Here is a 115,343-nt window from a genome sequence, read left to right on the forward strand (position 1 = left end):
AAACGAATTGGGCTCCCCCATTACCGTCGTGCCCACAATCTCCCCGTTCTCCACCCTGTATCTCGCCCTCCCATTCAACTGCTTCCAACCACTGAGGTCTTTACCATTGAACAATGGCTTCCAACCGGAAGACGTTTGCGAACTGCCAAGCAGGAAAGCGAACAGCAGTAGAGTAAGTAGTGCATTTCTTTTCATGTAACAGGATTGTAGATAATTGGTGTTAAGCTTTGTAATCATTGATAGTAGGTTAGGCAATTGCGAAATCCAGCACTAGCGAAAACAAGTTCGAAATGGAAGTTTTATAAAGTTCAAATAAGTCTCATCCATCTCTTCTCTTCCTTCATCGTGTGGTCAAGTACACAAGTCCGATCTGCCGACGCAGGAAAGCCCTGCCCCGCAGCCGTTCTCTCTCTAGCACTCTGCTTATTGCTCATTGCCAAATAACATTTGTTGTTCATTTTCTCGTTGAGTGGCTCCAAGAACCAGCCGCTACCAGCAACCGTCAGCCGAGGATAGCGGGAGTACCCGATTTATAAGCAAGGGAATCACGGTTGAAGTTGATAGCTGCCGGCCGGTTGGCTTGTATTGCCGGTGGCATTCAGCCTCTCTTGCCGGCTGCGGGCAATTCCTAATTCAAGTCCGCGCAACTCTGCCAATCCTCTTAAACGACCGATGGCCGAGTAGCCGGGATTTGTTTTCTTGTTTAAATCATCCAACATCTGGTGACCGTGATCTGGACGCATCGGGATACTGGTCTTTCTTTCTTCCATTACTTCAGCCACCGCTTTCATCACCCGGTACATGTCTACATCGCCTTCCAGGTGGTTGTCTTCATAAAAATCTCCATGTTCATTTCTTCGTGTACTGCGCAGATGCATGAAATTGATTCGATCGCCAAACTGCTTTACCATGGCTGGCAAATCATTGTCAGACCGCACACCAAAAGAGCCGGTGCAAAAACACAAACCATTGCTAAAAGAGGGAACCGCATCGAACAGCGCCTGAACATCCGCGGCTGTACTAACCACCCTCGGAAGACCCAGGATGGCATACGGCGGATCATCGGGATGAATGACCATCTTCACTCCCACTTCTTCCGCTACAGGAACCACTTGCTGCAGAAAATCAACCAGGTGCTCACGGAGTTTATCGGCATCAATTCCTTTGTAGGTATCCAACGCTTGTTGAAACTGGTCCAACGTAAAGCTTTCTTCGCTGCCGGGCAGGCCGGCAATCATATTTCGCTGCAGCAGTTGCTTTTCGGCCTCACTCATTTCTGCAAAGCGGTCTTTTGCCCTTGCCAATTCTTCTTCTGTGTATTCCGGTTCTGCTCCCTTTCTTTTTAGCAGAAACACATCAAACGCAATAAAGGCAGCCCTTTCAAAGCGAAGTGCCCTGGAGCCATCCTCCACTTCGTAGCTTAAATCAGTGCGGGTCCAGTCAAGCACCGGCATAAAATTGTAGGTAATAATGATAACGCCACAGGTCGCTAAATTCCGGATGGATGCTTTATAATTTTCGATGTATGTTTTGTAATCACCGGTCTGTGTTTTGATGGCCTCGTGCACCGGCACACTTTCCACCACAGACCACACCATGCCTGCCGCTTCGATTTCAGCCTGGCGCTTTTTGATTTCTTCTACCGTCCATACCTGTCCGTTCGGGATATGGTGCAAAGCCGTAACAACGCCTGTACATCCTGCCTGTCTTATATCTGCTAAACGTACCGGGTCATTCGGCCCGTACCATCTCATGGTCTGTTCTAACATTATCATTGTTTCTATTTTTTAAACGCCGCTAAAGGCGCTGAAACCTCCGTCAATCGGAATCACGACACCTGTCACAAAGGCCGCTTCCCCGCTGCACAGCCACAGCAGGGCGCCGGTCAGGTCGTCCGGAGTGCCAAAGCGGTTCATGGGCGTATGACTGAGAATCGTGTTGCCACGATCCGTTAAACTGCCATTTTCATTCGTCAGCAACCTGCGGTTTTGATCGGTCAGAAAAAAGCCCGGCGCCAAAGCATTGACCCGTACCCCGGCTTTTGCAAAATGCACGGCCAGCCACTGCGTGAAATTGCTGATTGCAGCTTTTGCTGCACTGTAGGCAGGAATTTTTGTAAGCGGCCGAAAGGCATTCATAGAGGAGATGTTGATGATGGAAGTGCCCTGCCGGCCAATCATATCTTTTGAAAACACCTGTGTTGGCAAAAGGCTGCCGATAAAATTGAGATCAAAGACAAACTTGATGCCTTCCGGGTCCAGATCAAAAAAGGATTTGAGATCCTTGTTGGCGAGCAAATCTTCTTCCAGCAGAAATGGATTCGAAGTCGTGCCTTTGGGGTGATTGCCGCCGGCCCCGTTGACCAGGATATCACAAGGACCCAGGGTGTCCGAAAGTTTTTGATGGGCGGCTTTCAGGCTGTCCGTATCAAGCACATTGCAAGCGAGCCCAATGGCTTTTCCGCCTGCACTCGTAATCTGCCTGGCCACGCTTTCGGCATTTTCCTGCTTCAGATCGAGGATGCCAACATGTGCACCTTTATCGGCCAACGCCATGGCCATTGTGCTGCACAAAACACCTCCTCCACCGGTAATAACAGCAACTTTCTTTTCAAAAGCAAGAGACATGAATTCTTTTGGGTTTTATTCTTCGCCAAGGCGCAGATATCAAAAGCGGGAAAGGCGCATTTTCACACGAACCTTCGCAATCGCTCTCATTTCAAATTTTCGAATAAAAGCTTGATTTTGTGTAGTTTTCCAAATATTTATTTACGGAAACGTTTTCGAAACATGACGACATTTTGTTCGGAATTTCTTTACACCCATGAGCGAGGTTAATTTAAAAAGTCTGGCAAAAGAATTAGGACTATCTGTATCCACTGTATCAAGAGCACTGCGTGATGCCTATGATATCAGTGCAGAAACCAGACAAAGAGTGCAGGCACTTGCAGCAGAACGAAATTATGTTGCCAACCCCTATGCGAGCAGTTTACGGAAAAACCAAAGCAAAACCATCGGGGTGATCATACCGAATGTTGTCAACAACTTTTTTTCACTTGCCATCAATGGCATCGAGTCCGTTGCCCAACAAAAAAATTATCATGTGCTGATTTATTTAACACATGAAGATTACGAAAAGGAAAAACAGATTTTAAACCACCTTCAAAGTGGCAGAGTCGATGGCATTTTATTATCGATGGCCAGTGAAACCAAGGACCAAACCCATATCAAAGAGTTTCAGAAAAACGGTCTTCCGCTGGTCTTTTTCGATCGTGCCAGCAAGGAGATAGAGGCTTCCAAAGTATCGACAGATGATTTCGAAAGCGCATTTGAAGCCACCGAACATTTAATTCAAAATGGCTGCAAACGAATTGCCCACCTTTGCATTTCAAAAAGTTTATCGATCATCAAAGATCGCTTACGCGGCTATTCTGCTGCGTTAGAAAAAAATGGAATTCCTTTCGATGACACCATCATCAAGGAATGCGAAGACGACGATCAACTCTCCTACCAGCAAATCGCAACGCTGTTCAGTGATAAGGACCGACCTGATGGCATTTTTGCCTCGGTAGAGAAGCTGGCGATTATTGCTTACCAGGTTTGCATAGACCTTGGGCTGTGTATTCCTGAAGAGGTGAAGATCATCAGCTTTTCGAATCTTTCGACAGCCTCGCTGTTGAACCCGGCTTTAACAACCGTCATGCAGCCGGCTTTTGAGATTGGAAGAACTGCTGCCACGCTCCTCTTTAAACAACTGGAGAAAAAAAGGGTGGCTTCAGCACCTGAAACCGTTGTCATCAAATCAGAATTGATTCGAAGAAGATCCTCTTCTGCCAGTTAAAAGCCACAATCGGTAGTAGCAGTAAAACGTGAGAAGTGAAAGGTGAAACGTGAGACAGGAAAGTACAATCACTGGAAATCCTCTCCTTTCCTTCGTCTCATGTTTGACATCTCACTTTAAGTGTGTAAGCAGTTTTGCATAAGAGAGGACTGCAAGCCCTCCGGCTTTGAGACGTTTGAGGTTCGAGGCGAGCTTGCTTAGTAAATCGGGTAGAACCGCTATAACCAGCAGGGCCGCAGCCACATTAACGCAGAAGTGCTGTAGCACACCATAACACCGGAGCCTGTCCGTGCAGATCGCCAACATTTCTCTTACGATCCAGGTAGTACTGGCGGTCGTTCTTTTTATTGGGGCCTTCGTAGACATTGGTGATGTCGCCGCTCTGATTTATATACTTAATAAGGCTCAACCAAGCCTTCCTGGCAGCCGGGCCAAAAGTCTTTGCATTTAGCCATCCTTCTTTCACCCCGGTGATAAACGCACAGGTAAACATGCCGGTAGTGGACGTCTCTTTCCAGGTAGCCGGATCATCGATCAGTTGGCGCCACATCCCATCTTCCACCTGGTATTTCAGCAGAGAGGCCATCATCGTTTTATAGCCCCAGGAAGTCCTGCTCCCATAACTTCGCCCGTGGTCATTCATCCGATACCATTGCCCTGGGTGAAATCGGCTATCCGGGCAACGGGATTTTTCATAACACCTGTCATATTTTGCGTGTGAAGACTGTTTCTGTTCGCCAATGAAATTGCTCTTCACCATCTAGTCGCTGCTTCGCTCCACATCTGCATTACCGGCAACAGGGCTTCCTTTCACCCGTTCTTGTTTTTGTAAAAGTGCCCTGGCCCGGTTGTAAACATTTTCTACCGTAAAACCAAAATGGTTCATGACCTCATTGCCTGGCCCGGATTCACCAAAGCGGTCGATGCCGATCACATCCCCCTCGGCAGTGACGTATTTGTACCAGCCCACCGTAACGCCGGCTTCCACAGCCAGGCGTTGGTGAACAGAAGGTGGCAACACGCTATCCTTGTAAGCCTGGTCCTGTTTTTCAAACAATTCCCAGGAAGGCATACTCACCACGCGGGCATTGATACCGACCTGCTCCAATCGTTCCTGCGCTTCCACTACCAGGTGCAGTTCAGAGCCGGTGGCAATTAAGATGATCTGCGGTGTGTCTTTGCTGTCACGCAAGATGTAAGCACCTTTCGCAACATTGTTTGCCGGTGCGTATTTGCCCCGGTCCAGGTTGGGCATTTTCTGGCGGGAAAGAATCAGCGCCACGGGACCTTTCAACCGCTGAATAGCGATGCGCCAGGCTTCCACCGTTTCATTGGCATCGCCGGGACGAATAACGGTTAAGTTGGGAATGGTTCGCAATGCCGTGACCTGCTCTATTGGCTGGTGCGTCGGCCCGTCTTCGCCAAGACCAATGCTGTCGTGGGTAAAGATGTAGGTTACCGGTGCTTCCGTCAAAGCCGCCAGCCGGATAGCCCCCCGCATGTAATCGGAGAAAGTTAGAAACGTGCCGCCATAAACCCTTACGCCCCGATGCGAAGCCATGCCATTCAGGATCGCTCCCATCGCATGTTCACGAACGCCAAACCAAATGTTGCTGTCCTGGTATCGACCGGGTTGAAAGCTAAGATCTTCCTGTTTGGGTGTTTCGGTGGAACTGGCCAGGTCAGCCGAGCCGCCGATTATCCAGGGAATGTTTTTCTTCAGCGCATTGAGCGCCTTGCCCGACGCCTGCCGTGTTGCCATGGCGTCGTCAGGACCAAAAGCCGGAAGGTCTTTGTCCCAGCCTTCCGGCAGGTCGCCACTGTAGGCCAGCTTGAAAATACCGGCTTCTTCAGGAAAGGCTTTGGTGAACTTCTCCAGCTGCCGGTTCCACTCCTCCTGCAACGCAGCGCCTTTTTTGCCTTGGTCCAAGAGGTAAGTCTTCACTTCTTCGGGAATATAAAAAGTCTGGTTCGGGTCCCAGCCATAAAACTCTTTTGTTTTCCTGACGTTCTCTTCGCCAAGGGCACTGCCGTGCACTTTGCTGGTGCCTGCTTGCGGACTGCCATATCCGATGACCGTTTTCACGGAAATCAATGTGGGATGTTCCGTATCGGCCTGTGCTTCCAAAATGGCCTGTTCAATAGCCGGCAGGTCATTGCCATCTTCCACGGTCAGCGTTTGCCAGCCATAAGCCCGGAAACGGGCCGGCACATCTTCGGTAAATGCAAGACTTGTAGGGCCGTCCAGTGATATCTTGTTGTCGTCATAGAGATAAATCAGCTTGCCCAATTTCAGGTGCCCTGCGAGAGAGGCTGCTTCTGAAGCCACCCCTTCCATCAGGTCACCGTCACTTACAATTCCATAGGTGTAATGATCGGTGATGTTGTGACCGGGCCGGTTAAAGCTGGCTACTAAGAAAGCCTCCGCGATGGCAACCCCAATGCCATTGCCGAAGCCTTGCCCTAATGGCCCCGTTGTTACTTCCACACCCGGTGTCAGCATCGACTCGGGATGTCCGGGCGTTTTTGAGCCAATCTGCCGGAAGCGTTTGATTTCTTCCAAGGGAAGATTATACCCAAACAGGTGCAGCAAACTATACAACAAAGCCGAACCATGCCCCGCTGAAAGAATGAAGCGATCGCGGTTGGGCCAATGCGGATTGGCCGGATTAAAACGCAAAAACCGGCTCCAGAGCACATAAGCCATGGGAGCCGCCCCAAGCGGCAGACCCGGGTGCCCGGAGTTGGCCTGTTGCACCATGTCCACAGATAGAAAACGGATGGTGTCAATGCTAAGTTTGTCTAAATCGGTAAAGTCCTGACGAGCCATATGTGTAGATATTGACGTGATAAAGAGTACTGTTTATTTCACTTTCTTTTCCAATCATTCCCAGCCAGTTTTGTTGAAAGCTGACATGTTTTTCATTGCAGGGTCTCTTTCATCCAGGAAAGCCGAAGGCACAAGATGCAATTCTTAAACCCAAAGTGGTTTCTGTAACGTCTACAGCTATTGGTAAGTTTTCTGGCTACAACCAACCGGCCCATCCCACCGGCAATTCGCAAGAAGCATACTGGTTACAAAGGCCGACAGCCGATGAGTGAACCACCAGCTCGAAGACAGGCGGATATCTACCTCTACGATAAAATGCGCCAGCTATTGCACACCCAAAGATTGGTCAGTTACCGGGGTGAAATTTTGATGCCGTCTGTTTTAAATGAAAATCCCAGGCTGCCGTCGGTACTAAGCATGATGGCCTGAACCAGCGGTTCGCTTATTCCGTATTTGGAGGACCAGTTTACAATAAAATAGGCGCCAGCACCACCTGCTCTATCAGCTTCCTCCACGATAAATTCGGAGGAGTGCATTGGTTTTAGTAGCAACACCTTGTTGATGTATTTTTTTATCAGCTCGCCCTTTGAATTGTAGTAGTCAATATTGGAAACAAATATGCTGTCCCTAAAATCTGTACTGCGAATACTCAATGTAGCGGCAAAGTCGGTAGGACGTTTTCCGTTCACCATATAAGAATGCGAATAGATAGGGACATACACCGTAGTATGGACTTTAGCTTTCGCCGTATCCAGCGAAGTGTATTCATATTCTTCAGTAGGATATTGAGCGATATGATCAGGTGTCTTATCGTTGCAAGAAAGAAAAATAGCAGAGGTTAATAATGCTGCAAGCAATAGAAAACTACCGCAACTACGCTTCAGACACGTTCTCATCTCGTTGTTCATTTTATTTAAGTAAGTCAATAAAGCTACAAAATGAAGACTAGCTCTTCAAGTCACTTCATGTTTGTTTTCGACAATCGTCCGGTTAACGATTCTTCATTCCTATTTCATCGATCGCAGGTACAGACGCTTTTTTCACCAGTAGTGCAAGAAAGACCAAACAACGGATTTCCGCGAATGAAAAGCCGTTGCTTTCCAGCGCGGCAGGGAGATATAGAATTGAAACAATCAATCAGTGGATGAAAAATGCTTTACCCTTCTTCAGTCTGCTACTTTGAAAATATGTCGCAGCACCTGATGAAAATATGGACAGGCTTCACAAGTGAATCATCGAGGTTTTTTACGAAAGGCTGATGGAAAATTAGCGACCGGCACATTTTCACATTTTGCCATGGTTTTAAGGAATAGATTTGCTGCATGCGGTTGTTGTTCACGTTTATCGTAACCTCTTTCCTTTTCCTCACCTCAAGTGGACGGGAGAAGGTTGTTGAACTGGGCGTTGACAAAGCAGCGGTCATCACCGGACAACCCTCTAAATTTGATTGTGGCGGCTACCTGCAAAACAGTCATCTTACCATCTTCAATCTTTTTAAAGAAAGCCGCAAGCCAGCCAAACAGGCCAGGCTTTACCTGGGCTTTTTTACCGTTACCAGGCCTACCGTTCTGTCTTCTGCAGCAAGCTCGCGCCTTCAGCGCATGGCAGCGCCGGCTTATTCTTATTGCACACCAATTGCCTTAAAGCTGCTTTTTCCCAAGCACTATTTCTGGTAAACTCCTGTCGTTTTATACAGATCCCCTGATTGTGCCGGTTACTAAAACCGGCAAGGCCCTTTTTTTACTCACCAAATCGAATAATCATGTCAACAATATATGTGGCTGTGATCATCATTGCCATCACAGTTATCCCACCCTATCTTTTTGTACGGTTTAGCAAACGACAGGAACAAAAAGACCGCGATGCCCTTTTTTCTCAATTCAACCAGGCAGGCAGAGACCACGGGCTATCATTTACAAGGCTTGAGGTGCTAAAAGATAAAATACTTGGCTTTGATGCCGGCAAGCAATCATTGTTATTGCTTTCGTTTGATCGGGCAGGTAGTCCTGTCGTCATTGGCTTGTCGAATGTGCAGACCTGCACCTTACACAGAAAATATATCACCCTGGATAGCAGCAATAGCCAGGCAAAGGCGGAAGTGATCACCGACCAAATTGGCATTCGGCTGACGCTGAGCCATAGCGCTGATTCTGCCTGGATTTCTTTTTATGATACCAATGTAAACGGCATTTACCAAATGCAGGAACTGGAACAGAAAGCGAAGTTTTGGGAAGGCTTGATCAACCAGCACATTTCGTCCAAAATGACCAGGCGTGCCTGAACCCAATTACCCCTTTTGTTGATGCTAAAAAATGGAATGTTATGCACACAGTAATCATTTATTTGTCGAAATATATCAGTCGCAGGGTAAAGAGACTGGCAAGTTTGCCGTCCCTTCTGAAAGAAATCAATTTATCTGTAACAAAGCAGGAAAAGCTTGGTCACCAGCACATTGGCTTCGATAAGATCAAACACAAACTTTTTCTGGTAAAGAAGCGGGGAAACAGGTTGGTTTGCTGGATTGTAAACCTGCAAGACCTACAATGGTGCGCTGTGAAAAAAGTATACGGCGCTATTGGCGCCGGGGAATTGAAAACCCGCAACCTGAACCATTTTCTCCAATCCGTTTCGCTTCAACTTAAATTTAGAGGAAGTGCGAAGCCAGTCTCGGTTACCTTTTTCGAGAGCCAACACAACACAGCCGATGAATTGCCGGTCCTGGAAGCAGCTGCAAAACGGTGGGAACATGTTCTCTCCCAACTGCCTCCAAACGTGCTTCCCAGCTTTACGACATAAACAAGACAGGTAAAACCCATTTCACTGTACCATCTTACAACCAAACAACCCATTGAAAAAAGTCAATGGGTTGTTTTTACGGCACAGCGTTGCCCGGGTTGGTTGCCTTGGCTTTACAATGCAAATCGTTGAGAAGTCGAAATAAACGCCGGCTTTTTCTGTCACGGCAAGTTGTTGATTCCCCAAATTTCTCCTTCCCCCTTGCATACCACTGGTAAAACCGGGTGATTTCACCTTCGGTGTGCTGACTTTTCCTGTCCGCTGGTCTTCGTTACGCCGCGACAGAAGGGGAAGCCGGAAACTTTCAGCCAACCATGGAAAACAGGGTTTGCATGAGATGTCGTTGGTAAGAGTATTGGGCAAAGATCCCTTCAAAACGAAAAAACAAACCCCTTCGTGGAAACATGGCTCCGCACATCAAAACCATTTCACAAGTGCAAAGGGTTCTTGCTACCTTGGTCTTCAAAACTGCACATTATATGAGCTTCCAGCTTGTTACTGGCAGGCCAGACACTGCCGATTACCTGGTGTTTACCACAACCTTCATTCACAACAACACTTTTTACAAGGCCGCACTTGCCGAGACAATCTCCTGGGAGGGAAAGGCAACCGGTACTTATGATGTATTGCTGCAATCCGGCAGGGGTACCCAGCGGCTGACCCTTGTTGAAAAAGGAGAACACTGGCGGGCAGGCGATGAAATTGAACAGATTGGTTGTCCAGAGCAAGCGGTGGTGGATCTGCTGGGGGCTGTAATTGGTGAAGTCCGCAGGTAAATCGCCACCTCCGCTCTACCCCACAAAGGACAATCTGATGGTTGTTTCTGCCCAATTGCTTTGCCAGTGCAAGGTGAAGAATACTGGCTGCTTACACGGCGAAAAACGTGGGCAGATAAAAAAGATCCGGCTGGCAACGAAATGATCGAAACGCGAAGGCCTGCAGACACAACACAAAAGGATACAGGGACCGTTTGCTTTTGGCGATTCTTTGTCTTTGCCTTGTGATAAGATTAAGGAACAGCAAAAGAACTTTGCATTTCCAAACCCCAAACCATATGTCGATTGTAGACTACATGAACATTGTACTGACCGTTCTCAGTTTTGCCCGGATGACCCTTTACACCGCACTCAGCAAGCTATCCTGATTGATCCTTTACTCAGGGAGGAAAAGTTGAACGTTCCCGGCAACCGGCTGGCAATTATAAGAAAGCAGCACAAGAAAACAGGCTTGCAAAAAACGGCAAAGTGATTGCGTTTGTTACACTTCGTTGCTGAATGGCTGGCCGGCATATTTTTCCTCTGAAAAGCTCAGTTCCGGGAGAGGAATGGTCACTTTCAAACAGCATCCCTTTCCACCCGGCGACGAGAGACTAACTCTTCCCTTCAAAAAACTCACACGGCTTTCGATGTTTCGCACTCCGATCCCTTTGGAAGCCTGGATGTTTTTCAATCCGACTCCGTCATCCGTGATCTCGAGACAGACAGAATCCCTGTTGGTTTCCAGGACAATTTTTGCCTGGTCGGCATGTGCATGTTTAATGATATTGTTGCACTGTTCCTGCACAATGCGGTAGAGAATCAGCTTCAGTTTGTCGCTTACCCGATCTTCCGCAAACTCCTGCACGTTTAGCTCCAGCTGGAAACTGGCAGCAGCCTGCATTTCCTCTACCAATCCCTGGAGAGTTTCTACCAACGTACTGTGAAAAGCCGGCGGCACCAACTTGCGGGAAAGTTTTCTGATCTCTTCTATTGCCATATTGACATTCTGGTAGCCTTTGTGCAAGCCACGCTGCAGGTGATCCGTCCCCTGGCCCTGTGCCAGTTCGAGGTAGAGCTTGGCCGATGTGAGAATCTGGTTCACGTTGTCGTGCAGTTCACGCCCCAGCTCTTCGCGTTCCTTTTCCTGGGCATGTATCGTGGTTTCGGCAATTAGCTTTTGCTGTTTGATCTGGTGCTGCACCAGCTCGTTTTCCAGTTTCAGCTTTTCGGTTACGTTGTTGGCAAGCACCAAACGTGCCGGATGTTCTTCGTACAAAATCGTTTCCGATTTGATCTCCACCATCAGCAACTTTCCAGCCTTGGTTTTGTGTTTCCAGATCGCTGGAGACTGATCCGATTTCAGTTTCTGCATATGCGCCAAAAAAGAGGCGACCTCTTCGTCCGGCCGCAGGTCTTTGGCAGTCAGCTGAAGAAATTCTTCCCGGGAGTATCCGTAGGCTCCAATTGCCGCCTCGTTAACGTCGAGAACCTTCATTGTCGCCTGGCATAGGATCCACATCGGCATTGGGTTTTTTTGAAACAACAATTTATAATTGGCGGCTTCCTTTTGCAGGCGAAGCTGCGCCTCACTGACCTGCCGCGACATGGTGTGAAACGCACGGGCCAGTTTTCCGATTTCGTCGCGACGGTCTACCTGTACGAACGGACGGTAATTACCGGCCGTCATCGCAACGGCAGCCGCCGTCAGTTCATTCAACGGCCGTGTAATGTTCCGGCTTAACACCCAGGCCAGGCCGACACCGACCGTCAGCAAAAGACCCGCAACCAGTAGTTGCCAGAACAGGGCACGGCTTGCCGCGGCTACTAATTTGTATTTCGGAACCGTGACGGCTACGACCCATTCGGTATGCGGTATCAATCGGGCAGAAGCAAAAAGTTCATCGCCGTCCGGCTGCGGAAACCTCAGAATCGTTTTCATGGCCCCCACAACCTGTTTGGGCACCGTTACGATCTTATCCATATCCGTCCACAAACCGGCATCCGTATTGCCGATATACATGGCAAACTGATCGCCCATCAGTTTTGCGATGTTGCTGCCACTGCCGCTGCGGGCCCGCATTTTGCGCCAGCGAACGAGATAGCCCAATACCGGTAAACTGTCACCAATGGGGACGATCACAGGATAGTAAACGGCACTCCCGAGCTGATAAAGCCCACCGACGCAGCCAAACCGGGCACAACCGGGAAAATTTTCATGAAAGAAAGACTTTCGAAAAGCTGCCTCCTGCAGTTTTGCCTGCCCGGTTCCCATCACCGGTGCACCGGTGGTGTCGATCACTTCAATAAATGCGTATGTACTGTCCTGTTGTAAACCCGACAAATAGGCCAATGCGGCCTGACGGGAACTGTTTTGATCGTTGGTCAATACCTTTTTGATCGCCTGCGGCTTTGCAATCACCCGGGCTGCCGCAAGCATTTCCTCAACATTTGCTGCAAGCATTTTGCTCAGTTGCCGCGGCAATGTCTGTAACCGTTCTTCTCCAACCACTAGGGCGGCATTGCGAACACTCCAGTACGACCCAATACCAAATACCAGGATGACACTTAACAGGAGCACGCAGATCAAAAGCGAAAGACGCTGGCGAATGCGGAGACGGTACGTGAAGAACGAACTCATAGTAAAGGGTTGTACAAAAGTGACCGCAATACAGCGTGCGGGTTGAAATTGATTGTTTCCAATTGAACGCGGTTGCCAAAATAACGGTTGCAAGCCAGAAATACAAACCGACCGCGGCCTTTCAGCACGTAAAATTGCCAGGATCCAGCGCATCCTGCACAACCCGTTTTTGGCAATCCACCGAGCAATAACGCCGGCATTCTTTGCGAAGCAGGAAAGAGTGAACGAATCACGCATACCGATACACAGAGCTTCGCTAGTGGGGCGTTTAAAACAACGTTACTTTTTTTTGAATAATAACGCGGCAGAAGAAAGTCCTCTCAGCGCTGAACGACTACGGGCCGATCACATTGCAAAACGCCTTCATACAAGGTGCTGCACACTCGTCCTGCCCCTTCCTATCTGCTCCCCTCCGAAGTAAGGCGATTTTGAAATACCCGCCTGTTGGCTACAGGGGTTACCCTGCAAACGGCAGCCCACCCATTTACAGGTTTTATGCCAATGACTTGCTGTGCAGGATCGCATTCATTTCACCACTGTTTGGGATTCCATACCTGCATAACGGTTTCAATGCAATTAAGAAGATCCGTTCTGCTTTGCAGGTTGAAGAACAGGAACAAGATGAAGACAATGGCAAGAACAGTTACCAGGTAGAGGGTGTTGGTTAACGCCAAAGTGGGCTCGCACAAACGAAATATCATGCGATACACGCTTTTCAAGCTTGGGTTTGCGCCGCCTTGTGAACCTAGAGCTTTATGCCGGCCGTAATGTAAAAACTCCGCCCGTCTGCCGGCAGGATGCCAGGTCCAGGATACATGTTGATCCGTCGGGTAAAGTATTTTTTGTCCGCTATATTGTTGATGCCAGCCGAAAGGGAATAGTTCTTTAAGAACCGCCAATTGACACTCAGGTCCCAAAGCTGGTAAGAAGGGACCAGCCCGGTCGCACCCAGCGGGTTTGCCACCGTGTTGTTGGCGTCTGCAAAGCTTTTGCCCACATAGGTGTACGTTACCTGCCCCACCCAGGTTTTGTGTTGCCAGGCAAGGCCTGTCCGGTTGGTCCACTGCGGTGTGCCCTCTACCCATTTGCCTTTCAGAGTGGTGTTGATTCCCGCTTTTGTTATCTCGCCACTGAGGTACCGAGCATGGGTATAGGAAAGCGCATTGAACAGCCGCAGTTTGTACAAGGCTCCGGCATGATAACCCGGTAGCAGCAGGCGGGCAAAGGAAAACGACACATACGCTTCCAGCCCTTTGCTGACTGCATCGCCGATGTTGGTGGTAAACAAATAACTTTTCCCGTTTTGATCCTTTAGCGTGAGCTGTCCGACCCTGTCGCCGTAAAAAAGATAAAAGCCATTCAGATCAAATTTAAGGACGTCCTGTACCTGGCCCCTGTACCCCAGGTCAATGTCATAGCCTTTGCTGTCTTTTAAATTGGGGTCAACTACATCAATCCGGTCGGCCGGTGTGACATTGGAATAAAGAAAGGGACGATAAGCCTGTGAGACGTTGCCATACAGTTCAGTTTCCCGGGAAAGCGTGTACTGCAAACCGGTACCAAACAGAGGGAAGTTGCGCCTGCTCGTGTAACTGACCGGCACCGACGCATTGTTGATCACACCCGTCATTTTGGTGTCAATGAGCTCATAACGAAAACCCGGGGTCACGGAAAACCGTTTCGTGAGTTGAAAAATATTTTCTGCAAAAAGCGCCGCATTGCGCGAATGCAGGCGAAGATCAATTCCATAAGGCCTCACAAGACCCAGATCAAAATCACTGCCGGTTGTCCCTACTCCTTTTTGCCGCCGTTTGGTCGTTTGGTCAAAGAATCGAAGTCCAGCGGCAAGCGTCTGGCTGGCGCCCTTCAGGGTGTAGTGGTGCAGCAGCCTTGCCTCGGTGGTAAACCCTTTGTAGTAGTCCCTGTCTACCTGGCGTGGGTTGTAGCTGCCCAGCGAAGTATTTACCGTATCCAAAATGTTGGGCGGATTGAGGAACTGCACGCTGTTGCGTTCGCCGGTGAGGACATGGGAGGTTAGCTGTATACTGGTGCGGGCCGTAAATGCGTAGTGAAACAGCAGGGCAGGAATGTTGATGACCGGGCTGAAAAAATTGCGGCTGCGCAGCGAGCCCCTGGCGTTTGCCGCAAACTGCTCATCCGTCAGTCCACCTGCAATCTGCTCGCGGTACTGCATGCCGGAAAACTGGAACGCAACGGATCCCTTCTCACTAAACGCATACCGGACGGACGCATAGTAACTCTGGTAAAGGAAGGCCGCGTTTTTGCGCCAGCCATCACCACTGCGATTGTCATAATAGGCATAGTAACGCCATTTCCCTTTTTGCCCGCCAACCGCGCCGAAGGTGTTGAAGAAATTAATGGAACCGCGGGTTTGCTCCATTTCCAGGGAAAAGGCTTTTGTGCTATCCCCCTCTTTCATTTCATAATTCAGCATGCCGCCAAACTGCGGCCCAAATTGAAGGGCGGCAGAGCCCCGCACCAACGCAATCCGTTGCACCCCCTGCATAGCCGGTGTATAGTGCGCTTCCGGGTAGCCGAAAACATCGGAGTTGGTGTTGTAGCCGTTTTGGCGCATGTTCATTTCGATGGAGCGGTGGGCATCGGTGCCACGGGTCCCCACGTTGATCTGGGCACCACTCCCGCTCATGTCCCAGATGGTCAGTCCCGGGATCTGCGAAAACAACTGGCGGGAAAGATTGCCGGCCAGGTTGGCCTTGGCAGGGTCGAGCAAAACACTGTTTGTCTTTTTACCGGCATAGATGTGCATGCCTTCAACTGCTTTTAGATAGGGCGGGTGGTTCAACCGGAGGGAAGAGCTGACAATAATGCTGTCGAGGGTACGCTCCGGCAGGGTGTCTATCGATCGGCCGGACTGCCCGTTGGCCAACTGGCCCGCGAACAGTAATAAGGCAAAACAAATCTTTCTCATACAGTAAACGGCACAAGTGAATGGAGGCGCCAAGTTAGGAACAAACAGCGGCAGGACTCCGCTGCTTGCATACACGCAGCCAAAAATTGCGAAGTTTTTTGACGCCCATGCGTACACCAGCCAGTTCTAATCACATTTTAATCTGGCCAGGTACCCCTGCAAGGTGTTGAAAAGCGCCTTCCAGGTTCCCCTTCTATTTTGCCAGCAACCGGCAAGTAGAATCTATTTTCGAAGTGAAAGGATATATCTAACCATTTCTGCTGCGTCCTTCCTGGACAGGTGCGGATGCGGCAACATCGGAACCCGTCCCCAATTCCCGGAACCGCCGAGCAGGACCTTGTTCGTTAACGTGCTGATGGCAAAAGACCGGTTTTGGTACCGCCTTGCCACATCGATAAAAGCGGGGCCAACCAATTTCTCACCTATTCTGTGGCAGGTGTAACAATCGTTTTTTGCCAGCAATACCTCTCCCAGCTTTTTTCCCTTGCTATATGCTTTGTCTTTCCCTATTCGTCTACCGGTTGTGGCAGCTCGCTCTTTTTTAATGCCAGCCTTTGACAGTTTCGTTTTCCCCGGCGCAGCCCTTTCGACTATTTTTACTTCGCGACCACCTTCAAACCTGATCCAGTCCAATGCTGCCAGGTAGGTGTTGGGCGCATCGGCTTTTACAAATACAAAATACAGGTCATGTTTTCCACCGGGGTCGGTAAGGGTGGTACTCACCTCTTCGTATCGTTCCCAGGCCCCGGTTACCTTGTAAGAAGCGGTACTGACCAACTGTCCACCAGGTGCATCGATGTGAACCTCGATGGCCGCATCCATATCTTTCGAGGAATACCGATACCTGAGGCGGTGAACATCTTTCAGGTCAATATTTTTTAGTACGAAGTACGAGCGGTTGTTAATGTGATTTAGTGTCCCCTTTTCTATCTTAATATCCCCGACAAAGTCCGCCTGTTCCGCCTCCACTTTTGAAGGACGCAGCACCATCACATCTTTACTTGTCAGTTGCGTAACGGCATCACGTTTATCAGTATAGGAAGCTTTAAAAACATAGCGTCCTTCGCTGTCTGAACCGATATGTTCATTCAATACCTCTGTTCCCGCCTGTGGGATTTCCATGTCCGGTTTATCGACGGCCATGGAAAGAATATACTTTACAACCGCTGTAGCTTCTTCTCTTGACAACTGCGGGTGAGCACTCATAACCTGCACCCCCCAAACGCCACTCCCACCCGTAATGATTTTATTGGCCATGCGATCGATGGCATTTTTGTTATTCCAGTATTTTTCGGAAACCTGCATAAATGAAGGAACAGAGGATTTGCCCATTACCTGGTGACAGGTTTTACAATCGTTAGTTGCCAGCAGGTTTCTGCCAACCTCGTAATTTTCTTTTTGTCGGTCATCAGTCACTACAGCATCATCTGCCACGTGAGGGAGGTATTTCATCGTCACCCGGAGTTTGTCCCTGTCGAATTCTTTGTTTTCATTTACCTCAACTGCATACCTGAAGGTAGTTGGCCTTTCAAAAAAAAAGGTACTGTTATCGGAAACAAGAATGGTCACCTTCGGCAGGCTGTGACCGACCTTGATTTCTACCGTATCCATACTGCTTTTTCCGATGGAATTGGTGACTTTCAATACCACATAATAATTACCGTTGTTTGGAAAGGTGAAGGTTGGATTGGGTTCAGTTGAAATGATCTCGTTGTTTACTGTCCATTGATAGGCAAGTTTCTCATTCCCGTCGTGATCATCGTTGCTCTTGCTGCGCAGGGCTGCTTTGAACGGTGCAAGGCCAAACGTGTCATTGGTCGAAATATTTGCTACCGGTGCAGGGTTGCCGCCGCTGTGATTGTTGCGCTCAACCCTCGTGTTTGCACGCGGTTTTACACTTTTACAGTCGTAAAGGGCAAACGCAATGAAAAACACTGCAAGGAAAGCAAACAATCTTTTTTTTTCAGCCAACATGCAATACGGGTTTCCGGAACTTCGTTGGGAGACAGACCTATCAACAGGGATGGTTTCTCTTTTTCTTATTTGACACGATCAACTTCCTCACGCCTCCTGGATAGCGGATCGGCACAGGCATAACCATCCCGCACCCATACCTGAGTTTTTGCATTGAGGTGATCCAGTATTTTCCGGTAAATCACCCTGAAACATTTTTCATCTATAGGGATATTGAAACTGTTCCAGTGTACGTTGTTCTCCGTAAGCTCGTCTCTGACAATGAACTTATCCTGTGGTGCCCGCCCAGTGAATTCACCGGTGCGAATAGCCAGTGCGCCGGTCGAGGTAATCAGGCCTTCTTTCAAACATAAGGTATCTTGAATGAGCGCTTCCGGAGAAGACTGGTACCGGATAGCCGTTGTAATTTTCTTTAGCATAACCGTCATCTTATGGAGGTGAAAGATTGAAAAGGAAAAGGGGTCGGCCTTTTCAGTAAAACAAGCAATGCAGAAAAAATCCAGCCTGCCATACAGCCAGCAAGACAGGCCCTGGCCTTTGCAAGAGTGAATCGATGGGGAAATAGAATTGTTCATGAAGGTGACTGCTTCTCGCAATGTGAGCAAACGCTTCATAAGCAATGACCCAAAACAACGTATCCGGAAAATGCCTTACAGATAAAAACCTGGCAAAAAGCAGCCAAAAACAATGATGTTTATCTTACAAGGCTACCGATAAACGACTTGCATCCAACGCTTTTTCAAAATCAATATTTTCTGTAATCCGGTAGCCGTCTTTCTCAAAGGCCTGCATATACAGGGTAATCCTTTCTTTAGCTGTTTCCAGGTCTTCGTTGTTCAAATTAATATTCAGCAGATCAATAAACCAAGGCACTTTGAAAGCACTCAACACGTAGGTGTTAGCAATCTCACGGGAGATGGGTAACGTCGTTGTTTTTGATGAGTCGAATACGTCTTTAGTATTTGCTTTCAGCAATTTGCCGTATTCTTCCTGCAGCAATTTTTCAAACAGCGCTGCCGAAAACACATCGCCTGCTTTTGCTCCTGTTTCCGCATCATCATCCGTCAGCCTCGCTCCTTTGTGTACCCACTCCCAAAGAATACTCAAACGAATCTCTCCAGTGGCCATATCCTCCATCAGGTACAACACATCATCGTTACCAAAGAAATCTGCCGGTTTCAAGGCAGCCGCCTGCATGCCCTGCCCAAAGGCATTGCCATATTGCAGGGCCACACTCAGCAGGTTTCGGGCACCCCGGATGCTCCTCGGTGCAGGTTCCAGCAATATCAGCCCGTCCGCATCCGCCTGTGTGTATGTCAGCGCCGGAAACCTTCTTCCGAGTTGATTTGCTTCAGCAGCTTTTTCCCAGACGGGTCTTACAATGTGGACCATTTTCCAGTGCGCCACCCATTTGCCGCTGGCTCCTTCCCGCTGTTCCCGCTCGGCTCCGGTCAGGGCTTTTTCCATGCTGGCGGCCACGCCTTCCCCGGAACCTACCGGGATGTTGGGTTCCATTCCGCCCTGCCATAAGGCATAGTTGCCGTTCTGGTCCGGTGTGTTCACAGCCCGGCGCACACGGTCTTCATAGTTGCGCATGTAGCCGTAAGTCATGGTAATGGATTCAATATTGGGGTTGATAAAGCTGTCGTCCCAGAGCATCGCATCCGATACACTGTTGATATAATCCCAGCGGCCGGTATTGTACCCAACGAAATGTTTGCCCAATGCTGCACGGATTTCCATCAGTTGATAGGTGGCCTCCAACTGCTCTACCAGCACGTACACTTTGATGGTGCCAACAGCAAGTTCTAAATGTTCCTCCAGCGCACTAATCATTTTATTCCATAACGCGGCCTCGCCTGCTGTCTGAATCTTTGGCAAATACAGGACAATGGAAGAACCGGCCTTTTGCAATTCCTTGTAGTTGTTGACAACATAGAGAGTCATGTCGACGATCGATGCCGCCATGCCAACGCCATCCGCATCCCGGATGTGCCGATCATCCAAATGAAGACCACGGGCACGGAAAATCTTGGTGGTAAAATCAAGTTGCTTTTTCCAGTCGCCTATTGTTTGCTTTCCCAGAAAGCCATCGGCCCATTGATTGATCTCGGAAGCCACTTTTTCCGCTACTTTCAGGAACAGGGCGTCTTTGGCAATAGCCAATTTCAGGTTTCGCTGATTATCGAGCGACATGGTTTGAATTTGACCCAACGCATCTTCACCGTCAAACATCCAGCCGTCGGCACCGGAAAGCAAGGCATAAGCAACATTGCGGATGCTGCTTTCGACCGGTGCATTGGGTTTTGCCGCAGGGCCTGTGCCTTGTATCCATTGGCGCTCGAGATCAGGCGGAATCACCGCACCTTCAAATTTGCCGTCGCGGGCATCCTGCACGTTAATGTCAGTGCCGGGAACCAAACTTTCCGGATCGAGAAAGGTGATCCGCTGCTTTTGCGCAATGCGTTGCTGCCGGCGTGCGGTGCGTTCGGCCATGGCCTTTTTGACCTCCTTGTTGAAATGAGCCAGCGCATCCAGTGCACCCAAAACCTCCGGCGTATAAACATCGCTGTATGTTGCCTGTAAATTGTTGCGGATTTCAAACGAATAGGCTTGCATAAACAAATGAATAAAGTTTAAAAATATGTTTTCAATAATCTTCCCTTGAATGAAAAGAAAGGCGTTGGTTTTCTACGTCATTGTGGCTTCCAGTAACACTTTCTTTTTTCGATTGAGCAAAAAAACGGTTGCGGCAATCAGCGCAAGGATGATGGCCAATACCATTAGGTAAAAAAACCCTTTTGACAAACTTTCCGTTTCTGTTTTAATGATTGTTTCCACCGCTTTATACCTGGGCACAATCCACTTGATTGCATAGGCCTGCAACATTGTAACGATGCAGATCACCGTTAGCATGATAAAACTATGTTTGACTGTAAATCGAAAAAGTTTTGATTCCTGGCCAACCAAACCAACAGATGCCGAACCGATGGCAATGGATTGCGGAGAAATCATCTTACCGGTTACACCGCCGGAAGCATTAGCACTGACGGTAATCACGGGATCAATGCCGATTGCATGTGCCGAGTTATACTGCAACTTGCAGAATAATGCATTTGAGGAAGTATCAGACCCGGTCAGGAAGACTCCTAACCAACCGAGTATGGGCGAAAAGAAAGGGAACAATGCGCCTGTACTTGCCAGGGCCATGGCGATGGTAATGGACATACCCGAATTATTGGCCACAAAAGCAAATCCAACAACAGAGGCGATGGTAATGAACGGAAGCTTCAACTGGTTCAGCGTGGCCAGATAGATCTTGGCTCCTTCCTTAAAGCGCATGCCGATCAGGGGCAGCGATATCAATGCAGCGACGAGCAAACCCGTTCCTGGTGTGGAAAGAAAATTGAATTCAAACGGCTTTATCACCAAGGGTGTTCCGTCAGGTTTCAGAATCGAATTTTGCAAACCGGCTATATTGAACTTGAGATTACCGATTGAATTCAGTGCCGCTTTGATGGGTTCAAATCCCCAGGCAATCACGATGATGGTCATTACAATAAACGGAGACCAGGCCCGGATGATCTGGCTGGCAGAATACCGGCAGGTGCTATCGATTGTTTGCTGCGGCTCTTCTTTGAAACGCCAGATCGTTTTGGGTTTCCAAAAACGCAACAGCAACAGGAGTGAGATAATGGAAGCCAGCCCCGCGATCACATCCGGCAGCATAGGCCCTAAAAAATTGGATGAGTACCACTGAAAAAAAGCGAACGTAATGCCCGAGATCAGGATGGCTGGGAGCACTTCCATCGACCGTTTGAAACCGGCCATTAGGACAACAAGGTATAAGGGAACAATGACCGATAAAATAGGAAGTGTTCTTCCCACCAGCTGTGAAATTGCCATCTCCGGTAAATCAGAAACTTTTGCAGCCGTAATGATCGGTGTGCCAATCGCACCAAATGCAACGGGAGCCGTGTTGGCAATCAGGCAAAGGCCGGCCGCATAAAGCGGGTTAAAGCCAAGCCCGACCAGCATGGCAGCACTGATGGCAATCGGAGCACCAAAACCGGTGGCGCCTTCGAGAAAAGCACCAAAAGAAAACGCAATCAAAATGGCCTGCAACCTTCTGTCCTGGGTAACTGAAGCCATAAAACTTTTAATGATTTCAAACTGGCCGCTCTTCACCGTGATGTTGAACAAAAACACTGCTCCCAGAATAATCCAGCAAATGGGAAACAGCCCATACATCGCCCCATACAGGCCTGACAGGAGCGCCAACTGAACCGGCATGCCATACATGATGGTCGCAACGGCAATCGCAAGCAGAAGCGTCAGCAAACTCGCCTTGTATCCTTTCATTTTTTTCAGGATGAGTGCCCAGAAAATAAAAAAGATCGGCAGCGAGGCAAGCAACGCAGAGAGTGCAAGGTTAGAAAGAGGATCGATAACTTGTGTCCAGTTCATAGCTGCCTGTTTGAATAAATAGATAAGTAATCAACTAAAAGTTACTGATAATTTCTATGTCGTCATCTGAACATGAATCGCACAAAAGTCTGCCAGCTTCGGTATGTGGATGTCCAATGTGTTTTCAACTGATTTGATGTGACATTCACTCTGTGAACGCAACACCTTGCAAAGACCGACAGACCTCCCGTCAAGTTTCAGTTTGATCTTAATGTCATGCACCGGTACCAGCTCACGAATCGGGCGGAACATTCCAGACGTTGTGTTCACCAGGGTAAGATTGTATTGTCCTTTTTTTTGCAGGGACGTCGTCAGCCCGATGTGCACGCTGGAAGGTGCATTTGTTTCAATTGGTATGGCAGTTCCCGCCAGGTAACGGATCGTTCGCAATAACAGGTTTCGCGGGTCGGGGTGTCCCGTTTCATAGCTCAATAAATCAGGTTGATTGGCGAAGTAAAACACGGTTCCCTTCCCGTATTTATTTTCAACGATGGTTGGATATGCTGTCGAAAATTCCCTGACCCAGGCTTTATCCGGCGGTTGGTTTGGAATGGCCGGCACCCAGGTGCAAATAACCGTCGCCTTGTCCCTTGGCTTCGTTAGCGCCGTATAGCCTGCAGTGAACAGCAATTCCGTTTTCGGGCTGTCCACTTTAACCAGCGGATGGCCCTTGTCAAGGATGTACTGGTAATTATCCTTGCGGGTGTTTTCTTTTTTCCCCGCATAACGAACCCCAAACAGTTCGGAAAGCCCGAAGTCAGCACGATCATTTCCCCTGGTGTCACAAAGACTGGTGCTGTATGTTGCTACCAGGTTCCCGCCTTCACGAACATAATTTTTCAAAACCTCTATTTCTTTGTCAGCCATACAGCGAACGTTGGGCAGGATGACCAGCTTGTACTTCTGCAGGCGTTCTTTGCTGACCTGATCGTCCAGAATAAAATCATGCGGAATATGATTTTCCATCAGCACCGATTCCACACCTCTGATTTCAGCACCAAAGCGATCGCCTTCAGCCGTTTTACTCCGGTAAGAAATGCGGGTTGGATTTGAATAATAAATCCCGATGTTCGCTACCGGAACATGCTGTACCAAAAGTTCTTCATTTGCCTTCACAAACTGGAAGGCTTCTGTTTCGTTGAACGCATTGCGATTGTCATGCGTTTGTGTAGGAACATTGGTGAAATAACAATTCCAGAACCGCCCGCCTGCCGATAAAATTTCCCAAAGCCACACCTTCAGGTCAAGCGGGGGATCCATAACCAAACGATGCGTGGTGCCATTGCCGCCATACATAACGACTGCTTCCTTGTCGGGGACCATGGATTTCAAAAACTTGATAATGGTGCTGCCGTAGTTCAGGTCCTCGTAGGTAAACCGCTCACCCTGGCTGTTTTCCGTCAGAAACGCAACACTCACCAGGATATCAAAATGTTTTCGTGCACTGTCCAGGTCAATACCAGAGTCGATGCGCTGGCCAACGCCGTAAATGCTGAAAACCTCGGCCGTGTAAACTTTGTCCTGCCCGAAAGATTTAACCGTTCTCCTGATGCGATCCATGTATTGATCCGCCGTCTGCGTTTTCCATGTCATGTAGCGATCCAGTTCTTCTTCGGAAGCAGTACCTACCACAGGAATCTCTTTTCCTACGGTGGCCTTGTAGGCCTCTCTGCACCGGCTGCAATAACAAATCCCACCAAAGCCCGGCGCATTGTGCCAGATGCCGTCCACTGCATAATTGGTCAATACATAACGCACAAATTCATTGGCATATTCGTTCCGGTACTGACCCAAATAACAGGACTCGTACAAGACCGGTTTCGTATAGTTTGTCCTGACCGGATTTTGTGACGTATCTTTTTTAAACCAGTCAGGAAACTTTTGGTACACATGCTCCTCCACACCACGAAAATCGATACGGGCAATCACTTTGATGCCGGCAGCTTTACAGGCTGTGGTGATTTCTTTGAGGATATCCCTGTTGCCCATGATCAGATTCACATTCGCAGCAGGCAATGGGTTTTGAAAAAAGTCAACGATGCCACCGGCATTTACACACAAGGTATTGTAGCTGCCTTTTTTCAGATAGTCAACCACCGCATTGGCATCGTAGTTCTTTGCATCAATCTCCCGTAGCACCGTGTGCATAATGCGCAAAGGCTTCTGGTACCAGAAAAGAGGTGATTCCTTTCCCATCTCTTTTGACAGGGGAAGCCGGCCGAAAAGTGGAGAAACGGCAAGACTTCCTGCAAGCACACCGCTGTACTGAACAAACGTTCTGCGGTGCATTTGATTCGTGAATGAACGATTCTTTTCCGACACTTTCGAATGATTGACTGGTTGGCTTTATGCGGGCAGGACTTCTGCCTTCCCTTTTTTTGAAACAGCACTCTGCCTGACAAATTCAAGCACTTTCTCTCCCATTTCCTTCGTACCCAAAATCTTGCTTTTGTCCGTTGCAGTATCGGCAATATCTCCCGTGCGATAGCCATTCTTCAATACCTGCCGAACAGCTTCCGTAATCCGGTTCGCCTCCTCCTTCAGGCCGAAACTGATCTCGAGCATCAGCGCAGCAGAAAGAATGGAGGCAAGCGGGTTAGCCTTGTTCTGCCCCGCAATATCATAGGCCGAGCCATGCACCGGCTCGTAAAAACCGGCTCCATCGCCGATGGAAGCCGAAGCCAGCATACCCATGGAGCCGGCAATCTGCGAGGCTTCATCGGTTAAAAGATCACCAAAAATGTTCGTGGTCAGGATCACATCAAACTGCCGTGGGTTTTTGATCAGTTGCATGGACGTCGTATCGGCATACATGTGCGTTGTTTCCACGTCGGGATAACGCTTGGCTACCTCCTGCACCACTTCGCGCCACAGGCGGGAGCTTTCCAGCACATTGGCCTTGTCAACTGAACAAAGTTTTTTTCTCCTTGTTCTGGCAGCCTCGAAAGCTTTGACGGCGATTCGCTCCACCTCATAACGATGGTAGATCATCAGGTCGGAAGAATAGTCGGCGGCACGGACTTTCTCTCCAAAATAGGCATCACCCGTTAGTTCGCGGAAGAAGAGAATATCGGTTCCTTTCAACACTTCCGGTTTAATGCTGGAAGCTTGCAGGAGTTCATCAAAGAGTACAATGGGACGAAGGTTGGCATATAAGCCCAACCCTTTACGAATACCGAGCAAGCCATTTTCCGGACGCACCTTTAAGGTTGGATCACTGTCATATTTGATATGCCCAACAGCACCGAATAAAATGGCATCGCTGGCTTTTGCTTTTTGGAGCGTTTCTCCAGGTAAAGGATCGCCGGTCGCTTCGATAGCCGAATGCCCCATCAGCGCTTCGTCGAAAAGAAATTCGTAGCCATTGTCTGAGGCAACTTGTTCAAGGACCGCTTTTCCACATCTTGTAACTTCGAGACCGATGCCATCCCCGGGTATGACCAATATTTTCTTTTTCATTTTTTCGTTTTGAGTTGAAAGAATCGTTATTCGGGTACGGTGGTTTGTACAGGGGTTTGCAGGATGGTTCCCGGAACCTCTTCTGCAAGAGAAGGCTTTGCTTTTTCTTCCAGGTAATTCAGGTCTTTGCCAAAGGTTTCTTCCATTTTCCACAGACCCAACAAAGCGACACCGATAGCCAGCACAGATAACAGACCCGTCCCTAACAGGATCCCGTATTGTTCTTTAAACAGGAGAAAGAGCGGCGTCATAATCAGAATACTGCCCCGGACAAAATTGGGAACAGTGGTGGCGACAGTTGCCCGCAGGTTGGTTCCGAACTGTTCGGCAGCGATGGTGACAAACAAGGCCCAATAACCAGCCGTGATTCCCAACAGCACGCAAAGCCCGTAAAAAAGCGACGTGGAATGCAAGGGAACAAAGAGATAAACGGCAACCAGGGCGGCGCAGGTGAGCACATAAAGGCGTACAACTTTTTTCCGGCTTCCGAAGTACTGGCTCAGGATGCCGCTGGAAATATCCCCGACCACAAGGCCAATGTATTCCCACATCACCGCTTTACCGGCAATGATGGGTGCATCCAAATGCAAGGCCTTTCCGATCTCCGGTGAGAAGGTCATCAGGATACCAGCCACCAGCCACACAGGTACACCAATCAGGACGCAGCGCAGGTATTTGAAAAATTGCCGGCCCGATGAAAAAAGCTGGAAAAAATCACCCCTGGAAACCGGCTTTTCCTTCACCTTGCTGAAGATGCCCGACTCAAAAACTTTTACCCGCATCAGCAGCAGCAACAAGCCCAAACCACCACCAATAAAATAAGCCGTGCGCCAGTCGAAATGGTCGGCGATGATGTAAGCCAACACAGCACCCAACATGCCCGTGCCCGCCACAAGCGATGTGCCGTATCCGCGGATTTCTTTCGGAAGAATTTCAGCAACCAGCGTAATCCCCACACCCAATTCCCCAGCCAGCCCTACACCCGCAATGAACCGGAGAACCGCATATTGATTCACGGATGTTACAAGGCCGTTGGCAATGTTGGCCAGGGAGTAAATTAAAATCGAAGAAAAGAGGACAGAGATGCGTCCACGCTTATCCCCCATGATTCCCCAAAGAATACCACCAATCAGCAAACCGGCCATTTGCGTATTGATCAGGAAAACACCATCGCTTAACATATTGGCTTCAGAAACACCAAGGGATTTCAGGCTGTCGACCCGTACGATGCTAAACAACAGGAGGTCGTAAATGTCCACGAAATAACCAAGTGCCGCTACAATCACGGGTATCTGGATGAGCTGCCGCAGAACCGAACGCTGAACCATAAATTCGTTTTATTGGAATTGAACAAAAAGGGTTAACGATTGCTTAGCTGATACCGCCGAAACAGAGGTATTTTATTTCCATGAAATAGTCCATGCCGTACTTGGAACCTTCACGGCCCATACCCGATTCTTTCACGCCACCAAACGGTGCAACCGTTGTGGAGATCAGGCCTTCGTTGATGCCGACCATTCCCGCTTCCAGGGCTTCGGCCACCCGCCAGCAACGGGCAATGTCCCGGCTGTAGAAATAGGAAGCAAGGCCGTAATCCGTGTCATTGGCCATTTGGATCACTTCTTCTTCTGTTTTGAAACGGAAGACCGGTGCCACCGGGCCAAACACTTCATCCTGTGCAATGATCATATCGCTGGTGGCGTTGGACAAGACAGTTGGCGTGTAATACAAACCTTCTAACGGTTTTCCACCCTGAACAATGCATGCTCCTTTGGCAACGGCATCGTCTATGTGTTGCTGTACTTTGTCGAGGCCTTTTTGGTTGATCAATGGACCCACTTGTACATCTTTGTCCAATCCATTTCCGACTTTGAGTTCGGCGACGGCACGGGAGAATTTTTCAACAAATTCATCATAGACTTTATCCTGCACAAAAAGGCGGTTGACGCAAACACAGGTCTGGCCGTTGTTGCGGAATTTGGAAACCATCGCTCCTTTCACCGCCGCATCGATATCGGCGTCATCAAAAACAATAAACGGTGCGTTGCCGCCCAATTCCAGTGAAAGCTTTTTCAGCGTGGAGGCCGATTGCCGCATCAGGATCTTACCAACACTCGTGGAACCGGTGAAGGAAAGCTTGCGCACCTTTTTGTTTTCGCAAAGTTCTTTGCCCACTTCGCTGCTGTCCTTTGTCGTAACAGTGTTGTACACACCGGGAGGGAAACCGGCTTTTTCGGCCAGGTAAGCAAGGGCCAAACCGGTAAGGGGTGTTTCAGATGGCGGTTTTACTACCACCGGACTGCCCGCAGCCAGCGCAGGGCCAACCTTGCGGGTGATCATCGCCAGCGGAAAATTCCACGGTGTCAGTGCAGCCACCACGCCGATGGATTGCTTGATCACAACAATCCGCTTGTCCTTCGCATGCGAAGGAATGACATCACCGTATGTACGTTTGGCTTCTTCGGCAAACCACTCTACAAAAGAAGCGCCGTAATCCACTTCGCCCAGGCTTTCCTGCAAGACCTTGCCGCATTCCATCGTCATCAGTGTCGCCAGTTCCTGCTTGTGCTCCAGGATCAGCGCATACCACTTTTTCAACAGGCTGGCTCGTTCACCGGCTGTGAGGTCGCGAAACGAAGGCCATGCTGCATACGCTGCATCAACTGCTTCGCTCACGTCCTCCCGGTTCATGTCGGGAATGCTGGCGATCAGTTCTCCCGTTGCTGGGTTGGTCACATCAAAAGTTTTGCTGGAAGCAGCATTGATCCATTGCCCGTTTACAAAAGCTTTTGTTTTCAGTAAACTGTTTTGAACACTGCTTGTGAGCGCTTCCGGTTCGTTGATTGAATATTTTTCCACCTGGATTGAATTAGCGTTTAAGAAACTTGTTTGTTGTTCATTAGAGGCTTGCCTGTAACACATCGCTGTTCATACGGGATGAAACAGCATCAGCCGATGAGGCATCAAAGGTTAGGATCTGCCGTATGGCTTCGCCTTTTGCCAGGCGCTCAAATCCTTCGTTGATCTCATCCAACCGCAGTTTGTGCGTCAGGAGTTTGTTTACCGGCAGGCGCCCGGATTGATAGAGTGCGATGTAAGCGGGAATATCACGGGAAGGAATGCAACTGCCGATGTAAGAACCCTGCAAGGTCCGTTCTTCCGCCACCAGTTTGACCGGAGCCAATTGCATGGTTTTGCTGGGATGCGGCAGTCCCGCTGTGACGGTCCGGCCGCCTCTCGCCGTGGCGTTGTAGGTGAATTCCAGGGCCGGTACGACGCCGGCAAATTCAAGTCCCACATCCACGCCACCGTCCGTCAGATCCCGGAGTTTTTCCAGGGCATTTTCTTCCGTGGTATCAATGGCAACATGTGCGCCCAGTTCGAGAGCTTTCTGAAGTTTCTCTTTGTTTACATCGGCCACAATCACTTTGCTTGCACCGGCTGCCAATGCACCCAGTAAGGCAGAGAAGCCAACACCGCCAAGCCCCGTCACCAGGGCTGTTTCGCCCAAACGGATTTTTGCCGTATTGATCACCGCTCCCACACCTGTCATCACAGCACAACCAAACAAGGCAGCGATATCGTAGGGTAACGTTTTATCAATCGCCACAATTGACTGCCGGGAAACCACGGCATATTCAGCAAATCCGGAAACACCCATGTGATGAAAAATCTCCTGGTGCTGCTGGTTTTCAAGCCGGCTTTCGCCGCTTAACAAAAGGCCTTTATTGTTAGCAGCCACACCGTTCTCGCAAAGAGCCGGCCGTGCGATTGTGCAATGTTTACAATGACCACAGACAGGCACAAACGAAAACACAACGTGATCTCCCACAGCAAGACCTTTTACGCCGGGACCGAGTTCCACTACTTCACCCGCAGCTTCGTGACCAAGCACCATCGGTACCTGGCGGGGACGGTTTCCGTCAATCACCGACAGGTCGGAATGACAAAGCCCCGCAGCCCGGATTTTCACCAGGACTTCACTCGCCTGCGGCTTTTTCAGTTCTACTTCTTCAATCAACAGGGGATTGCTGATGTTGTAGGGACGTTCTTTGCCCATGGCATGCAGGACAGCAGCTTTAATTTTCATTGTTTCTGTTTAAATGAGTCAATTTTATTGCTTCACCAGGAGTTCATTTTCCCTGATAAACTCCTGGATGTTCTGAACAACTTTTTCAATGAGTGCCGTGCGGGACTCAAGACTGGCCCAAATCGAGTGTGGCGTCATTGCCAGCCGTTCTTTGTGCCGGATATGCAAAAGAGGGTTTTGTGTAGAAATGGGCTCCTTCTCAAAAACGTCGACACCGGCACCGGCAATGACACCTTCGTCCAGGGCACGAGCCAAATCGGCTTCGTTAACGATCCCTCCCCTTCCGGCGTTTATCAAAAGAGCAGAAGGCTTCATCAGCAACAGGCGGTCGTAGGTGATCAGGCTAACAGTGTATTCATTGAGTGGCGCATGAATGGAGACAACATCGGATGTCCGCAACAGCTCCTCTAAAGAAAGACGCTGATACGGCTGTTGATAGCTTTGTCCAGATGCGGAATAATAGACCACCTCGGCGCCAAATGCGTCCGCGATGGTCGCCACTTTGCGTCCGATGCTTCCCAGGCCGATAATGCCAAAACGTTTTCCGCTCAACTCCCAGAACGAATTTTCCAAATGCGTGAATATATCACTCTGCGAATAGGAGCCGCTTTTGACATACGCATCGAAATAAGGGATGTTGTTCAACAGGTGCAGCAGGAGGGAAAATGTGCCCTGTGCCACACTGGCTGATGAATAGTCCGAAACATTTTTCACCGGGATATCCCGTTTCAACGCAGCCGCCTTGTCGACATTATTGGTACCCGTAGCCGAAATGCAAATCAGCTTCAGATGGGGCGCTTGCGCAATGGCCGTGCTGTCCAATACAACTTTGTTGGTGATGACGATGTCGGCATCGGCAATGCGTTCCTGCACTTGCCCCGGCGAAGTGGTTTGAAAAAAAGCCACCTCACCGAACTGCTTAAACAAGTGCAGGTTGGGAACATTGCCCACCGTTTTTACATCGAGAAATACAATCTTCATGGATTTACGATTTGGAGACTGCCTGCTTTGTGTAAATGTGTTTATAATGCCTGGCTACGCTTTCTTTACTTTAATCACGACCTTTTTGATGCGATCATTGTAGCCGTCGATTTTAATACCGGGCAAATGCGCATCTTTCGGAAAGACAATGAAAAAAGTATCGTTACCGGATTCGTAGAAGGTGCCATTGGCCTTGTAGAAACCGATGTCCTTCCCGCTGTCATACGGTGTAATCACGGTGGCCGTTGTTACCGGGACAAGGCCCATGTTTTCCTTTCCGGTAATTACATGGTGGATGTCAATGTACTGCTGGTGGTCTTCCCACTTTGCCGTGTCTGCACTTCGTGCAGGACCTTCAGTTACCAACGCATAAACATTATCACCTTCAATGGCATACTTACCGGGCTTGAGCGCTGCCAGATCGGTTTCTTTCAAATAACGAAAGGCTTTATCCCACATTTCCGGATTGGCCTCGTACTGCTTTTTGAATTCTGCCTGGTCGATGGTTTTGTGCGGGGTCAGGGATAAACCATTCAGCCAGGCCTTCCCCTCAAACCATTTTGCTGTCGCTGCATTCTCCTGGCTAAATGTTTTTGAAACCGCGCAGGAGAAAAAAAACATCGATACCATCACGATTGCCTGTTGCGTAGAGCGCAGTACTGTTGTTTTCATACAAAAACGTTTCATACTTGTTTATTGAAATACTCTCCCGATGCCAAACTGGTTACCGGCATATACCGGTTTGCCTCCCTTAAATTCAATTTCCACCATCTTCTCGCTGGCAACACTGTTATTGGATTCATCGGTCAGCGTCATCAGAATTTTGCGGGTCTTTACGTCGATCACCTCACCACTGGACGGATATGCATACTTCCCGTCAACACTGAAGGTGACCCAGCCCGGCATATCCTGCAGCGGAATGGTTGACAGCTGCTGGTACGGCGGTTCGTTCCGGAAAATATGGATGCGCATATTGTGACCGTCACACACCCAGATTTCTTTTTCATCCGGTGTAAGACCAATGCCATGGCTGGGATTACCGTGTCGCCTAACCGGTCCCTTTTCCCATCCTTCCACCACCACGCTGGCCAGCTTTTTACCCGTCTTCAGGTCCCCCACTTCAAAGCCCAGCAGGCTGTCACAGGTCACATAGGCAAGCGTTTCCTTTCCATTGATGGTAAACGGACGAACATTGTTGTAAAAAGGTCCTACCTTATTGACGATGGTATGGGTCTTCGCATCGGCTACAAATAACCAGGGGCTGGCAATATCGTCCAGGTAAACATGGTTACCGGATGCGCCGTAGATGGTGTTATGGGCCCGTCTGGTTACCGGGATCTTTGCAATGATATTTCCGTTCTCGCAGTCAACCACATTCCAGAAATCCTTTTCGAGCGAAGGCAGGTACATGGTTTTTCCATCCGGCGAAATGGCCATGCGGTCGCAGCCGCCCTTGTATTGTTTTTCCCAAACAATTTTATCGGTTATTAAATCAATCCGCTGAAGCGATTCAAGTGTACTAACGTAAACGCTGTTCAAAGGAATACTCACCGCAATGCCTTTCACGTTGGACGGCACTTCATCGCCTTTTGCGGAGGCATAGCCGCCTTGTTTCATTCTTCCCATTAAACTATCGGAAAGGATGCCGCCGGTTTTGATTCGTTTGACAAAGTGGTGGTTGTTGTCCATGTCAAAGACCAGGATACCGTGTCCGCCATAACCCAGGTAATTTCGGATACCAGGTGTGGCGACATACAAATAGCGCTTGTCGTAGATTTTGCCTTTGTTTGAATTAGTTTTTTGAGCCGGAGAGCTGAATGTCTTTTTCACCGCAGTTTGTGCGTCTGCCATGAAGGACATGATCAGTAAAATTGTGATAAAGAATCCGGTTGGTGCGTTGCGTGTCATCGCTTATAGTTTTTGAAAGAGAAAAGAATTGATCAACTGTTTTTGTATTCAATCGTGCTGTTATGGCAGCCATGCTGTACCACTGGCGTCAAACCGATCAATCATAACCGGGATTTTGGGGAAAAATAGCCGGGTTGTTGATCAATTGAATTTGGGTAATGGGAATGGGAAAAACGGTCATGTAATCCTTCATGCCTTTTGACGACATGGTTTGCAAAGCACGGCCCGTACGCACCAGATCAAACCAGCGGTGACCTTCAAACGACAGTTCCAGCCTGCGTTCCAGGTAAATTTTCTCCCGTGCTTCCGATTGTGACAGCCCCGTTAATTCAGTCAGCCCCGCTCTTTTATGCACCTGATTGAGATAACCCAGGGCTTCGTCTGTTTTGCCGTTTTCGTTCAGGGCTTCGGCCAGCATCAGCAACACATCTGCGTACCGGATCACTTTCCAGTTAGCCCGGCTGTCGTTGGTCGCCAGCAGGCGTACCATGTACTTTTTTGTAAAGGTGGCCACGTCATTTGAGGTGGGGATCAACTTATGGAAAACACCGTTGTTATCGGTGTAGCCATCGGCGGCAGTAATATCCTTCCGCTGGTCGTCTGCCGAAAACAGATCAAACAAACTACGTGGCGGGTTGTTGGCGCCGTTTTGCCCGCCGGTCACACCGTAGAAGGTCGCAATGTCCGGGTTCTTGGGACAGAAGTTGGTGGTAAACGAACTGCCTTCACCACTTAAACCCTGTTCGTATTCAATATCAAAAATGTATTCGCTGTGATGCTCGTCTTTTGTATAATCGAAAAGGTCGCTGTATTTGGGCAGAAGTGCATAGCCCATGGTGGTTACCTCCTTCAATTTTGTTTCTGCTTTTACAAAATCCTTCAGTGTAAGGTATACTTTACCCAACATGGATTTTGCAGCGCCCTTGGTAGCTCTTCCCACATCGGCACCCGAATATTTTGCCGGCAACGAGGCTTCTGCATCCTGCAGATCTTTGGTGATTACATCAGTGTAGATCTTGCTTACTTTTTCGCGACCGGCTTTATACGCTTCTTCAATGGTAATGGGCGTAGTTACCATCGGAACATCGCCGTAGATCCGAACCAAATCAAAATAGGCCAATGCCCGAAGGAATTTGGCTTCGCCAATATAAGCCTCTTTGTTAGGCACGGTTCCCTTGTCGAGCGGTGCAATCTTCGCCAGCAACAGGTTGGCCCGGCTGATGATATTATAGTAATTGAGCCAGGTGGAACGGATGACTCCATCATCGTTGCTGATAGTGAAGAGGTCCATCGCAGCCGGAGTGCCTTTAACGAGTTCATCCCACGAGTCATCGCCGCGCATATCGCCAAACAACCACATGTTCTGGTATTGCGACTGATAAATATTATAGATTCCAATTTCAGCCTGTTTGAAATCCTGATCCGTTTTGTAAAGGTTGTCCACCCCGGCTGTTGAAGGCGGCGTCAATTCGATAAATGATTTTTTGCAGGCAGCGAGTAAAATCAGCAATGAAACGATGCCGGCAATGTGTATATGCTTTTTCATCATTTTCTGTTTTCAGCTTGAAGGAATATTAGAAAGAAAGGTTCACGCCCAAAACGATGCTCTTGGCCGTTGGGAAATCATAGTTGGAAACGCCTGGTGTCAACGGATTGCTGGCCCGGCTAACATCCGGGTTGAATCCGACGTAGTGCGTGAACAGAAAAGGATTCGTAGCCGTGGCATAAACCCTTGCCGAACCAATGCCTGCCTTTCTGAGCAAACGGTCGGGAATCATGTACGACAGATTGATGTTGTTGATGCGTACATACGACGCATCATCAAGCCACAGCGTACTGTATTCGCCCCGCCAGTTACCCGTTGGTGTATCGTTCGGCCTTGGTGTTTTTCCATCGCCGGGTTCCTGCTCCGATTTCCAGTAATTGTTCATGTACCCATACTGGCGGAAGCGTGCCCGGTTATTGGCTGATTGCCCTCTTTGCAGGTCAAGCACCTTGTTTCCCTGCACACCCTGAAGGCTTACACTTAAGCTGATGTTTTTGTAAGCAAAGCGGTTGGTCATGCCAAAGATGACATCGGGATAGGGCGAACCGATGATGGTTTTATCAAAGCTGTTGATCACGCCATCGGGCTTGCCGTTCGGCCCACTGATGTCTTTGAACCGCACATCGCCGACACGCGACTGGTCGCGGGCACCTGGGTTCCAGATAGGACCGGCCGCCAGTTCTGCCTGAGTTTTGAAAATACCGTCGGCAATCCAGCCGTAGAACATACCCACCGGCTGACCGATCATGGTGATGTTACCACCGTTAATGATCGGATCACCCTGCGGCCCCAACTTGATCACCTTGCCTTTGTTGGTAGAGAAATTGAAATCTGTTGTCCATTCAAATTTGTTTTTGAAGTTGACGGTGTTGAAGGCAAACTCCCAACCCTGGTTTTGCACTTCGCCAATGTTTTGCAGGGCCGTGGTAAAGCCTGTAATGGCTGGAACGTTGACGTTCAACAGGAGGTCGTAGTTCTTTGAGCTGTAGTGATCAACCGTGATACCGATCCGGTTGTTAAACAGCTTTACATCCACACCACCGTTGAAGGATTTCTGCTTTTCCCAGGTCAGGGCCGGGTTGTCCAGACGGGCCGGTGCATATCCACCTGCAGCATTGTTGCCAAATACGTATTTTTCGTAGTTGATCGTTGCGTATTGCTCGTAGTTACCGATATTATTGTTTCCCGTTTCCCCATAGCTAAACCGCAGCTTCATGTCGGTTAAAAACGGCACCCATTTCAGGAATTGTTCATCAGAAATGCGCCAGGCAAGTGCAGCAGAAGGAAAGACGCCGTATTTGTTGTCGCTGCCAAAGCGTGACGATCCGTCCCTGCGGATAGACGTTGTCAGGTAGTACCGGTTGTTGTAATTGTAGTTGAACCTTCCGAGATAAGACAGCAGTGACCATTCAAACACATCGGAAGAACCATTGGTAATGATCCCACTGACAGCGCTCAGGGTTGGGATCAGGTTGTTGGGATAGCGGTCACTGGTAAGAAAGTTTGATTCATAGGTTTCCTTTTGCGTAGTATAACCAAGGAGCCCGCCAAAATTGTGTTTGCCAAAACTTTTGGTGTAGTTGAGCGTTGTTTCCGTCAGCCAGTTAAGATCCAAAGCGGCATTGTCGGAACCAATAGCCGGGTTGTTGTTGAACGCAGGCAGCTTGGGTTTGAAATACATCCCTTTTACATCCGTCATGTTAATGCCCAACATAACATTCAGCCGAAGTGACTTCAGGAGTTGAAAGTCGGTGCTGATATTGCCCAGGAAACCCATGGCCTTTTGGTTACGCTGCACTTCTTTGGCCAGCGCCAGCGGGTTTTGCGTAGACACGACGGCATCCAAACCGTCGCCAAAGGGAAAATAAGAACCATCCGGGCTCAGTAAGCTGTAATACATTGGAATTTGAATGGCGTTGTAAATGATATCGGAGCCCCTGCCACCGTCGGCGCTCACCTGGTCGGCACCCATGCCACCGATGTTGTGCTTCATGGTAAAAGAGGGATTCAGATTCATCTTTAACGTCATTTTGTTCGACAGCTTCGCATCGATGTTTGCCCGCGCAGAAAAGCGTTTGAAATTGGTGTTGATCACTATGCCATCCTGGTTGAGATACTCGCCGCTCAGGGCATACCGGATCGCTTCTGTTCCACCCGAAGCGCCCAACTGATATTGCTGCATCGGGGCGTCGTGGATCACTTCATAAACGTGATCCTTAAAGTCAAGGGTCGCACCGGGCTGTGTCGGTTGTTTACCGGCGAGCACTTCCAGGATGGTAATGGGTACGGCCTGTTTCCACTTCAGTGGATCACCGGTCACCGGATTGCCCTCATCGATGTTGCGGTTGCGAATGCCATCGTAGTAATGCTGCGCTTCTTCCAGCGCGGATTGGTATTTCGGAACTTTTGCAATGCGCTGGTAACCGGCATACGTACTGAACGTAAACACCGGTTTCCCGGCCCTGCCACGCTTTGTATTGATGATCACAACACCATTGGCGCCCCGTGAACCATAGATGGCCGTAGCCGACGCATCTTTCAGGATGTCCATGGTTTCAATATCATTGGGATTGAGGGTTTGAATGCTGGCAACCGGGAAGCCGTCCACGACATACAGCGGCTCAACACTGGCCGAGATACTGCCCACACCCCTGATCCTGATTTGCGGCGGTGCACCCGGTTCGCCCGAAACAGGCTTTACCTGTACACCGGGCAGCTTTCCCATCAACGCCTGGTCGACACGTGTGGCGGTTTGCTCGGAAATGTCCTTGCTGTTGACAGAGCCCACGGAACCAGTCAGGTCTTTTTTCCGTTGCGTACCATAACCAATCACGACGACCTGCTCCATTGTTTTTGTATTGGAAATCATTTTTACAGCCAGCGAGAGTGAGGCATTGTCCCTGATGTTATATCCCGACAAGGTTTGCTCCTCATAACCAACCGTGGAAAAGCTGAAGCTGTAAGGACCTCCCGATGGAAGCCGGGAAAAGCTAAAAATTCCCATGCTGTCCGTTGTAGTACCGGATGTAAAATTGGTTTTGGCATTTCGTACGGTGACAGAAACGCCAGGCAGCGGCTCATTGGAACTGCCTTGCACGATTCCCCTAACACTACTGGACTTCTCCTGGGCAAAAAGAAACAAAGCGTTGGACAGGAACAGGCAGAACAGGAACACAACAGGAAAGAGCTTTCCTTTGAAAATGTTGAATTTCATTTAGCAAGGTTTAAACGTGAAGCAATCGGACAGTAAAAGCATGAAAGGATTACCCGCCTTTCACTGGAACGCAGATAGCGTTTACGGGCTGTTTACACCTGTTTTACCAGGGATGGAAGAGTGCTCAGGAAAGACGACAGTTTGCAACAGAAGGTCATGGCAATAGCAGGACCTTGATTTAAGGTGGTTAAATCGCATATAGCAACTGGTTTACGTGTAATGAATACTTACTTGTGCAATCGGGTTCTTCGTGCGTGGCGTTGGGCCTTTATTTCTTTACGATTTTCTTTTCGATTTTAAATGTATCGTTCTGCTTTGTCAATGTCAAGTTGTTCAGCAAGGCAATTTGTTTTAGGATCTTCTCAAGAGAATCTGATTTGTCGTACGTACCAATGAAATACATTTCTTTCACATCCTTTTTTTGATACACTATCTTACGATCGTACATATCTGCCAACGCATCGAAGATCTCATTCAACGGCTGGTTGTTGAACATAAACCACGAACGTTTGTCATAGTGCGGAATGGCAGGACTTTCAATCGGTTGTTTATGTGTTTGCCCGTTCGGCAGGCTTTCTTTCAGGAACGAAACCAGCTTGATGGTTCCCAGCCTCTTGTCATAAACAAGTTCCTGACCGGGCACGATGTAAACTTCTTTTGACCAGTTGGCATTATATCCTTTCAAAGACTTGATCACAACTTTTCCTTCATGCAACCGCACCTGAATAAACCGTTCTTTTTCGTTTGCCGTAACCGTGAACTTCGTCCCAACAGCCGTGGTAGAAATTTCTTCGCTAAAAACCGTAAACGGTTTGGCTTTGTTTTTTGCAACCCTAAAGTCGGCTTTACCAATCAGGTACACATCCCGCCTGTCTCCGCTGGTTGGTTCTTTGTAGGTCAGCTCACTGCTGTCGAAAAGAGCAATCTCCGAACCATCCGGTAAAATGAGCTTTTTTGTTTTGCCCGACGTATTGACTTCATGCTGCACAACGGCCATCAGGGGATCGATTTTGCCCGGTTGTTTTGGCAATTGCGCCGACTGACCAGGTTTAGCAGGCTCCAATGCTTTACCGGAAAACCACCCGGTGCCCAAACCGATTAAAAGAATAACAGAAGCCGCAACGGCCGTACCAACGATCAACCTGAAAATTTTCCGCCTGTGTTGCCCTTCACCCCTTCCCATCTCCCATTCCGGTGCTAAGGAGTCCTGCTCGTCGTGAACTTGCTTTTCTTTTATTGCATTCTGCAACCGGATCCACTCCTCATCCACATTGATTTTACCGGTATTCTGCCGGACAGAGGCGAGATGCAACGTTTTTTGCAGCGACTCTACATACGACCTGTTTTTATCATCGGCCTTCATCCATTCCTGTACAAAGGCCACCTCTTCCGGACCTGCTTCATTCAATAAAAACCGTGTGATAATTTCGTCATATGGGCTCTCAGGTTCCATGTATCGTTATTTATTACGGGTAAGAAGGAATTTACCCTTACAACAGCTAAAAAAATATTTTCAAAAATGGATTAGCACGGCAAATGTGACCAGGAGGAGATGATGCGCCAACTTCCGCCGCAATTTGGTCAGGGCCCGGCTCATCTGGGTTTCAACGGTCTTTACCGAGATATGTAGCCGCGAAGCAATGTCGGTGTATTTTAACCCTTCGTACCTGCTTAATTCAAAGATGGTTCGCATTTGCATGGGCAACTCGGCGATCGCCTGGTCAATTTCTGCCGACAGTTGCTTTAGTTCTTGTTCATGAAAGCCTTCGGCCGACTCAGGGCGGTGTTGATTGCGGGATACGAATTTTACGTGTTTTTGTTTCACCTGCTCATGCCGCAACATGTCAAGACCTGCATTCCTGACGATTTTGTATAAATAGGCCTTTGCCGACAAACCTGGAGAAATAGATTCACGGTTTTCCCAGAGTTTAATGAAGCCCGTATGCACCGCCTCTTTGGCTTCATTCAGGTCAAAGCCAAACCTGTATTGGCAATAAGCACACAGCGGTTTGAAGTGATCTTTAAATAAGGCCTCGAGAGCAGATTCGTTGAACGGGATATCATTTGCTAATGACATGGGGATAGAGTCAGACGCGGAAATATCAAGAGTCATTATTGAATCTTCTTTGTACCGGATCAACCGTTTTGATGTTCTAAATATATTCCTTTGTCATGAATGCATAAAATCAAATTTCACAAAGAGAAAGCCCGCTTTCAACTGCATGCGTTCGTTAAACAAATATTTTAAACGATGGCACAGGGCCAGGCCATCGCATACTTCTTTTGTACGCCGCAGTAAACAGAACCAGAAATCATAACACCCATTTTCACAACGGGCAGGTTGGGCGGTTTTTGAATTTTGTATCCTGGTCGCTGAAAATAGCACTGGCGGTTTACGGGAATAAAAAAAGCTGCCATTCGTTCTTCAGCCTTCCTTGTTACAGTAGCTTTTCACAGTTGAAAATAGTTTGTTCTGTCCGGGGGTTCATTTGATGGTGCGGGTTCCTCGCATCATCCTGTCAAAGTCCTTAAACCCAAATTCCATGACGAGCTGTTTCATCATGAAAATCCAATCGCTCCCTCAACCATTGAACCGAAATTTCCATTATTTAGACAATACCCGTTGACATCCTGGATGATAATCACTCCTATTGGCGATGGGTTCTTTTTGCTCCTGATTTTTTATGTATTCAATATGCTGCTGCTGAACCATGCGACCAGCAGGTGAGCAAGACTGCTATCAAATATTTCAGCAATGGCGAGCGGGAACGCACGTTCTTCACCGGTTTCAATCTTTTTACGCAGGCGACAAGCAAGGTCAGTTAACTTAATATAAGCAGATTGTATCCTTCAAATGAAATCCGGTTGATGGTGCCATCAATTTTGTATCGATGCCATCGAGTGCAGAATGCTGGAAGCCCAGGCATACACGTTGTGGCTCATGACCATTCTTCGCATTTGTTTCATTTTGTGGTGTTGCAGCTCACGGGACATTTCCAGTGCCGTTTTAATGGCATCGGCTGTTTGTTCAATATCATAAGGGTTAACGATCAACGCACCGTGCAATTCCTGCGAGGCACCCGCAAACTGGCTCAGGATCAGCGTACCATCATTGTCATCACGGGAAGCAATGTATTCTTTGGCCACCAGGTTCATCCCGTCGTGCAGCGACGTCACCAGGCAAAAGTTGGCGGAGCGGTAAAAGGGAATAATTTCTTCATGGCTGTGATGCTTTTTCAAAAACAGGATCGGCTGCCAGTTTCGGGATTTGAATTTCCAGTTGATCCGGTTCGCCTCATTTTCCACGGCGTTAATAATATCCGCATAGCTTTTGATCAGCGACCGGTTCGGAGCGCCAATCTGTACAAAGGTGAACTTTCCCTGGTAGGCGATCGAAGAACGCCTTCTGCAAACAGGTGCGTAAGGAAAACAAAAGAGCTATCTTTTCCCGATAGTTCTTTTGTTTTATAGCTCCAGGTAAAATGAAAAACTATCGCTGCGCAAACCCACCCGCATCGCTTCCAGTGCAATTACTTCCGATGGATGGATGTTTCCCAGGTTTGCATTGCAGCCAAGCAGCTTGATGAAATACAATTGCTGGTCTTTGCCCGGCGCTTCCCAGATGATTTTCTCTGCCGGAATTTTGGTCAGGATTTCCTGCACAAGACCTTCCCGTACCTCGCCGGAATCCCGGTAGATGCCCACATTGCCCATCTCCTTTGCTTCGGCAATCACGTACGATGAGCCGGCGTCCAGTTCGGCCTCCATCAGTTGGATCCATTTATAGGGCGGTGTCACCTGCACTTTGTCTTTGTCTTTCGAACCAATTTCGCTCACAACAGTTCTCTGCTTGCTGAACTGCCGGATGTAAGTACATTTTTGCTCGTGCGAAATAGTAATGGCACCATCGGAAACCTCCACCCAGGGAATGTCGTTTTCTTCCACCAGCCGGATATAATCGTCAATTTGTCCCCGGGTTATAAACGCTTCAAACAACAACCCACCAAAAAATACCGGCACGTTGTGCGACTGATAAAGTTGAATTTTTTCTGCCAGAAGCGGTGTGACCAGCGGTGTTCCAAAGGCCAGCTTCACCATATCGACATAAGGCGCCGACACCGATAAGAGGTTCGTTGCTTCTGATAGGCTAAGCCCTTTATCGCTGACAATGGTCAAACCGTTGGTGCGTGGCTGAACAGTCCGGGCAGGGATTTTCGAAAGGGGAAAATTCATCAATTTTTAATTAAGGTGAAATTAGAATGCACAAGGCAAAATTAAAAAGCGATCGGCCTGGAAACGTTCGCTGCCGGAAAGATCTTACTGGAATAGCTTGCGGTATTCCTGCATGTCATGGTTGTCTCCCCTGTCGATGCGTCGGATCTATTTTCCGTTTGCATCAAAAATTGACCGGCTACCCTGTTGCTGTTGCTACTGTAACTTCTATTGTAGTGTTGTTCGAGCAAACTTTTAAATCAACTCTGAGTATCGTCGCAGGGAAAATCAAAAGTCATTTCATGTATGAACTGTTTAAGAATTGCGGCACAACAACGCTTTTCAGTCAATGCGAATTTCATGGGATTACACGGTACCAACGCCCTGGTATTGCAACATCGAAAGCCGACGTTTTACCGGAACAATAATGATGTTACAGCACGCGGATAAAAGAAAAAACGTGTGGAGCTTGCGATTTGTCCAGGAGTGATCAACGAATGATACTGACAGTTCCTTTTTCCAGTTTTTCAGGCGACCCATCCAACTGATAGCGACAGGTCCATACATATACCCCTGTTTCCTGTTCTATCCCGGCAACTTTGCCATCCCAGCCCCTCGCTTGATCCACTGTATAAAACACAACCTGTCCCCAACGGTTGTAAACAGTGAGCTCAAATTTCCTGGCAAGGCCAAAGACCTGTGCCCGAAACACGTCGTTCTTTCCATCCCGGTTGGGTGTGAATGCAGAAGGAACGTATAAACCGGCCATGCACTCTTTTGAGTTTACCAGGATCGTATCACGGCCAATACAGCCGTCTTGATTTTCGGCCTGAAGCCAAAAGAATCCTGGTTTTTCCACGGTCATGTTGGGAGCCCTGCTTCCATCAGACCACAGGTAGGAAGAGAAGCTGTTGATTGGTTTAATCGTCAATGTGCCGTAGGGGCATATCGCCGTGTCCGGAGGAAGGAAGCGGGTGGGAAGGGGGACGATCGCCTTGATCACCGTTACATCAGTACCGATGCACCCATGTGAATCGGTGACACGGACAACATAGGTTCCGGTGTCTTTAACAGTGTAGGTTCCGCCTTTACTTCCGTCCTGCCAAAAATACGACACGAAGTTTCCGGCATTTAATACACGGGTTTCCCCGGCGCAAAGACCCGCGTTCTTGTCCAGATGAACGGATGGCAATGGCCAAACGTCTTTTACGATCAACGTATCCGTTGACTTGCAACCATTCGCTGTTGTCCCGACAACACTGTAGTTTCCTTTCGTCCTGGCCGTGATTTTCTGGGTTCGTTCTCCTGTGTTCCAGGCGTATGAACTGAAACCAGCTCCGGCGTCAAGCACGGCCGAGTCACCATTGCAAAACTGCTGATCGGCACCCAGCTGAATGGGAATGGCATGATACACCTTCACCCGTACAGTATCGTACGCAAAGCAACCGGGTGTTTTTTCAGCCCTGACAAAATATGTTGTATCCATTGTAGGATTGACCACGACGGATGGTTCATTCTGCGAAGAGATGTTGTAACCGGGCGACCAACTGTAATTAAGAAATCCTGCAGGCGCCGTAAACTGGATCGTATCGGCATCGCACTTGGTACGGTCAGCACCGATGTCAAATAAGATCGGTGGATGGGGGTTGACGCGGATCGTGTCGGTATAATCCTTTCCACATGCATTTTGAACAGTTACATAATAAAGCCCGGGTTGCGTAACCTGGAACGCGGTGTCAGCGGAGCCATCTTGCCAGGTATAGGAAACGTAGCCTTTTTTTGCATTCAGCAGAATCGACGTTCCTGCGCAAAGGGTAGTATCAGCGCCCAGGTTTAACGCTGCCTGAGAAACCGTAACATTGAATGTGAGTGTGTCTGCTAATGTTTGACAAGAAGCAGTTAAGGATCCAATCAGTTGGTACCGGCCACTCGTTGTAAACCGAACGGACAGCGTACTGTCGTTTACAAGGCTGCGTTCTGCTGGTTCACCAAGTATTTGCCACTGTACCGGTAACCGGCAACCGGGATCACGGCGGCCTTTGAATAAAACCGGCGTATCGTTGGTACAAATCCCTTTCTGTCCAATAATCTTGAACGAGGAGCATGTGCTGAGGGTTTTACATTCAGCCTTGACGAGAAACGGCCTGTTGGTTATGGCTACATTCAACCCTTTTAGCGTGAGCAATGTACTCCTTGCAGTCATTGTTTTGTTGACCGTTGCCGGTGTGATGGGCACGGAACCACCGGGCCAGTCTATTTCAGTGCAACTTCCCGTAAAGCCGTTTAGATCTGTTTTAAAGATTGTCCAGGATGTTTGCTCCAACGCATACAGGTTCGTTGGCGACATTGCAAACAAACCGAGGCCAAAGCCACCGTAATAGCTGTGAAGGGTTGCCCAGGTCAAAGAATCCCGTTTGTCAAAATGGAAAAAAGTCACATAAGCAGAACTGTAGCTGCCATAGTATCCACCGTCATCATCCGGCTCAATAAACAGCGGATCTGTGAACGAGACATTCTTGAGCCGAACTGCCTTGATAGGCCGTAACTGATCATCCAGGCGAACGATGGCACTGTTCTCATCAGAACCGGGGCCGTCGCGACGATCGTAAAATCCTTTTAGCAAGTAGCCACCCTTAGCTTTATGTATGGTTTGAAAATGGGTTCGAAACCCATCCAACGTGAGGGAAACCTGCCTTATCAGCGTACCATCGGCACCGCTAAAGCAAAGGGCCGTCCCATCTTGTCGATCTCCGGACCACCCGCTGTAAGAACCAACGGTGAACACTTTGTCGTCATCGACGAGTAGACTTTGGAAAAGAGAACCGAGAATCGGCGCAAACGTCGCCGTCCAAAGAATTTTCGATAGGTCGGGTGCTATCTTGGCGATCAAATAGCGGTCTGTATCTCCACCATCAGAAGTGAAGAGAGCGAAAACGTTTCCCTGAACATCGGTTTTGATGTCCCAGACAGAATGAAACCCCCATGACATAGCCGTTGTCGCCGCTTTTAAAATAACACCGTTCGTATCCAGCAGAATAAGGTTTGGCCCAACGGCAATAAGGATGTTCTTTTCTTTTGTTAAACAAGCCCTGGATATCTGGGCACTGCCATCAAGTCCTTCCACTCTTTTGTTGAAGACAATGTTCCCTCCCGGCATAGTTTTCACCACACTGATTTGGGCCCAATTATCAAACGCTCGTCCACCGAAGATTGTACCCCCACCAGGAAGTACAAAGAAGAAATCAGTCTTGGGATTCTGAACATCGATGTCCTTTGTATACAGCTCTGTTGTACAGACTTGAGCGTGGATAGCTGTCTGACCGAGAATCAAAAAAACAACAAGGGTAAGAAACGTCTTTAACGCAGTTAGCATGGTATGTGGTAAAAATACACATTCTTAGAAAAGAAGAAAGTCTATGGATTTCTTCTACGCATTTCAAATAGGGAATGTCTTTCCCTTGTCACCGTGGGTAATTTGGTCCATAAAATATGCTACGATTGCCGCTGCTGCTGCTTTCGATTCAACCTGTGAGCACGTTCGATTCGACCTTCTTCCGTTCAGGTAGTTTTTGATCGTGGCATATAGTGCATCGTAAACCGCAGCCGCTACTCTTGCATTACCAAACAGCCGACCAGTACATAGGCCTATCCCTGTTTTGCACTGTTTTGTTTGTTGATCAAACCTGCTTCATAAGCGTGCTGAGTGCTCCCGGCATTAGTGTCCCCGAGAACAGGAAAATGCGCCTACAGGTATGCCAAGGACCATCAAAAAACACCACCTTAGAGGAGTAAATCAATATTTAATAACCGGCGCAGAACCGGGCGCAGTCACAATCTGATTAGACTGAAACACTGACAGGGAGCAGGTTTAAAAGAAAAAGCCCCCATTTCTGGGAGCCTTTAAAGCGTACCGAGGAGCAGACTTGAACTGCCGACCTTCGGGTTATGAATCCGATGCTCTAACCAGCTGAGCTACCTCGGCGAGGGGTTGCAAAAATAAGGCTTCGGCTGTTACGGCAAAAGGAATTTTTTCCTGCCTTTTCATTTTCTTAACAAAGCGGAATGAGCCATCATTCCACTGCGGGCTACCGAAAGAAGATTCGAAGGCGTCGCTTCCGTACATCGAAAACCGGTTGCTCTTTTACCGGCAACCCGTATTTTCACGCCCTATGATTACGCCTGAAGTTTGCACGCTTGCCCAGTTGGTTTGGGACTACCACCACGTGAACCATACGCTCCTTCCCTCGGATTGCATCCTGACCCTGGGCAGCCACGATACGAGGGTGGCCGAAAGGGCCGCGGAACTCTACCACCAGGGCCTGGCACCCCTGCTCATTTTTTCCGGTGGCCTGGGCCGCCTCACCGACAGCATGTGGACCGAAGCCGAGGCCGACCTTTTTGCCCGGATTGCCATGGAGAACGGCGTGCCGCAGGAGGCTATCCTCGTTGAAAACCGCTCGACGAATACAGGAGAAAATGTTCAACTGGTGCGGCGGCTTCTTGGCGAGAAAGGCCTGGATCCGCAAAAATTCATCCTGGTGCAAAAGCCCTATATGGAACGGCGTACCCTCGCCACTTTTGCGAAAGCCTGGCCGGGAAAAGAGTTTGTCGTTACCTCTCCGCAAATTTCATTTAATGACTATCCAACGGCAGATATCCCGGTAGAACAAGTCATCAACATCATGGTTGGCGACCTGCAGCGCATCCGCATCTACCCCGAAAAAGGTTTTCAGATCTACCAGGAAATACCAGCGAATGTGTGGCAGGCATTCGAACGGCTGGTGGCACTGGGCTTCGACAAACAACTGGTGCGGTAAACCAGCCTGGCAGGAGTCTACAGGCGGTTTCCTGCGATCATCTCTCTTGGTTCATTTGGTAAAACCTCGTTCCCGGCAATCACTGCCTGCACGTCTTCCAGGGTGCCGGCAAACGGCCCGGAGATTCCAATCTTCAGCGTTGCCATCGCAGCGGCAAATTCCCCGGCCTCTTGTATACCGGCGCCAAGGCTGCGCTGAAACAGGTAGCCCGCCATGTACGTATCGCCGCAACCGGTGGCGTCCAGTAATTGCGAAGGTTTGTAAGCAGGAATGATATAAAACCGATCCCCGTCATAAACGACAGAGCCCCTGCTGCCCAGCGTGATAATTACTTCTTTGGCGCCCCACGCGGCCAATGTTTTTGCACCCCGTTCAAGGTCGCCGGTCCCCGTCATCACTTCCATTTCTTCTTCGCTGGCTTTCAGAAAATGAACAAACGGCAGCACGTCCTGTTTTTCTTTCCAGTCGGCAGCAACGACCCGCTGGTCGACGACGCGGCGCAAAAAGCCCTGTACATCCAACGAAAGCTTTCCCTTCGCCGATAAGATGCGAAAATCATCAACAGAAAAATCGCCTGCGAGCAAAGGCCCTACATGATAGATGTCCGCTTCCACACCGGAAAAGTCTGCCGCGTTGAAAGGCGCTGCAACCTGTAATACGCGTTGGCTTCGCTGATCGGGGTTATCGCCATATCTGTTCTCAAAGTGCACCGAGCTCGGTGAGGGCAACACCTGCACCGCAATGCCTTTCTTCCGTAAACGATCGGCCACCGGTGCTTCGGAAGCCGCCATTGCCGTCACCAAAAGGCAGCGAACCGGCATGTGGGTGAGGGCCATTGAAAAATAAAACGCGGTGCCACCCGGCATCGTCACGAATGTTTGTGGTGTGATGACAGTATCAACCGTAATGTGTCCGATACAACAAATGGCTGGCGGCATGGTGTTTCCCATTTTTACGAAAAGCGTAAATGTAACAACGAAAACAGCATTGTGGTCTGCAGCAGCGAAGTAAATCACATTTTCAGTTTGATTACCTGTATTTGCTGTTGAAGCCTTGCTCGTCAGAAAATGGTTAAGTAGATAATGGGTATTGGATATGCGATATTGGATATTTTGTCAATACCAAGCAGTGAAAACGGTAGCAGGCCCGCCTTTCAATTTCCACTTGCCGATCGCCGATTACAGATCGCCCATCGCCAATTGCTGATTGCAAATTGCTCTACCTTTCAGGCCAAAACCGTTAAGCCATGAAACCGTATATCATCTGTCATATGCTTGGCTCTGTCGATGGCCGTATCAGGCAAAACATCTGGGGACTGAAAGATGCGCCAAAGTATTTTGAAGAACCGGCTTCCAAAATCAAGGCCGACGCCTGGCTGGTGGGCCGTGTGACGATGGAGGAGTTTTCGAGCAAAAAGAACCCGCCGCTGCCGGCCGGTCGGTTCACCATTCCAAAAGAAGATTTTATCGGCGAGCACAAAGCCAAAGCCTATGCGGTCGTCATCGATCCTTCCGGCAAATGCCGCTGGGATACCAACATGGTTTCCACCGAACATGTAATCGAAGTATTGACCGAAAAAGTTTCCAGCCGCTACCTGGCGCATTTGCAGCAGAAAAACGTCTCCTACATTTTTGGAGGGAAAACGGAGTTGGATCTAACGCTTGTGGTGAAAAAGCTGTACGCCCTTTTTGGCATCAAACGCCTTCGCATCGATGGCGGTGGTCATGTAAACGGCTCCTTTCTCAAAGCAGGACTGATCGATGAATTCAGCCTGGTGCTGGCACCGATTGCGGATGGCACCATTGGTGCTCCCACTACGTTCGAAGCCGAAGAAGGTTATGGCAAGCGAAAAGCAACCCGGTTCCGCCTGAAATCGGTCAGGCGCATTTACGATGATTTTCTGTGGATCCGCTACGAAGTCGTTAAGGGAAAGAAACGGTAATCCCGTTTTCAATTCAATGGTTTGGATTAATGAGTCAGCAGCATTGGAGATTCGACAGCCACTTGCTTACTGCCTGCTCTCTTCCCTACTTTCGTTTTAAAAATACCTGTCTCACTACGATGCGCCGTCAGATAAGCGAAAGCATTGTTTACCATTTCGGAATTTCCAGGTCATCTTTCGAAGGCAGTTTCGGGAACGGCGCATGGGGTTCGCGCTGGTACCAAAACACCACGGAAGAAATGTCTGATTTCTGCGGGTAATACCGCCAGTCGTGCCGCCAGCCCAGGTCCTGGATGGTCACTTTTAAATCCTTTTCAAAACGGATCGGGTCCATGATGTGCCAGCGATACATGCCAAAGGCCTGCTGCGAAAGGTACAAGCCGTTCGGACGAATCACCTGGTGCAGGCCGGCATAAGCCGTCGAGAATTCCTGGTATTGCTTTGTTTTTTGATTTTCGAAATTGTACGAACCGCAGAAATAATCTTCCGTACCCGTGCCGTTGATGGTGGGATATTGCGTGTCGCCGTCCAGGAAAAACTTGATCTCCCCTTCGCCCCACCAGGCATTGTTGTTGACGTTCCAGGCCATGTAGGTCCCCACGTATTGCCCTTTGCCTTTGATGCCGTCTACCAGCGTATGCGTGGCATTCACGGTCGGATTGGAGCGGCGAAACTGTGCATGAAAATAGCCCTCGTCATCACCGATCCTGGTCAGCGTATAATCTACCTGGTAATAGAGACGCATGGCCTCCCGCTTGTTGAGGTTTTCGATCGTGATCTTTGCTTTTTTCCGGAACGGCATCTTCCAGTAACAATTGAATGCGCTGCCGGGATTGACGGTCACCGCCAGTGAATTTAGCGGTGCATATTCATTGAAGGCCATCCCGAAAAAATCACCGACCGGCACCTCAATGGACGGTTCATTTTCATCGTCCCAATAAAACCGTAAAATGGAAAACCGCCAGTTACCCGTAGGCGTCATCCAGATGTGCTGGATGGCACCGGGGCCGTCCATTTCGGCAATGGTGATCGTTTCGCCGCCACGCACTTCGATGAAGGGATTCACTTTCCATCCCTTACCCAGGTCCTGCGCCGCATACCAGGCGTTGGCTACGTTGCGTTTCCCGCTGTCCAGTTTTGGATCGGCCGTGCCGCCCCCGCCTTTGGCACCGGTAAAGTTTTCCGGGCTGATGGAGCGTGTTTTGGCATCGGACAGGCGGGAAAGATTTCCCATGTTCATGTCCAACCCGTTAAAGCCACCAGGCTGTTGTGCGTTGGTAGCGGCGAGCAAAAAAATAAGGAATACCAAAAAGGGAATTCGTAACCGCAAGCAATTTTTTTTCATATAATCAATTAAGTCCTGGTGAACAAAGAGCTACTGCTTTTTTTGTTTCCCCTTCCTGTTAGCGGAAGGGAGCGAAAGTGTTTCACCTGATTTCACCGGCTCACCGAAATACGGCATCCCATCCTTATTCCAGGTAAATTGTTGTGCCCTTGGCGAACGGTGGCCGCCACAGCCCTGCCCCGGTTCTGCATTGGCATGATAGAGTATCCAATCTTCTTTGCCGTCAGGTGATTTGAAAAACGAATTATGCCCCGGTGCGTACACACCGTTCCGGGTCGATTGCTTAAACACAGGCTCGGGATTCTTATGCCACGACGACGGGTCCATAAGATCGCTGCCGGCATCTGCCGACAACAGTCCCAAGGCATAATAATCTGTCCAGCAGCCGCTCGCCGAATACACAACAAAAACCTTGTTGCCGTGTTGCAGGAACTGCGGCCCTTCGTTGACATTGACATGTGGCGGATCGTTAACATTCTTTAAATCACCATGTGTTTCCCAGTCCAACGTGGGAGCGGAAATACGTACCCTTTCCCCGTCAATTGTCCACGGGTTTCGAAGCCTGGCAATGTAAATATCCTGCTCCCCGTTTGCGTCTCCTTCCCATCCCGACCAGATCATGTACCACTTGCCTTTGTGTTGAAAGACCGATGCATCAATCGCCCATTTATCGGTTGCATCCGCCACTTTGCCCTTCAGGGTCCACTCACCTTCCATCGGGTCTTTTGACGGGTTCTCCAAAACCCAAATGCGGTGGTTTTCGTTTCGTCCGCTGTCAGCCGCAAAATAGAGGTACCATTTGTTGTTGATGAAATGCAGCTCCGGCGCCCAAAGCTGGCGTGAGTAAGGCATGCCTTTCGGCGGCGAATACACTGTTTTTTGCGGTGCAGATTTTACGTCGGCTATGCTTTTTGCTTTCCACAGCACCAATCGGTTGCCCGTTGTATGCGTGTAATAATAATAGCCGTCTTTGTAAATGCTCCAGGGATCAGCGCCGGAGGGTAATAAAGGATTGGTAAACGTTGTCTCTTCCTGTGAATTGCCGGCTATCGATACAACAAAAAAGCTAGCCAGGAAAAAACCTTTCTTCAGGTAAGTGAACCACTTCATTTCGTCAGGGGAATTTTTTACGAATGTTTGTTATTGACTGGTTCGACAAAATACGGCATTCCGCTGAAAATCCACCACCGTTTGCATGGGATAGCAAGCATTAGCGCAGCAATGCGATTTGCCGTTTTCTCTTCGGTAGCCGGATGGTTGGATATTGCGATATTGAGATAATGAGATATTAGTAACAGAAAATATAGCACTATCTGCTGCTGCCAATATTCTGCCGGTAAATTGAAACAGGTATAAAGCGTTACGGGTCGTCAACGACCGGTCGCCGTTAGCCGGTTATCGCAACGAGCCATTGGCGTCGTACACCAGAAACGACAAAAGCCCTGAAGGGGCTTCCGTCGTTAGAAAAAATTAGTCACTCCCTTTATTCTTCCAGGGAAAGTTTGTTCAGCGTGCCATCCGGAATTTTCATGAAGGACTTTTGAAGCGGCAGGTCGATGTAGAACCGCGACCCTTTGCCATTCTCACTTTCCGCACTGATGCGGCCCTGGTGTTTGTCGATAATTTTCTTACAGATCGAAAGTCCCACGCCGGTGCCTTCGTATTCATGGTAGCTATGCAGCCGCTTGAAAACAACAAAGATTTCTTCGGCATATTTTTCGTCGAACCCAATGCCATTGTCTTCAACCACAATCCGACAATTGGTATCAAACTCGCTATTCATTGGTGTATCGTTCGCCTGGCAATATATAGAAACAATGGGTACTATTTCGGGCTTCCGGAATTTTATGGCGTTGCTTATCAAATTCTGAAACAACTGCCGCATGCCGCTCGGATTGGCCCAAAGCGTCGGCAGCGAATCCACTTTTACCTGGGCCCTGTTTTTTTCAATCTCCACTTCCATGTCCGAAAGCACGTCGGCCACCAGGTGATTCAGGTCCACTTCTGTAAACCCGGCTGCATTGTCTTCCTGGCGGGAGAAAGCCAGAAGATCGTTGATCAGTTTTTGCATGCGCTCCGATGACTTCATGATCTTTTCCATGTACCGCATCATATCCTCGGTAACATGCTGGCGTTGGGTACTCAGCAGTTTGTCGCTGAAGACAAGAATTTTCCGCAGCGGTTCCTGCAAATCGTGCGATGCCACGTAAGCAAAACGGTCCAGTTCTTCGATCGTGGCTTTCAGGCTGCGGTTATTTTCCAGCAACTGCTGGTTCAGCAGGCGCACCCTTTCTTCCGACATGCGGCGCTCTTCGATTTCACGGGCCAGGTTGGCGTTCATCTGTTTCAGCTTCTGCTCCTGCAACAGCAACTGGTGGTTCTTCTGGTACATCTCGGCGAATACACCCACTTTGAAACGCAGCAACTCGGGGTTGATGGGTTTGTAGATGTAATCGATGGCGCCGATTTTATAGCCCTCGAACACATGTTCGTCGTTATAGTTATGCGCCGTGATGAAGATGATGGGAATATGTTTGAGCTTCTCGCGCTGGTAAATAAGGCTGGCTGTCTCCAGTCCGTTGATGTCGGGCATTTGCACGTCCATGAGGATGAGGGTGAAATCGTGCTGGTTCAGCAGGATTTTCAGCGCCGCTTTTCCCGACTGCGCTTTGACGATCTCGTAATTGTCGTTTTCAAGAATCGTTTCAATGGATAACAGGTTATCGGGCCGGTCGTCCACGATCAAAATTTTGATCCGCTTCTCAAGCTTTATATCGTCCAGGTTCAAGGCTTCCATCTGCTATTTTTGAATGAAACATCAAACGCGAGACGTAAAACTGAAGGCCCCTGATTACCGGCTAACAACTGCTTTACGTTTGACGTTTGACGTTTGACGTTTCACATTTCACTTATTTATACAGCCATACTCGCATCAGCGACAATAACTGGTCAATTTTCACCGGCTTTGTAATATAATCCGATGCGCCGGCTTCAATGCATTTTTCACGGTCGCCCTTCATGGCTTTGGCCGTAACAGCAATGATCGGCAGGCTGCTGTTCTTATGCTCCCGCCTGATCTTTTGCGTTGTTTCGTAACCGTCCATTTCGGGCATCATGATATCCATCAGCACCATATCAACCGATTTGTTGTCGGTCAAAATATTGATGGCCTCCTGGCCGCTTTCCGCCGTGATGCAATTGATATTGTATCGCTCAAAAGCGGTGGTCAGTGCAAACAGGTTCCGCACATCATCATCCACGATCAGGATGGTCTTAGTAGCCAGCACATCCTCGCGGCTGCGGAGATTTTCAATGATCATTTGCTTCTCGGGCTGCAGCTCTTTGTGATTGATATGCAGCAGCATCACCACTTCTTCCAGCAGGAGGTCGACCGAGTTCACATCCTTCAGCAGAATGCGGTTGGCATACTGTTTCAACTGGGTTTTCTCTTTCGGCGAGAAATCCTTGGCCGAGTACACCAGCACCGGCATCATCTTGTCTTTTCTCAGTTCGTGGATTTGGGTTACAAACTCCATTCCACCAATGTCGGGCAGCATGTAGTCCACGATCACGCAATCGTACGATTTTGCGTTCAGCATGGCTATGCCCTGCTCGCCGGTGCTCACGAAATCCATGTTGATGATATCCTCACCCAGGTCGAGGATCTTGGCAATCTGCGATGAATCGAGCTCATTGTCTTCCACGATCAGCAGCCGTTTGGGGCGGTCCTGCTGGTATTGAATGATGTCTTCGAACAACACGGAAAGTGCCTCTGCTTTCAGCGGTTTCAGGTGGAAACTGCGGGCCCCGCGCTGCATGGCCAGCAGGCGGTTTTCCTCACCCGAAATCAGGTGCACCGGAATATGTCGGAAGTTGATATCGTTTTTGAACAGGTCAAGAATGCGCCAGCCGCTCGCATCCGGAAGTTTCACATCCAGCGTTACGGCAATGGGATTGTATTTGTTGGTCAGATCAAACACATCGCCAAAGCCCGTGGCCACCACCACCTTCAGGTTCATCTCGTGGGCTTTCTCCACCATGATCTTGGCAAAACGAATGTCGTCTTCCACCACCAGCACCACTTTATCGGTGGGTAGGATGTTGTTGCGGTCGTCGCCCACTTCGTTGATGATCTCGTTCAGCACGTTGAGGTCTTTTACCTCGTTGGCCACTTTGATGGTCGGTACCGATTCGATCGTTACATCGTCGCTGCTCAGCGTCTCCGCCAGTTTGTATTCGCTAACGGTCAGGCTGCTTTGCTTTTCCTTCTTCACCATGTTGGGGTTGTAATCGATCGGCAGGTACAGGGTGAATGTACTGCCCTGCCCTACTTCACTTTCCAGTTCGATTGATCCACCCAGGAGGTCGGCCAGACCACGGGAGATCGATAGTCCCAAACCGGTACCGCCGTATTTGCGGGACGTGGAGCCTTCTGCCTGCTGGAAGGATTCGAAGATGATCTTGTGCTTGTCTTTCGAAATTCCGATACCCGAGTCTTTGATCTCGAAGGCCACGACTTTATTGGCGTTGTCGAGATTCGGGTTCAACTGCCGCCAGTTTCGTTTCGCCTCGTAGATCTTGAGTTGCACACCTCCCTTGTCGGTAAACTTAAACGCATTCGACAGGAGGTTCTTCAGGATCTGGTTCAGCCGCTGCACGTCGGTTTCGATCGTGTCCGGAAGGTGCTTGTCCATTTCGATGGCGAACTTGAGGCTCTTGCTTTCCGAAATGTGCTTGAAGGTTGTCTCAACAAACGAGGTGATCTCGTTAAAGCGAACATTGATAAATTCTGTGGAAATGTAACCGGATTCGATCTTCGACAGGTCAAGAATATCGTTGATCAGCTGGATCAGGTCATCACCGCAGGAGTGAATGGTCTTTGCATAACGCACCTGTTTTTCGGACAGGTTGCCTTCACGGTTTTCGTAAAGTTGTTGTGCCAGGATCAACAGGGAGTTCAACGGCGTCCGCAGCTCGTGCGACATGTTGGCCAGGAACTCAGATTTATACTTCGACGTGATCTGCAACTGCTCGGCTTTTTCTTCCAGCGATTTCCGTGCATCTTCCACCTCTTTGTTTTTGGCTTCCACTTCTTCTTTTTGCTTTACCAGGAGGTGGGCTTTATCCTGCAGTTCTTCGTTCGTCCGCCGCAATTCATCCGTCAGCGATTGCGACTGTGCCAGCAGTTCCTCGGTTCTCGTGTTGGCTTCGATCGTGTTCAATACGATACCGATCGATTCGGTCAACTGGCTCAAGAAGTCGAGGTGGGTTTCGCTGAACTCTCCAAACGAAGCCAGCTCAATTACCGCCTTGATCTGGTTTTCGAACAACACCGGCAGCACGATCACACTCACCGGTAGCGACTCACCTAAGCCGGAACCGATCCGCACATAATTGCTCGGCACGTTGGTCAGCAGGATTCGTTCTTTTTCCACGGCGCACTGTCCTACCAGGCCCTGTCCTAAGGCAAACTCTTTTTGGATGTTTTGTTCTTCGTTGAAGGCATAGGCCGAGAACAATTTGAGCTTTTTGTTTTGTTCGAATTCGTCCTGTTCCAGAATATAGAACATGCCCAACTGTGCATCGGCTACCTGGGCCAATTCGGAAAGGATCCGCCGTGTTACCGTGTTCAGGTCTTTTTGTCCCTGCAACATCTGTGTGAACTTGGCCAGGTTCGATTTCAACCAGTCCTGTTCCTGGTTCAGCAAGGTTGTTGCTTTCAGGTTGGCGATCATCTGGTTGATGGTATCTTTCAGCTCTTCTACCTCGCCCCTTGCATCCACGCGGATCATCCGGGTCAGGTCACCCTTGGTTACCGCACTGGCCACCTCGGAGATGGCACGCACCTGGGTTGTCAGGTTTTCAGCAAGCTGGTTTACGTTTTCCGTCAGATCCTTCCATGTACCGGAGGCGCCGGGCACCGAGGCCTGTCCACCCAGTCGTCCTTCCACACCTACCTCGCGGGCCACGGTGGTTACCTGGTCGGCAAACACCGCCAGCGTATCAATCATTTCGTTGATGGTATCGGTCAGTTGCGCTACCTCGCCACGGGATACGATCGAGAGTTTTTGTTTCAGGTTACCGGTTGCCACGGCTGTTACCACCTTGGCAATCCCCCGCACCTGGTTGGTGAGGTTCGAGGCCATCATGTTCACCGAGTCCGTCAGGTCCTTCCAGGTACCGGCCACACCCTGCACCTCGGCCTGGCCACCCAGCTTTCCTTCCGTACCGACCTCTCTCGCCACCCTCGTTACCTCGAAGGCAAAGGAGTTCAACTGGTCCACCATCGTGTTGATGGTATTCTTCAGGTCAAGGATCTCTCCTTTTACGTCAATCGTTACTTTTTTCGACAGGTCACCGGAGGCCACCGCTTTGGTTACTTCGGCGATGTTCCGCACCTGGAGCGTCAGGTTACCCGTCATCTGGTTCACCGAGTCGGTCAGGTCTTTCCACGTTCCACCCACACCGGGTACGAAGGCCTGTCCACCCAGTTTACCATCGGTACCTACCTCGCGGGCAACCCTTGTTACCTCGGAGGCGAAGGCACGGAGCTGGTCCACCATCGTGTTCAGCGTTTCCTTCAACTGGAGGATCTCACCGCGTACGTCCACCGTGATCTTGCGGCTCATGTCTCCGTTCGCCACCGCGATGGCCACTTCGGCGATGTTCCGCACCTGGGCGGTCAGGTTACCGGCCATGTTATTCACCGAGTCGGTCAGGTCCTTCCAGGTACCCGCTACTCCCGGTACGTGCGCCTGACCTCCCAGCTTTCCTTCCGTACCCACTTCCCTTGCCACACGGGTTACCTCGGAGGCGAAGGCACGGAGCTGGTCCACCATCGTGTTGATGGTGTTTTTCAACTCCAGGATCTCTCCTTTTACATCCACCTCGATCTTCCGCGACAGGTCACCGTTCGCCACCGCCGTTGTTACCTCGGCGATGTTCCGCACCTGGCCGGTAAGGTTCGAGGCCATTTTATTTACAGAGTCAGTCAAATCTTTCCAAAGGCCTTCCACACCGGGTACGTCGGCCTGGCCTCCCAGTCGTCCTTCCGAACCAACCTCGCGGGCCACCCTCGTTACCTCCGAACCAAAGGAGTTCAACTGGTCCACCATCGTGTTGATAGTGTTTTTCAACTCCAGGATCTCTCCTTTTACGTCCACCGTGATCTTGCGGGAAAGATCTCCCTTGGCCACGGCGGTTGTCACCTCGGCGATGTTCCGCACCTGCGCTGTCAGGTTCGATCCCATCTGGTTTACCGATTCCGTCAAATCCTTCCAGGTTCCTCCCACGCCCTGCACTTTCGCCTGGCCGCCGAGTTTTCCTTCCGTACCTACCTCGAGGGCCACACGGGTTACCTCGGAGGCAAAGGAGTTCAACTGGTCCACCATCGTGTTGATGGTCTTTTTCAGTTCGAGGATCTCACCGGCAACATCCACCGTAATTTTTTTACTCAAATCACCATTCGCCACGGCCGTCGTTACCTCGGCGATGTTCCGCACCTGGGCGGTCAGGTTACCGGCCATGTTGTTCACGGAGTCGGTGAGGTCTTTCCAGGTTCCTCCCACTCCCTGCACTTTCGCCTGGCCGCCGAGTTTTCCTTCCGTACCTACCTCGAGGGCCACACGGGTTACCTCGGAGGCAAAGGAGTTCAACTGGTCCACCATCCGGTTGATCACGTCCTTGATCTGGAGGATCTCTCCTTTTACATCAACGGTGATTTTTTGCGTCAGGTCACCGTTGGCGATGGCGGTTGCCACCTTCGATACGTCACGCAACTGGACGGTCAGGTTACCGGCCAGCTGGTTTACGTTATCAGTCAGGTCCTTCCATACACCACCCACACCTTTTACCGTTGCCTGGCCTCCCAGTTTACCCTCGGAGCCCACTTCACGGGCCACACGGGTTACCTCGGCAGAGAAGGAGTTGAGCTGGTCCACCATCGTGTTGATGGTGTTCTTCAGCTCAAGGATTTCACCCCGCACATCCACCGTGATCTTCCGTGAAAGGTCGCCGCGGGAAATGGCCGTCGTCACCTCGGCGATGTTCCGCACCTGGCCGGTTAGGTTCGAGGCCATCTGGTTTACCGAGTCGGTCAGATCCTTCCAGGTACCGGAAACACCCGGCACCTCGGCCTGGCCTCCCAGTTTACCCTCGGAGCCCACTTCACGGGCCACACGGGTTACCTCGGAGGAGAAGGAGTTCAATTGGTCCACCATCGTGTTGATGGTGTTTTTTAATTCAAGGATTTCACCCTGTACGTCTACCGTAATTTTTTTACTCAAATCACCCTTTGCCACCGCCGTGGTTACCTCGGCGATGTTCCGCACCTGGGCGGTGAGGTTACCGGCCATGAGGTTTACCGAGTCGGTGAGGTCTTTCCATACGCCGGCTACACCTTTTACCTTGGCCTGGCCTCCCAGTTTACCCTCGGAGCCCACTTCACGGGCCACACGGGTCACCTCCATGGAGAAGAGGTTCAACTGCTTCACCATGTCGTTTACCTCGGAGGCAATACGGGAGAACTCTCCCTGCAGGCGGTGCTCGCCGATCTGCAGCGGCATTTCCTGCGAAAGATTTCCCTTCGCCACCGACGAGATTACGTGGGCAATTTCAATCGTTGGGTGAACAAGGTCCGAGATCAGGGTGTTGATTGATTCGGAGGCAGCGCTCCAGGAACCGCGGGCCATGCGGGGCATTTCCACGCGGTGGTTGAGCTTTCCCTGCTTGCCGATGATGTTCCGTGCCTGGTTTAGCTCGGATACCAGCGTTTCGTTAAGAGCAATAATCTCGTTAAGCGTATCGTAGATTTTCCCGCTGATGCCGACCTTGTCGACAGCCATGCGGGCAGCAAAATTTCCATTCTTGACTTCGGATAAAACCCGGAGGAGTTCACGGCTGTCGACCTCGTCGTCCAACGCTTGTTCGGGTTTGACCTTTCTGGGTTTTCCGGGCGTTTTCGTTCCGTTGGCCGCTTCGGTTTCGGAGGAAACCGGCACACCATCAAATACAGTAGGGACGGGTGTCTGCAGGACACCATTCGTATTTTTCTTTTTGATACTCATGGTAAAAGGTGAATTGAGTGCGCCAAACCTAGCAAAAAACTTCGGAATTTGCGGAAAAGTGATTTGGTAATTCTACTCCTTTTAACAGATGCCGAAAACCGCAGAAAAGGAAGTAGGAAGCACAACTGTTTTGTCTTTACCTTTAAGCCGTTAAAACCGACTGTTACACTCCGACTAAACAATAAAAACCCAGTGTCCTGTACCATTTTCCTTGCTGAGGATGACATTGATGACCAAGAATTTTTGGAAGATGCGATCCGTTCGATCGCCCCTGACGTTTTCCTCACCAGCTTTACCAACGGTGCCAAATTCATCGAACATCTCGAAAAAACCGCCGATGAGCAGCTTCCCTGCCTGATCCTCCTCGATTACAATATCCCGGAGATCAATGGGGCGGACATCCTGCGACACCTCAACAGATGCCCCCGCTACCAACACATCAAGAAGGTCATCTGGAGTACATCCAACTCCTCACTTTTTATCAAAACCTGCCTGTACCTGGGGGCAAAAGACTATGTTATCAAGCCGTCCAGCGTTTCGGGGATCAAGGAAATCGCGCAGAAACTGGTGAACTGGTGCAATAACTGTTGAGCGGCTGCAGCGAAGGCCGGTGGTTTAACCGATCTGCACCACGATTTTTCCCCTGGTTTTTCCGGTTTCGATTTGGCGGTGCGCCTCGGCAATCTGTGCAAACGTGTAAATGTGCGAAACAGTCGGCTTAAGAAAGCCATCTTCCAGCAGGGTCGCCATCCGGGCCATGTCTTCGCCTCTCGAATGCACGAGGTAGTTTTTAGCCGTTACGCCTTTTTCCTTTGCCTGCTGCTGAACCGGCTCTTTGGCGCCGCCGACTATCGACACAAGTGTGCCGCCGGGCTTTAGCGTCTGCAGTGATTTGACAGTTGTTTCGCCGCCAAGCGGATCAAGCACGACATCCGCGTCGTTGACCGCATTGGCGACCTCTTCTTTCGTATAATCAATAAACTGGTCAACACCCAACGCCAACAGGAAATCTTTGTTTTCGGCAGAAGCCGTACCGGTGACAGATGCCCCAAGGTATTTGGCCATTTGCACGGCAAAATGACCAACACCACCTGCCGCCGCATGGATGAGCACACGCTGCCCCTTTTGCAGACCGGCCTGCTGCGTCAATACCTGCCAGGCGGTGAGGGCCGCCAGCGTTGTTGCCGCAGCTTCCTCGTGCGAAATGGCTGCAGGCTTCAGCGCCAGGTGCGCTGCCGGGGCCGCCACGTATTCGGCATAGGCCTTTCCATTCCCGGGAAAATTGACCATTCCAAACACGGCATCACCCTCACGAAAACCGTGCACATTGGCACCGACTGCCTCGACGACCCCCGAAATATCCCAGCCGAGGATCACCGGTGCGCTTTCCTTCATGCCGGCAAGCAAACCCCCGCCCTTGCGTGTTTTGATATCGACCGGATTAATGCTGAAGGCGTGAACCTTCACCAGCACCTCTCCTTCTTTTGGCTGCGGCGTTGGCAACTCCTGCATCTGCAGGTTCTCGGGTCCGCCGGCTTCTGTTAATACAATTGCTTTCATGCGAACGATCGTTAACGGGTGAAAAGGAAACAGCAAAATTAAAGAAGGAAAAACGGAAAGAACGCATCACGGCAGGAGCTCGTGAATCAGCGCAGGCATTTTTGCAACCGGCAACACGGCATCGACACGGACATGGTCAATCGCGTATTGGGGCATGTAGCTCACAACCGCTTCCGTAGGGTCCTGCACGATGACGTACCCGCCTGCTTCTTTTATTTTTTTTAGCCCAACGGAGCCATCCTGGTTGGCGCCGGAGAGCAGGATCGCAATCAAAGATTCACCGTACACCTCGGCCGCCGACTCGAAGGTAACATCGATAGAGGGGCGGCTATAGTGCACTTTTTCGGAATAATCCAGCGAGATCGTTTTGTCGTTCTCGATCAGCAGGTGATAATCGGCAGGGGCAATGTAAACGGTGCCGGCCAAGATGGTTTCTTTTTCCTCTGCCTCCTTTACCGGCCAGGCAATTTTCTCGGAGAGCAGGTTGGGAAGCAGTGATTCGCTATTCCGGCGGTGGAGCACCAGCACAATTGCCAGGCCTTTTTCGTTTTGGATTGCCGGCAGCAATTGCAGGATCGCTTCCAGACTCCCTGCCGACCCGCCAATGAGCAGCAACTCTTTTTTTATGATGCTCCCTTGCGCCATATTTTTTCCTTGCCCAATTGTTTGTAGTGCGAAGCGATATCGGAAAAGCGGAGGGTTTCTTTTGCACCCAGTGCGAGGAAACCCAGCGGCTCGAGGCTTTGATCAAAAAGGGTCAGCACCCGGTCCTGCAACGGCTTTTCAAAATAGATCATCACGTTGCGACAAAGAATCAACTGGAACTGGTTGAACGATCCGTCCGACACCAGGTTGTGCGTGGCAAAGACCATGCGCTGCGCCAGGTCGCGGTTGAATTTTGCATAGTCATACCGGGTGGTGTAATAAGATGAAAAATCATGCGTACCACCGGATAGGATGTAGTTCTCCGAATACTGCTTCATGGTGCTGAGCGGGAAAATACCGGCTTTGGCTTTTTCCAGCACATCAGGATTAAGGTCGGTGGCATAGAGCAGGGATTTGTGAAGCAGGTTCGCTTCCTGGAGCAGGATGGCCATCGAATACACTTCTTCACCGGTGGAACAGCCCGCATGCCAGATGCGGATAAAGGGATAGGTTGCCAGCAGGGGTAACACTTCTTTGCGAAGCAGTTTGTAGAACGCCGGGTCGCGGAACATTTCGGTCACATTTACTGTGATCTCTTCGACGAAGCGTTTCAGATAGATTTCATCGTTGCGGACACGGTAACGGAACTCGGCAAAACTGGGAAATTTATCCAGCGCAAACAGCCGCTGCATCCGCCGTTTCAACGAGGCCTTGGAATAGTCGTTGAAATCATACCCATACACCTCCAGCAGATCGTTCAGCAATATGTTCACCTCTTCATCCTTCATCCTAGCTTTCGACTTTATGCGCTTTTAACAGGGACAGTAATACATCCACGTCGACGGGCTTGGAAATGTATTCGTCCGCACCGGCTTCCAGGCAGCGCTCCCGGTCGCCGACCATGGCCTGCGCCGTTACGGCAAATACAGGGATCTCAGCCAGGTCCGGCTCAGTTTTCAAAATCGACAGCGCCTGGTAACCGTCCATGCCGGGCATCATCATATCGAGTAAAACAACCTTGATGCCTTTTTGTTTTTGCAGCAGCGCAATTCCTTCCTGTGCCGATGGAGCGGACAGCACGTCGAAGCCTTTGGCTCGCAGTACGGCCGACAGGGCAAAAATGTTGCGGCTGTCGTCGTCGATAAGCAGGATTGTGTTTTCTTTTTCGTTCATGAATTAAAAGCTTTTATCGTAGAGCCATACACGTAACAGCGACAACAACTGGTCGATGTCGACCGGTTTTGAAATATAATCCGAGGCGCCCGCCTTAATGCATTTTTCCCGGTCGCCAGTCATGGCTTTGGCCGTAATGGCAATGATGGGCAGGTTGCGGTACTGCGGCTTTTTCCGGATTTGCTGCATGGCTTCGTAACCATCCATTTCGGGCATCATGATGTCCATGAGCACGGCATTGATATCGGGATTTTCGGCCAGCTTTTGCAAGGCTTCCTTACCATCCATGGCCGCAATCACCTGCACGTTGTGCAGTTCCAGCGCTTTGGTGAGTGAAAAAATATTGCGAACGTCGTCGTCGGTGACGAGAATTTTTTTGCCGGACAACACTTCGTTCAATGCGCCCATGCGGCGGTAGCCGGCGGGCTTGTCTTTGCGACTGGCTTCTTCCACCAGGTGAAGGAAAAGCGATACTTCATCAAGGATGCGTTGGTACGAATGCGCCGTTTTGATCACAATCGAATCGGCATACTGGCGAATCTTCGATTCTTCCGTTTTCGACAGGCTTTTCCCGGTGAAAATGATGATGGGCAGATTTTCGAGACCGGGATTTTGCTTGACGGTTTCAAGGGTTTCGTATGCCTGCTGATCGGGAATGCCCATGTCGAGAATCACGCAATCCACTTCGTCTTTCTGCAAGGCATTCACCCCTTCGTTTACGGTCGGTGAAATTTGTGCGGAGACATGAAACGATTCCAGAAAATACGCAAGCGCCTTTGCATGTTGCGGGTTTTCTTCCACAATCAACACTTTCTTGTGCTCCTTGCTCAACACATGCTCGATCTTTTTAAACACTTCCTGCATCTGGTCGAATGCAACCGGCTTGCTGATGAAATCGATGGCACCTTTTTGCAGGCTTTCTTTTTTTGCCTCGTACGCCGACATCATGTGCACGGGAATGTGGCGGGTAGCGGGATTGGCCTTTAATTCTTCCATCACTTCCCAGCCATCTTTCACCGGCAATTGAATGTCGAGCAAAATACCCGTAGGCCGGTATTGCTGCGCCAGCGCAATGCCTTCGTCGCCGCGAACCGCAACAAGGCCTTTGTATCCTTTCTGGTGTGTGTAATCGAGAAGGGCTTTGGCAAATGCCGTATCGTCTTCAATGATCAGGATCGTTTTGTCCTGCGAGTTTGTGCTGTTGCGATCATCCGGCAGGCTTTCGGGAATTTTGTCCGAACGGAAGTTTTTTGCCTTTGCCGGCCTGGTGACGGTGGTTTCGGCCGCCACAACCGGTTCGGGAACAGCTGCCGGCATTGGCACGTCTTTCATCTTTGCCTTGGGTACATACACGGTAAACTCGCTGCCTTTTCCCGGCTCGCTTGCCAGCTTAATCTCACCGCCCAGCAACCGGATCAGTTCGCGGCTGATCGAAAGGCCCAAACCCGTGCCGCCGTATTTTCTCCGTGTGGAACCATCGGCCTGCTGAAACGCCTCGAAGATGAGGGCCTGTTTTTCCGCCGGAATTCCGATTCCGGTGTCTTTTACGGTGAAGGCAAGAAATGGATGATCGTCCGGCAGGGTTGACACGTTCAATTGTACCGAGCCCTGGGCCGTAAACTTGATGGCATTGGAAAGCAGGTTGCGCAAGACCTGCTCCAGCCGCAGCTTGTCAGTTTCGAGTTGCGACGGCACCTCCGGCGCCACATTGATTTCGAACCCGATCCCTTTTTCCCTGGCAACCGGTGCAAAAAGCGCTTTCATATCGGCCGTGATTTCCTGCACTATTACAGGAACATACTCCAGCTGCATCTTGCCGGCTTCGATCTTGGACAGGTCAAGAATTTCGTCGATCAGCGACAGGAGGCCCTGGCCGGAACTCTGGATCACTTTCGCATATTCGACCTGCTCGTGATTCAGGTTGGTCTCGTTGTTCTCCGCCAGCAACCGCGAAAGCAGCAAGATCGAATTGAGCGGTGTGCGCAGTTCGTGCGACATATTGGCAAGAAACTCCGACTTGTACTTAGTGCTCAGGGCCAGTTCTTCGGCCTTTTGCTGGATCTCGATATTGCGCTCCACGATCAGGGCGTTGCGCTCTTCCAGTTGGCGGGTCCGCTCTTCCAGTTCCTGGTTGGCCTGCATCAGTTCTTCCTGCTGCACTTTTAGTTCTTCTTCCGAGGTCTGGAGTTTTTCCGCCTGCGCTTCCAGTTCCGCATTGATGTTTTCCAGTTCCGCGTGCTGTGCCTGCAACTCTTCCGCCTGTGCCTGCGTTTGCTCCAGCAATTTTTGCAATTGCACTTTGCTCCTGGCCGTCCGGATGCTGATGGCGATATCGGTTGCAGCTTCCCGCAGGAAAGCAATTTTATACTCGTCGATCTCGTGCAGGGAGGCAATTTCGATGATGCCTTTGACAATCGTATCCGCATAAAGCGGAACGACAACGACATGTTTTGGATGTGAGGTACCCAGCCCGGAACGGATTTGCAAAAATGACTCGGGCACATCCTTCAGGTGCAGCAATTGCTTTTGTGCTGCGGCCTGCCCAATCAGCGTTTCGCCAAACTGCAAATCTTTTGGCACCTCATCCATCTTGCTTACCGCGTATCCCGCTTCAAAATGAAGCCTGTTCTCATAAGCCGAATAAAACAGCCCGCTTTCACATCCAAGGTAAGGAACCAGAAGATTGATAGAATTCCTGCTGATTTCGTCAATTGTTTTTTCGCCCCGGAGCAGGTCGCTGAGGGAAGAAAGCCCGGTTTGTGTCCAGATTTTTTCATCGCTTTCTTTCGCGTATTGCTGCAGGTTGTCACGCATGTGCACAAGCGAATTTCCCAATACATCATCCTTGCTGCGCGGATGCACCGGCGCACTGAAATCACCATCGCCGATCACCTTTGCAGCCAGCGCCAACTGCTGGCTGTTGTTGTCGAGCGAAAGAATGGAACGGGTGAGCGAACCAATGGCGTCATTGCTTTCGGGGCGAATGGACAGACCGGTGCGGCCGGCAGCCAGGTCTTCGGCTGCCGTGCGCAAATCGCTCAACGACGAGGTGATCACCCGGATCGTGTATACAAGAAAAACGGCTACCAGCGCCAGGATCGCCAGGAGCATGACGAGGCTCCAGGTTTGTTGTTGTTTTTCCCTGCGGTAAATTTCATCGGCACCTTTTCCTGCTTCCTGGATCATGCTTGCCTGCAAGGCTTTTAATTTGTTCACCGCATTGGTGGCTGCAGCCCAGTACACATCACCGTTCACCGTGGTGTCGATTTTCCGGGTCGTTGCAACGGCCGCTTCCACGGCCGCCGCCTGTTTGGTGTTCGCCTCCGTGCGCAGGTTGTTCAGCTCCGCCACTTTAGCAGGCGGCCCTTTCAGGGTGAATTCACGCACATAGCTGGCAATGATTTCCTGCATTTGATTAATGCTGGCGATCAACTGGGGATTTTGTTGCTTGGATTCCAGCAGGAAATAGATCTGCGCCAGAACAATTCCTTTGTAGGTGATGATATCCGAAAGCAATTTTTGTCCTCTTACCGCTTTGATCACCGGCTGTAGGTACAACACGTTTCCGGCAGCGACGTTGTTCAGTGACGTGAGCCGGAAGATGGCATTGGTATAGAAATTCAGCACGTCCAGCGGCTGTATTTCGTGGTTGTCGACCCGTGTACGAACGTTTTTTAACTGGTCTAAAAACGTGTAGGATTCATAACCGGTCATTTCTTCGCCCTCTTCCCCTACACGCCGGCTTACATCGTCCACTCTTGTCCGCTGCTGCAGCATTTCTGTCTGCAGGGTATTGTTGGTGGCATAAACAAAACTGTACCGCCGTTCCATCTGTAGAACGTCGACCAGTTCATTGATGCTGACCGCCTGTTTGATCCGGTTGCGATAACCATCCAGCATGGCCAGTTTCTGGTTTTTTTCGTTGTTGTACTGGAAAACGACCACGACCAAAAAAAGCAGGGGTAAAAGACCCAGCAAGGCAAGTTTGGCGGGCAAGGCTAATCGTCTGAAAAATCCGTTCATGTAGGCTGACTTTTTTCTACGGGTGAATGGGCGGTGTGCTCGAGAAATCGTTTTTGCTGCAGGGGAAGCAGCACGACAAAGGTGGTGCCGACACCGGGATGGCTTTCAACGGAAATTTCACCGTTGTGCTTTTCCACGATTTTCTTGGCAATGGTCAGTCCGATGCCCGTGCCTTCGTAGGCTTCCCTGGAATGGAGTCGCTGGAAAAGGGTAAAAATCTTGTCCTTGTATTTTTCATCAAAGCCGATTCCGTTATCGGCCACGCAGATCCGGCAATACCTGGAATCTTCATGATGCGAAGACGGCCGGTCCAGCACCACTTCTTTCGCCCAGATGCGGATATGCGGCGCAACACCGGGCTTCGAAAACTTCAATGCATTGCTGATCAGGTTTTGAAAAAGCTGGCGAATCAGCGACGGCACGACCGGCAAGGCTGGAATTGGTCCCACATCAACAACGGCTTTTTTCTCGTCAATGTGTAATTCGAGATCGACGAGAATATCCTGGATAATGGTTTTGATATCCGCCATTTCGAACGCCAGATCTTCCGAGATGCGGGCAAACGAAAGCAGGTCCGAGATCAGTTGACTCATGCGGTTGGCGGAACGGATGATCTTGTCCATGTAAACGGCCATTTTTTCATCCAGTTCACCGCTGTCGGCGATCATGCTGCCAAAGAACTGGATCTTGCGCAACGGCTCTTTCAGGTCGTGCGAGGCCACGGAGGTGAACTGTTGCAGTTCATTGTTGCTGATCTCCAGTTCGCGGTTGCTTTCCAGCAGTTCCCGTGTCCGTTCGGCAACTTTCCGTTCCAGCGTTTCGTTCAGTATTTTTTGCTCGTGGATGGACGTCAGGGTCCCTACCCAGCGGGCAATGCTCTCGCCCACGTAAACCGGTGTGGCCCGCAAGAGATGATAATAGTATTGCCCGTCATCCATCCTGCGGATACAGACTTCGGTTTCCAGCGACTGCCCGTCGGTAATGCTTTCCAGCCATACATCACGAAGCGACGGGGTGCCGGGGAGTGTTTCGGGAAACTGTTCTTTCGAAGCGACGAAAGAAAACCACTGGTTGTTCACCGTTTCAATTTTGCCCTTTTTATTTGTGGTAAACGCCAGTTGCGGCAGCGACTCCAGTGTGGAATGCAACTCGTTGACAGTGGCTGTCAGTTCTTTTTCCGCTTCCTTTAGCGCATGGTTTTTTTCGTAGAGCCGAAAGAAGTTGCGCACTTTCAGCATGAGGATGTCGGGATCAACGGGCTTGGTCAGGTAATCCACCGCACCCGATTCAAATCCTTTTGTGATAAACCGTTTGTGGGTATTGACAGCCGACAGGAAAATAATGGGAATGTCTTTGGTTTTGTTCATGCCCGTAATGGCTTCGGCCACTTCAAAGCCATCCATCACCGGCATTTGCACATCTAGAATGATCAGGGCATATTCTTTCTTTAGCACTTTTTTCAGGGCTTCCTCGCCGGACAGTGCCGTGTCGGACGAAAAACCGTGTTGCTCCAGTACGGTTTTAAGTGAAAAAAGATTTTCCTGTCTATCATCAACAATAAGGATCATCGATCGTTAAAGATTTAGGCAATAGCCAAGACTATTGTTTTCGTATGGTTTGATCAATTGGTTAAGAGATCGAAATTAGCCCTTTTCAGGGGTTAACACAAAACGAAAAGAAAAACGAAACGTTCAAATCAGCAGTAGAATTATTGTAAAACAACTTTCAATTCCCATCCTTCAAAACTAACCGGTCGATGCATTTGCTTCGTCGTTTTTGCAAACCTGCAACTGGCGTATTGGCTTCGCATTCCTTCCGCCTGCTTTTCCAAATCGTGATGCAAGGCTGCCCAAAAAACCTGATCCAGGTTCATCTTCTTCGACTAATTATTAACAAGATGCTGGTTGATCGTCATCATCGTACCGCGAATTCTTTCTATCAAAAAAGCCACCGGCCAACCTGGACGTCGTAGTGGTATTTTCGCAAAATCCTTGCCTGTACTGCGTTACAGGGCATCCCGAGACAGTTTATGACCGTAAAAGCCGGATAAACTTATCAATGTGTACAGGAAACACATCCATAGTTTTGTGTAACAAACGAAAAAACAAAGACCTTTTCATATAGCAAGCAATCGTTAGCGTCCGCTGTTTCTACAGTGGACTTTTTTTTGCCCCTACCGGAAACAGCCGGCGTGGCCATCACGGCTTGATGGTCTTCTTTGCCCAAACACCTTTTCGTTTACTGGTGAAGTTTTGTAGATTTGGTTCACCTGCTATTACTCTACGATCACTGCACACTCCTTCCACTTTGAAGATTGCAACACCGCTCACCTTGTGATGAACTGCATTTCTTCACCGCAAAATCAAACAAAATGGAGTCTTTTAGCCTCGCTGCCGAACAATTGTCGCCTTCCCTGGTCGCAGAAATCCGCGAAAAAACAACCGGCCCGGTACTGGTTCCCGGCGACGATACGTTTAATGAGGTACGCAAAGTCTGGAACGGCATGGTCGACCGCAAACCTGCATTAATCATTCGCTGCCAAACCGTGAATGACGTAATCACCGGCGTCAACGCAGCCAGGAAAAACCACCTGCAGGTGGCGATTCGCGGCGGCGGACACAACGTAACAGGTAATGCGGTTTGCGACGGTGGTATTATGATTGATCTGTCGCTGCTGAAAAAAGTGCAGGTAGATCCCGAGCAAATGACAGCGAAGGCGCAAACCGGCGCCACCTGGGGTGATTTCGATAAGGCTACCCAGGTTTATGGCCTGGCAACAACAGGCGGATTGATTTCCACGACAGGCATTGCCGGACTGACCCTCGGCGGCGGCGTGGGCTGGCTGGTGCGCCACCACGGCATGAGCTGCGATAATTTGATCAGCGCAGAAGTGGTCACTGCAACCGGCGAACTGGTAACGGCCAGCACCACGGAAAACCCCGATCTCTTCTGGGGACTAAGAGGCGCCGGCGGCAATTTCGGCGTCGTGACTTCACTCACCTATCGTCTTCATCCCGTGTCGCAGGTATTCGGCGGGATGATTTTATACCCGAGAACGGAGGCACAAAAGGTGATCCGGCATTTCCGTGAGTTCATGGCAACCGCTCCCGACGAACTAACCCTTTATGCGGCCCTGCTCCACTCCCCCAACGGTCAACCGGTCGTTGGGATAATGGGCTGCCACAGCGGTGATGTATCAACAGGAGAAAGCGTTTTGAAACCCATTCGTGAATTCGGCTCACCCCTTCTCGACACATTCAGCGAGCAACCCTATTTGCAGATGCAAACCATGCTGGATGGTCCCTTCCCGCACGGCAACCGCTATTACTGGAAGTCCGGCTTTTTGGATGAACTATCCGATGAAGCCATCGACACGATCATCCAACAGGCAGAAACGGTTCCCTCGCCCCTCACACCCATCATCTTTGAATTGTACGGCGGCAAAGCCGCGGAAGAACCGGAAGGCGGTACCTCGTACCCACACCGGATGAACCAGTTTGATCTCGTTGTGATCTCCAATTGGGTTACGCCGGAAGACGATGAAAAGAACATTTCGTGGACCCGGGCCCTTTGGGAAGCCGTGCAGCCTTATACCAGCAACCGGGTTTATGTAAATGCCCTTGGTATCGAAGGCGAGCAACGGGTTAGAGAAGCCTACGGCAAGAACTATAACCGCCTGCAGGAGATCAAAAAAAAGTATGACCCGGAAAATCTTTTCTGCCTGAACCAAAATATCCAACCGGGCAGCTAGGTAGCATCCGTAAAAATGGTTGAGAAAGAGCATTGCCGCGGCAGTGCTCTTTTTTTACGCCATGCGTATCCCGGCCAGCGCCTGCATTGTCACAGTACCGGGCAAGTATCCCGCATTCAATTTTTCGTAACCGCGCCATTCCAGCCTCTATCGGCACCGTATTGGCAATCTGGAAAACCACTGGTTTGTGGAACAGTTTTTTATTTATTATAAGCTAAAATTCAACATGAACTGGCTACGGAACAACGGCCTTTCACTGGTGTTCCTGCTCCTGTTTCTTTTTTCACTGGGTGCGCAGGCTTTTACCGGCTGGAAGGAATACAATGAAGAAATGCAGGAAGCAGGAGGTCAACCGCTCGATTTTGGTCCTTACCTGACAACAGCCCATTTTTCAGAGGCCACGTTTGAAAACTGGGAGAGCGAATTTCTGCAGATGGCACTGTTCGTTGTACTGAGCATGTTTCTTTACCAGAAAGGTTCTTCCGAATCGAAAGATCCGGATAAGGCAGAAAAGGTTGACAGGGATCCCAAATACAACCAAAAGAAAAATGCGCCCTGGCCCGTGCGCAAGGGCGGCCTGGTGTTAACGCTTTACCAGCATTCTCTTTCCATTGCCCTGACGCTGTTGTTTCTTCTCAGCCTCCTCTGGCATTTTAAAGCCAGCCGGCTCGATTACAATCAACACCAGGTGCTCCGGCACCTGCCCACAGAAACGGCTTCGCAATACCTTACGAATCCGAAATTCTGGTTCGAGTCGTTTCAGAACTGGCAGAGCGAATTCCTGTCTGTCCTGGCAATTATTTTCCTGAGTATTTACCTGCGGCAAAAAAACTCGCCGCAATCAAAACCCGTAGATGCACCACACACCGAAACCGGCGACTGAATGTTTTTAAGGCAATTCCACCAATACATTGTGTGAATAGAGAATGGTGCGAGAGAAAATAGGTGATTCACAACTGGCCATTAAAGTACGATCCGCCAAAATAATTTACGGTTCTATAGGCAATAAGAAAAAGCTCCATCGATGGCCGTCGCGTAAAATGCAGGGATCAGCCCGCGTTGCGGGCAAGCTTTATTGCCAATAAAAAAGCCGGCGGTCAACTCGACTGCCGGCTTTTTGCTGGATACCTTTTACAAAGGCCTGATCCAAATATTGCGGAAGGAGATCGGCTCACTGGGATCACCGTGTGCCTGCAGCTTGATGGGCGCCGCTCCGTGCTTGATCGAGTAAGAGGGCTTGCCGATGTACTGCGTCGGTCCTAAAAGTGCCACATCGTTCTGCACCAGCACACCGTTGAAAAATACGGTTACCCGTGCCGGTGACTTTACAGAACCGTCGTCGTTGAATGTCGGTGCGGTCCAGGCCACATCGTAGCTCTGCCACTCGCCGGGCTTGCGTGCCGGGTTGGCCAGCGGGACATGCTGCTTGTAAATGCTACCCGCCATCCCGTTCACATACGTATCGTTCTGGTACGAATCCAGGACTTGGAGTTCGTAGCCTGCATCGCCCTTGCCGATCGAAGCCAGGAACACGCCACTGTTGCCGCGGGCCTGGTTCTTTCCGGTGATCGTTGCCGGGATGCGCCATTCAATGTGCAATTGGTAGTTGCCAAAAGATCGTTTGGTTTCAATATTGCCGGCGGCTTTGTTGACGGTTAATACACCGTCGTTGACGGTCCAGGTGGCCGGCTTCGAGGGGTCGGACGTCAACACCCATTCGTCGAGATTTTTGCCATCGAACAAGACAACGGCATCGGACGGTGGTGTTTCAAAAGCGATCTTACCCGGCGTAACCACTTTGGGCACTGGTGTGTAAACCTCCGTGTCTTCGGGTTTGCCCTTGGGTTGCGCCACGGCGCAGGAAAACAGGAAGAGCGAACAGCTACCAATAAAAAACATTTTTTTCTTCATGGATTTGTGTTTTGACAAGAGTTAAGTATTGCGGTGAAAATTACAGGTTTCTTTTCTTCAGTTCATTTACGGCATAATCGGCCGCACGGGCCGTGAGTGCCATGTAAGTTAATGAGGGATTTTGGCAGGCACTGGAGACCATGCAGGCACCGTCGGTTACAAACACGTTTTTGGCGTCCCACACCTGGTTCCATTCATTGAGCACCGAGGTCTTGGGATCGCGACCCATGCGTGCCGTTCCCATTTCGTGGATGCCATGGCCTATGGCGTGACCGGCATCGTAGGTATTCACATTCTTTACGCCGGCGGCTTCGAGCATGGCCCTGGCTTCGGCAACAATGTCCTTGCGCATGGCCATCTCGTTTTCCCGCAACACGGCATCCATGGCCAGCACCGGCAAGCCCCATTTGTCTTTCCGGGCCTTATCCAGCGAAATTTTGTTTTCGTGGTACGGAAGGATTTCCCCAAAACCTGTCATGCCGATCGACCACTGACCGGGTTCGCAAAGGGCATCCTTATAATCGCCGCCGATGTTCATTTCGGCGATCTCCCTGGCCCATCCCTGGCGGCTGGCACTGCCCTGGTAGCCAAAGCCCCGCAGGTAATTGCGCTTGTCGCCAAACAAATTGGCAAATCGAACAATGTAAAAGCCATTGGCCCGCTTGCCATAGAGGTATTTGTCTTCGTAGCCCTCCACGGTTCCCGAAGCACCGAGGTTGTAGTGATGATCCATCACGTTGTGACCCAGTTCGCCGCTGCTGCTGCCCAGGCCATCGGGCCATACATCGGTGGCCGAATTCATCAGCACCCAGGCCGAGTTCAGCGCCGACGCATTGAGAAAAACAAGCGAAGACGTAAACGTGTAGGTCTTGTTGGTTTCTGCGTCCAGCACCTCCACGCCCCTTGCCTTTTGCGTGTCTTTGTCGTAAAGAATTTGCGTCACGATGGAAAACGGACGCACGGTCAGGTTGCCGGTTTTCAGGGCGGCCGGCAACGTGGAAGACTGCGTGCTGAAATAGCCGCCAAAGGGACAACCTTCCCAGCAACGGTTGCGGAACTGGCAGGCCGTTCGCCCGGGGATGGCGGCCGTAAGATTCGCCGTGCGGCCAATGATCATGTGCCGGTTCAGCTTTTCTTTGATGCGTGCCGCCACGTCTTTCTCCACGCAGTTCAACTCCATTGGTGGCAGGAAGTTCCCGTCGGGCAGTTGGGGAAGACCTTCTTTGGATCCGCTGATACCGGCAAAGCCTTCCACGTAATCGTACCAGGGAGCCATGTCCTTGTACCGGAGGGGCCAGTCGATGGCGATACCGTCTTTTGCATTGGCTTCAAAATCCAGGTCGCTCCAGCGATAGCTTTGCCTTCCCCACAAGATGGAGCGTCCACCCATTTGGTAACTGCGCCACCAGGTGAAGGGTTTGATTTCGGTATAAGGGCAATCCTGTTCATTGGCCCAGAATGAAAGATCGGGGTGACCGATGGCCCAACCACGGTTGATGACCGGGTAGTTTGCCTTGTCTTGCAGGGTGGCCGTACCGCGGTGCGGGAGGTCCCACTGATCCAACCTGGCAGTCTTGTAATCCTTTACGTGTTCGAGGTTGCGGCCCCTTTCCAGCATCAAAACTTTCAGGCCTTTTTCCGTCAGTTCTTTGGCGGCCCATCCTCCGGAAATCCCGGACCCGATGACAATGGCATCATACTGGTTTTGCGCTGCAGCTTTGGTGTTGACGCGTAGTGTATCCCCTGGCATAGGTAAGAATGTCTCTCTTTTTTTCGGTGAGGCAATCGTTGTTGCAATGTGGTTGAAAAAACCAATTTACGAACAAACCGTTGAACTGTTGCCTGTGGTTTTACAGATTTTTCAAGACAAGTTTGGTTGTGGATGATAACTAACACCAACCCGTGGAATTGATAGAGGGATATATGCAAACGAAACGCGGCCGGCAACAAACCCATTCTCCGTCAAACGAAGTTTGACTGTATCTGGTAGAAAAGGTCCACGATGCATCGCGTTTGCTTTGCCTGCCCGATGGGCCAGAAAATGCCTTAGCCTTGCCACCGGCAAAACGCAAGAAGGATAGAAAGACTGGATTGACTATAGTTAGAGCAACAATTGCAACTCGGAAACGTCAACCATGCGCAGGTAAGGTTCTAAAAACCGCGTGTCGTCGAAGCCGCGGATATCGATGGCTTCAGACATCTTTTCGTTGAAGTATATCTCGACATAATAGCTTTCAACCTGATAAAGCAGCACATTTACTCCTACACCTGTTCTACCAAAAAGAAATACGCCACAGTGCTTGACCACTTTTCGCTGCATGTCTTTAGGCAGCGAAACAAACTGCTGAAACGTCATAAGTGCCTATTTAAAGCTGGAAAGGGCACAAAAGCAGTGCCGTAGCGGGTTTACGGCCAGCCACAGCAGGGAATCCACCGCCTGCTGTATAAAACATTACACAAAACGGAAATAAGTATCCCCACAAATGCACCCCCCACCGACGGACCCCGCTGCCAATTAATTTGTGGCACCGCATTTGGATAACCAATCTGGCAAGCGCCGGCAGCAGCGAAGACAGATGTGCGAAAGAGCCGGCAAACTGCCCAACTCATTTTTGATCCGTTCCCCCTATGTCGCAATAAAGAAAATGGTGCGAGTTGATTTTGGTGTGAAATGCGCAAAAAGTAGTCTCTTAAAAGGCTACTTTTTCTTTTTCCTTCAATAGCCGCTCTGCCCGGAACAGCGGGTCAGCTGCCTGCAGGATTTTAGCCCTGAGCTTTGGATTGTAAGCCGGGTGCGCCTTTAAAAAGTCCCGCACGATCGCCGCTGCTTCGCTGCTCTGGTAGGCACCGAAGGTGGCTCCCAACCAGCCGGCCGGGAAAAAGATATCACCGGTCAGTTGGATCTCCTGCAACAGGTCGAGACTTTCTTTTAAATAACGGATCGATGTCCGGGCCCGCAACGGGTGGTGCAGGTAGGCCAACGCATCCTGCACCCAGGCTTCCTTTTTTCGAACAGCGATATTTTTCAGCGAGGCAAAAAAGGCGTCGCGGGTTGCAACATCCGCCGACAAGGCCGGCACCAAAAACTGCAGGCGCTGTTTGCGATCGGGATTGGAGATCCGGTCCTGCTGGACAGGCAGGATAGCCGTATCGGGATATTCCTTCAGCGCAAGATTGAGCGCCAGGGCCGTGTAATCATCTTCACTCAGCTTTACACCCCGTGGCGGTGTTTGCTCTTTCCAGACGGCATACAGCGTGTCCAGCGCCGGTTTGCTCAAGGCCAGGTTTTGGTAAGCCTGGAAAAGAATCTTCTTTTTATTCGACAGCGCTTCGTTTTGCATCATCTGCCAAAATGCAGTCTCCAAGCGCTGCACCAGTTGCTGCCTTTCAACTGGAGTAAGCAGCCGCCAGAAAATATCGATACAATACCCGGTGAGCAAACGACTGGTCAGTTCCTCCGGTTCTTTCTCCAATAGAGCCAGACAGGTGGTCAGCAATTCTGCCGGCTTCCGTCCACTCCCGTTGAGCATGTTTTCATATAAATTGATCGAAGCGGCGGCCCGCATAACGGGGTTGGGCAACCGGTCAAGGTGCTGCATGTTCGGGTCAACGGGAAAAACGCCATAGCCCTGCCCGGAGGAATTGAACAGGATATAGTCGGGCAGCGGCCGCCCTTCTGCCCCACCAACAACGACCGACATTTTATTCATGTTGACGGTGAGTTCTTCCACCCTATCCCCGTAAACCAGCGCCAGTTCGAAAAATTGCGGCAGCAGGTAGGATTGCCCCTGTTCGCCTTTTTGTGTAATCGTCAGCCGCGCTATCTTCCCTTTGGCCTTTTGCAGGGAATAATGCAATTGCGGCCTTCCCGGCGTATTCACCCACACTTTGTTCCAGGCCAGCAGGTCGGCCGGCGTACGTTTATCGAGGATCCCGATAAGGTCCGGCCAGGTCGCATTTCCATAACTGTATTGTTTTAAATAGTCCCTTAGCCCATCGCGAAAATTCTCCACTCCCACCAACCGTTCCAGCTGGCGCATCATCACCGGTGCTTTATCGTAAATGATCGGGCCGTATAAGGTGCCGGCTTCCTGCAAGTTGGACAGCGGCTGGCGAATGGGATTTGCCCCGGCCGTCCGGTCCACGGCATAGGCTCGCGGAAAATGCGTCAGCAAAAACTTCAGCTCGTAGTTGCTGCTGTTTTGCGTGCCCTGCGTGATCTTGTCGGCCATGAAATTGGCAAACACTTCTTTCATCCACACATCGTTGAACCATTGCATCGTCACCAGGTCGCCAAACCACATGTGGGCCGTTTCATGGGCGATCAGGTTGCTGCGGGCATTCTCCTGGTCTTTGGTAGCGGCCGAATCTAAAAACAGAGTCGATCCCTTGTAATCGATCGCACCCACATGTTCCATACCGCCATACTGGAAATCCGGTATGCCCGCAAAATCCAGCTTCCGGAAGGGAAACGGGATTTGAGTATAGTCTTCTAAAAAACGAATGGCTTTTTCGTGCCAGCCAAAGATCGTATCCATGCTCAGGCGGATCTTGTTGCTGTCTGTCTCCCGGAACAGGAACTGCATCTCCCGCTCACCTGTTTTTTGCGTTCTTGCTTCAAAGCGGCCAGCCACAAACGAAAACAGGTAGGTACTGAACAAATCCGATTCTTCGTAACGGTAGGTCTTTGTGTCAGCGCTGACGACAGAGTCGGCCAGCGGGGCATTGGCCAGGGCTTTCCAGTCTTTGGGAAGTGTCAGCGTCAGTTGGAATTTGGCCTTCAGGCTGGGTTGATCGAAGCAGGGAAAGACCGTGCGGGCACGGTCGGGCACCAGCAAGGTGTAGAGAAAATCGGCGTTGCGATTGAGCGACAATTCGCCTGCCGTGAAATAAATCGTTACCGTGTTCAGTCCTTCGTGCAGCCACGTCGATTCAACCAATAGGTGTTCGTTTTGAAATTGCTTTTTAACACGCCTGTCATTCACAACAACCGCATGAATCGACGTATCTACTGACTTGAAATCGATCTGTAAAGGCTGTTCATTTTTCTTCCAGTTGAAGGTGATGGTTTCTTCTGCCGGAATCGATTCGGCTTTTGCTGCGGGCACATGAAAATGGATGGCATAATGAAGATCGCTGACAACCTGCTTTCGAAAATTCGCGAGGTTTTCCGGCACGCCGTTTTCGACGGGAAGCGTTGCTTTTTTTTGCGCCAAAGAAAGAAAACAAAAAAGACAGGAACCAAGGATCAGCCATAGTTTCCGGGCAGGAACATCCAATTTCATGGAAGCAAATTAGGGAAAGATGTTGAGTTGAAAGGGCCACTGTCCGACCGGTTGTTCGCAAAAAGAAAAAGGACACGCCACCGGCATGTCCCCGTCAGTTTTTTTGCGGTCCGTTTTTACAATTGCATTTCTTTTATATCGCCCGGCACGATCAGTTGTCCGGCTGTCTTGGCTTTGATTTCGTCGACACTCACACCGGGTGCCCATTCGCGAAGAACAAATCCTTCCCCTGTAATATCGATCACCGCCAAATCGGTCACCACTTTTTTTACGCAGCGAACGCCGGTGAGCGGCAGGGTGCACTGCGGCAAGAGTTTGCTTTCGCCTTTCGGGTTGGTGTGCTGCATGGCCACGATTATGTTTCGGGCCGACGCCACCAGGTCCATCGCGCCGCCCATGCCTTTCACCATTTTGCCGGGTATCTTCCAGTTGGCGATGTCGCCTTTTTCCGACACTTCCATCGCCCCCAAAACGGTCAGGTCGATCTTGCCGGCACGGATCATGCCGAAGCTTTCAGCCGAGTCGAAAAATGCACCGCCGGGAATCACGGTCACCGTTTCTTTCCCGGCGTTGATCAGGTCCGCATCCATTTCGCTTTCGACGGGATAAGGCCCCATGCCCATCATGCCGTTTTCGCTTTGCAGCATGACGAACATCCCTTCAGGAATATAGTTGGATACCAGCGTGGGAATGCCGATCCCAAGGTTCACGTACATGCCATCCTTCAACTCTTGTGCGATACGTTTTGCAATGCCAAATTTATCGAGTGCCATTTCGTTTGTTGTTTGTGTTTAGTTGGCTTTCGCCAGTTGCACGGTTTTCCGTTCGATCCGTTTTTCGTACCCCTTTCCCTGGAAGATTCGGTGCACATACACGCTGGCCACATGAATGTGGTCGGGGTCGAGTTCGCCGGGTTCCACCAGCTCTTCCACTTCGGCAATGGTAACGGTGCCCGCCTTTGCCATCGAAGTGGAAAAATTCCGGGTTGTCTTGCGGAAAACGAGGTTGCCGTACCGGTCGCCCTTCCAGGCTTTCACGAGGGCAAAGTCGGCATGGAGTGCTTCTTCCAGCAGGTATTTTTTCCCGTTGAATTCACGCACTTCTTTTCCCTCCGCCACTTCGGTACCGTAGCCGGCCGGCGTGTAGAACGCCGGAATTCCCATGGCCGCCATCTGGATGCAGGTGGCCAGTGTTCCCTGCGGTATCAGGTCCACCTGCAGTTCGCCGGACAACAACTGCCGTTCAAATTCGGCATTCTCTCCCACGTAGGAGGAAAGCATTTTTTTGATCTGGCGGTTTTGCAGCAAAAGGCCCAGGCCAAAATCATCCACGCCGGCATTGTTGGAAATGCAGGTTAAATTTTTCACGCCCATCTGTTTCAAAACGTTGATGGAATTTTCCGGAATGCCGCAGAGACCGAAACCACCGAGCATCAGCGTTGCCCCGTCCCTGATGTCATGCAAGGCTTCCTGTGCGGAAGAATACACTTTATTCATATAGCGAAGTTATGAGTCAACCCATCGGATGCCGTGAGTTGGTGCAGGTGCTTTTCCACCTGCGGCGAGAAAGATACAGAAACTTGCAATGCAGCCGGGCAAACAAGTGTTCGTTCCAGATTTCCTTTTCAGGTAAAGCCGGTAGCGACCTCACAGGTTTTGAAAACCTGTGAGGTCTGTCCCCATCCGAATGAACACCTGCAAAAAACACTTGTCGTTGTTTGCTACACGTTGGCTGCCCCGGTCTTGAACAACGGCGCCACCATTTCATAGCACCGGATCTTTGCATCCAGGTCAAAGAGGTGTGAAGTGATCATCAACTCGCTGATACCGGTGGACTGCACAAACGCCTGCAGGCCTTCTTTCACCGTGTTGGCACTTCCGACAAATGCATACTGAAGCATGTGCTGCACGGCTGCTTTTTCCGGCTCTGTCCAAAGACCGTCCATTGTGGGAACAGGCGGCTGCAGGGGCCGACGTTTGTTGCGGATCATTCCCAGGATCACCTGGTAAAAAGAGGTGGCAAGAAAAGCCGCTTCCTCGTCGCTGTCTGCCGCAACTACATTTACACAAGCCATGCTGTATGGCTGTTGCAGGTAGCGCGACGGCTTGAACTGCGAATGGTAAATATCCAGCGCTTCGTGGAGGTGAGTGGGTGCAAAATGCGAGGCAAATGCAAAGGGCAATCCCAGCATCGCGGCCAGTTGTGCGCCGTAGGTACTCGAACCCAGGAGCCACACCGGCACCTCAGTTCCTTCACCGGGAATGGCCCGCACACGGGCATCGGGGTCGCGGGGCCCGAGATAAGTCAGCAATTCAACAACATCGTTGGGAAATTCATCCACGTCATTTTTCAGCGAACGGCGCAAGGCCCACGATGTTACCGGGTCGGTACCCGGCGCACGGCCCAGGCCAAGATCGATCCGATTGGGATACAACGATGCCAGTGTTCCAAACTGCTCGGCAATGATGAGAGGAGCATGGTTGGGAAGCATGATACCACCGGCACCCACACGGATGGACTTTGTGCCACCGGCAACATAGCCAATCAGTACGGCCGTTGCCGCCGATGCCACGCTTTCCATGTTGTGATGCTCGGCAAACCAGTACCGTGTATACCCCAGCCGCTCGGCCGCTTGTGCCAGTGCGAGGCCTCGGCGAAAAGCACCTGCCGCCGTTTCGCCTTCCACGATCGTTGCCAGGTCGAGCACGGACACCGGGAGGTTGGAAAGATTGTTCATACCTGTCGTTTTGAAGAAAGAAAGCAAATTACGCTGCGGTCAACCTCGCCGGCCCGCAAACAATTATTGTAACAGGTTTTTAAAGAATGGAATGAGCTCAGCCGCCATGATGCCGTGATCTTCCACGTTGGGATGACCGGAGCAGCCCCTCGCCCTCATGGGTTGAAAGAAGAAAACCGCCACCGGCTTCGCCGAGGGGTACAAGGCATCTATCCTGCCTTTAACGGCAGCCAGGCAGTTTTGTAGCAATATCCTTGCGTCGCCATTGACCATCGGGCTGCTGAGCAGTGCAATCGTTGCGGCAGGATAAATGGTTTTTACCCGTTGCACAAACGAAACATAGGCATTCACGAACCGGGCACTATCGAAAGGCAGCCTTTCCTTTTTGCCGTCGCCACGGCTAAAGTCATTTGTGCCCAAGGCAATGCTAACAATAGCTGGTGTGTAGGTCGCAAAATTCCAGCGCTGCGGATTCCCTTCCTGGAAGTCCAGCTTTTCGTAGACCTGCGGCATGGTAGGGCCATCGCTGTTCCAGTTGCGGTAAATGCCAATGCCGCTCACGCTGCTTAAAAGAAAATTGGCACCCACGGCCCTGGCTACCCGCGGGCCGTAGGCCATGTAGGCATTGTGCTGGTCGTGATAGACACCCGTCCCGCAGGGCACCTCCGACGGATCGGCTGCCGCGCCGCAGGTAATACTGTTGCCAATAAATTCAATCAACGGTGCCTGCGGTTGTTTTAGACCGGTTACATTATGCCCGCTGACTGATTCAATCATAACGGGCCCCGTGTGCGCTTCGGTGGCTTTGTAAATCCATACCATATGCCGGCCGCTGCCCGGGGCCTTCAGCACGACCGGCTCACCGGATTTGGAAGAAACACGAAGCCGTTTTTGATACACGCCATCCATCTCGTACTGGAGGTAGTTGTGATCGAGGTAGGCCGGAACAGACACGATGATGCGGCATTCCGTACCATCGAAACGGAAACCGAAGCCGGAGGCTGAACTGACAAGCGAAAGTTTCTGGTTATCCAGACTGGTGCGGCCAAATGGCTGCAGCGATGTCGCCGGCAACTGGTTTACTTCAGCGGCCGTTTTCCGGGGCCCGGCGCACCCGGCCATGATAAAAAAGAAGATGCTAACAACACCCAACTTTTTTGAAAAGGATCGGTAAGTAAAAGACCTTGTCATACCTGCAACATTACTGAAGATTTACAGCAAAAACGTTGCGACATGGTCGATAGTACCCGGCTTGGGGACCATTTCGAAATGTTTCATTTGCGCAGCCTAGCATAGATGCGGGATCTATGGCTATTTTAAAAAGCGGGCTGACGAAACAACACAATCACTGTGCGCAGGCAGGTAAACCGGATCGAAAGCACCTTTCGATATTCGCATAATCATGAACTTTTTTTCCGTCTCTTTTTAAGCGGGTTTTCCCGCGGCTGCAGCAACTTGGCAATGAGTCCTGTCCAACCGGTTTGATGCGAAGCACCCACGCCCCGGCCATTGTCGCCGTCAAAATATTCGTAAAAGAGAAGGTAGTCTTTGAAATGCGGATCCGTTTGCAGCTTTTTATTGTCACCAAATACCGGTCGGTGTCCCTGTTCATCGGCCAGAAATAACCGGCGCAATCGCCGCGACAGTTCATCCGCAATTTCGTTCAGCGACAGCAACTGCCCGCTGCCGGTTGGGCACTCTACGCGGAAATCGTCGGTGTAGTAATAGTGGAATCGCTGCAGGCTTTCAATCACCAGGTAGTTCACCGGCATCCACACCGGGCCGCGCCAATTGCTATTACCGCCAAAAAGAGCGGTGGTGCTTTCCGCCGGCGTGTATTGTACCGAGAAACACGTTCCGTCGACCCACATTTCGTAGGGGTGATTGAGATGGTATTTTGAAAGTGCACGAACACCGTGGTCACTCAGAAATTCGGTTTCGTCCAGCATGCGTTCGAGGATTTTTTTCATCCGATGGCCACGCAAAAGACTCAGCAAGTGTTTTTCGGTATCGCTTTTTTCCTGCCAGCGCGAAACAAGCGCCGCAAGGTCGGGGCGGTTATCAAGGAACCAATCGAGGCGGCTTCGAAACCCGGGCAGTTTTTCCAACACCGCATGGTCAAGCACCTCCACGGCAAACAGGGGAATAAGGCCCACCATGCTGCGCAATTTGATTTTGCGGTTGCCATCCCTGGGCAGGTGCAGCACGTCGTAATAAAACTGGTCGTCCTCGTCCCACAACCCATCACCATCACCGCTTTTGCTGGCCATGGCGCCGGCGATGTACAGAAAGTGTTCAAAAAACTTCGTCGCCAAATCCTCGTACGCCGGGTTGACCAATGCCAGTTCGAGGGAAATGCGCATCATGTTAAGCGTATACATTGCCATCCAGCTGGTACCATCGGATTGCTCCAGGTAACCACCCGTAGGCAGCGCAGCACTGCGGTCGAAAACACCAATGTTGTCGAGACCCAGAAACCCTCCCTCGAAGATATTGTTGCCCTGTGCATCCTTGCGGTTGACCCACCACGTAAAATTGAGCAACAGCTTGTGAAAAACAGTTTCTAAAAAAAGCACATCTCCCCTGCCTGTCGCAGCCTGGTCGATCTGGTATACCCGCAAAGCAGCCCAGGCATGCACCGGCGGATTGACATCACTGAACGACCATTCGTAAGCGGGCAATTGGCCATTGGGATGCATGTACCAGGCCCTGGTAAGAAGCAACAGTTGTTTTTTGGCAAAGGCCGCGTCCACCATCGACAAGGGGATGCAATGAAACGCCAGGTCCCAGGCGGCATACCAGGGATACTCCCATTTATCCGGCATGGAAATAATAGCCGCGTTGTTCAGGTGCTTCCATTCACAGTTGCGACCATTTTGGCGTTCTGTTGGTGGCGGCACCTGTGCCGGGTCGCCACGCAGCCATTGGTCTACGTCGTAATAGTAAAATTGCTTGCTCCAGAGCATGCCGGCAAAAGCCTGGCGCTGCACCCGCTTCTCTTCATCGGACGCCATCCCTTTTTGCAAAGCGGCGTAAAATTCGTCGGCTTCTTTTTTTCGCTGCGCAAAAATGGCGTCGAAGTCTTCGAAACACTCCCTGGCCGGACCCGCCTGCAGGCGAAATTTTAAACTATAGCTGCCCCCGCCTTTCACCACCAGCTCGTAATCAATGGCGGCTTTGGTGCCTTCCGCGTTGGGGTTAACGGCCGTTTTGTTGCCGTTGACGAGGTAATCGTTGATGCCGTCCTTCGTGTAGGCAGATCCGTTGTCCACCCCGTACAGGCGTTGCAGGTTGGTTTCGTTGTCGCAGAAAAGCAAGGTTCCTTTTTCCTTCGCATGCAGCTGGTAGCTGCCAAGACTTTCATGGGTGATCAGCACTTCGCCCTTGTTCGACGACGTCATTTTGGGCTTGTAGTTATCGTATCCCCAAACCCAGGTGTTGCGGAACCAGATCGTCGGAATGATGTGCAGCGCTGCATCGTTCCGGCCGCGGTTGTGAACGGTAATTTTCACCAGGATATCATCGGCCGACGCCTTGGCATATTCTACAAAAACGTCGAAGTATTCATCGGTGTCGAAGATGCCGGTATCGATCAGTTCGAACTCGGGCTCGAGCCTTGTCCGGCGACGGTTTTCATCGACCAGTCGCTGGTAGGGAAATGCGGCTTGCGGGTACTTGTACAGCATCTTCATGTACGTGTGTGCAGGCGTGGCGTCGAGATAATAATAGAGTTCCTTGACGTCTTCGCCGTGGTTGCCTTCCGGTCCGGCCAGGCCGAAATAGCGCTCTTTGATAATGCTGTCTTTTTTGTTCCAGAGCGCCAGTGCAAAACAAAGAATCTGCTTGTTGTCGCAAATGCCGGCGATGCCTTCTTCTCCCCACCGATAGGCCTTGCTTCGCGCCATGTCGTGCGTGGTAAAGGTCCAGGGCTGCCCATCGGCGCTGTAGTCTTCCCGCACAGTGCCCCATTGGCGGTCCGAAACAAAGGGTCCCCACAGCGTTTCTGCCGTTGCCGCTGAAGGAAGCGTAAGGTTGTCGATCGAATTGCCCGCTTCTGCCATTCCCCTAAATTAATAGCCCGACTGCTTCCAATACAAACTTCGTTTTGTATTGACCACCTGCCTTAGCTTTAGGGGCTATGAACGAAGCCATCATTCGCTGGGGCATTATTGGTTGCGGCGACGTAACCGAAGTAAAGAGCGGCCCCGCTTTCAATAAAGTTCCGCGTTCGAAACTGGTTGCCGTCATGCGGCGCAACGAAGCCAAAGCAAAAGACTATGCCGAACGACATGGCGTGCCCCGCTGGTATGGCGATGCCACAGCCCTTATCAACGACCCCGAAGTTGATGCCGTGTACGTGGCCACACCGCCGCTGCAGCACGAAGAATACACGATGCAGGCCTTGCAGGCGGGAAAACCTGTTTACGTGGAAAAACCCATGGCGATCGACGCAAAGGCTGCCGCACGAATGGCGAAGGCGGCCAACGACAGCGGCGTCAAACTTTGTGTCGCCCATTACCGCCGGCAGCAGCCGCTGTTCCGGAAAGTAAAGTCACTGCTGGAAGAAGGCGCCATCGGCATGCCGCGACTCGTCAATCTTCAGTGCTTACAGCCGCACGACTCGTCGCTCTTCATCCGCACAGAAGAACCCTGGCGTTACGACCCGGCCGTTTCGGGAGGCGGCTTGTTTTACGACCTTGCACCGCACCAGCTCGACCTGATGCTTTACTTCTTTGGCAAGCCCGAAAGGGTGAAAGGCATATCGATCAACGCTGCCGGGAAATACAATGCCGACGATACAACCACCGGCGACGTGCTCTTTCCCAACCAGGTCCTGTTCAACGGCGCCTGGAGCTTTTCCGTTCCCGAAAAAAGGGATCACTGCGAGATCATCGGAACAGAAGGTTCCTTGCAGTTCAAAATTTTTGAGCACCGCGAATTGGTGCTGAAAAAGGAGGACAGTGAAACCCGGTTTGCCTTCGATCCCCTGCCGCATGTGCAGCAGCCCATGATCGAACAGGTGGTGCGGTATTTTCTCGGCGAAGGCCCCAATCCTGACAGCGGCGAGGAAGGTGTGACAGTGATGGAAATGATGGACCGAATGGTGGGAAAAATTTAAATGTATCCCGGCTTCGCATCCAATAGGAAAATATCCTTTCGCGGATAGGAACTTGCATTATGCAAACGTTGGCAACAGTTTTATGGAGACTGCTACTATTTACATCTTATGAGAATGAACAAAATTCTTCTTCTTGTTTTTTCTATTTGTTGCTGTATCATTTCGTGCAAATCAGGTAAAGAAAAAAGTGGTAAAATTATCAGAAGCAGTGTTGTTGACAAAAGCAACTCGGCAACAAATAGAGAAAAACTCTCCTTCGATACAACTAAGATTGCAATTATACCTTATGATACAACCTATTATTGGGTGCTTAAAAACACTTTGCCAATAGAGTTAAAGCAAGATGATTTGCAAATCATAGACAGTTTGCTTTCCGACTGCATTCAGGCTCACAACATTAAGCAAGACGCAACCAAAGAATTTTCAGAATATATTGACTTGAGGAAATACAAATTACAATACCTTCCTTTTGCTGACAAGAAAGGTCGGAGGATGGTTTATGTTAATGGCTTCTGTGATTTTGAAGGCTTTGATTATTGGAAAAGATCGCTGGTAACAGTTAACGATGGAGGTATCTGCTTTTTTCAAGTCTCTATCAATTTAAGCATGGTGAAGTATGAGAGATTATACACTAACGGATATGCACAAAAGAATATCCCATCAGAATCTTTCCAAAATGGTGGTTAAGCGCTAATGTGGAGGTGCAAAACAAAGGTCTCCGTCAAAGCAAAACTCTACTTAAAATACATTGAATATCGCCACTTTGGAAAGCCTTTGGACATCACGACAAATCAATTGAAAAATCACACTTTATGCAACAACAATGCTTTTGACCCGACAATTCGCATTGCAAACAAACTACAAAGACGACTTTTAGCAAGTGTTGAAGCATACCAAAAAAATAAACCGAATGAACCCTAAAGTTGATGCATATCTCAAGAGAGCCGAAAACTGGCAGGAAGAACAGGCGAAACTGCGGAACATCGTTCTTGATTGCGGCCTCACCGAAGAACTGAAATGGGGCGTCCCGTGTTACACGTTTCAGGAAAGTAACGTCGTTTTGATCCATGCGTTTAAAGAGTACTGTGCGCTTTTGTTTTTCAAAGGAGCCCTTCTCAACGATCCCCATGGAATTCTCCTCCGGCAAACGGAGAATGTGCAGGCGGCCCGCCAGGCCCGGTTTAGAAACGTGGGGGAAATTGTTGCGATGGAATCCATTTTGAAAACCTACATCCTCGAAGCCATCGAAGCGGAAAAAGCCGGTTTGCAGGTAGCCTTTAAAAAGACGGCAGAATTCAAGATCCCGGAAGAATTTCAAAAAATAGCCGACAAGACTCCTGCCCTGAAAACCGCTTTCGAAGCCCTGACGCCGGGCCGGCAGCGAGCCTACCTGCTTTATTTTTCGGCACCCAAGCAATCCAGCACCCGCACGTCACGGGTTGAAAAATGCATGCAGCAAATCCTCGATGGAAAGGGATTAAACGACCGGTAACGGTACACGAAAATTCGGGATCGACCATTTGCACTGTTTCCGCATGTTGCACGCCCCTGCCAGCAGTTTTTGCCCGGAAAGAAAGCAAGGCAATGACCCTGTACAACCATACGCTTTCGATGGTTGCAAAATTGCGTTCCGACACGCATAGGTCAGCGCCGGACAGTCACTTTCAGGAACGTAGCCGGAATTGACAACTTCTCGGGATCGGCGCTTTTGTTTTGGCTGACAAACAACGCTTCCAGTTCATGTTGCAGTTCCGATGCTTTCCCGTTCTTCTCCGCCGCGTCAAACGCATTCATTGTCGGACCGTAGTAGTTTCGAAACGAACGAAGAAACTCTGCGGGGCTATAGGAAGCGTGAAATGTAAATGTGCACCGCTCGAAAGAAATATTTTCTTTGGGAATACCGGCATTGCCGAATCGTTCGATCACGTGACTTTCCACTCCCCAGAGCATTGGGCTGACAAAACCCTCCGGCGGCGGCGGCGTGTAGGCGGAGCTGATCTTCAGTATCTGTGCGACCAGTGTCGGGTCACCCGGTATCCAGTTTCCCATCACCATTCTTCCGCCCGGACGTGTCACCCGAACCATCTCTTTCGCAACTTCGAACGGCTTCGGCGCGAACATGGCGCCAAAGATGCTTACGACAAGGTCGAAGCGCTGGTCGTCGATGTCGTGCAAATCGGTTGCATCGCCGTGTTGGAAGGTGCAATTCGCCAGGCCTTCCGCCTCTGCGCGGGCCTTCGCGGCTTCCACCAGGTTGCGTGCAATGTCAACGCCTACAACAGTGGCGCCGCGTTTTGCTTCCGGGATCGCCGTTGTGCCGTCGCCGCAACCGAGATCCAATACGTCAAGACCGTTTGTTATTCCCAGTTGTGCCACCAGCTCGTCGCCGCTTTCCCGCATGGTTTCTGCGATCCGGGTGAAATCGCCTTTTTCCCATAATGCCTGGTTTGGATTCATTGTCGTTTGTATTTGACATTTAAAATAAGACTAATTGCGGGATTGTTTTCTATCACCAACAGAATCGAAAACGTCTATGTACAGGATCATAATATCCGCAATTGAAGTGTAACGGTAAAAGTGTAATTTGGTTTGGGACCGGTGGTTCTGGTATCACCCGTTGCTGTCCCACCGCATTCACAATTAATTCAGCCTTGCTATGATCTACCTGCAAAAAGCCTGGAGCGACCCGATCGAAAACCCCTCACTGGCCGACATCCGTACCGCCATCGCCGAAATGAAGCAAATGGATAATGAACACGGCGCCTTCTGGGTAGTGACCGAAGACGAAGAAATGATCCTGGAAGTCCAAAAGGACCTGCGGGTGACTCTCATCATCTGCGGCGAGATCTGCCGCGAAGCCAAATGCGCCAGCCCCAAACAGGCCGAAGAACTTTTTTCGCGGCTCATCGCCGGCGAATACGAAACGGTGAAGGATGAATTTGAATGCCTCTGAGGGCTTCGCAAAAAAACGGGTCATCTTCGCTTCTGCAGTCTTCAATGCCAGCTATTGCGATATGGAGATAGTATGATATTGGTAACAGAAAATATCGCAATATTCTACTATCCTGCTATTCGTTATAATCGGCCACGAAAATATTGGTATCCCTCGTGCCGCCGTTGTTGCGGTTACTGCAGAAAACAATTCTTTTTCCATCGGGACTGAACATCGGGAAGGCATCAAAGCTTTTGTCGTGACTGATCTTTTGCAGGTGTGTGCCTTCGGCATGCAACGTGTACATGTTGAACGGAAAGCCCCGCTTGTATTCGTGGTTGCTGCAAAAGATCACATTGCCATCGGGTAAAAAATTGGGTGCCCAGTTGGCCTGTCCCAGCGAAGTGATTTGCCGGGCATCGCTGCCGTCGGCATTGGCAATAAACAGTTCCATTTGCGTAGGCGCCACCAGGCCATCCTTCAACAGCGCTTTGTACTCAGTCAGCTCGGCTTCCGATTGTGGCCGGCTGGCCCGCCAGAGGATTTTTTTGCCGTCGCGGCTAAACCAGGCGCCCCCGTCGTAGCCAGGCGTGTTGGTTACCTGCACCACCTTCCCGTTTTGCAGGTCCATCACGTACAGGTCAAGGTCGCCGTTTCGCATCGAGGTAAACAGCATCTTCTTTCCGTCCGGCGAAAGTGTAGCCTCCGCATCATAGCCGGGTGTATCGGTCAGCTTGCGCACGATCTTTCCCTCCAGGTCGGCCATGTAAATATCATAGCTGCTGTACACGGGCCAGATGTATTTGTTGCCGTAACGACTGCGGTCCGGCAGTGGCGGACAGGTGTCGGCGTTTTCATGCGTGGAGGCATAGATGATGTGCCGGTTGTCTTTCGTGAAAAACGGGCAGGTCGTGCGCCCCTTCCCGCTGCTGATCCGCTTGTAAACAAAAGGCTCCCCCGGCGCCGGCACCTTGCCGTAAAAGATCTGGTCGCAGGGAATGCCGTCTTTTACGGATGTACGCTGGAACACAAGGCTTTTGCCGTCGTAGCTCCAATACGCTTCGGCATTGTCGCCGCCAAATGTCAATTGCTGCACGTTGCGGAAATGCGTTTCTTCCGGGTAGTGAACCGTATCGGTTTGTCCCGGCCTGACGTGAACAACCGGCGAGGAAACAGAACAAAGAATAGAACAAAGGACAGGGAAAGCAGCAAGCAGGATTTTCATTGCAGCGGTTTTACTTGCCAAAGCAATGCAAAAATATCGTTGCATGCTGCCGCTTGCCCACAGTTCTTCATTTTCTGAGGCGTCCAGTTCATAGTTTTGAACAATGCTTCGCAAATCCGCCTTTCTCGCCCCCGTAGTCGTTTTTCTTTTGTCGTGCAGCAGCAACGAAGACAAGCCTGCCGGCACACAATCGCCGGAAGTAAAAACCATGGATAGCCTGACGGCCCAGGTCAGCCTGGCCAGGAATTACCAGGAGAAAAAAGACTATGACAAAGCCCTCGCCATTGCGGATGCCATGCTGCAAAAGTTCCCGGGCCAGCTGGACGCCATCGGCATCAAGGCCGACATCTATAAAGCGCAGGGCAGGACCGACGATGCCCTTGCACTTTTGGAAAAAGCCTATGCCCTGCAGCCCCGCGACAAGGAAACGGCCTATAACCTGGCCTACGAATATGCCGACGCCAAAAGCCCGAAAGCGCTTGCACTGACCGACACGCTTGTTAAATACGACAAGACGGAAACCGTTGCCCGCGCCTGGTACATCAAGGCAACCTATTACCGCAACACCGGCCATGCAAAAGAGGCCCTGCGGTTTTACGATTCGTCAACCGTGGCCGATTACAATTTTCTGGACACCTGGTTGGACAAAGGCCAGTTGTTGTTCGGACAAAAAAAATACGAACAGGCCTTGCGCTCCTTTGCCACGGGGCAAAAGCTGGCTCCCGGTGCCGCGGAGTTTTATTTCTGGGTTGCTAAAACGCAGGAAGCAACCGGCAATAAGGCCGATGCAAAAATGAACTACGAACGAGCCTATGCGCTGGACAAAAACATGACCGAAGCCCGGCAGGCGGCGGAGAAGATTCAATAGTTCACATGTTCACTTGTTCGCGAGTTAGGATGGCTTTAAGCAAGATGAATCCCACGTGTGAACGGGTGAACCCGTGAACGCGTAAACTTTCTTCCTAACTTGCCGCCGATTAAAAAACACCACATGCCCATTATTGCGCCCTCACTTCTTGCTGCCAATTTTTTGAGACTGGAAGATGAATGCCACCTGGTCAACGAAAGCGAAGCGGACTGGCTTCATTTTGATGTGATGGACGGACGCTTTGTGCCCAATATTTCCTTTGGCCTGCCGGTGCTGAAAGCGGTGCGCAAAGCCTGCCGCAAATTCATCGACGTTCACCTGATGATCGAGGAGCCGGAGAAGTTTGCAGAGGATTTTAAAAAAGCCGGCGCCGATGGTCTTACGGTTCATTACGAAACCTGCCGGCACCTGCACCGAAACATCCAGCAGATAAAATCGCTGGGTATGCAGGCCGGTGTCGTCATCAATCCCCACACGCCGGTTTTGCTGCTGAACGATATTCTCGAAGATGTGGACATGGTGTTGCTGATGAGTGTCAACCCGGGCTTTGGCGGACAGGCCTTTATTCCTCACACCTACGAAAAGATCCGCGAACTGCGCCGCGCCATCGACGAAAGAGGGCTGCCGGTTAAAATCCAGATCGATGGCGGCGTGACCCTGGAAAACGCTCCCCACCTGGTGGAAGCCGGCGCCGATGTGCTGGTGGCCGGCAACACGGTTTTTTCCTCGCCTGATCCCATGGAAACCATCCGGCAATTAAAGGCTGTGGCGCCCCGCAAGGCGGTGGCCTAAGCCCTGACTCTAACCCTTTGTTTCATTGACCGACATGGAAGAGAAGGAAAGTCATAAAAATCCATTGGAGCCCGGTGCTTCCGCCGCTGGCGGAAAGGCAACGGACCTGTTTTCTGCCGGCGCAGACTCGTATGCCAAATACCGGCCAACCTACCCAAAAGAACTGTACGACTACATCCTGCAGTTCGTCGGAGAGAGAGAGGCCGCCTGGGATTGCGCCACCGGCAACGGACAGGCCGCATCGGCGCTGGCAGCCTGGTTCCATCGTGTTGACGCAACCGACAGCAGCGCCGAACAACTGAAAAGAGCCATTCCTCTTCCCAACGTTCACTACCAGGTGGCAACGGCCGAAAACACGCCGTTTGCCGCAGACAGCTTTGACCTGATTACCGTTGCCACGGCCTACCACTGGCTCAACTGGGAAGCCTTTCACCGCGAAGCCACACGGGTGGGCAAACCCGGTGCCGTCGTAGCGGTATGGGCCTACAACATCCTGCGTTGCGACGACCAACAAATCGATCGGGCCATCCGGGATTTTTATTTCGACGTGATGTATCCGTACTGGGACAAAGAGCGCCGCCATGTAGAGAACGCCTATGCCACCGTGGCTTTCGATTTTTTACCCCTGCCGCCGAAAGAGTTTGCCATTGAAAAGACGTGGTCGAAAGAAGATGTGCTGGGTTATATTTCTACCTGGTCGGCCGTGCAGCATTACGTGGAGCAAAACTGCGCCTCTCCCCTTCCCCTTCTCGAGAAGCCTTTGGCCGAAGCCTGGAAAACAGCAGGGCCGAGAACATTTCGTTTCCCCCTGTTCCTGAAGATCGGGCGGGTCACAAAATAGCAGCGTTGCCCTCAATCGCTTATTTTAGCCCCAAAACCACGCACTTGAACCCGATCCGTCTACAGCTGCTTTTCTTTTTCCTGGTCCTGTCTGCACTTTGCTTTGCACAAAAAAAGAGCGCTACGGTTAGCGGGAAAGTGATGGATGAAAACGAATCGGCGCTGGCCAATGTTTCCGTCGTTATCCTGGGACAACAAAGCGGCGTTCGCACCACCGACTCCGGCACCTTCAGCCTGCGGGTACCGGCCGACAAAGCCTTTGCGTTGGTGTTTTCGTTTTCGGGCTATAAAACAACGCAGCAAAACTTTTTACTGGCCGAAGGCGAACAGGAAACCGTCACGGTGCGCCTCGAGCCCGGCGCCGGTGCATTGGAAGAAGTGGTGATCCGCGACCAACGGGAACGCACTGAAGTCGGCCTGATTCGTCCCAACCCCAAATCCATCATCAATCTGCCCTCGCCAGTGATGGGCGTGGAAAGTGCGCTGAAAGTTTTCGTCGGCTCCAACAACGAACTGACCTCGCAGTACAATGTGCGGGGCGGCAGCTACGACGAAAACCTGGTGTACGTAAACGATTTTGAGATCTACCGTCCCTACCTGGTGCGCAGCGGCCAGCAGGAAGGGTTAAGTTTTATCAACCCGCAGCTTGTCCGCAACATCAGCTTTTACAACGGCGGCTTTTCGGCCCGCTATGGCGACAAAATGAGTTCGGTGCTCGACATCCAGTACAACACGCCAAAAAAATTTGGCGGCTCGGCCTATGTCAGTCTTTTGGAGCAGGGCGTGCATCTCGAAGGTGCCAACGGCCGGTTCACCTACCTTGTTGGTGCCCGCAACCGCAGCAACCGCAACCTGCTCAGCAGCCAAGAAACGGTGGGCTCCTATGTCCCTTCCTCCTCCGATGTGCAGGGCCTCCTGACCTACCGGTTCAGCGACAGGTGGAATGCAGAACTGCTCGGCAACGTATCGGCCACCCGCTTTTCGCTGGTGCCGCAAAGCAGCCAGCTCACCTCCAGCGTTTTTTCGCCTTTCTTTACGGCCAACCTCGGCGTGGACATTTATTTCGACGGCCGCGAAAAGGACCGGTACAACACCGGCATGCTGGGACTGGCCACGACTTTCCAGGCCACGCAAAACCTCAAACTCAAATGGCTGGTTTCGCGGTTTGAAAACAACGAGGAAGAAAATATCGACATCACAGGTGCCTATCTTTTCGGCGACCGCAATTTTGATAAAACCTCCTCTTCGTTTGGGCTGATCGTGAACCCGCTCGGCGCGGGTCTTTACCAGAATTTTGCCCGCAACCGGCTGAACATCGTCGACTACAACGTTTCGCACAAAGGAAGTTTTTCGAAAAACAATCACCTGTTTCAATGGGGACTTGGCTACGACCGGACGCTGATCAACGATCGTTTGAATGAATGGGAATATCAGGATTCGGCCGGCTATTCTCTACCCTACAACCCGGGCTTTTTGCAATTGAACAAGGTATGGAAATCGGCCGCCGAAATCCAGGTCAATAAATTCAACGGGTATGTGCAGGACAACATGGTTTGGAACGGTCATAAGGGCACGTACACTTTGCAGGGTGGCCTGCGGTTCAATTACAATGACCTGAACAAAGAATGGCTGCTTTCGCCCCGCGTGGGTTTTTCGTGGAAACCCGCTTCGAAAAAAGACATGGTTTTTCGCCTGGCCGGCGGCGCTTATCACCAACCGCCGTTCTACCGCGAACTGCGCCGCTACGACGGCAGCGTGAACACTGCCCTCAAAGCCCAGCGAAGCTGGCAGGGCGTGGTTGGCTTTGATTACAACTTTGCCGCGTTCAACCGGCCGCTCCGCCTCACCACCGAAGCCTATTACAAACACATGACGAACGTGGTTCCGTACGATATCGACAACGTGCGGCTTCGCTATTTTGGCGAAAACAACGCAAAGGCGTATGCGACGGGTGTGGAGATGCGCCTTTTTGGCGAACTGGTAAAGGACGCGGAAAGCTGGGTGAGCCTGGGCCTGATGCGCACACGGGAAAACCTTACCGGCGATGTATACACGGTTTACAAAACCGATTCGCTGAACCGTCCCGTGGACAGCAGCACGGTGGAAGGCGGCTGGTTTCGCCGGCCCACCGACCGCACGATCACATTCGGAATGTTTTTCCAGGACTACCTGGCCACCAACAAGAATTTCAAGGTTTATATCAATTCGCTCTACGGCACCAACCTGCCGTACAACATCCCGGGCAGTGTTCGTTACCGCAATGCCCTGCGCATCGATCCCTACATCCGCGTGGACATTGGCTTCAGCGCCCTGCTGATGGACAGCGAAAAAAGCAACCGCCGCAGCCACTCGCCCTTTCGCAATTTCGATAACATCTGGGCAAGCCTCGAGATCTTTAACCTCATCGACCGGTCGAATACCATCTCTTACCAGTTGATCAAAGATTTTTCCAACAACATTTTTACCCTGCCCAACCGGTTGACACCACGCCTGGTGAATTTTAAGATCGTGGCCAGGTGGTAAGTGCCTTGATCTTTTTATGCGAAACCCGTCCCTGCTCTCCGCGGGTGCAGACAACCGTTAGGCGCTCCTTCCAGGGAGGGGAGCAACAAGGAGAAGACATTGCCTGAAACGGCGCAGGGGTAGGTTTGAAAGAACCCGCTCATGTGTTTTGCAAACCGCTACCTTTAAGTCAAATCAACAACCATGAAAATTCGCATTACCAGTGTACCGGTCGACGACCAGGAAAAGGCCCTGCAGTTTTACACGGAGAAACTGGGATTCGTCAAAAAAACGGATGTCCCTGCCGGTGAATACCGCTGGCTCACTGTGGTGTCGCCGGACGAAACGGAAGGCGTGGAACTGCTGCTCGAGCCCATGGGATTTGCTCCCTCCAAAACCTACCAGCAAGCCCTGTACAATGCCGGCATCCCTTACACGTCGTTCCAGGTGGAAGACATGGCGAAAGAAAAGGAACGACTCGAAGGCCTTGGTGTCGTGTTCCGCTCGCAGCCTGCAAACATCGGCCCCGTCGTGATCGCCATGATCGAAGACACCTGCGGCAACCTGATCCAGTTGCTGCAGAAAGTTTGATTTTACGGGTGCCGGAGTGCATTTATTTATCTGCCAGCCAGAACTGATTTTCCCAGGCCGTGTGCGGCCTCGTTTTCACCAGTTCGGTGTAAATGCTTTCCATTGCCACCGGGGGAATGAGCTTTTCGGCATGCGGGAAAAATGTTCGCTCCTCAAAGCGGATGTGCTTATCCAATCCATTGGCAAGCTGCAAAAAAATGTCCTCGTCGGCGACCATTTCGCAAAGCCGGACAAGGGCTTCCAATTCCTGGTGCTCGTCGATCATTTGGGCCACCAGCGCATCGTTTTCCTGCAGGTGCGGCGCCAGCACTTCTTCCTCTTTGCGAAAATGTTCCTGCAGTTCGGCCTTCCAGAACCAGCGGATAAAATCGGCAATCAGCCGGTGGTCGGTCCCTTTGCGGAGCCCCTGTTTGATCTTCCAGGCAAACAACAATCCTTCGTGGTGATCCTTGGAAAGCGGTACCAGCTCCTTGCTTCGTTTAATGGGTTTCGGTTGATCCATGCGTTGAAAGTTTGAAGCACATGCAACGGTGAATGCCCGTCTCAAAAACGGAAGCCTGCCTTGCTGGCCGGGTAATCCAGCTTGGTGCTTTGGCGTTTGCCATTCACGGTTACATGCATGATATTGATTTGTTCCGTTTGAAAATCGTGGAGCAGCGTGTTCACGGCGTCGAGCTGTTTGACGGATGGAATGTTGGTCACTTCAAAATAAGCATAGGCCGATTCCTTTTCCTTTTCGTACCCGATATAGGCCAGCTTTACCGGCCGGCCGTCGGCCAGCAACTGCAGGTGTTTGTTAATATAGTCGGGAATGAAGCGATCGAACGAGGCTTTGTCTTTGGCAGCGCCAATATCCAGGTGTGCAGCATACGCTTTTTCGAGTGTCTGCTCAAAATCGTCGGCAAAAAATTTACAACTAACCTCCAGCGATTTGGCGGCGGCATTGTGGCTGACCTCCGTAACGGAAATATAGAACGGGTGCGGCGGCGCGGCAATGGCTGTATTCGTTTTCGCAGGGCCGAACGGCAGCAAAAGGGCAAAGGACAAAAGGTGCAAGAAAAATCCCATCATGTTTCATTTGGCGTGTGCAAACAAATTTCTGCTTTATTTTGGCCCGCCCCTTTCATTGAAAGGTTAAATCTTGATGGCAACTGACAGGTGACGGTGCACACCGGCTGTCGCCTGTCAACCATCATCCGTCATCTTTATTTCATGAATGATTTTCGCTTTTACTTCGGGCTGGGATGGCAACACATCATCACCATCGAAGCCCTGGACCATATCCTGTTCATCGCCGCCCTGGCGGCCATCTATATGCTGAAAGACTGGAAACAGGTGCTCCTGCTTGTTACGGCCTTTACCATCGGTCACACCGTTACGCTGGTGCTGAGCACGAAGGAGTGGGTCGTGGTTGCCGACAGCCTGGTGGAATTCCTGATCCCCTGCACCATTGTTGTCACCGCGATTTCCAACCTGTTTCAAACGCGTTTTACACCCCGGTCCATCCGGATCAACTATGCGCTGGCACTTTTCTTCGGGCTCATTCACGGTCTTGCCTTTGCCAACACCCTGCGGATGATCCTTGCAACCGATCAAAGCTTTGCCCTGTCTATGTTTAGTTTCAGCGTGGGTTTGGAATGCGGCCAAATCCTGATTGTTCTCTTACTTTTGCTGCTTTCGCAGTTTTTTATCGGCCTGCTGAAAATCGATCGCCGGCACTGGGTGATCTTTCTTTCGGCGGCGGTCTTCAGCATCGCCCTGGAAATGGCGCTGCAGCGCTGGCCCGGTAAAGAAAAAGCGACTGCCCGCCAAAACATTCTGCCCAAAAAGAAAGAAACAACGATTTTTACAAATTGCCTGTTGTGAAACGGCAACACCGCTCCGATTGACCGGCAGTGGCAGAGTTTATCCCGCCAGAGGGGGGACTCCGTTCAACAACAGTGCATCGGTGAAACAATTTTTAGTCCGATCAATAAACACAAAAACGAAACGCTCCAAAATCGCACATGATGAAGGCAAACAAGAAAAGCACATTTTTCCTCCTGGCCGGCATGGCCCTTGCCGCAGCCGGGTCGGCGCAAAACATCAGCAACAATTCAACCTCGAACCACGGGAACAAGTTCGAGCAGTTGGGCACCATCCTGCCCACACCGAACGAATACCGTACGGCCAGCGGTGCTCCCGGTCCGAAGTACTGGCAGCAGCGGGCCGACTACGACATCAAGGCCACACTGGATGAAAAAGCCCTGAAGCTGACCGGCGCCGAAACCGTCACCTATCACAACAACTCCGGCGACCCCCTCGCCTACCTCTGGCTGCAGCTCGACGAGAACGAGCACAGCTCCGTGAACAACGCCGGTTACCCCAGCAGCAACACGATGCCCAAAAGGGCCGATGCGCAGGAACTCCTGAGCATGGAGGAAAAGGGCGACAACGGTTTCGGCGTGAATATCGTGAAGCTGACCGATGCGGCCGGCAAGCCGCTCCGCTACACCGTGAACAAAACCATGATGCGGGTAGAGTTGCCCCAGCCGCTGAAACCCGGTGGCGTGTTTACCTTCCGCTGCGAGTGGAACTACCGCATCACCGACCGCATGGTGCAGGGTGGCCGTGGCGGTTACGAATATTTTCCGCAGGACGGCAACTACCTCTTCACGATGTCGCAATGGTATCCCCGCCTTTGCGTGTACAGCGATTTCCAGGGCTGGCAGAACCACCAGTTTACGGGTCGTGGCGAGTTTGCCCTCACCTTCGGAAATTTTAAAGTGCAGATGACCGTACCGGCCGACCACGTGGTGGGTTCAACCGGCGTTGGACAGAACTACCAGCAGGTGTTGTCGCCGGCCCAGTACAGCCGCTGGCAAAAAGCGCAGACAGCCAAAGAACCCGTGGAGATCGTCACGCTGGCCGAAGCACAGGCGGCGGAAAAGGCCAGGGCCACCGCCACCAAAACCTGGATATTCAAAGCCGACAGTGTTCGCGACTTTGCCTGGACATCGAGCCGCAAATTCGTGTGGGACGCCATGCCGGCCAACATTGAAGGCAAAAAGGTGATGTGCATGTCGTTCTACGGCAAGGAAGCCTATGGCCTCTACCGCAAGTTCTCCACCAAGGCCGTGGCCCATACCATCAAAACCTATTCTGATTTCACCATTCCTTACCCCTATCCCGTGGCGCAGAGCGTGGAAGCCGCCAACGGCATGGAGTACCCGATGATCTGCTTCAACTACGGCCGTACCGAAAAAGACGGCACCTATACCGAGGCGACCAAGTACGGTATGCTGGGTGTGATCATTCACGAAGTGGGACACAACTTCTTCCCGATGATCATCAACAGCGACGAACGCCAGTGGACCTGGATGGACGAGGGTCTGAATACCTTTGTGCAGTTCCTGACCGAACAGTTGTGGGACAACAATTTCCCCTCCCGCCGCGGACCGGCCTACAACATCGTCGACTACATGAAGCTGCCCAAAGACAAGCTGGAACCCATCATGACCAACTCCGAAAACATCGAGCAGTTTGGTCCGAATGCCTATGCAAAACCGGCAACAGGCCTGAACATTCTCCGCGAGACCATCATGGGCCGCAAGCTGTTCGACTATGCCTTTAAGACCTATGCACGCCGCTGGGCCTTTAAGCATCCTACACCGGCCGATTTCTTCCGCACCATGGAAGACGCCAGCGGTGAGGACCTCGACTGGTTCTGGAGAGGATGGTTCTACAGCACCGACGTGGTGGACATTTCGCTCGACTCCGTGAAAGTGGCCAAAGCCGACCTGGATGCAGAAATCCCCGCCAGCCTGAAGGAAAGAACCGAAACGGCGAAACTGGCAGCGCCGATGGTGAATGTGCCCACCGACATTTCCCGCCTGCGTAACCTGCAGGATCCGAACATCCGCTTCCAGACCGACGTGGATACCAGCCTGCGTGATTTTTACTGGAAGTACGACCGTGGCATTATTCCCTACGATTCTTCCGTGTTCTCCATCACCGTGCCCACACGGGCCGAAAAGCTGGACGCCGCTACAAGAGAAAAACTGCAGAACAAGTTTTTCTACGAGTTAAGCTTCAGCAACAAGGGCGGACTGCCCATGCCCATCATCGTTGAATGGACCTACAAGGATGGCAGCAAGGAAGTGGACCGCATCCCGGCCCAGGTATGGCGCCACAACGAAAATAACGTGACGAAGTTTTTTGCCAAGGACAAGCAGGTAACAGCGATCCGTCTCGACCCCATGCGGGAAACAGCCGACATCGACGAAAGCAACAATAGCTGGGGCAGCGTGGCAGCGGAACCCAGCCGCCTGCAGGTGTTTAAAATGAAACAGGGCGCCGGCCGCGGGCAATCCACCGGCACCAACCCGATGCAGAAAGCTGCAGCCAAAGGCGCTTTTTAAGAAAAGCCGAAACCAACAAAAAACCACTCTTGCAAAAGGGTGGTTTTTTTATTGGCTGATCGTGAAAGACGTCGCAAGGTTTATGCCGGTGAGGTATAGCCGCGTGAAGAAAAACAGGTGACATCGGTCAGTTGCAAACGCTTCTATTCACTTAGAAATGTTTTGTATATTTCGGTATTCATTAATACAACTGTTGGCAGTAACGCTAACAAAATTGTACAATCATACTAACTGACTAAAATGAGTAAAGCGAACCTCAAGGTTGACACTCGTTTAACCTCAATTCTAGGAGAGAGCTACCGCTCGACAGAATATGCACTGAAAGAACTAGTTGATAATTCATGGGACGCTGATGCAGAAAATGTGTGGATAACACTTCCTGAGCCATTTACACTTGACCCAATTATTATAAAAGATGATGGTTCTGGTATGACTGAAAAGGAGTTAAGAAATGAATATCTCTTTATTGCTAATAGCCGAACTTCAAGGAAAGGGGAAAGAACTCCTTCAAAAAATCGTCAAGTTAAGGGTAAGAAAGGCATTGGAAAATTTGCTGGATTGACAGTTGGCAATTTAATGACCTTGACTACTATTGCAAGAGGCACTAAAACAACAGTATCAATAAATAAAGAAGAAATATTAAAGTCGAAAAGAGATTTGGAAGATGTTGATTTGATAATTACATCCGAAACATTTGATGAAAATATCCACGGTACAGAAATTAAATTAACACAGTTACATCAAAATTTCAGCTTTCCTAATTCTGAACGACTTAAACAAATCCTCGTTTTAGAATTTGGCAGACAGAATGATTTTAGAGTTTTTGTTAATGGTGAGCAAACTGATGTTGAAAATATTCCAGGCAGTACCCTTATAGAAATTCTAAATATTCCTGAAGTTGGAGAAGTAAAGTTCAAATGCACTGTAAGCGAAAAGCCGATTAAGCACTCCGGTGTTGCAATAAGAGTTGATGGAAAAATAATTGGCAGGCCTGAAAGTTTTGGTTTAGAAGACAATGAAGAAATTCCTCGAAAGTTAACCAAGCATGTTTATGCAGAAATAGAAGTAAATGGATTAAAAGATGATGTTACTGCAGACTGGGGTGCTATCATAGAAAATAGTACAGCATTTCAAAAAGTTCAAGAAATTATCAAACCTAAAATAGAGGACCAACTCAAAGCAGAGTTTTACCAACAAGTAAACGCACAGAAAGCTCGACTTGCTAAGAAAATCAATCTAGAACTTTCAAAACTTCCAGAGCACAGGCGAAAGTTTGCACAAACAGCTTTAGATAAAGTGCTTAAACGTTTTTATGAAAGCAATGAAAAAGCTGACACGATAATATCGGTCGTACTTGACGCATTCGAGAAAGACGACTACTTTGAGGTGCTTGCAAATATTGATGATTGTATGGACAGCGATATCTCAAGTTTTGCCGAAGCACTTTCAGACTTTGGAATATTGGAAATGTCTCTGATAGCCAGACAAGCCCAAAGTAGAAACCGATTTCTAGACTACTTTGACCGACTTACAAATAACATGGAAGTTCAGGAAAAGGATGTTCATAAAACTCTTGAACACAATCTTTGGGTGTTCGGCAATAATTACTCTCTTATGAGCTCAAATGAAACTTTGAAAAGCATTGTAAAAAAGTATTGTGATAAAGAGTTTCAGGGTGACCGAGCTAATAGGAGACCAGACCTCCTTCTCTCAGAAGGCCAGAATGGCAAGTATCTTTTGATTGAATTCAAACGACCATCTCATACCATTTCCAGAGACGACGAAAATCAAGCGGAGAAGTATCGTGATGACCTATTTCAATATTTGGGAAAAGTGCCGATGGAAATTATTGTAGCAGGTGGGAAAGTTGACAATAGAATTGATAAAGATTTTATTGGCAAAGGAATTCAGTTATTAAGTTTTAGCAAGGTAATTAGTTCAGCTAGAACACAACTTACTTGGCTATTGAAAGAATTGACACAACCTGTCTAAAAACAGAAAGCAGATGCAGACAACACTGGTTTACTGTTATGCTTGGGGCGATGAATAAACGGTTGGCGAATGCATCGATCATTAGTGGCGGCCCAAGGCTGGATGTTCAATGTATGCCGCCACTGCAGTCAGTTTTCACCGTTGACGACAAGAAATTAAGTTTGCCAAACAATCCCAACGAACATGAAGAAAGAAAGAGTCTATGCGCTCCTGTTTGCAAGTGTCTATCCCCTGTATATCAAAAAAGCAGAAGCAAAAGGACGCACCAGGGAAGAAGTAGACACCATTCTTTTTTGGCTGACAGGATATGATCAACAAAGCCTGCAGCAACAAATCGACAGCAAAAGTGATTTGGAAACTTTTTTTGCACAGGCGCCGCAAATCAATCCCAATGCTTCCAAAATCACCGGTGTTATTTGTGGCCATCGCGTGGAAGACATCGATGACAAGCTGATGCAAAAGATCCGTTATCTGGACAAGCTGATTGATGAACTGGCAAAAGGGAAGGCAATGGAGAAGATTTTAAGAAAATAAGGCGAATGACTGCAGGCAACATGCTCACTTGCCAAAGCACAGGCAACGATTTACAAATACACGCAGCAATTGGAGCTGAACAAACAACACTGCATTCAGCAGGTAATCCGAACAAGCCAATCCTGTTCGGCAGGTCAAACTCGAAAACAACAATGGCTTCGCTGGCAGCGAAGCCATCGCGGTATAGAAATCCTGCACGGAGCAAGCCGTTACCTGCTGTTCAAATATCCTACACCGGTTTACGTGAGCCTCAGAACTGCAGGTGGCCTGTATAGGGAAAGTTTCCGGCTTCAACATCGTCCTTAAAGTTCAACTGTCCTGTGACGCCTTCGAAATCACCCGTGCCACTGCCCTTTGCGATTGGGTGTTGACAACGGCCAAAGATTTCGGCGCCCAAAGGCGCACCGTTTTCGGCGCAGCCCTCAAATTTCGCTTCAAATTTGTAATCCGTCCGGAACGTACCCGTCTTTCCCTGGTAGGTGCCTACGAAATATTCCCGCCCCGACTCCCGGTAGGTGCCACTCGGCGAACACCCGAATTCGTCGATAAACACATACAGGCAACCTTGCAAATCCCCGGTCATTTTAACGGCATAGGCGGCTCCTTCCACCAGCGGTTCACATTCACCCGTTGCTGCGTAAAAGCCAACACCCGATACCTGCGTTGCACCGCCGGTATTCTTCAACGCTGCCTCCCCGCCTTTTTTTGCGGAATTTGTCCCGCTTCTTTGCGTTTGGTCAGCGGACATCGTGTTGTCTTTGGTGCAGCCGAAAATGACAGATGCCAGACAAAGAACCAGGCAGCTAAAAAACTTGTTGTTCATAATAGACCTCCAGATTTTATGGTGAATAAATAAGAGACTGTCTTGCGCCAAAGCGCAGGTCACGATCCCAACAAGAATCCGTAGGACACCGGAGCGTAGAAATAGGCAGGATGAAAATGGAAGAATATCAGCAGGGACTTACGACAATTTAACCAATAAAAACAAGAAGAGGTACCTTTTACAACATGTTTTTCCATTCGCGAACCTGGTGACCGTTTGAAAGCTGGATGGGTGAACGTTTGGTTACGAAATTTCAAATGGCAGTTGAACAGACAATTCAATAAGCGGAATTAAAGGCGTATGCACAGCTGCGATAGAAAAAGAGTAGAACCGCAACCGGATGCAAACCATTTTTTCAATTCGGGAACAGGCACAGGCCGACATCATTCTCTCAATAATTGTCACCGTTATCCTGTCGCCAGGGAAATTTTGTATTTTCCACGTATGACTTTCGCACAACAACTGGCAAAACATTTCCGCGAGGTGCACTTCGGCGGTAACTGGACGGACGTGAACCTGAAAGACACGCTGGCCGGCGTCGACTGGCAGCAGGCCACCACAAAGGTTCAGAACCTGAACACGATTGCAGCTCTCGTCTTCCACATCAACTACTATGTGCAGGCTGTTTTGCAGGTCTTACAGGGAAGCCCACTCGATGCCAGCGACAAGTTCAGCTTCAACCTGCCGCCCATCGCGTCGGAAGAAGACTGGCAGGCCCTGGTGAACAAGACCATGACGGAAGCCGAACGTTTTGCCGCGGAGATCGAACGGATGGACGACGCAAAACTGCTGGCCGATTTTGGAGACGGCAAATACGGCAATTACTACCGCAACCTCCACGGCATTATCGAGCATACCCACTACCACCTCGGGCAGATCTCGCTGATCAAAAAACTCATCAACGAGCCAAATGCCGCCGAAGCCGCCTGAGAAAAAGCGAACGATAAGGGCCGTCTTCTCCACATAAAGGTGAAACCTTCAAAGCTTGTCACTCCTGCCGCGGAGAGGCACACACGATTGAATTCCGGCAGCAGAATTTCAAACCTGCCTTCCCCTTGTTTCACCACGCTTTTTCTTGAAAAGCAAGGAGGCCCGGCTATTGGTTATTCCTTCAAATGAAGTAAATTAGGATTGCAATCAAAACGACTTCCCGCCAAAACAACCTGCACGCATTTTTCGCAGCAATGCAGCTCTGCCCCTTTGAAATCCGGTAACTGGTATGTGAGTGATCCCCTAAAAAAAACAGGCAACAGGAAACGGCAGCAATCTCTTTCGAAAGCGCAGGCTCAACCGAAAACAAAAAAGGCTTTTCTCCTGGCACCGGCCGCCGCCGGAGCTGGAGATTGCAACGGATTTGTTGAATCGCAACCGCCATCATTTTACAGAACCCGCCTTGCGAAAACAGCCCGGTTGCGGCATTGTACCGCTGCAAAACGACATTGATCCGGCACGCAAAAAGGAAAACGTTTCAGCTACTTAATTCTCGCACAACACCATTGTTCACCTCTAAAAGAAAAAGTATGGAAACAGTTAAACCGTCAGTTGCCACGCCAACGCAGGAAACGCTGGATGAATTGATCCTCTCACGCAAAAAATTTCTCTTCAAGCAGATCTTTGTTCCCCAGGTCGCACAGAGCAATACGTTTTGGGAAGAGCTGACCTGTGTCGGCTTCAACCCAAAGGAAAAGCGGATCGAGGGGATCGTGAGCCTCAAGCAATCGACGGGTTACGGCGGCACGCTCTGCAACCCCACTTCGAAAGAATATATCCGGTTCTTTGTCGATTTCAAAGACGGCTCCGGCTTCCAGGACATGGGCTACACGGGCTTTTCGGCCTGCGACTTCATGGACAATCCTCCCGAAGCCCAGCACCCCGTTATGTACATGTCGCAGCTCAAAATCGACGACGAGAAGTACCGCAAATTCCTCGACTGCAGTAAAGCCGTGATCCCGACCGTGAGAGGGGTTCTTGCCTGGAATGTGATCCCGCCGTCCAACCCGAATTATGTGCCGGCCTACGGGAACGTAAAAGATGTTTCCGTTCAACTGCAGCGCAAAACCTTCATCTTCTGGAAAGAGATTTTTGAACTGCTGAAGCTAAAGCCCAACATCGACCTGCTTCAACTGCTGCCACAGCAGGAGCCCATCACCCTGCAACCGCCGCAGCCACCACCCGTAGAAAGCCTTTACAAAGCCTACAGGGCGGCTGAAGTGCCCGACCACCGCATGTTTTACAGCACCGTCGGTTCGCTGGTTTCGGGCAACCAAACCTTCCTCAAGGCCACCACGTTCAACATCAACGACATCACCAAACTGCAGGTGAACCTCGACAACCTTGCAGACCTCCTGGCCAAGGACGACAACAAGGCCGATGTATCGTTCGAAGAAGTACGCTGCATAGGCATGAACACGGCCATCGATACACTGGGTGCCGTTATTCATGTGAAAAAGCCGAGCGGCTTTAACGGCAACATGTGCCAGAAAGGATCGATGGAACATGTGGCTTTCTGGGCCGACTGGGACAACGACGGCAATTTTGACGAATACCTCGGAACCGCCAGCGTGGAAGTGCACGACATTTCGAACATCCCGGCCGACGGCCTTTATTACAATGTGGCGTTGCCGGTGGATGTCAGCCGTCACCTGCGCAAATGCGCCAACCCCAACCGCATAAAAGTGCGAGCCGTGCTTTCGTGGGAAGCCCTGCCTTCCACCACCAATCCCAATGCACTCAACTTCTGGGGCAACCGCGTGGACTCCATAGTGCAGATCCGTCCAGGAACAGGCACCGGCGTAAAAAGCAAACTGACCTTCGTTGGCGGTGTAGACCGCGACGATATCGATCCCCTGCACTACCTGTACAACTACACCAACGTGTTCCCTACCATCCACAACAACCGGCCATGGGGTGGCGCCGTACGGTTCCAAGGCATCATCGACCGCAACGGGTTTAACGGCACGATCAAGTACAAACTGATGTACAAAAAATTCGGCGCCGCCGATACCGATTATGCCACGGTCTCCACGAATGAAACCATCCAGATGTTTGATTTCGGCACCTTCACCGAATTCAACGACATCCAAAATTCCCCCGACGGCTGGTTCGTGTACAAACAAAATGCGGGCATCGGTCTTTACAACGAAGACAACCACCTGGCCTGGTGGAACACGGGCGGGCTTACCGATGGCACCTATACCATCAAGCTGCTCTACACCGACGAATTCGGATTGGAACAGGTGGGCGATGAATTTTCCATGATCGTCAACAACAAACCCATGACGGTCAGCCCAACGGCCAATGCCACCGTGGACATCGGCTCCGACCTTGATGAAGTGATCGATGGCGGCGATTGCCACAGCTACGACAAGACCAATCCAACCATCAATGGTCACCTGCGGGCCGTGCATCCCTATTTTGGTTCGTGGAGCCTCCAACTGGAGCCTTCATCCCATACGCACAGCACCGTTCCGGCACCGACGGGCCGCAGCTACAATGCGCTGGCCGATACCGGCGATAGCAACGCGGTGTGGTCGCTCAACACGGCCAAGTTGGATCCCTGCGGGTACACGGTCAGCCTGCTTGCCAACACCCGTGTGATCCTGAACAGCTCTACCCTCTTCCCTCAATACGGACCGAAAGCGGTTGGTTTTGCCGTGCTTTCCTAAGCAATAAGGAATGGTCCGTTTGTTTCAAAAGCCTGCTTTTCCGGAGCAGGCTTTTCCTTTTTTGATGCAGGGCTGTAACATTCCGTTCTTCTTCTGCGTCACATGTTGCAATAACTCGAAAAGGTTTTTGAAAAATGGAATACAGGAACAGTTTTGGCAAAACCATTCTCACCAACCGGCCGGTCCGTCTCGGTCTTCGCTGGCTGCTGACTGCCGGTAGTGGCGGTTACGCACTTTGTTTCCTGCATCCTGTTCTCCTGGTTGCCGCAGGTTACCTGGTGGTGCAAAGTTCACTGGCGGATTTCCAGAAATTGATTCTCCTGGCGCTGGTTTGCCTGCTTTCTTCCTGGCTGGTTTGTGCCCGCCTCCGCACGGTTACGTCTTCTACAAATTTCCCTCGCCGCAGGACCAGGACAATACGCAAACAGGACAGCTAAATGCCTGCTGACCAACAAACCGAATGGTACTGTATCTTTATGCATCGCCATTTTTCCGCCATGCAACAGGCCGATCCATCTGCGCTAATCCGCTTTTTCCAGTCCGTGCATCCTTCCAGCGAAGCCATTGCGAGGGAGATTGCGGCCCATTTCCACCCGGCCAGCTACAAAAAAGGCGCGTTTTTCCTGGAAGAAGGAAAGCGCAGCCATGAGTATCTTTTCCTGGAAGAAGGTATCATGCGCTCCTATCTTTTCGACACGGAAGGATCGGAAGTGACCACGAATTTTTATACACCGGGCAACGTTGTTTTTGAAGCCGCTTCTTTTTTCCAGCACATTCCCTCCCCCGAATCGATCCAGGCCCTGACGGATTGCAATGCCTGGAAGATCACCTACGACGAACTCAATGCAATTTTTCATGCGTTGCCGGCTTTCCGCGAAACCGGCCGGGCCATCCTGGTCAGGACCCTGGTGTCGCTGAAGGTTCGCACCCTTTCCATGATCAATAAAACAGCGGAGCAACGCTATGCTGCACTTCTGCACTCCCAGCCGGACATCTTCCGGCATGTGCCACTGAAATACATTGCCTCCTTTCTGGGTGTGACCGATACCTCTCTTAGCCGCATTCGCAAAGAATTTGTGCAGCGCTGATTTCTTGTCAAATGGCAAGAGAATTCGTTGCTGCCGTTGCCAATTTTGTCGGCAACAAAGACAGCTTCTTATGCCTCTTCATCCTTTTTCCTTGTCCAACCTTTCGCTGGTTTTCCTCACTGCCGGCCTTTTGGTTTTCCTTTTCCGTCTTTGGAAGAAGACGGTCAGGGCTGCATCGCCGGAAGAAAAAAACCGGTTTCAAAAACCGGTGACACGGTTTGTACTCGTGTATGCCGTTTATGCCGCTGCCATTACCGTTTTGGCGGCCCTTGGTTTTTTCAGGGTGGCCACCATGCCACCGCGCTTTCTTGTCATCTTTTTGCCGATGTTGCTGGTGGTTGTGCTCCTGTCGGGGGCAAACCGTCGTAGTGCGCTATCGTTCCTTTCGCTTGTACCCCCGGCATTTTTGATCGGCGTACATGTTTACCGGCTTTTCATCGAACTCGTGTTCCTGCAATTTGCCCGGGAAGGATTGATCCCGGAAGTCCTTTCTTTCCACGGCCGGAACTTCGATCTTTTCATCGGCGTGCTGGCGCTTCCGGTGGCCTTCCTGTTCTGGAAAAAATGGCGGCTGGCCCGATTCGCCGGGATTGTTTTCAACGTCCTGGGATTGCTTTCCCTGCTCAACATCTTCTCCATTGCCATTCGGTCGCTGCCGTCGGTGTTCAGGGTGTACGAGACTCTTTACCTCCCTCTGTATTTCCCGGGAATCCTGATCGTTTTCCTGGCCTCGGCGGCGGTTTTCCTGCACGTGCTTTCGCTGCGGCAATTGCTGCCTGCCCGGCAAGCACTGGTGACCGCACCCCCCTGTCACGTCTCCCCAAATCCGGGGCGCAACCCTGCCTTCCAGCCTGTAAAGACAACGCGGCAGGAACACCCTAAGACCGGGAAAAGACTGCGTTTTCTGCTCTCCCTGCTACACCGGCAATTGCCATTTTTTGAGAGGGGTTTTCTTAACAAATGCAGATTTTAACCGGTTGTATCTTTGCCCTCTTCATTATGAGCAGGAAAGGAAAAGTTTTGGTAGCCATGAGCGGCGGTATCGATAGCACGGTGACAGCTTTGATGCTTCACCAGCAGGGCTACGAGGTTGTGGGCATCACCATGAAAACATGGGATTACGCGGCCAGTGGCGGTTCGAAAAAGGAAACCGGTTGTTGCAACCTCGACTCGTTTAACGATGCCCGCATGGCGGCAGTACAGCACGGCTTTCCGCACTACATTCTCGACATCCGCGAAGAGTTTGGCTCTTTTGTCGTGGAAAATTTTGTTGATGAATACCTGGCCGGCCGCACGCCAAATCCCTGTGTGCTGTGCAACACGCACATCAAATGGCGGGCTTTGCTGAAACGTGCCGACGCACTCGGTTGCGAGTTCATCGCTACCGGCCACTATGCGCAGGTGCGCCAGCACGACAACGGCCGCTTCGTGATCAGCAAGGGCGTTGACGAAACCAAAGACCAGAGCTACGTGCTGTGGGGCCTGCAACAGGACCTGCTTTCGCGTACGCTGCTGCCGCTGGGCCCTTACAGAAAAACGGAGATTCGCCAGATGGCCGAGGATTTCGGCTACCCCGAACTGGCCAAAAAAAGCGAGAGCTACGAGATTTGCTTTGTTCCCGACAACGACTACCGCGGCTTCCTGAAACGCAAGGTAGAAGGATTGGAAGAGCAGGTTGCCGGCGGATCGTTCGTGGACAAGGAAGGAAACATCCTGGGACAGCACAAAGGCTACCCCTTCTATACCATCGGTCAGCGCAAAGGCCTTGACATTACGTTTGGCAAACCGGTTTATGTAACAGCCATCAATCCTGATACCAACACAGTTGTTTTGGGCGATGAAGAAGACCTGGAAAAAGAAGACATGCGGGTGGCAAAAATCAACTGGATCAAATACGATGGCTTGCAGGAGCCAATGGAGGCGCTGACCAAAATCCGCTACAAAGACAAAGGCTCCTTTTCCGTACTGACACCATCGGGAATCGGCGATGTATCCGTTCGCTTTTTCGAGAAAGCCAAAGGCATCGCTCCGGGTCAAAGCGCCGTCTTTTACGAAGGCGACGATGTGATCGGCGGTGGCATTATTCAGCGCGGTTAGGTAGCTGGTAGTAGATATTGGGATATTGAGATAGTAAGATATTGAATGGATTTTCATGAGGCAGTCATAATGCATACCCACTATCTAATATCCCAATATTCTTGTCCCGCTCTCTACCTATTCAGTTTTTCTCTACTTTAGTGCCGCCTCTATTTAATGGCAACCAATCTCCATGAATACGTCTGCATTGATGAAAACAACCCGACTGCTCCCCCTTCTTGCCTTGTTTTTACTTGCCAGTTGTAAAAAAGAAAGCGAAAGCCTTCAGTCTGAAGCAGTTTCCGACTACCTGCCTGCACAAACGGGCAAATACAGGATTTACCGGCTTGACTCCACTTTGTTTACCAGTTTTGGAACGGTAACAACGGTCCGTTCCTACCAGGAAAAACACCTGGTGGACCAATCCATCACCGACGCCGCAGGACGTCCCGCCTACCGTGTGTTCCGCTATCTCCGCGATGCAGCAGGTACTGAAGGATGGCAGGCAGCCGGTTCCTATGCGATTGTGCCGGGAACCGCCAGCGTGGAAGTGGTGGAAAACAACCTGCGCTTTGTAAAGCTGACGTCGCCCATTAGCCAGGACAAAACCTGGAAGGGCAACCGCTACTTGCCGGCCGATCCGTATAGCGCATTTTACGGGTTTAGCAATGACGATAACATGGCGGACTGGGATTATACCTATACCGGTACCGGCGAAACCCTGACACTGAACGGCCAGACCTACAACGACGTGCTCACCGTGCAGGAGGCAGATGAAAGCGTCAATGCCCCCGTGACACAACCGTCGGCCTATGGATATATGAACTACGCCGTGGACAAATATGCAAAAGGACTCGGCCTGGTTTACCAGGAGCTGACCATGTGGGAATACCAGCCCAATACCACCAGTGGCGGCAATGGTTACAAAACCGGCTTTGGCGTAAAACGTTCCCTGATCGATCACAATTAACACATGAAACAATTCCTGGTTTCGCTGCTGATCCTGACAGCAGCCGCAAGCAATGCCCAATCGTACGGCCGGTACATTGTCCGGTTCAAAAACAAGGCAACCACGCCTTATGCCATTGCCAACCCGTTACCCTACCTTTCGCAACGGGCCATCGACCGCAGAACAACGTACAACATTGCCATCGACAGCACCGACCTGCCTGTGACATCGCGCTATATCGACAGTGTTCGCCTCGCCGGCGCGGTCACCATCCTGAATGTTTCGCGGTGGCTGAACCAGGTTTCCATTCAAACCAACGATGCAGCGGCACTGGCAAAAATTGCCTCGTTTGCCTTTGTGGAAAGAACAGCGCCGATTGCCGCAAAGCGGGTCGGGGACAGTGGAAAAGAAGGCATACAGGCAAAACGCTTCTCCAATCGAAAACTGAAAAAAGCACGCCATTTCAAGCCTGCAGCTGATTATTTCAATTACGGTTCGTCCTTTCCGCAAATCCATATTCACAACGGCGAGTTCCTGCACAACATTGGCCTGCGCGGCCAGGGTATGGTCATTGGCATGATCGACGCCGGCTTTTATCACTACACGACGCTGAAAGCATTTGACAGCGTAAACCAGAATGGCCAGGTGCTGGGGGTCTACGATTTTGTGGCCAAAGACAACAGCGTAATCGAAGACCATACACACGGCATGCAATGTTTTTCGGTGATCGCGGCCAACGTGCCCGGACAATTTGTAGGATCGGCGCCCAAGGCCGGTTTTTACCTGTTTCGCAGCGAAGACGCCGCGTCGGAATACCCGATCGAAGAGCACAACTGGGTGTGTGCGGCCGAACGGGTAGACAGTGCCGGCGGCGACGTGATTTCGTCTTCGCTTGGCTACAACACCTTCGATGATGCGTCATTCAATCATACCTATGCAGACCTGAACGGCAATACGACCATGGCAGCCATCGGCGCCGACCTGGCAGCCAAAAAAGGAATTTTGGTGCTGAACTCCGCAGGCAATGAAGGCGCCGGTAGCTGGGGGAAGATCGTTACGCCGGCCGACGGAGACAGTGTACTGGCAGTCGGTGCGGTGAGTGCCTCCGGGATACCCGGTTCATTTTCCAGCCGCGGTCCTTCAGCCGATGGGCAGGTGAAGCCGGATGTTGCATCGGTTGGCGTGAACGCGGTGGTACAAACGGCGTCGAATACAATCGGCACCAACAACGGCACTTCGTTTTCCTGTCCCAACATGGCAGGCCTTGCAACCTGCCTCTGGCAGGGCTTCCGGGAGTTCAACAACATGCGCATCGTGAAAGCGATCCAGCAGGCCGGCGACCGGGTAACAACACCCAACGACACAACAGGCTACGGCATTCCCGACATGGTAAAAGCCACGCTGCTTTTGCTGAAAGATTTTTCTTCGGCCACCGCCACCACGTCGGCCTGCAAAACCTCGCTGGCCTGGACCAGCAAGGACGCCAAGGGCATGCGGTACGAAATTGAACGCAAAGCACCGGGAGAGACAGCCTTTTCCAAAATCGGCGAAAAAGCAGCCGCCGGAACGATCTTTGGAACACAGCACTACCAGTTTACCGACAGTCTGATCAACATACAGGCCGGCACCCTTACCTACCGCATCCGGCAGTGGGCAGATACGGCGTCTAGTGTAGCGCAGGGCGCGGATTACATCGATACGGTTTCCGTTGTTTTGGCCAGCAGTTGCATCACCACGCCGGTCACCAATGTTCCGGTCAGTGCGGAAGAATTCGTGGTATCCCCCAACCCCGCCATCGACCAGATTCGCTGCCGGCTCACGACCACCTATCCCATCCCGCAACTCACGCTTCGCCTGGTCGACAGCAAAGGAGCCATCGTGCAGGTTGTGCACACGTCGAAATTGTCGGGAACAGCGACTTTTGAACTCCCGCTACGCCAACTGGCTAAGGGAAGCTATTACGTGGCCGCATACAACGGAGAGAAACGCATTGCCACAAAAGAATTCATGAAGTTGTAAACAAGGCAGCAAACAGCGTGTCGCCTTTTTTTTCATAGCCGGTAAAATACTGCTGCGAGAGCACCTGCAGTCCTGCGTGTTGTTGCAGGTAGGCCACGACAGATTCATTTTCTTTCCGGAAAACAGAACAGGTGATGTAAAGGAAATAGCCTTTGGGTTGCAGGTATTTACTTGCGTTCAGGGCTATACGTTTTTGCAGGTCGGCGTAGGTGTCAATTTTTTCATTTGGGAAAAATGAAAGCTGTTCCGGCGTTCGTCCCCACGTACCCGAGCCGCTGCAAGGCGCGTCGCAAAGGATGATGTCGAATTTTTGCCGCAGGGAAAACCGCGGCGATGAAACATCGGCAACAAAGGTGCGGTCGGCTGCAACGCCGGCCCGTTTCAGGCGGTTGCGCAGGTTGAAAAGAATGCTTTCGCGGATGTCGCTGGCCGTGATCCGGAGGCGGGGAAAGGTGTCGTGCAGGAGGATGGTTTTTCCTCCGCTGGCCGCACAGCAGTCCCACGCAGTGGCCGGTGAAGGAAGGCTGGGTACCTGTTGCTGAAGCGGTTGCAAAACCTGCTGCGAACTGATATCCTGTACGACGGCTTCTTCATCCAGGCGAATGATTTCATCCACCTTTGTCGTGTTGGCCATCCGCAGGCAGGAACCGTCCCCGGAAAAAGCAATACCGGCAGTTTGTAATTTTTGGTGGACTGCTTTCTCTTTTCCCGGCCGAATGCGCAGAAACAGGTCGGGCTGTTGTAAAAAAGAAAGCCGGAAGGCCTCCTGGTCAATTGCCGGACTTAGTTCATCCGGAAAAGGAAAGATCGTGTCGTCGATCGAAGCGCCCAGAAATTGAAGTTTTTCCTGTAAAGATTGATCGGAGACCGCCTGCCATTCGGGCTTGCATTCCCTAACAAATGCACTGTTGCGATGGCAGAGCAACTGGGCTGCCAGCATTCGTTCTCCCCTTTCCTGCCAGGCAAAAGCGTTGCCCAGGCGGAAATAACAAAAACAAAGGTCTGCGATCAGCCGCCGGTCTTTGGATCCAAATTTTTTGTGCTGGCGAAAATGGTTTTTCAGCCAGGCGGCAAACGGAATATCCCCGCTGTACTGCGCTAGGATTTCAACTGACGATTGCAAATAAGACTGTAGCCGCATGGCAGGTTTGCTGAAACAAAAAAGCGATTGCAGGTGCAATCGCTCTTGTGAAAAACGTTTTCGTTATTGATAGTGATACGTAACGGTCGATGTTGAACTTCCCGAGGTATTCACACCGGTCGCCGGTTGGTTATTGCTGTTGTAGGTATACGCCACCGATGTGATCGTGGTCGCCGCCGGTGACGTGGCAACAACGGTCTTTTTCGTGGCGTTGTTGGCCGAATAAAAATCACCCATTCCCAACACCGGCGCATCGGCTGCAAACTGCATCGGGTTGACCTTCGTGTCAAATTCATACGTGGTGGTGGCGTCGAGGGTAAAGCCGGCGCCAACATCCGTGTAGGACTTGATAGTGGCCAGGTTGCTGCCGTTGTAGGTATACTCTTCTTTGGTATCGGGACTATAACCCGTGCCATCGTCAAAATACGTGATCATCGTAACCAGCTTGCCCGATGCGTCGTAACTGTACACAATGCTGTCGGCAACGGGCTGTCCCATAAAGCTGTAGTGACTGACACCATAAATGTATTGGGACTTTGCATTGTCGATGACAAAATTCATCACCAGGCTGTCATCCAAACCGATTTGCGGAAAGATGCTTGAAATCGTAGTTAGCGAGGTGATAAGATTGGCCGAATTGCGTTTGATCTTCGACTGCAAATCGAATGACTGTCCGTTGACCGTTCCGTCATCGGTGATCTCTGAAAGAACAGCGCCGCTGTAAACGAAATTGGTTGTTGTGGAATCAGTTCCGGCACGGACACCCATTTGGACCAGTTTTGCAGCGCCGCCACCTGATGCAGGCGTGCCGTTGCCGTTTTCAAGGCTTGGTTCTTTGGTGCAGGCTGTCAGTAAAAGGGCTACAACCGGAAATGCGATCAGCAGATTTTTCATTGAACGAGTATTATTAGCAATAAGATACGTTTCTACACAATTCTGTGTTAACGTAACGCTGCGGTGGAATGTTATATTTCCAGCAATGTTTTTACCGGGTCTTTGCCGATCAGCAACAGCTCAGGGTTTTCGAGAAGTTCTTTTACCCGCACCAGGAAGGACACCGACTCCCGTCCGTCGATGATGCGGTGGTCGTAACTCAGGGCCACATACATCATGGGCCGTACCACCACCTGCCCGTCTACCACTACCGGACGCTCCTGGATTTTGTGCATACCCAGGATTGCCGATTGCGGGATATTGATGATCGGCGTACTCAGAAGCGAGCCAAACACGCCTCCGTTGGTAATGGTGAAAGTTCCGCCCTGCATTTCTTCAAGGGCCAGTTTGTTTTCCCGTGCCTTTGTGGCCAGCTCGACCACTTTCTTCTCTATTTCGGCCATGCTCAGGCTTTCGGCGTTTCGGATAACGGGCACCACCAGTCCTTTGGGTGCAGATACGGCAATGGAGATATCGCAATAGTTGTGATAAACGATCGAGTCGCCGTCGATATAGGCATTCACGGCCGGCCATTCGGCCAGTGCATAACAAACGGCTTTGGTAAAGAAGGACATAAAGCCAAGGTTCACGGCGTGCTTCTCTTTGAACTTGTCTTTGTTGGCGGCCCGGATGGCCATGATGCGACTCATGTCTACTTCGTTGAAGGTCGTGAGCATAGCCGTGGTGTTTTTGGCTTCTACCAGGCGACGGCTAACCGTCTTCCGGAGATTGCTCATCTTTTCGCGGCCTTCCGTGCGGTTGAACAGTTCAACACCGGGCTTGCGGCCGGGATGCTCCAGCGCATGCAGCACGTCTTCTTTCAGGATCTTCCCGTTATAGCCACTCGGCTGGATATTTTTCGGATCGACTTTTTTATCTGCAATGATTGCAGAAGCAACGGGAGTTGCTTTTACATCAGCTTGGGGTTGGGCCGACG

86 protein-coding genes, 1 tRNA gene and 1 pseudogene (1 of these 88 running past the window's edge) are annotated in these 115,343 nt (G+C 50.6%); 32 read left to right on the forward strand and 56 right to left on the reverse strand.

Going from position 1 to position 115,343, the window contains the following annotated elements:
* The 3 genes from D6024_RS23735 to D6024_RS23745 form a co-directional block, all read right to left on the reverse strand.
* Positions 1-195: family 16 glycoside hydrolase (locus D6024_RS23735; RefSeq protein ID WP_121357396.1), on the reverse strand; the 195-nt coding region annotated here is incomplete at its 3' end.
* Between the two features lie 350 nt (positions 196-545).
* Positions 546-1,775: a mannonate dehydratase gene (gene uxuA / locus D6024_RS23740; protein ID WP_121357315.1), complete on the reverse strand. Its 1,230-nt coding sequence runs from the start codon at positions 1,773-1,775 to the stop codon at positions 546-548.
* A 12-nt stretch (positions 1,776-1,787) separates the two neighbouring features.
* A complete protein-coding gene (locus D6024_RS23745; RefSeq protein WP_121357316.1) occupies positions 1,788-2,627 on the reverse strand; it encodes an SDR family oxidoreductase in 840 nt (279 codons plus the stop codon).
* A 196-nt stretch (positions 2,628-2,823) separates the two neighbouring features.
* Between D6024_RS23745 and D6024_RS23750 the strand changes: the two genes are divergently transcribed.
* A complete protein-coding gene (locus D6024_RS23750; protein ID WP_121357317.1) occupies positions 2,824-3,840 on the forward strand; it encodes a LacI family DNA-binding transcriptional regulator in 1,017 nt (338 codons plus the stop codon).
* Between the two features lie 244 nt (positions 3,841-4,084).
* Here D6024_RS23750 and D6024_RS23755 read toward each other — a convergent pair whose 3' ends face one another.
* From D6024_RS23755 to D6024_RS23765, 3 genes are all read right to left on the reverse strand, one after another.
* The gene (locus tag D6024_RS23755) at positions 4,085-4,429 is read right to left on the reverse strand and encodes a glycoside hydrolase family 88 protein (RefSeq protein WP_240410140.1); all 345 of its coding nucleotides are present in this window, start codon (positions 4,427-4,429) and stop codon (positions 4,085-4,087) included.
* A gap of 171 nt (positions 4,430-4,600) precedes the next feature.
* Positions 4,601-6,670 (reverse strand): transketolase, encoded by a 2,070-nt coding sequence (gene tkt / locus D6024_RS23760; RefSeq protein ID WP_121357318.1) that lies wholly within the window; start codon positions 6,668-6,670, stop codon positions 4,601-4,603.
* Between the two features lie 350 nt (positions 6,671-7,020).
* Entirely contained in the window at positions 7,021-7,566 is a 546-nt protein-coding gene (locus D6024_RS23765) for a DUF3124 domain-containing protein (RefSeq protein WP_162944989.1), read from the reverse strand.
* A gap of 426 nt (positions 7,567-7,992) precedes the next feature.
* Here D6024_RS23765 and D6024_RS23770 point away from each other — a divergent pair, with 426 nt between their 5' ends.
* The 4 genes from D6024_RS23770 (at position 7,993) to D6024_RS23790 (ending at position 10,242) form a co-directional block, all read left to right on the forward strand.
* Complete coding sequence (locus D6024_RS23770) at positions 7,993-8,346, forward strand: hypothetical protein (protein ID WP_121357320.1); 354 nt, start codon at positions 7,993-7,995, stop codon at positions 8,344-8,346.
* Between the two features lie 86 nt (positions 8,347-8,432).
* On the forward strand, positions 8,433-8,951 hold the full coding sequence (locus D6024_RS23775; protein WP_121357321.1) for a hypothetical protein: 519 nt from the start codon (positions 8,433-8,435) through the stop codon (positions 8,949-8,951).
* A gap of 41 nt (positions 8,952-8,992) precedes the next feature.
* Positions 8,993-9,466 (forward strand): hypothetical protein, encoded by a 474-nt coding sequence (locus D6024_RS23780; protein ID WP_121357322.1) that lies wholly within the window; start codon positions 8,993-8,995, stop codon positions 9,464-9,466.
* Between the two features lie 404 nt (positions 9,467-9,870).
* Entirely contained in the window at positions 9,871-10,242 is a 372-nt protein-coding gene (locus D6024_RS23790; RefSeq protein ID WP_121357324.1) for a hypothetical protein, read from the forward strand.
* A gap of 481 nt (positions 10,243-10,723) precedes the next feature.
* Here the strand turns inward: D6024_RS23790 and D6024_RS23795 are convergent, their stop codons facing one another.
* The gene (locus D6024_RS23795) at positions 10,724-12,862 is read right to left on the reverse strand and encodes a HAMP domain-containing protein (RefSeq protein WP_162944990.1); all 2,139 of its coding nucleotides are present in this window, start codon (positions 12,860-12,862) and stop codon (positions 10,724-10,726) included.
* Between the two features lie 428 nt (positions 12,863-13,290).
* Here D6024_RS23795 and D6024_RS23800 point away from each other — a divergent pair, with 428 nt between their 5' ends.
* Positions 13,291-13,530, forward strand: a complete 240-nt coding sequence (locus D6024_RS23800) for a hypothetical protein (RefSeq protein ID WP_121357326.1) — start codon at positions 13,291-13,293, stop codon at positions 13,528-13,530.
* Positions 13,531-13,607: 77 nt separating this feature from the next.
* On the opposite strand, the gene D6024_RS23805 is transcribed toward D6024_RS23800, so the two are convergent.
* The 21 genes from D6024_RS23805 to D6024_RS23905 all read right to left on the reverse strand — a co-directional run bounded on the left by D6024_RS23805 (position 13,608) and on the right by D6024_RS23905 (position 45,645).
* Positions 13,608-15,812, reverse strand: a complete 2,205-nt coding sequence (locus tag D6024_RS23805; RefSeq protein ID WP_121357327.1) for a TonB-dependent receptor family protein — start codon at positions 15,810-15,812, stop codon at positions 13,608-13,610.
* Positions 15,813-16,034: 222 nt separating this feature from the next.
* Positions 16,035-17,786, reverse strand: a complete 1,752-nt coding sequence (locus tag D6024_RS23810; protein ID WP_121357328.1) for a carbohydrate-binding protein — start codon at positions 17,784-17,786, stop codon at positions 16,035-16,037.
* Positions 17,787-17,851: 65 nt separating this feature from the next.
* A complete protein-coding gene (locus D6024_RS23815) occupies positions 17,852-18,205 on the reverse strand; it encodes a phosphoenolpyruvate carboxykinase (ATP) (protein WP_240410141.1) in 354 nt (117 codons plus the stop codon).
* A gap of 280 nt (positions 18,206-18,485) precedes the next feature.
* Positions 18,486-20,405 (reverse strand): aldolase/citrate lyase/malate synthase family protein, encoded by a 1,920-nt coding sequence (locus D6024_RS23820; RefSeq protein ID WP_121357329.1) that lies wholly within the window; start codon positions 20,403-20,405, stop codon positions 18,486-18,488.
* Positions 20,406-20,477: 72 nt separating this feature from the next.
* Entirely contained in the window at positions 20,478-22,253 is a 1,776-nt protein-coding gene (locus D6024_RS23825) for an L-lactate permease (protein WP_121357330.1), read from the reverse strand.
* 54 nt (positions 22,254-22,307) lie between these two features.
* Positions 22,308-24,542 (reverse strand): alpha-amylase family protein, encoded by a 2,235-nt coding sequence (locus D6024_RS23830; protein WP_121357331.1) that lies wholly within the window; start codon positions 24,540-24,542, stop codon positions 22,308-22,310.
* Positions 24,543-24,599: 57 nt separating this feature from the next.
* A complete protein-coding gene (gene leuB, locus D6024_RS23835; protein WP_121357332.1) occupies positions 24,600-25,712 on the reverse strand; it encodes a 3-isopropylmalate dehydrogenase in 1,113 nt (370 codons plus the stop codon).
* A gap of 26 nt (positions 25,713-25,738) precedes the next feature.
* A complete protein-coding gene (locus D6024_RS23840; protein ID WP_121357333.1) occupies positions 25,739-27,040 on the reverse strand; it encodes an MFS transporter in 1,302 nt (433 codons plus the stop codon).
* 43 nt (positions 27,041-27,083) lie between these two features.
* Positions 27,084-28,571 carry an NAD-dependent succinate-semialdehyde dehydrogenase gene (locus D6024_RS23845; protein ID WP_317125287.1) on the reverse strand — a complete coding sequence of 496 codons (1,488 nt, stop codon included), beginning with the start codon at positions 28,569-28,571 and terminating at the stop codon, positions 27,084-27,086.
* 40 nt (positions 28,572-28,611) lie between these two features.
* Positions 28,612-29,802 carry a zinc-dependent alcohol dehydrogenase family protein gene (locus D6024_RS23850; RefSeq protein ID WP_121357335.1) on the reverse strand — a complete coding sequence of 397 codons (1,191 nt, stop codon included), beginning with the start codon at positions 29,800-29,802 and terminating at the stop codon, positions 28,612-28,614.
* A 24-nt stretch (positions 29,803-29,826) separates the two neighbouring features.
* Entirely contained in the window at positions 29,827-30,783 is a 957-nt protein-coding gene (locus tag D6024_RS23855; protein WP_121357336.1) for a D-2-hydroxyacid dehydrogenase, read from the reverse strand.
* 54 nt (positions 30,784-30,837) lie between these two features.
* Positions 30,838-31,455, reverse strand: coding sequence for a YhcH/YjgK/YiaL family protein (locus tag D6024_RS23860; protein WP_162944991.1), 618 nt, complete (start codon positions 31,453-31,455; stop codon positions 30,838-30,840).
* Positions 31,456-31,476: 21 nt separating this feature from the next.
* Positions 31,477-32,691 carry a YncE family protein gene (locus D6024_RS23865; RefSeq protein WP_121357338.1) on the reverse strand — a complete coding sequence of 405 codons (1,215 nt, stop codon included), beginning with the start codon at positions 32,689-32,691 and terminating at the stop codon, positions 31,477-31,479.
* Between the two features lie 97 nt (positions 32,692-32,788).
* Positions 32,789-34,237, reverse strand: a complete 1,449-nt coding sequence (locus D6024_RS23870) for a RagB/SusD family nutrient uptake outer membrane protein (RefSeq protein WP_121357339.1) — start codon at positions 34,235-34,237, stop codon at positions 32,789-32,791.
* A gap of 28 nt (positions 34,238-34,265) precedes the next feature.
* Positions 34,266-37,451 carry a SusC/RagA family TonB-linked outer membrane protein gene (locus tag D6024_RS23875; RefSeq protein WP_121357340.1) on the reverse strand — a complete coding sequence of 1,062 codons (3,186 nt, stop codon included), beginning with the start codon at positions 37,449-37,451 and terminating at the stop codon, positions 34,266-34,268.
* A 268-nt stretch (positions 37,452-37,719) separates the two neighbouring features.
* Entirely contained in the window at positions 37,720-38,904 is a 1,185-nt protein-coding gene (locus tag D6024_RS23880; RefSeq protein WP_121357341.1) for a FecR family protein, read from the reverse strand.
* A gap of 60 nt (positions 38,905-38,964) precedes the next feature.
* Complete coding sequence (locus D6024_RS23885) at positions 38,965-39,528, reverse strand: RNA polymerase sigma-70 factor (protein WP_162944992.1); 564 nt, start codon at positions 39,526-39,528, stop codon at positions 38,965-38,967.
* A gap of 800 nt (positions 39,529-40,328) precedes the next feature.
* Positions 40,329-40,844 carry a trehalose-6-phosphate synthase gene (locus tag D6024_RS23890; protein ID WP_121357343.1) on the reverse strand — a complete coding sequence of 172 codons (516 nt, stop codon included), beginning with the start codon at positions 40,842-40,844 and terminating at the stop codon, positions 40,329-40,331.
* Between the two features lie 72 nt (positions 40,845-40,916).
* Positions 40,917-41,684, reverse strand: coding sequence for a phosphosulfolactate synthase (locus tag D6024_RS23895; RefSeq protein ID WP_121357344.1), 768 nt, complete (start codon positions 41,682-41,684; stop codon positions 40,917-40,919).
* A gap of 469 nt (positions 41,685-42,153) precedes the next feature.
* The gene (locus D6024_RS23900) at positions 42,154-44,820 is read right to left on the reverse strand and encodes a gliding motility-associated C-terminal domain-containing protein (RefSeq protein WP_240410149.1); all 2,667 of its coding nucleotides are present in this window, start codon (positions 44,818-44,820) and stop codon (positions 42,154-42,156) included.
* 751 nt (positions 44,821-45,571) lie between these two features.
* Positions 45,572-45,645: transfer RNA gene (locus tag D6024_RS23905), tRNA-Met, on the reverse strand.
* Between the two features lie 187 nt (positions 45,646-45,832).
* On the opposite strand from D6024_RS23905, the gene D6024_RS23910 reads away from it, so the two are divergent.
* Positions 45,833-46,480: a YdcF family protein gene (locus D6024_RS23910; protein WP_121357346.1), complete on the forward strand. Its 648-nt coding sequence runs from the start codon at positions 45,833-45,835 to the stop codon at positions 46,478-46,480.
* Between the two features lie 17 nt (positions 46,481-46,497).
* Here the strand turns inward: D6024_RS23910 and D6024_RS23915 are convergent, their stop codons facing one another.
* Positions 46,498-47,496 carry a PfkB family carbohydrate kinase gene (locus tag D6024_RS23915; RefSeq protein ID WP_240410142.1) on the reverse strand — a complete coding sequence of 333 codons (999 nt, stop codon included), beginning with the start codon at positions 47,494-47,496 and terminating at the stop codon, positions 46,498-46,500.
* Positions 47,497-47,726: 230 nt separating this feature from the next.
* On the opposite strand from D6024_RS23915, the gene D6024_RS23920 reads away from it, so the two are divergent.
* A complete protein-coding gene (locus D6024_RS23920) occupies positions 47,727-48,422 on the forward strand; it encodes a RibD family protein (protein WP_121357347.1) in 696 nt (231 codons plus the stop codon).
* 148 nt (positions 48,423-48,570) lie between these two features.
* On the opposite strand, the gene D6024_RS23925 is transcribed toward D6024_RS23920, so the two are convergent.
* From D6024_RS23925 to D6024_RS23940, 4 genes are all read right to left on the reverse strand, one after another.
* Complete coding sequence (locus tag D6024_RS23925) at positions 48,571-49,767, reverse strand: glycoside hydrolase family 172 protein (RefSeq protein ID WP_121357348.1); 1,197 nt, start codon at positions 49,765-49,767, stop codon at positions 48,571-48,573.
* Between the two features lie 30 nt (positions 49,768-49,797).
* Positions 49,798-50,877, reverse strand: coding sequence for a glycoside hydrolase family 43 protein (locus tag D6024_RS23930; protein WP_121357349.1), 1,080 nt, complete (start codon positions 50,875-50,877; stop codon positions 49,798-49,800).
* A gap of 373 nt (positions 50,878-51,250) precedes the next feature.
* Complete coding sequence (locus D6024_RS23935) at positions 51,251-52,564, reverse strand: sensor histidine kinase (protein WP_121357350.1); 1,314 nt, start codon at positions 52,562-52,564, stop codon at positions 51,251-51,253.
* A gap of 112 nt (positions 52,565-52,676) precedes the next feature.
* Complete coding sequence (locus D6024_RS23940) at positions 52,677-58,832, reverse strand: hybrid sensor histidine kinase/response regulator (RefSeq protein WP_121357351.1); 6,156 nt, start codon at positions 58,830-58,832, stop codon at positions 52,677-52,679.
* Between the two features lie 192 nt (positions 58,833-59,024).
* Here D6024_RS23940 and D6024_RS23945 point away from each other — a divergent pair, with 192 nt between their 5' ends.
* Complete coding sequence (locus tag D6024_RS23945) at positions 59,025-59,423, forward strand: response regulator (RefSeq protein WP_162944994.1); 399 nt, start codon at positions 59,025-59,027, stop codon at positions 59,421-59,423.
* 24 nt (positions 59,424-59,447) lie between these two features.
* Here the strand turns inward: D6024_RS23945 and D6024_RS23950 are convergent, their stop codons facing one another.
* The 6 genes from D6024_RS23950 to D6024_RS23975 all read right to left on the reverse strand — a co-directional run bounded on the left by D6024_RS23950 (position 59,448) and on the right by D6024_RS23975 (position 67,801).
* On the reverse strand, positions 59,448-60,392 hold the full coding sequence (locus D6024_RS23950; RefSeq protein ID WP_121357353.1) for an NADP-dependent oxidoreductase: 945 nt from the start codon (positions 60,390-60,392) through the stop codon (positions 59,448-59,450).
* 66 nt (positions 60,393-60,458) lie between these two features.
* Entirely contained in the window at positions 60,459-61,037 is a 579-nt protein-coding gene (locus tag D6024_RS23955) for a chemotaxis protein CheB (RefSeq protein ID WP_121357354.1), read from the reverse strand.
* On the reverse strand, positions 61,016-61,825 hold the full coding sequence (locus D6024_RS23960) for a CheR family methyltransferase (protein WP_121357355.1): 810 nt from the start codon (positions 61,823-61,825) through the stop codon (positions 61,016-61,018). Before D6024_RS23960 ends, D6024_RS23955 begins: the two co-directional genes overlap by 22 nt.
* A 1-nt stretch (position 61,826) precedes the next feature.
* The gene (locus tag D6024_RS23965) at positions 61,827-62,210 is read right to left on the reverse strand and encodes a response regulator (RefSeq protein WP_121357356.1); all 384 of its coding nucleotides are present in this window, start codon (positions 62,208-62,210) and stop codon (positions 61,827-61,829) included.
* Positions 62,211-62,213: 3 nt separating this feature from the next.
* Positions 62,214-66,233, reverse strand: a complete 4,020-nt coding sequence (locus tag D6024_RS23970; RefSeq protein ID WP_121357357.1) for a response regulator — start codon at positions 66,231-66,233, stop codon at positions 62,214-62,216.
* On the reverse strand, positions 66,230-67,801 hold the full coding sequence (locus D6024_RS23975) for a sensor histidine kinase (RefSeq protein ID WP_121357358.1): 1,572 nt from the start codon (positions 67,799-67,801) through the stop codon (positions 66,230-66,232). Before D6024_RS23975 ends, D6024_RS23970 begins: the two co-directional genes overlap by 4 nt.
* Before the next feature lie 803 nt (positions 67,802-68,604).
* Between D6024_RS23975 and D6024_RS23980 the strand changes: the two genes are divergently transcribed.
* Positions 68,605-69,984, forward strand: a complete 1,380-nt coding sequence (locus tag D6024_RS23980; protein ID WP_121357359.1) for an FAD-binding oxidoreductase — start codon at positions 68,605-68,607, stop codon at positions 69,982-69,984.
* A gap of 187 nt (positions 69,985-70,171) precedes the next feature.
* The gene (locus tag D6024_RS23985) at positions 70,172-70,867 is read left to right on the forward strand and encodes a DUF6766 family protein (protein ID WP_240410143.1); all 696 of its coding nucleotides are present in this window, start codon (positions 70,172-70,174) and stop codon (positions 70,865-70,867) included.
* 248 nt (positions 70,868-71,115) lie between these two features.
* Here the strand turns inward: D6024_RS23985 and D6024_RS23990 are convergent, their stop codons facing one another.
* From D6024_RS23990 to D6024_RS24030, 9 genes are all read right to left on the reverse strand, one after another.
* Positions 71,116-71,895 (reverse strand): 3-keto-disaccharide hydrolase, encoded by a 780-nt coding sequence (locus D6024_RS23990; protein ID WP_121357360.1) that lies wholly within the window; start codon positions 71,893-71,895, stop codon positions 71,116-71,118.
* A 40-nt stretch (positions 71,896-71,935) separates the two neighbouring features.
* A complete protein-coding gene (locus tag D6024_RS23995; protein WP_121357361.1) occupies positions 71,936-73,645 on the reverse strand; it encodes a GMC oxidoreductase in 1,710 nt (569 codons plus the stop codon).
* Between the two features lie 351 nt (positions 73,646-73,996).
* Positions 73,997-74,251 carry a hypothetical protein gene (locus D6024_RS24000; protein WP_121357362.1) on the reverse strand — a complete coding sequence of 85 codons (255 nt, stop codon included), beginning with the start codon at positions 74,249-74,251 and terminating at the stop codon, positions 73,997-73,999.
* Positions 74,252-74,585: 334 nt separating this feature from the next.
* Positions 74,586-77,180 (reverse strand): M1 family metallopeptidase, encoded by a 2,595-nt coding sequence (locus D6024_RS24005; RefSeq protein WP_121357363.1) that lies wholly within the window; start codon positions 77,178-77,180, stop codon positions 74,586-74,588.
* Between the two features lie 116 nt (positions 77,181-77,296).
* Positions 77,297-77,953, reverse strand: coding sequence for a CoA transferase subunit B (locus tag D6024_RS24010; RefSeq protein ID WP_121357364.1), 657 nt, complete (start codon positions 77,951-77,953; stop codon positions 77,297-77,299).
* Between the two features lie 18 nt (positions 77,954-77,971).
* On the reverse strand, positions 77,972-78,676 hold the full coding sequence (locus D6024_RS24015; RefSeq protein ID WP_121357365.1) for a CoA transferase subunit A: 705 nt from the start codon (positions 78,674-78,676) through the stop codon (positions 77,972-77,974).
* Between the two features lie 224 nt (positions 78,677-78,900).
* A complete protein-coding gene (locus D6024_RS24020; RefSeq protein WP_121357366.1) occupies positions 78,901-79,917 on the reverse strand; it encodes an LLM class flavin-dependent oxidoreductase in 1,017 nt (338 codons plus the stop codon).
* Positions 79,918-79,980: 63 nt separating this feature from the next.
* Positions 79,981-81,108 carry an SGNH/GDSL hydrolase family protein gene (locus D6024_RS24025; RefSeq protein ID WP_121357367.1) on the reverse strand — a complete coding sequence of 376 codons (1,128 nt, stop codon included), beginning with the start codon at positions 81,106-81,108 and terminating at the stop codon, positions 79,981-79,983.
* Positions 81,109-81,317: 209 nt separating this feature from the next.
* Complete coding sequence (locus D6024_RS24030; RefSeq protein WP_240410144.1) at positions 81,318-83,978, reverse strand: MGH1-like glycoside hydrolase domain-containing protein; 2,661 nt, start codon at positions 83,976-83,978, stop codon at positions 81,318-81,320.
* 77 nt (positions 83,979-84,055) lie between these two features.
* Between D6024_RS24030 and D6024_RS24035 the strand changes: the two genes are divergently transcribed.
* The 3 genes from D6024_RS24035 to D6024_RS24050 all read left to right on the forward strand — a co-directional run bounded on the left by D6024_RS24035 (position 84,056) and on the right by D6024_RS24050 (position 86,528).
* On the forward strand, positions 84,056-85,036 hold the full coding sequence (locus tag D6024_RS24035) for a Gfo/Idh/MocA family protein (RefSeq protein WP_121357368.1): 981 nt from the start codon (positions 84,056-84,058) through the stop codon (positions 85,034-85,036).
* Between the two features lie 114 nt (positions 85,037-85,150).
* Positions 85,151-85,723 carry a hypothetical protein gene (locus D6024_RS24040; RefSeq protein ID WP_162944995.1) on the forward strand — a complete coding sequence of 191 codons (573 nt, stop codon included), beginning with the start codon at positions 85,151-85,153 and terminating at the stop codon, positions 85,721-85,723.
* A 223-nt stretch (positions 85,724-85,946) separates the two neighbouring features.
* A complete protein-coding gene (locus D6024_RS24050) occupies positions 85,947-86,528 on the forward strand; it encodes a YdeI/OmpD-associated family protein (protein WP_121357371.1) in 582 nt (193 codons plus the stop codon).
* Positions 86,529-86,680: 152 nt separating this feature from the next.
* Here the strand turns inward: D6024_RS24050 and D6024_RS24055 are convergent.
* Positions 86,681-87,508 (reverse strand): annotated as a pseudogene (locus D6024_RS24055) (class I SAM-dependent methyltransferase); the annotation flags it as partial.
* 184 nt (positions 87,509-87,692) lie between these two features.
* Between D6024_RS24055 and D6024_RS24060 the strand changes: the two are divergent.
* Positions 87,693-87,989: a hypothetical protein gene (locus D6024_RS24060; RefSeq protein ID WP_121357373.1), complete on the forward strand. Its 297-nt coding sequence runs from the start codon at positions 87,693-87,695 to the stop codon at positions 87,987-87,989.
* Between the two features lie 115 nt (positions 87,990-88,104).
* On the opposite strand, the gene D6024_RS24065 is transcribed toward D6024_RS24060, so the two are convergent.
* Positions 88,105-89,193: a TolB family protein gene (locus D6024_RS24065; RefSeq protein ID WP_121357374.1), complete on the reverse strand. Its 1,089-nt coding sequence runs from the start codon at positions 89,191-89,193 to the stop codon at positions 88,105-88,107.
* Between the two features lie 103 nt (positions 89,194-89,296).
* Between D6024_RS24065 and D6024_RS24070 the strand changes: the two genes are divergently transcribed.
* The 5 genes from D6024_RS24070 to D6024_RS24090 all read left to right on the forward strand — a co-directional run bounded on the left by D6024_RS24070 (position 89,297) and on the right by D6024_RS24090 (position 94,786).
* On the forward strand, positions 89,297-90,061 hold the full coding sequence (locus D6024_RS24070; RefSeq protein ID WP_121357375.1) for a tetratricopeptide repeat protein: 765 nt from the start codon (positions 89,297-89,299) through the stop codon (positions 90,059-90,061).
* 123 nt (positions 90,062-90,184) lie between these two features.
* The gene (rpe, locus tag D6024_RS24075; protein WP_121357376.1) at positions 90,185-90,853 is read left to right on the forward strand and encodes a ribulose-phosphate 3-epimerase; all 669 of its coding nucleotides are present in this window, start codon (positions 90,185-90,187) and stop codon (positions 90,851-90,853) included.
* Positions 90,854-90,887: 34 nt separating this feature from the next.
* Positions 90,888-91,694 carry a class I SAM-dependent methyltransferase gene (locus D6024_RS24080; protein ID WP_121357401.1) on the forward strand — a complete coding sequence of 269 codons (807 nt, stop codon included), beginning with the start codon at positions 90,888-90,890 and terminating at the stop codon, positions 91,692-91,694.
* Positions 91,695-91,738: 44 nt separating this feature from the next.
* Positions 91,739-94,216 carry a carboxypeptidase-like regulatory domain-containing protein gene (locus D6024_RS24085; protein WP_240410145.1) on the forward strand — a complete coding sequence of 826 codons (2,478 nt, stop codon included), beginning with the start codon at positions 91,739-91,741 and terminating at the stop codon, positions 94,214-94,216.
* 183 nt (positions 94,217-94,399) lie between these two features.
* Entirely contained in the window at positions 94,400-94,786 is a 387-nt protein-coding gene (locus D6024_RS24090) for a VOC family protein (protein ID WP_121357377.1), read from the forward strand.
* A 22-nt stretch (positions 94,787-94,808) separates the two neighbouring features.
* Here D6024_RS24090 and D6024_RS24095 read toward each other — a convergent pair whose 3' ends face one another.
* Both D6024_RS24095 and D6024_RS24100 read right to left on the reverse strand, forming a co-directional pair.
* Positions 94,809-95,288 (reverse strand): hemerythrin domain-containing protein, encoded by a 480-nt coding sequence (locus tag D6024_RS24095; protein WP_121357378.1) that lies wholly within the window; start codon positions 95,286-95,288, stop codon positions 94,809-94,811.
* Positions 95,289-95,329: 41 nt separating this feature from the next.
* A complete protein-coding gene (locus D6024_RS24100; protein ID WP_162944996.1) occupies positions 95,330-95,857 on the reverse strand; it encodes a DUF6702 family protein in 528 nt (175 codons plus the stop codon).
* Between the two features lie 141 nt (positions 95,858-95,998).
* Here D6024_RS24100 and D6024_RS24105 point away from each other — a divergent pair, with 141 nt between their 5' ends.
* From D6024_RS24105 to D6024_RS24120, 4 genes are all read left to right on the forward strand, one after another.
* Positions 95,999-96,652, forward strand: a complete 654-nt coding sequence (locus D6024_RS24105) for a HupE/UreJ family protein (RefSeq protein ID WP_121357380.1) — start codon at positions 95,999-96,001, stop codon at positions 96,650-96,652.
* A 140-nt stretch (positions 96,653-96,792) separates the two neighbouring features.
* Positions 96,793-99,186, forward strand: a complete 2,394-nt coding sequence (locus D6024_RS24110; protein WP_240410146.1) for a M1 family metallopeptidase — start codon at positions 96,793-96,795, stop codon at positions 99,184-99,186.
* 240 nt (positions 99,187-99,426) lie between these two features.
* The gene (locus tag D6024_RS24115; protein WP_121357381.1) at positions 99,427-101,178 is read left to right on the forward strand and encodes a Shedu anti-phage system protein SduA domain-containing protein; all 1,752 of its coding nucleotides are present in this window, start codon (positions 99,427-99,429) and stop codon (positions 101,176-101,178) included.
* 183 nt (positions 101,179-101,361) lie between these two features.
* Complete coding sequence (locus tag D6024_RS24120; protein ID WP_121357382.1) at positions 101,362-101,712, forward strand: DUF2200 domain-containing protein; 351 nt, start codon at positions 101,362-101,364, stop codon at positions 101,710-101,712.
* A gap of 250 nt (positions 101,713-101,962) precedes the next feature.
* Here D6024_RS24120 and D6024_RS24125 read toward each other — a convergent pair whose 3' ends face one another.
* Complete coding sequence (locus D6024_RS24125; RefSeq protein ID WP_121357383.1) at positions 101,963-102,535, reverse strand: hypothetical protein; 573 nt, start codon at positions 102,533-102,535, stop codon at positions 101,963-101,965.
* A gap of 444 nt (positions 102,536-102,979) precedes the next feature.
* Between D6024_RS24125 and D6024_RS24130 the strand changes: the two genes are divergently transcribed.
* The 8 genes from D6024_RS24130 (at position 102,980) to D6024_RS24170 (ending at position 112,332) form a co-directional block, all read left to right on the forward strand.
* Positions 102,980-103,465: a DinB family protein gene (locus D6024_RS24130; RefSeq protein WP_121357384.1), complete on the forward strand. Its 486-nt coding sequence runs from the start codon at positions 102,980-102,982 to the stop codon at positions 103,463-103,465.
* A gap of 590 nt (positions 103,466-104,055) precedes the next feature.
* Positions 104,056-106,200 (forward strand): hypothetical protein, encoded by a 2,145-nt coding sequence (locus D6024_RS24140; RefSeq protein WP_121357386.1) that lies wholly within the window; start codon positions 104,056-104,058, stop codon positions 106,198-106,200.
* A gap of 134 nt (positions 106,201-106,334) precedes the next feature.
* Positions 106,335-106,637, forward strand: a complete 303-nt coding sequence (locus tag D6024_RS24145) for a hypothetical protein (RefSeq protein WP_121357387.1) — start codon at positions 106,335-106,337, stop codon at positions 106,635-106,637.
* Entirely contained in the window at positions 106,638-107,288 is a 651-nt protein-coding gene (locus D6024_RS24150) for a Crp/Fnr family transcriptional regulator (protein WP_205573363.1), read from the forward strand.
* Positions 107,289-107,358: 70 nt separating this feature from the next.
* Complete coding sequence (locus D6024_RS24155) at positions 107,359-108,261, forward strand: hypothetical protein (protein WP_162944997.1); 903 nt, start codon at positions 107,359-107,361, stop codon at positions 108,259-108,261.
* Between the two features lie 26 nt (positions 108,262-108,287).
* On the forward strand, positions 108,288-109,385 hold the full coding sequence (mnmA, locus tag D6024_RS24160) for a tRNA 2-thiouridine(34) synthase MnmA (protein WP_121357405.1): 1,098 nt from the start codon (positions 108,288-108,290) through the stop codon (positions 109,383-109,385).
* A 172-nt stretch (positions 109,386-109,557) separates the two neighbouring features.
* Positions 109,558-110,334 (forward strand): hypothetical protein, encoded by a 777-nt coding sequence (locus D6024_RS24165; protein ID WP_121357389.1) that lies wholly within the window; start codon positions 109,558-109,560, stop codon positions 110,332-110,334.
* 3 nt (positions 110,335-110,337) lie between these two features.
* Positions 110,338-112,332, forward strand: coding sequence for a S8 family serine peptidase (locus tag D6024_RS24170; RefSeq protein ID WP_121357390.1), 1,995 nt, complete (start codon positions 110,338-110,340; stop codon positions 112,330-112,332).
* On the opposite strand, the gene D6024_RS24175 is transcribed toward D6024_RS24170, so the two are convergent.
* The 3 genes from D6024_RS24175 to odhB all read right to left on the reverse strand — a co-directional run.
* A complete protein-coding gene (locus D6024_RS24175) occupies positions 112,319-113,473 on the reverse strand; it encodes an RsmB/NOP family class I SAM-dependent RNA methyltransferase (RefSeq protein WP_162944998.1) in 1,155 nt (384 codons plus the stop codon). The two genes, D6024_RS24170 and D6024_RS24175, sit on opposite strands and share 14 nt — an antisense overlap.
* A 63-nt stretch (positions 113,474-113,536) precedes the next feature.
* Positions 113,537-114,367: a hypothetical protein gene (locus tag D6024_RS24180; protein WP_121357392.1), complete on the reverse strand. Its 831-nt coding sequence runs from the start codon at positions 114,365-114,367 to the stop codon at positions 113,537-113,539.
* Positions 114,368-114,438: 71 nt separating this feature from the next.
* On the reverse strand, positions 114,439-115,343 hold the 3' portion of the coding sequence (gene odhB / locus D6024_RS24185) for a 2-oxoglutarate dehydrogenase complex dihydrolipoyllysine-residue succinyltransferase (RefSeq protein ID WP_121357393.1). 337 nt of this gene lie beyond the right edge of the window; the window shows 905 of its 1,242 coding nt (coding positions 338-1,242); its start codon lies beyond the right edge, outside the window — the gene reads right to left on this strand; its stop codon occupies positions 114,439-114,441.

Source organism: Flavisolibacter nicotianae (genome assembly GCF_003628535.1).
GTDB lineage: Bacteria > Bacteroidota > Bacteroidia > Chitinophagales > Chitinophagaceae > Flavisolibacter > Flavisolibacter nicotianae.

Bases quoted from the DNA above. Each gene is read 5' to 3' on its own strand.
- uxuA (WP_121357315.1), bottom strand. From the start codon at position 1,775: ATGATAATGTTAGAACAGACCATGAGATGGTACGGGCCGAATGACCCG.
- D6024_RS23745 (WP_121357316.1), bottom strand. From the start codon at position 2,627: ATGTCTCTTGCTTTTGAAAAGAAAGTTGCTGTTATTACCGGTGGAGGA.
- D6024_RS23750 (WP_121357317.1), top strand. From the start codon at position 2,824: ATGAGCGAGGTTAATTTAAAAAGTCTGGCAAAAGAATTAGGACTATCT.
- D6024_RS23755 (WP_240410140.1), bottom strand. From the start codon at position 4,429: ATGATGGCCTCTCTGCTGAAATACCAGGTGGAAGATGGGATGTGGCGC.
- tkt (WP_121357318.1), bottom strand. From the start codon at position 6,670: ATGGCTCGTCAGGACTTTACCGATTTAGACAAACTTAGCATTGACACC.
- D6024_RS23765 (WP_162944989.1), bottom strand. From the start codon at position 7,566: ATGAGAACGTGTCTGAAGCGTAGTTGCGGTAGTTTTCTATTGCTTGCA.
- D6024_RS23770 (WP_121357320.1), top strand. From the start codon at position 7,993: ATGCGGTTGTTGTTCACGTTTATCGTAACCTCTTTCCTTTTCCTCACC.
- D6024_RS23775 (WP_121357321.1), top strand. From the start codon at position 8,433: ATGTCAACAATATATGTGGCTGTGATCATCATTGCCATCACAGTTATC.
- D6024_RS23780 (WP_121357322.1), top strand. From the start codon at position 8,993: ATGCACACAGTAATCATTTATTTGTCGAAATATATCAGTCGCAGGGTA.
- D6024_RS23790 (WP_121357324.1), top strand. From the start codon at position 9,871: ATGGCTCCGCACATCAAAACCATTTCACAAGTGCAAAGGGTTCTTGCT.
- D6024_RS23795 (WP_162944990.1), bottom strand. From the start codon at position 12,862: ATGAGTTCGTTCTTCACGTACCGTCTCCGCATTCGCCAGCGTCTTTCG.
- D6024_RS23805 (WP_121357327.1), bottom strand. From the start codon at position 15,812: ATGAGAAAGATTTGTTTTGCCTTATTACTGTTCGCGGGCCAGTTGGCC.
- D6024_RS23810 (WP_121357328.1), bottom strand. From the start codon at position 17,786: ATGTTGGCTGAAAAAAAAAGATTGTTTGCTTTCCTTGCAGTGTTTTTC.
- D6024_RS23815 (WP_240410141.1), bottom strand. From the start codon at position 18,205: ATGCTAAAGAAAATTACAACGGCTATCCGGTACCAGTCTTCTCCGGAA.
- D6024_RS23820 (WP_121357329.1), bottom strand. From the start codon at position 20,405: ATGCAAGCCTATTCGTTTGAAATCCGCAACAATTTACAGGCAACATAC.
- D6024_RS23825 (WP_121357330.1), bottom strand. From the start codon at position 22,253: ATGAACTGGACACAAGTTATCGATCCTCTTTCTAACCTTGCACTCTCT.
- D6024_RS23830 (WP_121357331.1), bottom strand. From the start codon at position 24,542: ATGCACCGCAGAACGTTTGTTCAGTACAGCGGTGTGCTTGCAGGAAGT.
- leuB (WP_121357332.1), bottom strand. From the start codon at position 25,712: ATGAAAAAGAAAATATTGGTCATACCCGGGGATGGCATCGGTCTCGAA.
- D6024_RS23840 (WP_121357333.1), bottom strand. From the start codon at position 27,040: ATGGTTCAGCGTTCGGTTCTGCGGCAGCTCATCCAGATACCCGTGATT.
- D6024_RS23850 (WP_121357335.1), bottom strand. From the start codon at position 29,802: ATGAAAATTAAAGCTGCTGTCCTGCATGCCATGGGCAAAGAACGTCCC.
- D6024_RS23855 (WP_121357336.1), bottom strand. From the start codon at position 30,783: ATGAAGATTGTATTTCTCGATGTAAAAACGGTGGGCAATGTTCCCAAC.
- D6024_RS23860 (WP_162944991.1), bottom strand. From the start codon at position 31,455: ATGAAAACAACAGTACTGCGCTCTACGCAACAGGCAATCGTGATGGTA.
- D6024_RS23865 (WP_121357338.1), bottom strand. From the start codon at position 32,691: ATGACACGCAACGCACCAACCGGATTCTTTATCACAATTTTACTGATC.
- D6024_RS23870 (WP_121357339.1), bottom strand. From the start codon at position 34,237: ATGAAAAAGCATATACACATTGCCGGCATCGTTTCATTGCTGATTTTA.
- D6024_RS23875 (WP_121357340.1), bottom strand. From the start codon at position 37,451: ATGAAATTCAACATTTTCAAAGGAAAGCTCTTTCCTGTTGTGTTCCTG.
- D6024_RS23880 (WP_121357341.1), bottom strand. From the start codon at position 38,904: ATGGAACCTGAGAGCCCATATGACGAAATTATCACACGGTTTTTATTG.
- D6024_RS23885 (WP_162944992.1), bottom strand. From the start codon at position 39,528: ATGTCATTAGCAAATGATATCCCGTTCAACGAATCTGCTCTCGAGGCC.
- D6024_RS23895 (WP_121357344.1), bottom strand. From the start codon at position 41,684: ATGAATTTTCCCCTTTCGAAAATCCCTGCCCGGACTGTTCAGCCACGC.
- D6024_RS23900 (WP_240410149.1), bottom strand. From the start codon at position 44,820: ATGCCGGGAGGGAACATTGTCTTCAACAAAAGAGTGGAAGGACTTGAT.
- D6024_RS23910 (WP_121357346.1), top strand. From the start codon at position 45,833: ATGATTACGCCTGAAGTTTGCACGCTTGCCCAGTTGGTTTGGGACTAC.
- D6024_RS23920 (WP_121357347.1), top strand. From the start codon at position 47,727: ATGAAACCGTATATCATCTGTCATATGCTTGGCTCTGTCGATGGCCGT.
- D6024_RS23925 (WP_121357348.1), bottom strand. From the start codon at position 49,767: ATGAAAAAAAATTGCTTGCGGTTACGAATTCCCTTTTTGGTATTCCTT.
- D6024_RS23930 (WP_121357349.1), bottom strand. From the start codon at position 50,877: ATGAAGTGGTTCACTTACCTGAAGAAAGGTTTTTTCCTGGCTAGCTTT.
- D6024_RS23935 (WP_121357350.1), bottom strand. From the start codon at position 52,564: ATGGAAGCCTTGAACCTGGACGATATAAAGCTTGAGAAGCGGATCAAA.
- D6024_RS23940 (WP_121357351.1), bottom strand. From the start codon at position 58,832: ATGAGTATCAAAAAGAAAAATACGAATGGTGTCCTGCAGACACCCGTC.
- D6024_RS23950 (WP_121357353.1), bottom strand. From the start codon at position 60,392: ATGAAAGCAATTGTATTAACAGAAGCCGGCGGACCCGAGAACCTGCAG.
- D6024_RS23955 (WP_121357354.1), bottom strand. From the start codon at position 61,037: ATGGCGCAAGGGAGCATCATAAAAAAAGAGTTGCTGCTCATTGGCGGG.
- D6024_RS23960 (WP_121357355.1), bottom strand. From the start codon at position 61,825: ATGAAGGATGAAGAGGTGAACATATTGCTGAACGATCTGCTGGAGGTG.
- D6024_RS23965 (WP_121357356.1), bottom strand. From the start codon at position 62,210: ATGAACGAAAAAGAAAACACAATCCTGCTTATCGACGACGACAGCCGC.
- D6024_RS23970 (WP_121357357.1), bottom strand. From the start codon at position 66,233: ATGAACGGATTTTTCAGACGATTAGCCTTGCCCGCCAAACTTGCCTTG.
- D6024_RS23975 (WP_121357358.1), bottom strand. From the start codon at position 67,801: ATGATCCTTATTGTTGATGATAGACAGGAAAATCTTTTTTCACTTAAA.
- D6024_RS23980 (WP_121357359.1), top strand. From the start codon at position 68,605: ATGGAGTCTTTTAGCCTCGCTGCCGAACAATTGTCGCCTTCCCTGGTC.
- D6024_RS23990 (WP_121357360.1), bottom strand. From the start codon at position 71,895: ATGAAGAAAAAAATGTTTTTTATTGGTAGCTGTTCGCTCTTCCTGTTT.
- D6024_RS23995 (WP_121357361.1), bottom strand. From the start codon at position 73,645: ATGCCAGGGGATACACTACGCGTCAACACCAAAGCTGCAGCGCAAAAC.
- D6024_RS24000 (WP_121357362.1), bottom strand. From the start codon at position 74,251: ATGACGTTTCAGCAGTTTGTTTCGCTGCCTAAAGACATGCAGCGAAAA.
- D6024_RS24005 (WP_121357363.1), bottom strand. From the start codon at position 77,180: ATGAAATTGGATGTTCCTGCCCGGAAACTATGGCTGATCCTTGGTTCC.
- D6024_RS24010 (WP_121357364.1), bottom strand. From the start codon at position 77,953: ATGGCACTCGATAAATTTGGCATTGCAAAACGTATCGCACAAGAGTTG.
- D6024_RS24015 (WP_121357365.1), bottom strand. From the start codon at position 78,676: ATGAATAAAGTGTATTCTTCCGCACAGGAAGCCTTGCATGACATCAGG.
- D6024_RS24020 (WP_121357366.1), bottom strand. From the start codon at position 79,917: ATGAACAATCTTTCCAACCTCCCGGTGTCCGTGCTCGACCTGGCAACG.
- D6024_RS24025 (WP_121357367.1), bottom strand. From the start codon at position 81,108: ATGACAAGGTCTTTTACTTACCGATCCTTTTCAAAAAAGTTGGGTGTT.
- D6024_RS24030 (WP_240410144.1), bottom strand. From the start codon at position 83,978: ATGGCAGAAGCGGGCAATTCGATCGACAACCTTACGCTTCCTTCAGCG.
- D6024_RS24035 (WP_121357368.1), top strand. From the start codon at position 84,056: ATGAACGAAGCCATCATTCGCTGGGGCATTATTGGTTGCGGCGACGTA.
- D6024_RS24040 (WP_162944995.1), top strand. From the start codon at position 85,151: ATGAACAAAATTCTTCTTCTTGTTTTTTCTATTTGTTGCTGTATCATT.
- D6024_RS24050 (WP_121357371.1), top strand. From the start codon at position 85,947: ATGAACCCTAAAGTTGATGCATATCTCAAGAGAGCCGAAAACTGGCAG.
- D6024_RS24060 (WP_121357373.1), top strand. From the start codon at position 87,693: ATGATCTACCTGCAAAAAGCCTGGAGCGACCCGATCGAAAACCCCTCA.
- D6024_RS24065 (WP_121357374.1), bottom strand. From the start codon at position 89,193: ATGAAAATCCTGCTTGCTGCTTTCCCTGTCCTTTGTTCTATTCTTTGT.
- D6024_RS24070 (WP_121357375.1), top strand. From the start codon at position 89,297: ATGCTTCGCAAATCCGCCTTTCTCGCCCCCGTAGTCGTTTTTCTTTTG.
- rpe (WP_121357376.1), top strand. From the start codon at position 90,185: ATGCCCATTATTGCGCCCTCACTTCTTGCTGCCAATTTTTTGAGACTG.
- D6024_RS24080 (WP_121357401.1), top strand. From the start codon at position 90,888: ATGGAAGAGAAGGAAAGTCATAAAAATCCATTGGAGCCCGGTGCTTCC.
- D6024_RS24090 (WP_121357377.1), top strand. From the start codon at position 94,400: ATGAAAATTCGCATTACCAGTGTACCGGTCGACGACCAGGAAAAGGCC.
- D6024_RS24095 (WP_121357378.1), bottom strand. From the start codon at position 95,288: ATGGATCAACCGAAACCCATTAAACGAAGCAAGGAGCTGGTACCGCTT.
- D6024_RS24100 (WP_162944996.1), bottom strand. From the start codon at position 95,857: ATGATGGGATTTTTCTTGCACCTTTTGTCCTTTGCCCTTTTGCTGCCG.
- D6024_RS24105 (WP_121357380.1), top strand. From the start codon at position 95,999: ATGAATGATTTTCGCTTTTACTTCGGGCTGGGATGGCAACACATCATC.
- D6024_RS24110 (WP_240410146.1), top strand. From the start codon at position 96,793: ATGATGAAGGCAAACAAGAAAAGCACATTTTTCCTCCTGGCCGGCATG.
- D6024_RS24115 (WP_121357381.1), top strand. From the start codon at position 99,427: ATGAGTAAAGCGAACCTCAAGGTTGACACTCGTTTAACCTCAATTCTA.
- D6024_RS24120 (WP_121357382.1), top strand. From the start codon at position 101,362: ATGAAGAAAGAAAGAGTCTATGCGCTCCTGTTTGCAAGTGTCTATCCC.
- D6024_RS24125 (WP_121357383.1), bottom strand. From the start codon at position 102,535: ATGAACAACAAGTTTTTTAGCTGCCTGGTTCTTTGTCTGGCATCTGTC.
- D6024_RS24130 (WP_121357384.1), top strand. From the start codon at position 102,980: ATGACTTTCGCACAACAACTGGCAAAACATTTCCGCGAGGTGCACTTC.
- D6024_RS24140 (WP_121357386.1), top strand. From the start codon at position 104,056: ATGGAAACAGTTAAACCGTCAGTTGCCACGCCAACGCAGGAAACGCTG.
- D6024_RS24145 (WP_121357387.1), top strand. From the start codon at position 106,335: ATGGAATACAGGAACAGTTTTGGCAAAACCATTCTCACCAACCGGCCG.
- D6024_RS24150 (WP_205573363.1), top strand. From the start codon at position 106,638: ATGCCTGCTGACCAACAAACCGAATGGTACTGTATCTTTATGCATCGC.
- D6024_RS24155 (WP_162944997.1), top strand. From the start codon at position 107,359: ATGCCTCTTCATCCTTTTTCCTTGTCCAACCTTTCGCTGGTTTTCCTC.
- mnmA (WP_121357405.1), top strand. From the start codon at position 108,288: ATGAGCAGGAAAGGAAAAGTTTTGGTAGCCATGAGCGGCGGTATCGAT.
- D6024_RS24165 (WP_121357389.1), top strand. From the start codon at position 109,558: ATGAATACGTCTGCATTGATGAAAACAACCCGACTGCTCCCCCTTCTT.
- D6024_RS24170 (WP_121357390.1), top strand. From the start codon at position 110,338: ATGAAACAATTCCTGGTTTCGCTGCTGATCCTGACAGCAGCCGCAAGC.
- D6024_RS24175 (WP_162944998.1), bottom strand. From the start codon at position 113,473: ATGCGGCTACAGTCTTATTTGCAATCGTCAGTTGAAATCCTAGCGCAG.
- D6024_RS24180 (WP_121357392.1), bottom strand. From the start codon at position 114,367: ATGAAAAATCTGCTGATCGCATTTCCGGTTGTAGCCCTTTTACTGACA.